The organism is Natronorubrum halobium (genome assembly GCF_051351675.1).
In the GTDB taxonomy this organism is placed as follows: Archaea; Halobacteriota; Halobacteria; order Halobacteriales; family Natrialbaceae; genus Natronorubrum.
The window spans coordinates 1,069,457-1,184,068 of the sequence record NZ_CP195595.1; the positions used below are offsets into that span (position 1 = coordinate 1,069,457).

Below are 114,612 nucleotides of genomic sequence, written 5' to 3' on the forward strand. Positions count from 1 at the left end.
CGACGAACTCGTCGCCGGCGACGGCGACTTCCTCGACGTCGGCGAACCGATGTCGGGCGGCGAGAGCGTCCCCGTCGTGGTGAAGACGCTGGCGTTCGGGGAGTAGCGACGTTCGGTCATAACGGCGTTCTCCGTCGCCCCTCAGTGAGCGTGAATTGTGAACGGTTTCTACCGGCTCTCGCGCTCTTCGTCGCCGCCGTCTCGGTTCCCCCAGCGCTCTCCGGTATCGCCCCACTCCTCCTCGTCCGTCTCGTCCCAGTCGCCGGTGCCGTCCCAGTCGGCATCGTCGGGATTGGGCCGGTCGTCACCGCGAGACCGCAGCGGCGCGTCGTCGGCCCTCGAGGGATGGATGTTGAAGTTGTGTCCCCGATAGGGGTCCTCCTCCGGTTTGTAATCGAGTTCGCTGCGCTCGAAGAGGTAGATGAAGAAGCCGAAGAGGGGGATGCAGAACGTGATCGCCGCCCACTTCTTCGGGGGCTCGAGGCCCACTTTGCCCGCGTCGTAGTAGGCGAAGGCGGTGAGCGCGAGGTGCCAGGCGAGCGGGATGCCCACGATCGCCGCCAGCAGGAGGCTGCTCATGCGTGTACTGTCGGGGCGGAGCTATCTAAATTCCCGGCCATACTGTGGATTCGATCTTCGCTTACGCTCGTGCTCGAGTCTCCGTTGTACTCGATTGAGGAGGGTTCGAACGGGTTGGTAGTACTGGAGGGGTCTTGAGGGTTCGTGAGATAGTTGGAACGAGACGACTGCTCCGATCGCGCTGGCGGTTATGATTTCCACGTCCTCCCCAACCGATTCGCTCGTTCACGCGTTCACTCGCTCATCCCTCGCGCAATTTTGGGCTCCGGCTCGCTGTTCGCTCGCCGAAGCCCAGCGCGCGCCACCGCACGTGGATTGCCCTCGCTACTCGCCGTTCGGTACCTTCAGAAAGAATACGGAATTCGTGCGGGCTAGCTCAGTTGACGTCGAACTCGATCGCCGCCCCTTGGCGCGACCACCTTTTGTCTCGGTCGACTCGCTCGCTTCGCTCGCGGTCTCCCTCGCAAAATCTGGACCAAAAAGCCTAGTGACCGCTGCTCAGTTGACGTCGAACTCGATCGCCGCACCCTGGCCGAAGCCGACACAGAGCGTCGCCAGTCCGAGGCCGCCGCCGCGCTTCTGGAGTTCGTGGATCAGCGTAACGGGGAGGCGCGCACCGGAGGCACCCAGCGGGTGCCCGATAGCGATGGCGCCGCCGTTGACGTTGAAGATCTCGGGGTCGATACCGAGTTCGTCGCGCGAGTAGACCGACTGGCTCGCGAACGCCTCGTTGAGTTCGACCAGATCGTACTCGTCGATGTCGCGGCCGTTGCGCTCGAGCAGTCCCTCAGTAGCCGGCACCGGGCCGATCCCCATGACGGTCGGGTCGACGCCGGCGACGTTGTTCATGCCGACTTCGGCGAGGATCTCGAGGTCGTGCTCCTCGGCGAAGGCCTCGCTCGTGACGAGCAGCGCGGAGGCGCCGTCGGAGATCTGGGAGGCGTTACCGGGCGTGACGGTGCCGTCGGATTTGAAGACGGTCGGCAGTTCGGCGAGCTTTTCGGCGGTCGTGCCGGGACGGATGCCCTCGTCTTCCTCGACGGTGCCGTCCTCGGTCTCGATCGGGACGATCTCGTCGTCGAAGCGACCTTCCTCGGTCGCCTCTTCGGCGTTTTGCTGGCTGCGGGCGGCGTACTCGTCCTGCTCCTCGCGGCTGACGCCGTACTCCTCGGCGACCTTCTCGGCGGTCATTCCCATCTGGAGCTCGCCGATGTTGTACATCTCGGCGAGTCGCGGGTGGACTTCCATCGAGTTCTCGCCCATCGGGACGCGGGACATGCTCTCGACACCGCCGGCGATGATGGCGTCGCGGTTACCCGCGGCGATGGCGTCGGAGGCGGAGATGACCGCCTGCATGGAGGAGGCACACCAGCGGTTGATCGTCGTCGCCGGGGTGTTCTCGCCGAGTTCCGAGAGGAGGGCGATGACCCGGGCGACGTTATTGTCCTGTTCGCCGCGCTGCTGGGCACAGCCCCACATCAGGTCGTCGATCTCGTCGCCCGACAGACTGGTTTCGGCGAGGATTTCGTCGATCAGCGGCACCGAGAGGTCCTCGCTGCGGACGTCGGCGTACACGCCGTCTTCTTTCCCCTGTGGAGTCCGTACGGCCTCGACTACGACTGGCGTCTGTGACATGCACTAGCGAATAACCCTCACGGACTTAAATCCGGTAGAACTCCTGTACACACATCAACTGTTTACGATGGGGACGAGGCTCCTCGACGCGGATTACGAACGGGGGTCGGCTCCGCCGACGAGGCACACTCGAGAACAATGCTTATCCCGAGTTGCTGGCAATACGCGGCTATGGACGACGACGGACTGAACGCCGCTCGAGCCGACGCCGAAAGCGAACCGGCGTCCGACGCCGATCACGACGCCGAATCTCCCCCCGAATCGGAGTCACGCTCCGAGACGCGCGAAACGGATCCCGACGCTGCGGGTGACGGCCCCGACACCGACGACGATGCTGCGGGTGACGACACCGACGACGCTGCGAGTCCCGACAATGGTGACGATGAGGCGAGTAGCAACGAGACGATGCCGGGGGTTCCGGACCCCGAACCGGAGGCGTCCGACGTCCCGGAAGACGTCCAGAAGTACGCTCGGTTCACGAAGATGGACGGCGCGCAGTACGACCGAGTCAACGAGTTCCTGCGCGACAGAACCTACATCACGGCCCGCGAGTGGGCCATCGCCCGACTCTGTTCCGACTTCCGGACCGAGACCGGCGTCGAGATGACCAAGATCGGCGAGAACCTGCCCGAACTCGTCCCCTTCATGACCGACACCTACACCCCGCAGGCGGTCAACCAGGCTCGTTCCTCCTTCGAGGACAAGGTCCGGACGGCCGGCGCGACCTTCCTCTACGGCGCGATGTGTGACTTCTTCACCGCCGAGGAACTCGACGACGTCATGTACGAGTCGACCGAGGTCGCCAAGTTCTTACTCGAGGTCGAAGGCGTCGACCTCTCCGTCGAGGAGGAACTCGAGGCCGAAGAACGGATCTCGAGCGTGATGCGCGAGGTGCGTGCGGCCAGCGAGGAGTTACGGGAGCGAGACGAGGAGTGAACCGGCCGCTGTTCGGGTAGCTCGGGTGGGGTAACGGTCTGCCTGTGTACTGTTGTTTGCAAGCAAACCGTTTATGTGTGTCAGTAGGCCGCCCGTTCTCGCGGCGCGTATCGATGGCCTCGATCCCGGTATTAGACCCTGTCTTCCGGATCGATCGCTGGATAGATTCCGACTATCTTCACCCCGCAGCGGTCCGGTTACGGTCGCCGTGCGAGAGATCGGGAGTAGTCACGCCACTACGTCCGTCCTACAGACGTCAACTGTTACTGTGGGTGCCTGATTGCGACCGTCATATCCGTAGTTAATTCAATACAATTAGAACTTGAGCCCCATCACCAAACTGGATGCCTACGAATACCACAGACGCCGAGAATCGCGCGACCGACGGAACTAACGGCGACGAATCACCCGCGACATCGAACGCTGGAATGACCCGTCGCCGCACGCTGCAGATGGGCGGACTCTTGGGTGCCGGCAGTCTGGTCGGTGTGACCGGACTCGGAACTGAGACGGCAGCGGCTTGCGACCGACCGGACAGCATCGTTCACCTGGACTACGATGAGTACGACAGCTGGGACGATGTCTACCGGATGTCGAACGGCGACCGCGACAATCTCACTCTCGTGTCCAGTCCGACGCAGTCCGGAGAGACCGCCCTACAGCTCCGCGTTCGTGAAAACGACCACTGGGGTCTGAGTACGCATTACGATTTCGAGGACGGACTGTTCGAACTCAACGGGCGTGTCAATTTCGCGCTCAACACCGACTGGTCGATGGGCGAGCGCAACGCACCGTCGAACTGTCGTCTCTGGAACGTTGCGATCGGGAGAGGCGAAGGCAGTGCTGGCGGCGGTAGTCCCGACGGGACTAACGGCTGGAGTAATCGGATGTACGTGACCGATAGAGACGCCGATCCGGACGGGCCGTTCCACCTCCTTTCGAACACGTATCACATGGGTAACGGTCATCACGGCGTCGGAGATCACGATTACCTCGTCGACGGCGAGGAGTACGCAGTCGGGTCGCCCGAGATCGAACCCGGCGTGTGGTACGAGTTCGAATACTACGTGTGCGTGAACACGGTCACCGACGGCGAGGCGAACCACGACGGCATCGTGCGCTACTGGCTCGACGACGAACTCGTGTTCGAGCGCGAGAACCTGCAGTTCACGGAAGACCACGCCGACAATATTATCGACACGACCGGCCCCGTCGGACACTACGGTGGACGGTACACCGCGCCACAGAACCTCTACGCCTACTACGACGGGCACTCGATGGCACTCAACGGGACGTTCGAGTTCGATTCGTGCTGAACGGTTCCGGCTCGCCGGGCTAGTCGCCGGCCGAGCGGGATCCGTTCCTCACTGACTCCACTCCCGGACGTCGGATTCCTCGAGGAACAGCGACGGATCGTCGTGCGAGAAGCTGACCCAGCCGTCGTCCGCCGGAGCGGCGGTCGTCACGTGGAGGAGGAGTTCTTCCGCCCGCAACGCCGTCTCGAAGACGGAGCGCGATTCGTCCAGGTCGTACGAAAGCGGGACGAACACGGCGGTCTCCGTCTCGTCGTCGCGCTCGACCGCGAGCGCGATCCGCTCCGGGGTGTCTCCCTCGGGCGGCCGGTAGTAGACGTCGGCAGTCGTGACGGTGACCTCGCTGCTCTCGATGAGCCGCTCGAGGAACTCGTACTCGTCGGTCGAGACCTGCACGTCGAGTCCGGTCCGTTCCTCGCGGTCGACCGGCGAGACCGCGTCGGGTTCGAGCACGATCGCGTCCCAGCCGGTCTCCTGATACTCCTCGGCGATAGCCGTCGCGTCCTCGATGAGGGCCGCCCACTGCGAGTCGGCTTCGTCCGTGGTCATCGGCCTCCCTCCGCGGTCGGTCGGACTCGAATCATACTCGACCCCGACGGCACCGAGAAGAAAAACCTTGTCTCATCACCGCGTGCCGCCTCAGCGGCATCCGGTGTTCGTCTCGATACCGCCGACAGCGCCCGTTGTCCGTTCACGACCGGTTCGAGTCAGTCGCCGCCGAGTTCGTCGACCGAGTCGACCGTCACGTTCGATCGGTCGTCGCCGACGAGGGCGTCCTCGAGCGCCGACCGAACGACCGCCGGGTCCGACGGCCCACCCGCGTCCGCGACGGTGCCGACCGTTTCGGGGTCGAACGGCACCCCGAGTGCGCCGTAGACGCCTTCGAGGACGGTCTCGAGTGCGTCGCGGTTCGAGACGAGGACGATTCCGGCAACGACCGCGGCGTTCTGACGGACGCGCTGGGCGATGCCGACGACCTTGCGCCGACCGCCGGTCGCGCTCTCGAGCGAGATCGAGTGCGTCCCGGGGCAGAACGAGTCGGCCGGTTCGCCGCGGTCTGGTTCGAGGTCGCCGTCGGACTCGAGTCCCCGAAGCGCCTCCTCGACCGCAGTCGTAGCGCGCTCGTATCGGTCGTCGGTGCCTCGACGAAAGTCCGCGACCGGTTCCGCGCGGGCGAACGCGAGCGCCGTCTCGCCGTCGTACGCCACTGCCCGCCCGCCGACGTCGCGATCGACGGGCGGGAAGCCGCGCTCTCGAGCGCGCTCGCGGGCGCGGTCGTATCCCTCGAGACGCCGGTCCCGTCTGCCGAACGCGACCTGTCGGTGCGGTGTCCAGACTCGAACGGCGGGGTCGCCGTCGGCGGCCGTCGAGAGCAGCCGTCGGCTGACGTCGCGATCGGCCTCGATCGTCGCCGCGCGGCCGCGAATGACTCGCATCAACTGGAGCGTGGTCCCGACGGACCTAAACGCTCCCGCTGCGCAGACGATACTGACAACCGATGGCCGTGACGCTCCCCGAGACGGTGTTGGCGCAGTACCAGCGTTTTTCGCTGTACAACTCGCCGTATCCCGCCCACGACGAGGGCTGTGCGATCGATCTGTATCCCGGCACGCTCCGGGACGGCCGCACGACGTCGGCTCCGAGTCCGGTCTCGGGGACCGTTCTCGAGACCAGAGCCGTCCGCGCGCCGCCGAAACCCTACGCGCCCGAGCACGACTATCTGATTCTGGTCGAGTGTGACGGTCCCGGCAATCTCGAGGGGCTGACGGCTCGAACCCTTCACGTCGAGCCGTCGGTCGAGGCGGGAGAGCGCGTCGAACGCGGTGACTCGCTGGGAACGCTCGTCCGGGCGGGCTTTTTCGCCCCCTGGGTCGACAACCACCTCCACGTCGGCTTTCGGGGTCCCGATCAGAACCCGCACCGTGCGTCGGGGTCGCTCCCGCTCTCGTTGGGGATCGGGATTCGACCGCTCGAGTGGGACGGCACCGGGGCGGTGGTTTCGACTGGAGACACCTACGCCGTGCTCGGTGCTCCGACACATCCCGACCCGGGCGAGGCGTTCGTGGGGGTTCGGGCCGACGGTGGTGGGGTGCTCGACGGCGGGCTGCCGCACTACGACGGCGGTGGGATTCACGGCCGAGACGAGGCGCTCGAGCGCGAGCCGACGCCCGTCTCGCTGAACGGCGACCGACTCGGCGTCGCCAGGGGTCGGACGATCGCCTGGGACGACGTCGTCGTCACGGCCAACGACGAGCCGATCACCGGACTCTCGCTGTTCTGCGCTCGAGACCGCGACTTCGGGGCGAAACTCATCTGTCCGGATCGGGCGTTCGAGGTCGGCGAGGACGTTCGGGTACGGGTTCGCTCGAGCGGTGACGACTGATTCGATAGTACCCCGTCAGTCGTCCTGCAGCGTTTCGCCGTTGACGACGCGACCGACGAACAGCGGCGTCTCGGTCGGCCGATCGCGGATGTAGAACAGGAACGGCCGGTCGACGGTCATCTCGACTCGTTCGGACGGTTCCGGTGCTGCGGTTTCGTTGATTACGACTGCCGTCGCAGCCGCCGCTTCGGTCCCCTCCTCGTCGACCTCGAGGAAGCTCTGGTGGATGATCTCGGCGATGTACAGATCGTTGGTATCACCATCCGTCATCCCGCCGAAATCCGCGTCGCCGGTGAATGATCGCTCCATCCCCAGATCCTGCATCACCTCGACGAGGCTGAACGTCGATTCGATGCCGAACTTCGGAAGCGCGAGGTCGACCTCCGGACTGGACGTCTCCTCGAGCATCGTCGCGAGCCGGTCGACGTCGAACGACTCCTCGAACGTCTCGAATTCTCCGTCGGCCGGGAGGACGACGACCATGCTCGTATCGCCGTTAGCGTAGGGCAACTCGACGAGTTGGTGGCCGTCAATTTCGGCGTACGGGAGTTCCTCGCGCTGGTGCATCAGTTCGACGTCGGTCTCGCTGCCGTCGAGGCTCGTGAACGGCTCAGGTTCGGTGTCCGCGGGATCAAAGTCGTACTCCCAGGCCGCGAGGAAGTACACCGCGTTGGTGAGTACGAGTCGGGTCAGACTGTCGATCGACCCCTCCGGTAGCAGGTCCTCGATCCGGTCGTTCGTCCGCTCTTCGACCCACTCGTTGATCTCCTGGCGGGCTTCCTCGGGACTGCCCGAGAAGTCGACGAGGTGGTCGCCGGCCTCGTAGTAGACTTCGAGCAGGTCGAGGAACTCGTCGTCGAACGGATACCCCTCGTCGGCCCAGGTGGCGTTGGCGCTCGAGAGCTGAAAGCCGAGGGCGTCTTCGTCCGCGTCGCCGTCTTCCTCGTCCCCCGGGTAACCGCTGTCGACCTCCTCACCGTCCACGTTTCGCCGTTCGAACTCGCCCTCGAGCGCGCCGAACGCGACGTGGAGGTCCTCGCCCGCAAGTTCGTATCGAAGCGCGTCGGCCATCTCGGTGGCCGTCTCGCCGCGCGCGCCGGCGTACGTCATCGCCAGCGCGACCGAGACGCTGTACGGCGAGAAAAACAGGTTCGCCTCGGGGTCGCCGTCGCGAAGTTGGGCGAGCAACTCGAGCGCGAAGTCGACGTTGCCGCGCACCTGCTCGGCCAGCAGGCCGGTCTCGAGGTCGATGTCGGTGGTGGGCTCGATTTGTGGGAAGTCGGGCGTCTCGTAGCCGTCGAACGGGTCGTCGTCGCTCGGTTCGTCGTTCGTGCCGTTCGTATCGTCCGGATCGGTGGTGCTCGCACAGCCCGCAGCCCCGGCGAGGAGGGCGCCGGCGAGCGCGAGCACGGTTCGCCTGTCGGCGCTCATACTCGAGTAGCCACCGACTGTTGATAAACGCTTTCCGTAGGCTGAAAACTCCGTTTGAGCTTGGTCGTTCGAATCCGCTCTTTCAGTCCGTCTCAGAAGTGAAACAGCCTTCAGTTGCTCGGCGAAACGAACGTCGAAATTTCTATCAGAGACGGCTGCTATTCGGCGAGCTATGCTGCATGCATCGCGCGAATGCAACACTCTCCGAAAGGCACCGACGAGGGATACTAATTGGTCAGTACGGGGCACACAGGGAACTCGATCCACTACTACGAGGCGAAGCGTGCGCGGAACGCGGCTGAATTTCGCTCACCGTGTCGGTTTGAGGACGCGCCACAGGATGCGAGGGGAGAACAGTGTCGTCGGGGGCTGTTCCATCATGAGCACCTCGACGAACGCCTCCCGGAGCACCCGGTCGTCGTGGGACCCGCGCAACAGGCGGGAGATGTACATGTTGGTCAGATCGGTACCGCGAGGCTTCGTCCCCTCGGTTAGCGGGAATGCGAAGTCCCCGCCGACGGACAACGTCCAGGCGACGTCGATGATGTCTTCGGCCCGATCGAAAAAGCGTACGGCGAGATCCTCGCGGCTCCCGTCCGCGAGCGCGTGGTGCAGCACCAACGCCTCCAAGGCCGCCACCGACATCCCCTGTCCGTAGATCGGATTGAAACTGGCGAGTGCATCACCGACGACGAGCAGCCCCTCCGGAAACCGATCTAGGGTATCGTAGCGCCGCCGGATACTGGTCGGGAACGGGTAGTGTACGATATCCTCGGAGAGCCACGTCCGCGTGTCGAGAAGCCGTTCGAAATGCGGGACGGGGAGGTCCGCTGCGAACTCGATCAGTCCTTCCTCGTCCGTCGGCGGATGATCGCCGTGCAGGCCGAACAAGGTCACGAGCCGTCCACCGTTTTCGACCGGAAACGTCGAACCGCCACGGCCGAGTTCGGGCGATGGGGCCGCCAGGACCATCTGCCGGTCGTTGACGGGCCGTTCGATGTGCGCCGTACTGTAGGCCATATCGACGCGGACTTCGTCGGTTTCCGGCGGGTCGTAGTCGTGCGCCCGTAGCCACGTCGGCGTCCTGGACGTCCGACCGGTCGCATCGACGACCAGATCGGCACCCAGTTCCTCCGAGTGGCCCTCCGCTGCATTGACAGCGACTCCCGTCACGGTCGTCGCGGATTCATCGACGAGATAATCGGTCCACTGACACCGCGATCGGAACGTGACGGCGTCGAGGTCGGCAACGCGTCGTCGAACTACGTGTTCGAAGAGCGGTCGAGTGGCGAAGTACAACGGGAACTGTCGAGATCCGTCGGCGAGGAAATCGCCCTCCTGGTGGTGTCTCACGTCGCGCGAGCCGTCGAGTATCACCCCGCCGCTCCTGGCAAGCTCCTCGCCGAATCCGGGAAAGAGATCTTCGATGGTCGCACGCCCCGCCTCGAGTAGCAGATGAACGTGTCGGCCCTGAGGAACGCCCCGGCGAGCGACCGGTTCGGTCGGGGTTGGATCCCGCTCTATCACGGTTACCTCCCGATAACTGTCCGCGAGGACCCGGGCTGTGAGGAGACCAGCCATACTTCCCCCTACCACGACCGCCTCCCCCTCCGTGGTGGGATTCCGAGTGGGGTGATATCTCCGAACCGTCGCCAACGTCATGTTAGCTCCCCTAGTAGCGGCGCACTGTGTTAAGTATTACCACACTTTCAGCACGGCGACGCTGCTTGCGACCGACAGTGATACTGTCGGACGGACGGCAGTGAGAGGTCGGTCGCGCGTCCGCGACCAACCAATTCGAACAGCTTTGCTCGGCAGTATGCAATTCGGACAGCTTTGCTCGGCAGTATGAACAGTTATCAACGGGTAAACCCTGAAGCGGTGCCGTAAAGAACGTCGGTCTGGGAGCAACGAACATGACCGAGGACATGCGGACGATGGTGGACGAGTTCGACGACCTCGAGAGTCTGCTCCAGTACTTCATCGACGAGAATCAGGAGTTCCTCTCGTGGATCGGGACGCGCGTGGACGACGTCGGCGACGGAAGGATGACGCTCGCGATCCCCTACGACGAGAAACTGAGCAACACGCGCCCGAACGCGCCGGCGGACGAACGCGCGGACCTCCACGGCGGCGTCGCCGCGACGCTGATCGACACGGTCGGCGGTTTCGCGCTTCAGACGGCGATGGACGAACCGTTCGGAGTCCGGATCGCGACGATCAATCTGAACGTCAACTACCTCCTCCCCGCGACGGGTGATCTGGTGGCGACGGCGAACGTCGTCCGCGTCGGCGGTAGCGTCGGCGTCAGCGAGATCACCGTCGAGAGCACGACCCCGGACGGAGAGACCGAAGCGGTCGCGACCGGACAGGGTGCGTACCGGATTTTCCGGCCGGAACGGGAGTAAATGGGCCGATCACACGAGCAGCCTCGTTCGGTCGGTCGGACCGAACTCGAGCTTCGGACCGGAGACGGAGACGCCGGCCTTCTGGAACTCGTCGGTTAGGATCGGAACCGGTTCGTACTCCGCGTCAGCGAGCGCGCGTTCCGTTTCGAGTCACCGGACGGGACTGCGTTCGATCTGCGGAGACGGGAACTCGAGAATCATAGCCGATACCGACGGCAACAGCGACATCCGGTGGGAGGAGAGCTTAGCTTTCGATTACGGGCGTCTCGTCGGATAACTCATCTCGATTCCGGTTCCGAGAGCCGATCCAGAACCGGCCGTGGAGGTAACAGCCGATCGTCGCGACGAGGACGAAGTAGCCGTAGATAGCCGTTTCGACGAGTGGAGGGACCGACTCGAGCATCGACTTTCTGTACAGTCTCGGCGAGGATACGGTTGCACCTGAACTGCGACGCGCTTCTTAGGCGTTCGAGACCATCCAGTAGCGCACGCCGAGGTAGCACATGACGATGCCGAACGTGGCCGCGAACAGCGGCGAACCGTCCATCGCCGCGTAGACCAGCGCGACCGCGTTCAGCGCGATGCCGGCGACGTACATCGTTCGCATTCGCCGCTCGTTCATACGGCCTCACCCGTGTGGTCCGCGCGGCGCTCGAGTCGTTCGCCTCGAGTCCGTCGAGAGCGTCTCATACCACGCCCTTGGGACGGGGGGTAGAAAACGCTCTCACTTCGAGTCGATCGTCGGCCCGTGGCTGCATCGGCCGCGTCGCGTTTGGCGTCATAGGGTCGGTTGGAAGTCATTTCCGTCGCAACCGCAAGACGGTTCGCGGTTGCGCTGGTAAACGGTTACAACCGACTCTATCAGTCGTCGCCGAACGCGAGGTCGTCGCTGTCGACGATCTCGCCGAACAGCCAGCCGGCGTGGTCGATGGCGTACTCCTTGTGTTCGTCCTCGATGGCTCCGATGCAGTCTTCGACCATGAGCGGCCGGAAGTCCCGCAGACCGGCGCTGCCGCCGGTGTGGAGCACGCAGACGTTCGCGAGGGTACCACAGAGCACGAGGTCCTCGATCCCGCGAGCGTTCAACCAGCCCTCGAGTTCGGTGTTGTAGAAGGCGTCGTAGGTGTGTTTCTCGACGACGTGATCCCCGTCCTCGACGGTGAGTTCGTCGACAATTTCGGCCTCCCAGGATCCCTCGAGGACGTGTTCGCCCCACCGGTCGAACTCGTCGTAGTAGTGGGCGTCGTCGAACTGTTCGGGCGGGTGGACGTCTCGCGTGTAGAGCACCTGCACGTCGGCCTCGCGGGCCCGCTCGACGAGGTCGGCGATGGGCTCGATGACCGTCTCGCTGCCCGGCGCGTACAGCGAACCGTCGGGATGACAGAAGCCGTTTTGCATGTCGACGACGACGACCGCCGTCCGTGCTGGGTCGAGGTGCATAGCTACGTAGTCGTACGAACTCCCCGCTAAAAACGTTCGTGACGGATCGGTCGCTGCCGTCGGCGAAGAGTCGACGGCCGTGTGCCACCGGGCGATGGTCGACGGCCCCTGTGGCAACCAGCGGTCTTTTTACACTCCCCTCCCTACTGCCTGTCAACTCTTCCAAATGACGGCCACACTGACGCGAACACGGGTCCTCGCCGCGCTGGTCGCGGTGTCGATGCTCGCACTGCTGTTCGTCGCGGCCAGCGGTGCGGTCCCGCTACTGCCCCCCGGCGATTCCGCCGACCGGCCCGACGATCCGTCCACCGAAGACACCGTCGGCTACGTCGAAGGCTACTGGTACGACGACGAACTCGCCGTCGACGACCGCGACGACGCCACCATCGAGGACGAGGACGAACTCGAGGCGGTGGTTTACCGGTCGATGGCGCGCGTCGAGCAGATTCGCGGCCTGACCTTCGAAGACGACGTTCCGGTCGACGTCGTCTCTCGCGGGGAGTTCCAGGAAGACGACGACGAACTGTTCGTCGAACTGTCCGAGGACGACCAGCTCAAACAGAACGTCACCTACGAGGCGCTGTTCATGGTCGACAGCGAGACCGACGCGGAGGCGGAACTCGAGGTCATGTACGGCGATAGCGTCGGCGGCTACTACGATCCGGCGACGAACGAGATCGTGCTCGTCTCGGACAGTCCGGAGTCGCCCGAGGTGGACGAAGTGATCCTCGGTCACGAACTGGTCCACGCGCTGCAGGATCAGCACTTCGACCTGACGAGTTACGACCGCGAGACCATCGATCAGGACAACGCCAAGAACGGACTGGTCGAGGGCGACGCCGTGACGGTGGAGACCGAGTACGACCGGAACTGCGGGACCGAGTGGGACTGTCTCCCCGATACCGACGCGCAGCCGACCACGCCGGACGACATGAACTGGGGTATCTACACGATGCTCATCCACCCCTACGACGAGGGGCCGGAGTACGTCGACTTCCTGCTCGAGGCCGACGAGGGCTGGTCGGCAGTCAACGCGGCCTACGACGACCCGCCACAGCATTCCGCGGCGGTAATCCACCCCGACGAGGGCCGCGAATCGGCCGACGTCAGCGTCGAAGACGAGTCCGACGACTCCTGGGAGCCGTTCGAGGTCGAGGGCGAGGTCGCGACCGAGACGGTGGGCGAAGCGGGAATGGTCGCGATGTTCGGCGGGGACCCGCTCGATCCCTCCCAGCCGTCGGTGATCGAAAACGACGAGTTCCTCACCCCCGATTTCCGGATCGATTACGACCAGCCGTATACGGACGGCTGGGCCGGCGACGAACTCGTCACCTACGTCGATTCGGACGCGGCGGCGAACGGAACGCCCGGGGCCGAGGAAACCGGCTTCGTCTGGCGGACCGAGTGGACCTCGAGCGAGGACGCCGAGCAGTTCGCCGACGGCTACCGCGAACTCCTCGAGATCAACGACGCCGAGGCCGTCGACGACCGCGACGGGCTCTACGAGATCGACGACGCGTACCCCGGCGCGTACGCCGTCCGAACGGAGGGCGAGACGGTGACGATCGTTCGCGCACCGTCGGTCGACGAGTTGGATGGTATCGCGGCGGGCGTCACCGCCGACAGCGAGGCGAGTACCGAGACGAACGAAACGGACGGGACCGAGGAGACCGATGCGACGGAGAGCGAGGGGAGTGACGGTGCGGCCGACGACGATTCCATCCCCGGATTCGCCGCTCCCGGTGCGGCGATCGCCATCGCGGTCGCCCTGCTCGCAGCGCGCCGCCGGAACTGAGCGGTTCCGACTGCGGGAGCCGCGTTCGACGGCGCGAGACGCCCCGAGTAGCGGCGAGCGGTGAACCTATGACCCCACCGTCGAAAGAGGTGCCAGATGCAACGCGGCCATCTCGCACGCTTTGCGGTCGTCTCGCTGCTCGTCCTCTCCGGTTGTACGCTTCCCGGCTCTCCGGACGGGTTCGACACCGACCGCGAGTTCGGATACGTCGACGGCTACGCTCACGACGACGCCTTCGAGTTCGACGACGACGACGCGCTCACCGAGCGCCAACTCGAGGCCGTCAAGTACCGCTCGATGGCCCGGATCGAAGTCATCCGCGAGCTGAAGTTCGAACACGACGTCACACTCGAGGTGATCACCAGAGCGGAGTATCGCAGCCAGCGCGGCGAGCCCAGGTCGGCGTCGCCGTTCGTGAACGAGGTCTGGCGCGGCGCGTTCATCGTCGACGGCGAGACGGACGTCAATCAGGCGATGAACACCCTCTACGGCAGTTCCGTCCAGGGCTACTACACGAACGACCGGATCGTCATCATCACGGAGAACCCCGACGAGATCCGGATCGATCGCAACACGGTCGTCCACGAACTGGTCCACGCGCTGCAGGACCAGCACTTCGGCCTCGAGCGACGCGGGCAGTCGATCGACGGACAGCGAGCCGAGATCGGTCTCACCGAGGGCGAGGCGAACTACGTGCCCCGCCTGTACGAGCAGCGCTGTGGCGAGTCGTGGCAGTGTCTGGCCGAACACGAGCGGCCGCCGGCTACCAACCTCGGCGGGACTCCGTTCAACGCCGGGCTCTTTCTCTCGATCTACACGCCGTACTCGGAGGGGACGCCGTTCGTCGACCACCTCCGCGACCGCGGCGGCTGGGCGGCCGTCGACGGCGCCTACGGCGACCGACCGGCGAGTACGAGCCAGTTGATCCACCCCGAGCGTTACCCGGACGATCGGCCGGTCGACGTCGCGGTGGCGGACCGCTCGAACGACGACTGGGAACCGTTCACTCGCGGCGGCGACCCCCGCACTGAGACGGTCGGTGAGGCGACGCTGTTCGCCTCCCTCTGGACCAACAACGTCGTCGATCGGTGGCTCACCGAGGGTGCGACCGAGCTCTCGCCGTACAACTACTCCCATCCGGCGACCGACGGCTGGGCCGGCGATACCATTCAGGTCTACCACGACGCGGACGACGAGAACCGGACCGGCCACGTCTGGAAACTCGCCTGGGAGAGCGACGACGACGCCGAGGAGTTCGCCGACGCCTACCGAACGCTCCTCGAGAACCGCGGTGCGACGCCGGTCGAGAGCCAGGACGACGTCTATCGGATCGGGAGCGGCGAGGAGTTCACCGGGACCTACCGCGTGACCGTCGACGGGAATCTCGTCGAAATCGTCGGTGCGCCGACGGTCGCCGATCTCGAGGCGATCCACGGCTCGGAGACGGCGTCGACGACGCTCGAGCGGCCGATCACGGCGCCGACGCCGGCGACGACTGTGTCAGGGTCGGTTGTGGCTGCGCGGCCGTAGATCACTGCCGTCTCCGTTCCACGACGTGTGGGTACGAGAGGGGCGCTCTGTTGACGTCCTCTCTTTACCATCCGTTCTCGTGGACGTGCCGCTCGCGTCACGTGTGTACTGACTGGCGAACCCTCTACGGGCTCGAGCGAACTTCGTCGCGCAGTACTGAATACGAGGCGCGAACGCGGCGCAAACCGGAGATCGGTCGACGCGGAGCGGTGGTCTCTCGAGGAACGTGTAGTCCGGTACGTTCAAGCAGGGATGCGGACAACACCTGGTTCGTGAACCGATATCGGAACGGAGGCTTGTTTCTCACTCTCTGTCTCATCTGGGGAACGACGTTCGTCGCGATTAGCGCTGGCCTGTTGCACTTTCCCCCGGTGCTTTTCGCCGCGTTTCGATACGATCTCGCCGCGATACTGCTCATCGCATACGTCTCTTACACGGAGGACGTATGGCGTCCACGAGGACGAAACGAGTGGACTGAGGTCGCCGTCGGTGCGGTGTTTCTCATCGCTGCGTATCACGCGTTCCTCTTCGCCGGCCAACAGCACACGACGGCCGCGACGGCCGCGATCATCGTGAGCCTCACTCCGATTCTCTCGGCCGGCTTCTCGCGGGTGTTCGTCCCGGAGTATTCGCTGACCCCGATCGGCGTCGGTGGCCTCCTGTGCGGTGTGGCCGGCGTGGTCGTCATCGCACGTCCCGATCCGGCGAATTTACTGTCGTCGGACGTGATCGCTACGGGTCTCATCTTCTGTGCCGCTTCAGCGATGGCGCTCGGAAGCGTCCTCTCGCGCCGAATCGAGTCGTCGCTTCCTACGCTCACGATGCAGGCGTGGGCGATGCTCGGCGGAGCGATTCTCATGCACGCGGTGAGCGCTTCGATGGGCGAGCCGATCGACGTCGGTGCGTGGACGCACCCGCAAGCGATCGGCTCGCTGGCGTTTCTCGTGATCGTCTCGAGCGTACTCGGCTTCTTCCTGTATTTCACCCTGCTCGAAACGCTCGGTCCGGTCGAACTCAACATGGTTTCGTACGTCGCACCCGCTATCGCTGCAGTCGTCGGATGGCTCTACCTCGGCGAAGAGATCTCCCTCTTGACCGTTTTCGGGTTTCTACTCATCGCCGTCGGATTCGTCCTCACGAAGCGGCGGTTTATCGCACGGGAACTTTCGGCGCTGAAAGCTGAATCGACGGCCGAGTAACGTCCGTCGGAACCCAGAACCGCACTTTCGACAGAGCCGAAACGGACGTGCTCGCGGCTCCGACTGCAGACGAGTAGCTTTTTTGTCCGCCCCGGAAAACCGTCGGTATGTCAAACCCGTTCGGAACCGTCCCAGCGGAGGCGATTCTCGAGGGGCGCGCCACCGACGCCTACTTCGAGCGCACCCGGGACACCCTCGAGCACGCCGGGAAGAATCCTCACGTCGTCGCCGAGGTGACGGCCGACCAGTTCCCGACCGGCTCCTTCGAGGTGTTCACCGGCGTCGCAGATGTCGCGACGCTCTTCGAGGGCCGCGACGTGGATATCGACGCGCTGCCCGACGGCCAACTGTTCGACGGCGGTCCCGTATTGCGAATCGAAGGGCCGTACCTCGAGTTCGCCGAACTCGAGACGTCACTGCTCGGATTCCTCTCTCAGCCCAGCGGGTTCGCGACGGCCGCACTCGAGGCGCGGCTCGCGGCCCCGGAGTCGATCGTCCTCTCCTTCGGCGCGCGCCACGTTCATCCTTCGATCGCGGCGACGGTCGAACGCGCCGCGTTGCTCGCCGGCCTCGACGGCTTCTCCCACGTCGCGGCGGGCGAGATCCTCGACCGCGAGGCGGGCGGAACGATGCCCCACGCGCTCATGTTCTGTTTCGGCGAGGGCAATCAGGCCGACGCCTGGACGGCGTTCGACGAGGCCGTCCCGGAGGAGACTCCCCGAATCGCACTGACCGACACCTTCTGGGACGAGAAGAGCGAGAGCCTGCTGGCCGCCGAGACGCTGGGCGAGGATCTGGACGGCGTTCGCATCGACACCACGAGTTCTCGGCGCGGGGACTTCCGTCACATCATCCGGGAAGTCCGCTGGGAACTCGACGCGCGCGGCCACGAGGACGTCGACATTTTCTGTAGCGGCGGGCTCGTCCCCGAGAGTATCCGAAACCTGCACGACGTCGCGGACGGCTTCGGCGTCGGGAGCCACATTACCGGTGCCGACTCGGTCGACTTCAGCCTCGACATCGTCGAAATCAGCGAGGGATCGGACGATCCCTCGAGCAGCCGGACGCAGTCCGGCGACGAGGGCGAACCGGTCTCCAAGCGGGGCAAGCTCTCGGGCGTGAAGGAGGCGTACCGAACGTCAGACGGGGGTCACCACGTCGCGCTCGCCGACCGCGAGGGGCCGGACGAGGGCGAGGCGTTACTCGAGCCGCTGGTTCGCGACGGCGAGATCGTCCGGGAGTTCGACCTCGAGGCGGCGACCGAGCGGTGTCTGGCCGACGCGGAGGCGGTCGAGTTCGGCTCGAAGGCGGACGCGGAGTAGTTCGTTTCCGATCCCATCAGTTCAGATCCGCCCGTTCGAACCGCCAGTAGCCGATCGCAAGCGGGATCACGATCCAACACAGCAGGATGACGGCGGCGAACCAGTCGCTGAGGTAGAACGGGAGATCGCCGCTCACGCGGTTCGAGAGCAGGAGTGCGTTCGGTTCCTCCATCGTTTCTTCGGGAATGTCTTCGACCATGGTCTGCCAGCCGACCATCGGCCAGATGAACTGGTTCGCGAGTTCGCTCGAGACCGAGCGATACGCCTCGAGCGGGTTCAAACTCAGGAGGAAGAAGTACCACTCGGGCGCCTCGAGTCCCGGCAGTTCGCCCTCGACGAGGTAGTGGATCCCCGTGGCGGCCGGATGCCAGACGAGCGTGAACACGACGTAGCTCCCGATCGCGCCGGCCATCGCCTGCATTCTCGAGGACGAAATCGCCGAGACGGCGACGGCGATGGCGGTAAACGCCATGCCGAGGAGGATCGTCAGCACCGAGAATCCGAGGAAGGTTCGGATCGGGACATCGTTGAACAGCGCGAGTGCGATCCCGATCGCGACGAGACACGCCACGATCGACGCGACGAAGATGACGCCGAGTCTGCTCAGCAGCTTGCCGGCGAAGACGTCCCAGCGGCTGTGCGAGAGACCGAACAGCACCCGCAGGCTGCCCGACTGCCGCTCGCCGACGATGGCCATGTAGCCGACGAGCAGGGCCATGATCGGGATAAGCAACAGCCCGCCGATGTTGGCGACGACGCCGACGACCGCCGTCGGCTCGGTCTCCGAGAGGTTGTCGGTCGCGGCACCGGCGGCGATGATTCCCATCAGGAAGACGAAGACGCCCATCACCGCCCAGATCATCCGCGAACGGATCGCGTCCTCGAAGTCCTTGCGGGCCAGCAACGTCGTACTCATCGAACCACCTCCTCGTTGCCGCTACCGGCCTCTGGACCGCCGGCCGCGTCAGCCACGCCGCCGTCGGCCGCCGTTCGCCGGGCCGCTCGAGACTCGTCGGCTGCCGGTGACCGGCCTCGGACCGACTCCGCGTCGGCGCCGGTAAACGCCGAGAAGAGATCCTCGAGCGTCGCCTCCGCTACCTCGAAGTCGACGATCGGCGTTCCGGACTCGACGAGGCGGTGGATCGCGTGTGCCTTCGCGGCCGGATCGGCGTAGGTCACTCGGAGCCGGCCGTCGTCGGCCGTTACCTCGGTGACGCCGTCGATGTCAGTGAGCGGTACCTGCTCAGGTGTGGGCTCTCCCGCCACATCGACGACGAGACTCGAGCCCACGCCGGAGCGCTCGCGCAGTCCGGCGATGGTGTCGACGGTGACCAGTTCGCCGTCGTCTAAGATGCCGACGCGATCACAGACCGCGGACACCTGTCCGAGGATGTGACTCGAGAAGAAGACGGTCGTCCCGTCGGCGGCCTCCTCGCGGATGATCTCCTGAAACGTTCGGATGCCGTGCGGGTCGAGGCCGCTCGAGGGCTCGTCCAGGATCAGCAGGTCCGGATCGCCGACGAGGGCCATCGCCATCGCCAGCCGCTGGGCCATCCCCTTCGAGTAGTCGCCGACCGGACGTTCCGCGTCGGCCAGGTCCAGTCCGACGCGCTCGAGCAGGGCTTCCGGCGACTCGCTCCCGCCCTTGGAGTCGAGGGCGAACTCGAGGTGTCTGTAGCCGGAGGAGCGCTCCCAGAGGTCGAACCCGTCCGGGAGGATGCCGACGCGATCGCGAACGGCGTCGGTCTCCTCGTGGGTGTCGTAGCCCAGCACGGTCGCCGACCCCTCGGTCGGCCGGATGAAGTCGAGCAGGAGGTCGATCGTCGTCGTCTTGCCCGCGCCGTTCGGTCCGAGGAAGCCGAACACCTCTCCCTCCTCGATAGTCAACTCGAGGGCCTCGAGGGCCGTCTCCTCGCCGTAGCGTTTCGTCAACCGGGTCGTTTCGATCGCCGTCATCGTCACACCCTCACTGATCGACGGCGATGATTTCGACCGTCGACGCGCTCGGTTCGACGGCGCTGGGCTGCTCGCTGCGGGTCTGCTGCGTCGATCGGTCCGGCTCCGGAGCCGGTATCGGTCTGCGTGTCTCCCATTGCGTGCTGACCGTCGACCGGCAGCATCCTATAAGCGGATTCACAGTTGTCCGGTCGACAGTCGTGGCAAACAGTTATATACTGGTTCTGCTGTCAGTCGGGTCAGTCGGCAGTCCGTTGGCGCACGTACTCGAGCGCGTCCCGGCTGGCCGTTCCCAGGAACACCCGGCTGAACTGGCCGTTGAGCCATGCGAACGCGTTCAACAGCGCGAGCGAGGCGATCAGCACGACGACCCCGACGGCGGAGACCGCGAGCGCTCCGGGGAGCGTCGTCGCCTCCCACTCCGCGATCGTGACGGCGAACTCGATCCCGACGAGCAACTCGTTCCACGGGAGTTGCAGCGACGGGGTGAGGTGGATCGGCTCTCCCCGGTTGACGAGGCCGACCTGCACGTTCGGCTGGTCGTAGTACAGCGGCGTCAGGAGCAGGACGACCGACGTGGTGAGCATCGTCGTCACCAGCACGAACGAGACGATGCCGATGACGAACTTGAGAAACAGGTAACAGACCGCCGCGTACGTCTCGAGGCCGAAGACGAGTACTCGAACGCCGTCGAGTTCGTCCTCACCCTCGAGAAACGGGTAGCCGGGCGAGTCGATCTCGACCGACAGCAGGTGCCTGGTCGTCGCGCGTTCGAACGCCGCGAAGACGTGGCTGATAGCGAGGACGAGAAGCAAGATCGGCGCCCCGATAAGCAGAATCAACAGCGAGAACCCGAGCGAGAATCCCGTGACCAGAAAGACGAAGTAGATCACGCCGAGCGGGAACGCGAGCAGCAGGTACAGCAGATTCAGATAGGTCTGCGGACGGAACGGACTGAGCGCTGCGGCCCGCATCGTCCGGCCAACGTCGTCGATACGGACGGTTCCCGCTCGAAGACTCACGTTCGAACTCTCGTCGACCAGTTAACATAAATCTTGGTGGGTCGCCCTGAATCCGGGCGTACCGCGCTGTGCACACCGCCCATCGTAGCCCGTCACTGGAGCATCGACCATCACGCCTCGTCGTGGACCCCTCGCGGATCCGAACGGTTATTGTCTTTCGAACGGGAGTCCAGAGGGACGTGTCGGCCCGACAACCGGAGTCCGGCGACGACCCGCAGACCGCTACCTGCAGGACTCTCGGTTCGGTCGCGACGGCTGTGAGGTATCGCTCGTACTCGCGCAGCGCCATCGCCACTCGAGGGAGGAACCAGCGATGACGGCCGCCGTAGACGCCGACACGGCGGAGCTACTCGCCCTGCTCGAGGACGAGTACGCGCGGACGATCATCCTCGAGACGTACCGAGACGCCCAGTCAGTCGAGTCGCTGAGCGACGCCTGCGACGCCGATCCGTCGACCGTCTACCGTCGTATCGACCGCCTTCAGGAACGCGGGCTCTTGCAGGATCAGCAACGCCTCGACCCGAACGGCCACCACTACAAGGTCTACGTCGCCCGCCTCGAGCACGTCGCGATCGACGTCACCGAGGACGGGTTCGACGTCACGGTCGACTATCGCGAGGAAGACGCCGCGGACACCTTCACGCGACTCTACGAGGAGTTCTCCGGATGACAGCACCGAGCAGCGCGCCGACGAGCGGGCTCGCAGGGATTCCGGGAGCGGACGCGCTCGCACGGACCCCGGGGGCGGGTGCATTCGCATCGGGGACCGCGTCTTCGGAGCTGACAAGCGCGCTCGAGCCGACTCGGATTCCGCTAGCGGTGACCGTCGAGGGCGGCTCGACGCCCGTCGTGCTCGCCGCCATCGTGACGTTCTTCGCGGCGACCGTCCTCGCCGTCCTCGTCACCTACCGGTTCGTCGAGGGCTATCGGCGGACGCGAGCGCGCCCGATCCTGTTGCTCGCCGTCGGGATGTTCCTGCTCGCGCCGGCGCCGATGTTCGTTCGGCTGCTCGCGGGGAACCTCGAGGCCGTGCCGCTCGCGGCCCAGTTGCTGCTCACGACGCTGTCCGAACTGTGTGGCCTGCTGGTCATCCTCTACGTCGTCTACACGACCTGATCATGCTCGAAACCATCACCGCGTTCGCGTCCGCCCTCACCGCAGTCGTGGGACTGTTCGTCGCCTACCTCGCCTACCGCGGCTACCGGCGAAACGACAGCGCGACGATGCGCGCGCTCGCGATCGGGATCTGCTGTATCGCCGTGATTCCGTACCTGATCCTCTACCTCTTCGATCCCGTCCTCGGACTCACCGACGCCCAGAGCCTCCTCGCGATCACGCTCTTTCACACCGCCGGACTGCTCGCCGTCTACCTGACGTTCGATCGGTGAGCGTTCGTTATCGGTCGCGGGACTCGCCGATTCGCGCCGGTATATAATCGTTGTGCAGGGTTGGCGGGTCGCCAACTCGCTTGTCCGTTATAGGATCCGTCGGCGCGTCGTCCCGAGTGAGGCCAATGACACACGCTACGACAGCCGCTCGAGACGGCACTGACGGACCGGACGACCGACCGCTGCGCTGGTTCTTCGGGGTCCCGTTTCGCGCGCGGACCTACCTGAACCTCTGTTATCTGCTGCTCGCGTTCCCGCTCGGCATCGTCTACTTCACCGCCGTCACGGTCGGGTTCTCGCTCGGGCTCGGACTGCTCGTGACCCTGCTGGGGCTTCCGCTGCTCGTCCTGACGCTGCTCGGAACGACGGTGCTCGCCGCGTTCGACGCGCGACTGACCAGCCACCTCGTCGGTGTCGACGCGCCGCTGCCCGAATCGCTCCGCGCCGAGAATCCCCGCAGCCTCTCGCGGGCCGAGGACGGCGTCCTCGACGCCCTCGCTGCGCTGGTAACCGCGCCGACGACCTGGACCAGTCTGGTGTTAGTCGTCGGCAAATTCGTCTACGGTATCCTCGCGTTCACCGTGGTCGTCACCGCGGCATCCGTCGTCCTGGCCGCGCTCGCTGCACCGCTGGTGTACGCGGATCCGGCGATCACGTACACTGTCGGCTCTTACGATATCGAGACGCTCCCGGCGGCGCTCGTCGTCTCCGCTACGGGCGTTCTCGGCGGCTTCCTCTCCATGCATCTCTGTAACGGCTTGGCGATCGCCGGCGGTCGGCTGTCGGCCGCGCTGCTCGAGGTCGATCCGTCGAACCCGACTCGGTATCATGAGTAGGACGCAGAACGGTACGGCATGCTGCGGCGATCCCCGCCAACGTCGGCGAGTCGACCAGTACGCCTCGTCGCGTCGTCGGTTAGAGCTAGAGCTCTTCGATGCTGCCGTCGGCGTCGCGCTCGCGGAAGACCTGTCCTTCGAACAGCGTGACGACGACGTCGTCGTCCTGCCAGGCCTTCGGCGGGAGCCCCGCCTTTCGGCAGGTGCGGTCGAGGTACTCTTCGGCGCTCCACCGGTTCTCGACCGGGACCGTCGGATAGAGCCAGCCGCTCTTGCCGCCGCCGTCGACGGCGACGCCGTGGGTCCCCAACTCGAGGTCGGCCAGCGGATCGTCGGTCAGGACGACGTTTCGGACGGCGCAGACCGAGACGGTGAGATTCGGGAGCTCTGAGGGGGTCACTTCGGAGCCACAGGAATCTTCGCTCGCGGCTTCGATCGCCGCGTCGACGATGACGTGTCCGAGTTGCTCGCCCGACCGGTAGCCACCGGCACAGCCGCGCAGGCTGCCCCGGCCGCGGGTGGACTCGAGACGAACGAACGCGCCGGTTCGCTCGTAGAAGGCCTCGCGCATGCTGCCCGGTTGTTCTCGTTGCCCGTGTTGTACGAAAGATTCGACGGATTCACGCGCGAGTTCGACCGCGCGTGCACCGTCTTCGTAGGAGAGGTTGACGCCCTGTCGCTGGGACATACAGATATACATAGGAATTGTTCTCCTAAAACGCTTCCATTCGAATCGACCGGTGAGCCGTCGCATCGACCGGGGGACTTATTCGGCCGCCGTCCCTACGAGAACTGGGAGAGAGAGCCTGGCTGCCGCGGTAGCTGTTCCGGAGACGGGGCAGCTATCCGTCGTTGGCCAACCCTCCGGGTTGCCCAACGCTCTAACGTGGACCGACTCTCCGAGTCGCTCCGCGCTCGCGAGGAAAGTCCCCCCACCTGTTCGGGCAGGTGACCGGACGCAAGTCCGGAGCGGGAGACCGCTGGCTCTGGAACAGAAACGACACGTCTCGGCCCGACCAATGATGCGTGCGAACCCGACCGAGAGGAAGGGGAGCTAACCTGCAGAGGATTGCGGTTGATCAACTGTGGTTCGAATCCACAGGTTGTGTGCGCGGTTCTGAGCGCCTCAAGCGCGAGAACCGCGACTGTGAGACGGTGTGAACCGTCGAACGCGACGTCACGACCGACCGCATGCAGACGGCCGAGGATCGATGGAACGGCGAACCCTCACCGGTGCAAGTCCGTGCCGTGGTAGCCCGAACGCCCCGCGGCCTCGCCGCGGACGGCGCGGACGCTCAGCCGAATGCCGGGACGAACAGAAGGGGGCTTACTCCTCTCACCCGACTTTGCTACCTCGAGTGACGACGCTATCCGACGCCGGAATCTCGTGACGCTATTCGGCGGAATCTCTAGCGATCGTCGGTCTTCTGTCGCTCTGTACAGCCAGAGACGAACGATCAGGCGTTCCGGATTCGTTCGAGGGGAATAGTCCACCGTTCTACTCCCGGAGATGTTCCACCTCGCAGTTCGAAAACGAAAACGAGAGGTGCTGGGCGGCGCGTTCGCTGAACCAGAAACGAACGTCGATCGAACGACGCGGCGGACGAGCCACGTGACGGAGGCCAGGATGGAGAAGCACGTGTCGACTCCTGTCAACAGTTGTCGACGGGTAATCATCGAACAGCGTACGATCCTAGCGTATGAGTTCGTGCAGTGGTACGATTAACGTTCGGCGATCGACAATTCGCACCGCCCTCTATGAATGTCCGTTTGCTAGTCCGATAACCCGTATAATTCCAAAAGCAGAAACCGGTTAGATATATTTACGGTAGAACCGAGATGCAGGAATATGGTGGGCGTCAGTTTATACACATTGGTGACGAATGATTTTTGTCATGGAACGAGATGATTTACTGACGCGGCGACGAGCGCTCCAGATAGCGGGTGTCGGGGCTTCAACAACACTGATCGCTGGTTGTACTGGTCCCGGTGACGGCGGCGACGACGAGACGGAAGAGGATCCCGCAGAAGAGGATCCCGCAGAAGAGGAGAACGAGACCGAGGATAACGAAACTGAGGAGAACGAGACCGAAGACGGGATGAACGAAACCGAGGAGAACGAGACCGAAGACGGGATGAACGAAACCGAGGAGAACGAGACCGAAGACGGGATGAACGAAACCGAGGAGAACGAGACCGAAGAAGAAAACGAGAGTGGATAACACAGAGTATCGACGAGGAACAGCGATTCACGTCCACGTCGGCTGTACCAGCGGTAAGACGACCGTAGGAATCGTTCCGCGTAGCAACTAGTTGCATAGCGGTATCGAGGCGTAACTGTCCAGTATACCACCGCTACTGGGCAGAAATAGAGACCATGGGTTCGCCTCTCACGAGTCGGCTCGTCACTCGAGTCTCACTCGAAGCCGGCCACGATCTGCGGCACACACCCCACCTCGGGTTTCGTGTAGTCGCAGTGGTCGTCGACCGCGTCGGTGACGTCCACGTCGGTGTAGTTGTCGGGTACCGAGCCGCTGTCGTCGGTGACCCAGCCGCCGTCGCAGTCGGATCCGGCACAGCCGAGGCCGCTCGCGAGCGACTGCAAGTCGTAGCCGTAACAGACGCTGTCGTCGTTCTCGGAGTGGTAGTTGGAGACCGTCCCGCCGCTGGCGTCGATACCGTAGGCGTACTCCCCGTCCGTACAGACCGAATCGTCGTCCGCGGCGGTGCCGACCAGCGCGACCGTGTCGACGGCCGCCTCACCGTCGAGCGCCGTGAGCGTCTCGAGACAGAGCCGACCGCCGAGCGAGTGGCCGACCAGTCGGACCGTCCGCTCCTCGAGAGCCGCTCGGTCGGACGCGAGCCACGACGCGAGCCGCCGTCCGGCCGTCTCGGTGGTGCTCTCTGCGCGCCAGTAGTTACGCGTGTCCGCCTCCCACGAGGCCGCGACAACCGGTGCGTCGTACTCGGCCTCCTCGAGCGCCTGCTCGAGGGTGTAGGCCTGGTCGGTGCTGGTCTCGAGGCCGAGCCAGCCGTGGACGAAGACGACGAGTTCGGACTCGTCCTCGAGGGCCTCGAAGTTCGACGCCGACGGATTGCCGCCGGTGAGATCGATCTCCGGATATTCCGCGGGTGCGTTCAGCCACTCGTCACAGCCCGTAAAACCGGTCGCGGCGGTCGACCCGGAGGCGCCGGCGAGACCAGCGCCACCGACGGCCGCTACGGCCGTCGTCCGGAGGACTTGCCGTCGGCTGACGGTCGTCGATTCACCTTCCGTTCCGTGCGGTTCGCCTGCCGTGTCCGCGTGATCATCACTCATGTGTCCCACCGATTGTACTGCTGGTTGACTGCGTCTCGGGAGTGGAGACGGGTACCGTCCCGGCCGGCACGTTCCAGCCGGGTTCGGTGGGCGTGCTCGAGCGCCGAAGAGACGAATACGGAACGCGCTGTGTCCTGTGCTTTGATTTCGGCATTCAGTATCGTTTCAGATAGACTATAGGGACCGAAATTCGACGTGGCTATCATGAGTACTGCTGGACTCGGGGAGCAACTGGTCGGGGCCTACCACAAGCTGATCAACGAGTGCGAGGTCGTCAGTTACAACGAATTTTCCGAGAAAGAGGGCGATCAGATGGAGGTCGATGTCTTAGCACTCGGGACGGATAACGGACGCCAGTGTGTCTATATCTGTGAAGTTGTGACCCACCTCGACGGGCTAAACTACGGGGGCACCCCTTCGGATAACTCTTGGAGCGACTTTGGCAACACATCGTATCAGGGGACCCTGGATACGATCTACCAGAAATTCGAGGCTGACTACGAGTACGCCACTCGAGTCTTCGATGATGCTGACGCGTACACCCTTCAGCTCTGGTCGCCGTACGTTCCGAAGGGAAAATTGACTGACGGGCTGGACGAAGTGTCCGCTCGATTCGACCGGGAGTACGACGAACAGGTGGCACTCAACGTCAACGAAGAGTACACAGCAGAGATCGATAAGTTACGGACGAAGGCCGGAACGGAGACGAAACGCTACGGAGAGCCAGCCTATCGGTTTTTGCAGATACTGGAACATATGCGACGGTAAACCAGTTTGAAGCTGCCTTTCCTCGACGGATACTCGGATTTCTGCAACAAAAAGCGTCCTGACGGAGTCTTACGCGAACGTAGTGAGCGTAAGGCACGTCAGGACCGAACGACGAAGCGAGTGCTGAACAACGTGAAGCACTCGCAAGGAGTGAGCGTCCTGACGGAGATTTGAACACGGGAAGACGGTCGCTCCCTTCGGTCGCGCTGCGACTTCCCTGCTCAAATCTCCGTATACGAGTTTCGCCGACACCAGCCGCTCGCTTCGCTCGCGGTTTGGTGTCGGCAGAAACGTCCTGACGGAGATTTGAACTCCGGTCCCTGGCTCCGCAAGCCAAGAGGATAGTCCACTACCCTACCAGGACTCATCTCTTCGTTACCCGGTGCACACTAAAGCCCTTTCGAAAGAGACCGGCAGACGGCCGGCGAATCGCCGATTCGTGCGTGGCTGCGTCTGCCACGATCGTCCCTCGAGACGCACCCGACGAGCCGCGAGTTTATATACCGAGACGGGACCAGCAGGCGTATGCTCTCGAAGGCGATAGCTGGCAGGTTCGAACGGTGGGGTCGAGACGGCCCCGGTCGACGACGCCGAATGAACAACGCTTATGCGCGACCTACGCATGCACGAACCTAGAATGAGCGACATCGAGGGCGTGTACGAAGACCTCGAGGCCGACGTTTCTCTCGAGAAGTTTCGCGAGGCCGTCGAGGCGAAAGTCGAGCAGATGGGTGGACTCGCGGACGAGGAGACGGCGGCGATGCTCGTCGCTCACGAGATCGGCGAGAGCGAGGTCGGCGGTATCGCCGACATCGAACCCGGTATGGAGGACGTGAAGTTCGTCGCCAAAGTTACCAGTATCGGCGAGGTTCGCACCTTCGAGCGCGACGGCGAGGACGAGGATGGCCGCGTCGTCAACGTGGAGGTCGCGGACGAAACCGGCTCCGTACGGGCCGCCTTCTGGGACGAGCACGCCGAAGCCGCCATCGAGGAACTCGAGGAGGGACAGGTGCTGCGAGTCAAGGGCCGACCCAAGGAGGGCTTCTCGGGCGTCGAGGTCAGCGTCGACGACGTCCAGCCCGATCCGGACACGGAGGTCGACGTGCAGGTCGCCGACACGCACACCGTCGAGGCGCTCTCGCTCGGCCTCTCGAACGTCAACCTCGTCGGCCTCGTGCTGGACACCGACAGCGTCCGCACGTTCGACCGGGACGACGGCTCCGAAGGCAAGGTATCGAACCTCGTCCTCGGCGACTCGACCGGCCGCATCCGCGTGACGCTGTGGGACGAGCAGGCCGATCTCGCGACGGAGATCGATCCGGGTACGACCGTCGAAGTGATCGACGGGTACGTCAAGGACCGCGACGGAACCCTCGAGCTCCACGTCGGCAACCGCGGTGCCGTCGAGGAGGTCGACGAGGAGGTGGAGTACGTCCCCGAGAGCACGCCGATCGAGGACCTCGAGATCGACCAGATGGTCGACATCGCGGGGGTCGTCCGTTCGGCGGATCCGAAGCGCACCTTCGACCGCGACGACGGCTCCGAGGGACAGGTTCGGAATATCCGCGTTCAGGACGCGACCGGCGACATTCGCGTGGCGATGTGGGGCGAGAAGGCCGATATCGATATCGGCCCGGGCGACGAGGTCGCCCTCGGCGACGTGGAGATTCAGGACGGCTGGCAGGACGACCTCGAGGCCTCCGCGGGCTGGCAGTCGACGATCACGGTCCTCGAGTCCGACTCGGCCGGTGCCGGCGATGACGGGGCCGACGAGTCAAGCGGTTCGAGCGAGGAGAACGCCGGGCTGTCGGCGTTTGCCGGCGGTACCGACGGAGATGGTGACGATGCGGCCAATGGCGACGAGACGGCCGACGCCGGTGCCGACGAGTCGAGCGACACCGCCGCCGATTCGGACGATCCGACGGACGGCGAGGAACTCGAGTTCACCGGGGTCGTCGTCCAGGCCGGTGACCCGGTCGTGCTGGACGACGGCGAGACGACGATGAGCGTCTCGACCGACGTCGACGTCGGTCTCGGCGAGGAGGTAACCGCCCGAGGGGTCGTCCGCGACGGGCGTCTCGAGGCAAACGACGTGTTCTGACGCCGCGAGCAACCTCATCGAGCGGCTAGGAAAAGCGTTAAGGGAGTTAGCTCCGCCTATCATGGTATGAACGTCGAACTCCCGTTCGCCCCGGTGGACACGATTATCCGGCGGAACGCGGGCGAACTTCGGGTGAGTGCCGACGCGTCGAAGGAACTCGCAACGCGGATCCAAGAACACGGCAGCGAGCTCGCGATCGGCGCCGCCGAGCACGCGACCGAAGACGGGCGCAAGACACTGATGGCCGAGGATTTCGGCGTCGAGCGGGTCGTCGACAAGGACGATCTCGAACTCCCCGTCGCCCCCGTCGACCGTATCGCCAGGCTGGAAATCGACGACCGCTATCGCGTCTCGATGGACGCCCGCGTCGCCCTCGCAGACATTCTCGAGGACTACGCGGACAACGTCGCGCGGGCGGCCGCGGTGCTCGCCCACCACGCCGACCGTCGGACGATCACCGAAGACGACATCGAGACGTACTTCTCGCTGTTCGAGTGAGATGCAATTCGGCTACAGCGAGATCTGTCTCGCACACGACCCCGGTTCGCGCCACCCTGAGTCGCCGGACCGGCTACGAGCGATTCGGGAGCGACTGAAGAAAAAACACGGCGTCGAGTACGTCGAGGCCGAGCCCTGCGATATCGATCGGATGGCGGCCGTCCACGAGCGGGAGTACATCGAGTCCGTCGAGGAGTTCTGTGCCGACGGCGGCGGCAGCTGGGACCCCGACACGACCGCCGTCGAGGAGACCTGGGACGCGGTCTGTCACAGCTCTGGACTCGCCTGCTGGGCCGCCGAGGCCGCACTCGAGGGAGCGACCGGCCGGAAGACGCCGTTTTCGATCGGCCGACCGCCGGGCCATCACGCCGTCTACGACGACGCGATGGGTTTTTGCTTCGTCAACAACGCCGCGGTCGCCGCCCAGCACGCGCTGAATTCGGACGAACACGACGTCGATCGGGTCGCGATCGTCGACTGGGACGTCCACCACGGCAACGGCACGCAGGACATCTTCTACGACCGTGACGACGTCTTCTTCGTCTCGATTCACGAACAGGGACTCTATCCGGGCACCGGAGCCATCGACGAAACCGGCGAGGGCGACGGCGCCGGGCGGACGATGAACGTCCCGATGCCCGCCGGGACGGACGACCGCGAGTACCTCGCCGCGGTCGAGGGGCCGATCACGGCGGCGTTGACGGAGTACGATCCCGATCTCCTGTTGATCAGTGCGGGGTTCGACGCCCACCGCCACGATCCGATCTCTCGGATTCGGCTGTCGACGGAGGCCTACGCCCTGATGACCGATCGGTTCCGAACGCTCGCCGACGAGACCGACGCCGCGCTCGCCTTCATCCTCGAGGGTGGCTACGGGCTCGACGTGCTTGCCGACAGCGTCGCCATCGTCCACGAGACGTTCGACGGCCGCGAGCCGATCGAACCCGACTCCGAGTGCGGTGAGAAGGCCGAGTCGGCGCTCGAGGACGTGGCCGACGCGCACGGACTGGATCTGGATTTCGACGGCTGATGACGTTTCCGTTCCTCACGCCCGTATTCGACTCCGAATCACTCGTCGGCTTCGTCGTTCGGGTTCTCGACGTGCGGTGAAGCTGTCGCGTGCCGACCGTCGTGGCTACGCATACGATCCAGAACCGGTATGGCGATAGTGGCGACGCTACGTGGCCGTGAGCACTTTTCGAACGAAGTACGCGGGGAGTACGTACATCCCAGCAAACGCGAGAACGCCGCTGGCCGCGAAAATCCATACTGACACGACGGTATCGACCCCTACCTCGGACGCGGTACCGTCAGTCAGCACGATCGCGAGCGGCGTTATCAGGAAGACAGCCGGTCCCGCGATTGCGAGAAGTCGTCGGCGGCGGGTCAAGGTGCCTCGAACGGGAGCGATACTCGGGAGCAACCAGGCGACGCAGCAACTGATAACCAGCGGGACTGATAACGTCGCATCCTCTATTGTCGCCCGAACTCCCTCGCTCATGCCCGTCGAGCCGGCTATCTCGACGCCGGTAACGGCTGCGATGGCAACGACCGCCGTGAGGACGGCGATACCGTACGGTAGTCGCGTTGATCGAAATAGTCGCTCCCAGCCCGTGAGGACGACGCCAAAGATGGAATAGACGATTCCGACGTTAGCTAGCGTCAGTACGAACACTCTTCCGAGCATCCCGGGATGGACAGTCCTGCTATACGCTTCAGCAATCGGCGACAGGGCGACGAATCCCAGCCCGATCCCCAGCAACCCAATTCCTACTCGAGTACCATCCTTCATTTATATTTCATACACCTCGAGAACAGGCCGTGATAAGCTTTGGGTGGCCGGTCCGATTCACGGACGCGGCTCGAAGTACCGCCGCAGTTCCGAACCGAACGCCTCGCACAGCGCCGCGATCTCGTCGCCGACCAGCACCTCGTACTCGTCCGCGAGCGCCGTCTCGACGTGAGCGCCGAGTCCGACGTCAAACAGGCGGTCGCTCTCGAGGAACGCGCGCGCGGTGGTGAACTCGCGGGGCCGCTCGGTGACGTACCGGTCGCCGCCGATGAAGGGACCGTAGGCGTCGGGGTCGTCGGCGTATGCTCCGTAGAAGTCCTCGGCGTGACCCTGCACGTGAACTGGCGGCCCCTCGTGGCGCTCGACGGCGGGGCGCTCGGCGATGGCCAGTTCCGCGAGCACGACCGCCGTTTCGTCGGCGAACGCCGTCGCACGGAAGACGTCGAAGCCGCGGTCGTCGAGACCGGTCGTGATGCCCTCGAGCGATTTCCGGAGCTGGGGATACAGCTGATCCTCGACGAGGTCGGGGGCGTCGAACCGGATTACGACGGGGATCGTTCCGCGGCGCTCGAGGTGCTCGCGGAGCTCGTTCTTCGTGAGCGGGTCGGGGTCGTTGGGTTCGAACACCTCGGTGTCGCGCTCCTCGAGGAACTCCCGGGCGTAGTGCTGGAGGCGGGCGACGTTGTCGGCCGAGCAGACGGCGGCGACGTTGCGCTCGGGATCGGTGGGGTCGATGACCACGAGGGGATCGTCGAACGTCTCTTGACCGTGGCTCTCGGGATCGAGTTCGACCGGGGGGTGCCAGTTCGACGCGGCCTCGAGCAGTTCGCGGAAGCCGCCGTACTCGCAGACGAGGAGTTCCGTCAGATAGCCGCTGAAGCCACGGGTTCGGAGGTCGCTGCCGTAGGCGCCGATCCCTTTCAGGAACTGTTTGGTAAGGCGGACGTCGGCGGCGAGGTCGTCGTCGAGGCGGGCCTCGAGGTACTGCGTGTGAAACGGCGTGCGATCGACGGCCGAGCGGATCTCCGTGGCCGACTCGAGGCGAAAGCAGGGGACGACGTCGATGTCGAACCCCTCTACGCACCCCTTGACGTAGGGGTGTTCGGCGTACTCCTCGTGGCCCTCGGGGAGGGTCGCGTGGCCGACCTCGAGACCGTATCGTTCGAGCCGTTCGCGCTCGAGATCCGGCGGGAAGCGGACGAAGATGTCGATGTCGCGGTCGCCGCTGATCCAGGTGTCTCTGGCCGTCGAGCCGACCTGCAGGACGTCGGCGTCCTCACAGCGCTCGGTCGCGGCGTCTTCGGCTCGGTCGACCAGCCGGTCGGCGACCGCGCGGAGGTGCTCGCGCTCGTCCGCGTCGGGTTCGATGCGCTCGTGGATCGTGGCGACGACCGACTCGAGGTCGTCGTTCCTGGGTGTCGGGTCGTCGCTCGCAGCGTCCTCCTCGCTCATTGGCAGGTGGTACTCGAGCGGTGCGTGAAAGGGTGTCGAACACGGAGCAAGCAAAACGAAAGCCCTATCAAAGACACCCCACTATCTGAATATGAGCCGAAGTAGCTCAGTTGGTAGAGCACCTCGCTGTTACGGTGACACAGCGTTTCGCTGGTCGCCGCAGATACGAGGTTGTCCCAGGTTCGAGTCCTGGCTTTGGCGTCCGACAAATTTCGGAGAAATTGTTGGGCTAACTGGAACGCTTCGCGTTTCAGTCGTGCTTTTACGAAACTAACTACTCGCGAGAAGCGATAGCTCCGAGCGAATTCAGGTTTCGTAAACGCGAGACAAGTCGGACTCGAGCACGCGAGTCGCAGCCCGGTCGCGAACGGAGTGAGCGACCCGGACCGTCTCGCAACTGTTCGAGTCCTGGCTTTGGCGCTTCCTCGTACAGTCTTTTCGCCGATAGAGCGGGCCCTAGTCCATTCGAATAGTGTTCTGCTGATGGTTTCGCCTCCGTGACGATCGAATGTAGCCGTGAACGCTCTACTGCCGGTGACCGGCAGTCCGGTAGTTTATATCGAATCGCGCGGCGAAACCGTGCATGCTCGATCGCACCACGCGTTACGAGAGCCTCGAGGAACCACAGAAGCGCGGTCAGGCGACGGAAGCGATCATTCAGGCGGCGTTCGTCGTTCGCGACGTTCCCGTCCTCGTCCCGACCTACGACAACGAGCCGTACGATCTGGTCGTCGAGGTCGGTGGACGATTTCATCGAATCCAGTGCAAGACGGCGTATCGAAAGAGCGAGGGGACGGTCGCGTTCGAAACGATCAGTACTCGGAGTCGGCGTGACGGCTACGATCGAAAGGGGTACGACGACCGCGCGGAGTACTTCGCGGTCTACGATTCGATCAACGACAACCGCTATCTGATCTCCGTCTCGGACGCTGCGAGTGACAAGATGGAGATCCGATTCCGGAAGCCGAAAGACGGTCAGCGCGCCGGGATCAACTGGGCCGAGGAGTACCTACTCGACGAGCGACTCGAGGATCTGCGCCGCCCCTCGTAGGCGGTCACTGGCTCAGGTGTCCTGTAACTGGCCTATGGACTCCAGGGGCACCAGCGAGTAGTCGACGGTCTCGACGTCCTCGATCGCGCGAGTACGCCGATCCGTTCGAACCGGAAGAGCAACGTGAACTCGCGCTCGCGAACGACTAGATGAGCGTTCCCGTCACCATCCTCTGTGGCGAACTCGGCGCGGGCAAGACGACGCTGCTGTCCGGCCTGCTCGAGTCGACAGACCGAGAGATAGCCGTCCTGGTCAACGACGTCGGCGCGGTCAACGTCGACGCCGACCTCGTGGAGGCTCGAACCGACCTGACGACCGGCGAGGAGGTGCTCGCCCTCGAGAACGGCTGCATCTGCTGTAGCCTCGGCGGCGAACTCTCCCGGTCGGTCATCCAACTCTGGAAGGAACACGACTTCGACTATCTCGTCGTCGAGGCCTCGGGCGTCGGCGAACCCGAACCGATCGCGCGCCAGTTCGTCCGCGGGCCCGCGGGCGGCCCGTACGACCTCGACGCGGTCGTCACCGTCGTCGACGCGCGGCGATTCCACGATCGGTTCGCGGCGGGCAGTTCTGACGAGCGAGACGGCCCGCCGATCCCGGAGCCCCAGGGTCCGGACGAGACCGGGAGCCGACCGCTCGGAGACCTGCTGCTCGAGCAGGTCGAGTTCTGCGATCTGCTCGTCGTGAACAAGTGCGATCTCGTGGACGAGGCCGAGCGCGAGCGGGTCGTCGCCCTGCTCGAGACGCTCCAGCCCCGCGCCGAAATTGTCACGACCGAGTACAGCGCGCTCGGTCCCGAGTCAGTGCTCGACAGCGAGCGATTCGATCTCGAGGCCGCGGCCCAGTCGGCGGGCTGGAAGCAGGCGATCGAAACTGACGCCGGCGACCACGAGGAGGCCGGCCCAGACAAGCTCGATCCCGATGCGGGCGGCTCGGATCACGAGCACGATCACAGTCACGGCGGCGACGACCACGATCAGAGCCACGACGAGCACGAGCGTGCCGAGTCACACGACCATAGCCACGCGGACCACGACCACGCTCACCCGCCCGAGCAGTACGGCATCGAGGTCGATACCTACCACCGCCGGCGGCCGTTCCACCCCCAGCGCCTCGCGGCCTTCCTCGCTGACCTTCCGGACGGCCTCGTGCGCGCCAAGGGGCTGTGCTGGATCGCCGGCCGTGAGAAGCAGGCGATCACGGCGAGTTACGCCGGGTCGGAGACCAGTCTCGAGGTCACCGGCCGCTGGATCGCCAGCTTCTCCGAAGCGCGACAGGAGCAGTACCGACGCGGCCAGCCCGACCTCTCGTGGGACGAGGAGTGGGGCGACCGCGAGACGCGGCTCGCAGTTATCGGCCGGAACATCGAGATGGACGCCCTGCAGGCGCGACTCGACGACTGTCTGTTGACCGACGAAGAGATGGACGCTGATTGGTCGACGTTCGAGAACCCCGCACCGACGGGGATAGGCGAGACGGTGACGATCTCACACGGGGGAACGGAATCGTGAGCCGAGTGTCTGGAACTCGTTGTTCGAGTCGGCTGCCTTCGAGAGGGGAGATATTATCGGCCTTCGGCGAGGATATCGTCCTATGACGACCGACAACGACGACCGCCGGAGCACCGACGATCACGGCCACGACGTCATCGATCCGCTGTACGTCGGCATCGTCACGGTCTCGAGTTCGCGCGCGCAAGCCGACGAGGTGGATCCTGACGATCCGGGTGGGGACACCATCCAGGAGTGTTTCGAGGCTGACGACCACGAGGTGCGCGAACGGCTGCTGGTCCGAGACGACTACTCGTCGATTCGGACGGCGGTTCGCGGACTGGTCGCGCGTCGCGATATCGATATCGTGCTCACCACCGGCGGCACGGGCGTCACCGCAGACGACGTGTCACCGGAAGCAACGTCCTCGCTGTTCGAGCGCGACCTCCCCGGCTTCGGTGAACTGTTCCGGTCGCTTTCGTGGGACGAAGTCGGAACTCGAGCGATGTCTTCGCGCGCGACGGCCGGAATCGCGGTCGATACGCCGGTGTTCTGTCTGCCCGGGAGCACGAGCGCCTGCGAAACGGCCTGCGAGGAACTCATCGTCCCCGAAGCGCCCCACCTTGCGGGACTGGCGACCCGCCACCGCGCCGGGACGAACGACCAGACGCTCGCGGATTACGGCGAAGAGTAGCGCACCCGGCCGACTGCGTACCGGTCGGATCGCTTGAACCAGCCTTTATTGACGTCAACGGCGTACCGTCGAGCGCTATGTGTCACCACTTCGAATCCGTCACCGATCTCGAGGCCGAAGAGCGCGAGGACGTGCTCGAGTCCCACGAACGAGCGGAGTTGGAGGCAAAGTTGAGCGACGAGGAACTCGAGGCTCTGACCGCATAACGCTGCCATTTTTCTCCCAATCGAACCGGACAGCAAGCGTTAATTAGAACGCGCGATTTCTTCCGGTGGAGGGCCCTTAGCTCAGTCTGGTTAGAGCGCTCGGCTCATAACCGAGTGGTCGATGGTTCGAATCCGTCAGGGCCCATCCGCAAAAAACCCGAAGTGTGGCCGAAACCGATTCGGCCGATAGTACGGTACTGAACCATCCGAAACGCTCGTTCTCTGTTTCGGAAACAGGGTGTCTCAAACCTGAACCGAACCAGCCACTGGTTCCGGGTCGCCGCCTGCTTGCGAAATTAGTAGCCGAAACGGGGTGGTCGGCGTGACGGTCGCTCCGTGGTCGTCGACCGATACCTCGACGGCGTGTGAACACTGCGGAGTCCACGTTTCGGACCGCTTCTGCCGCGTCTACGGCGACAACAGTGACCGCGCCCATCGCTGCGGCGAGTGTGACTCGTACCGGCGACTGACCCGCGGGTCCGCCGCTGGTGTCGACGTCGGCATTCCCGATCCGGAGACGGCCGCCGGTCACCACGGAGGTGAGGCTGATGTCTGAGTTCGTTCCGGCGAGCAGGCTGTACGATGTCGAAAGTCGGACGCCCATAGCCCATCCGGCCCATCAAGCGACCGATGCTGACGTTCGGAACGCGCTTGAGCAGCGAGAGATTCGGGCCGATGGTGGTTCTCGATGAGTTCGCGGACGTCCGAACTCGAAAGCCCGAAGGCCAGCGGTGATGCCCTCGAGGCGGAGATCGTGCAGGTGATCGACGCCCTGGAGTACGTTGGCGATCGCACGGCCACCTGGCACGACGCACGAACGACGGCCGTCCTCGAGGCGAGCCGGTCGCTTCCGTTCTACGGTATCGTTCTCGTCGAGCCGGAGACGCCAGTCGAGATCAAAGGCTGTCAACTCGAGACGAGCAACGGTAGCCGATCGACTCGAGGCCGGTTCTACGTCAAACGCAGCGCTCACGACCAGTTGCTCGAGGCGGGTGGGATGTACCTGCTCGTGGTCTATCTGCCGCGACCGGGGCTGCCCCAGGTCGCGCGAGCGATCGTCCCGGCGACGATCGTCGACGAGTTGCTGTCCGGTCGGTGGTACGATGTCGCCGGGTCGCGCTCTGAACAGGAGGTCGCAAAACTCGCGTGGTCGCACGTGATGAACCCGGCGGGTGTCGATCCGTCGGTGACTGTGGGGTGCCCTCGATGAGCGTCGATACTGGTCGCGACGGTCGCGACCTCGAGGCGGAATTAGCGAGCGCGGATGCAGGACGGGTCGGTATTCCTGTCGACGCTGTCTGCGTGGGCTGTGGGCGGACGCACGTCAAACGCGCGCGTCCCGAGGAGATGGACCAGCACCCGCAGGTTGATCCAACCTCGCTCGAGTCGACGGACTGCACATCGTTCAAGCACGTCTGTTACCGCTGTGGGAGCGCGACGTGGTGGAACCCAGTCGCGGTGCTGACCGGTCTGCTCGAGTCAGAGCGAGGTGAGTAGGTGTGTCTCAAGTCGAGACGACGCCGCACGAGATTGAAGGCCGCTGGAAGTGGCCCGACTGGGGACGCGGTCCGTACGATGCGCTGTCGTCGGTGATGCTCGGGCCACCGTTTGAGGGATACCTGGAACTAGATATCGAGATCAACGGCGAGCCCTGGCACCTCGAGGTACGGTACAGCAAGTCCGGATTCGCACCGAGACTGTCGGACGGGATCAACGCCGAACGGCTGTACGAATGGGATATCGTAGGCCGTGGGCGTGGTGAACGGAAGGCGTCGTACAACATTTCGCCGCGGTTTCCGGACATGCGACATTGGGAGACCGGCGACCGGATTCAGCTCCCCTGGGAGAATCAAGTCGGCGAGGTCGACGGCGTCGACGTCGAGTTCCACACCAGTAACATCGAAGCCGAACGCGGCCTCGAGTTGCTGCCGGAGTTCTACGCGGCGGTGTTCGAACACGCGAATGAGCGAATGCATCCCGAGTATTTCCGTACCGAACCGCACTCGGCGAGCCGAATGTGGGCGTACGAGCGGTACGTCAGGATTCGACGCGAGTGGGCGGAAAAGCTCTCGTCAGCCGGTGTGCTCCAGAAGGTCGCACTCTATCTGTCCGACCTCAAGGGCGTGAAAGCGGAGCTCCACATCGACAACGAGGAGACGATCAATCACCAGAACCGGCTGTTTTTGAACCCTGCGTCAGCCAGCAAGCTGCTGCCGGGCCACACCTACGGACGGAAGTTCGAGATCTACCAGCTGAAGGACCCAGACGCGGTCTCGAAAGATCACCCGTCCTACCATCCGAAGGTAGAGGTGTTGGTGAACAAGTCGATGAACGACAACGAGGCATGGGCATGGGCCGATCGCCACGCGGTGACCGAGCAGATTGAGGAGACGCTGTTGAACGCGCTCCACTGGGAAGACATCCCGCTCGGTCCTGATGGAAACGGCGTCTACATCGCTGACGACCACTTCGACGCGGTGGCTCGTGATCAGCCCGTGGAACTCTACGAAGATCCCACGCCGCGCCTCGAGGCGAAGACGGACCACCTATTGATGACGACGCTGCGAGACATGGGCGAGACTGCTCGCAACGTGACTGAGCGGGTTGCAACCGATGGCGGAGTGACGGTCGACGATCTTGCCGACGAGTTGGGGAAACACCCCGCGACGATCTACCGAGCGATCCAAGACCTCGGCGACGTCCTCGAGCTCGACCAGGGCGACGTGTCGTTCCGCGCCCGGAAGTATCGCGAGGAGCTGCGTGCGCTCGTCGAGTCCGCCGAGTACGCGATCGAGAGTTACGCCGATCGGATGCAGCACCTGATGGGCTTAGCAGACCACGTTGCGGAGTCGTCGCCGTTCCAGAAGTGGCTTGCAGAGAACGGCGCCGACCTCGAGTTCGACGAGAACGGCGACCCCCAACGGATGCGGGTCGATACGATTCTCTCGCGGCTGAAGTTCGATAGCTTCGAGACCGTCGAGGCGATCGCCGCCGAAGCCCTCGAGAAGTGGTCGAAGTCGGGGAACGATCCGACGGTTCTCCGCGGCGCCGAGCTGACCTGGAAGACTCCCGGTGGCGGGAGCGAAACCGGATTTGTCGGCGCTGTCGCCGATCGGTGAACCGGCCCGCGTAGTGGCAACGCTACCCCATTGTTTCATTTAGACAACCAGAACTTCATTAGCGGCTGATTTTCGCAACTTCAGTTGGATTCGGACCCTTGAGGGCGGGGTCGGCACCGCGATCGCACCGCAGGGCCTGCGGGGTCGTTTCGCGCTTCGCGCGAAAGCCCCCTTGGCGGGTGTCCCCAAGGGGACTGAACCAAAAAATTACAGCGCCCTGCCCCCGCTTCCGCACAGCATGACTCCAGTTGAAGCACATGAAACAACGGTTTCTCTTTTACTCGTAGGTATCTAGTCTGCAGAGTTCGTTCGCTATTAGTTAGATAGACTTTTGATGGTCTGATGATCACCCTGACTTAATGAACACTGAATTGATAGCTGCACTACTGCAAGCCTCGGCACCGTTCTTAGTTCTTTTCTACGGAATTACTGCGTATTTTTCGCTCTTTAATTCAGATAAAGCCGAGAAAATTGATCAAGCTTGGGAACATGCAGTGCAAGAGCGTAAGATTCCATCTACTAGTGACGATTTCGATATACTCTACAATATTTTGAGTAGACGACGGGGAAAGGCCCCTAAGGACAAACCAGACTATCTCTTTTTTGCAAGTGGTGGGTTAGGTGTTGCTGCTGATGTGTACTGTGAATACGAAACTGAAAACGAGGAAGGACATAATGATTTGAAGAAATTTGTTCCTCTTGTTTTAGCTGATAAATGGGTGAGTGAAGAGAAAAATGCTGCTCAGGAGCGTATTCGAACTTCGGTTTTGGTAATTGCTATACTTGTTTTATTTATTGGTTTGGCAATTGACGTTTCGCTAATTACTTCGTGATTTCGCATTCGATTCAGTCCAGATTCGAACTGACGGGGACAGTGAATCTCAGAGAATTTTTAATTTTGTACATATTTATGTATCTTATCGGATTTGCGGCACGACATACACCCTAGTGGAAGTTAAAAACACTATAACAGATCTGATTGAAGAGATAGTATATTCAATAGAAACATATGGGTATGATATCAAATATGGTCGAAAATGGACCAAGAGGTAGAGGTTGCACTGATTGTATTACAAGTCGTAGTTATTGTTCTTCCACTTTGGTTAGGTGGTGTTAGGTACTATATTTCGAATGTGAGTGATGAAGCAGACCACTCAATACCTCTTTCTACGCACTATTTTATCTTCCTCACGTATATTTCCCTCTTCGCTGTTCTATTTGTGGCTGTAAATATAATATCATCTGGAATAAATAGTGATTTGTCCGCCGGGATCTGGGGGATTATGATGTTTGTCTCAGGAATGGGAATTCCTATATTTGAACTACTACGTGAGGGTGCAGACTCAGATTATGTCAGTACCGGCTATAAAATCCTGTCCAGCGCCCTTTTCTGTCTAACAATATTTTTCTCGATGGTTATGACGTTTATCTATCTGTTCTTATGAACTAATGGGAGATCATCAACAGCATCTATTCGTACTCTCCCCCCCTGGGATTGGATATCGGCAAATCCGGTTCCTCGAATATGCACACGAGATACGAATATCCGTGTGTACAACGACGGAACTCCAGACGGGGTATTTTCCCACTCAGAATACGGTAGTACTGCTTTATGCTCTATCTCGAGAATACTGGTTGTACAGGGGATGGGAATGGACGAGGCGACTCAGGAGGAAGTCAGTGAAGCAATTCAACAGTGCGAGCAGGAGGAAGAGGATGAAGACACCGACGAGATTCTTATTGCTGACGAGTAGCGATCTCGACCACTGAGTGAGAGCGTATCGGAATTCCGGAAACCGCTCTCCGCTGCTTATCTGATTACTGCTCGCCCTATATCATATGGGCAAGACAAACCCCACCTACCGCGACACACTCCGTGAATTCGAAAACGAGTGGTCACCCTACCACAGAGCACTCCGTCTTGAATATCAAGATCACTTCGAACGACTGTTCGACCAAGCGCGGAACTTCGCTGACGCTGGGGGGATCCAAAACCACCCCGATCCGGTGACCACACATCTCATCTCGATTCTACTTGCTCAGGAGTGCCGGATTGCCAACCTCGAGGAGCAACTCGAGGCGGAGAATGTATAACACCGCCAAAAGACCCCCTGACGGCCAATAGGCTTAATCACCCGTGCTCGAATAATCCATCTGACGGGGGTGAGGAGTACTGTCGTTGCCGACAGGTTCCGTCCGACATGAGACATTCGTAACCCACCGTCACCGGTCGAGATCGTTCCAACGTAATAGCCACCGACGCCCGATCTCTGATCGGCCCGTCCGGTTGACCCACCACCAGCGGATGGGGAGCTCCGATGTCGGCCCACCACCGACGTCTTCTGAAGCAGTAGATCCGATCAGCTCTGTCGAAACTCTCCGTGGGTGAGGGTCGAAACTCACAACGATAAGTACAGGCCAAGCACACATCGCTCAGTACAGGGGGAGTTACTCATCGCCCCTACGAAACGTTTTCTGTGACAAATCCCTTAGCACAGGTATGTCTACGGCCGTTACAACACCTGACGCAGGGGAAACGTGTACGTACTGTGAGTCGCGTATCTTCGACCACGATCCCATCTGTGTCCGCGATTGTAATGACGACTGTGGGTCACCCCTGTACTTCTGTAACTATGCCTGTCTCTCAGTGTATATCGACGAGAACGAACTTACCACAGGCGATGCGTGCGAGTGGAATCCCGACGAAAGCGGCTGAAATAAGCGGCAGTGATCAGTACAGACGAAGTTGTTCTTTTTAGTTATCTTGCCCCCCCTAAACTGAAGTTCACTACTAGGGTAGGATCGCCAATGAATCAGGACCAACTATCGCTACAGTGCGATTGTACGCCGGTAGGAGTTCACCACTATGATAGCGATAGCGACACGTCCCCTGCTGTCGCTGTCATTAGAGCAATTGCAGTGGTGACAGATACTAAGCCAGGAGATCTTGCGCCATTGTACGAGACGATCGATACGGAGGCGCTCAACGAGTTGTTTGAGCACCACTCGAATGCTCCCCACTCAGGAGAACAAGTCCTTGCTTTCACCGCTGACGGATGGAATGTTTTTGTTCGAGACGATGGTCAAATACGTGTTTGTGATCCAACTGGGCCAGACACTCCATCGCCAATTTTCGAGTAAATTGATGTCGCTGTATCACTGGCCCTATCCGTAGCTGATAGAATAACCGGTGATCAATAAGCATGTGGACTTACCGTGGTGTTCAATTGATTTTCATCTGAATAGAACATCGTAAAAGACAGGATTAATGCAACTCCTGGGGATCACACGTGGAATCGTTTGATCAACTGTATATGAACACGAACGCGGATTTTCTGTGTTCATATCCCTCGATTTTCGTTATCATTCTCATCAGAATTTCTCCAGCCATTTTCCCGCCAGAGTCGCTCTAACACCAGACGAACCGGCATTGGAAAATTGAATTAGTGTTCACAGGTCCGCTTTCGAGTCGTAGATTGGTTACGTAATTCTCACTCCAGTTACGAATCGCTACCCGTCGCCTCGAGTTCGCTGGCGTCGAACTCTTCGTCGAGATACGCTTCGCCCTCGGCGGTGATCGTATAGAGACCGGTGACGATCTGCTCGAGCAATCCGTATCGAGCCAGTTGCTTACACCTGCGGCTGGCGTGGCTACTGGAGGGACCACCGAACTCCTCGACCGCTGCTGGGGTAAGATTCCCGTGTTCGCGGAGGATTTCGAGGATCCGGTCGTCGACGGGCTGCATCCACTCCGCAGGTTGTCGAACCACGTTCTCGGTATCTCTGACTGTGCTCATATGCCCTCCGATGTGTGAGAAACACTCAGTATTTTCTATCTTCGAATCATAAATATATCTCCACAACTCAGAGATAGTGAGTAAATTATTTAACACCAACCTGTGATGAGCTGTATGGAAGCCAGTCCACCGGGGACTCATCGAGAAGTGCCCAACGTGTTGGAGCACGTCGGACGCGGCTTCCGATCCCCTCTAGGGATTCTAGAAGCCATGCGACAAGATAGCCTCCGAACCCATAACTGTAGGGTTCACGAGCCAGATGCATCGGATGACAACCACGTAGGTAGTGACCACGACGAACACAACCACCCTGCGATCAACCCGGACGACGAAGCCATCGCACTCGCATTTCTCAACCGCGACGCGCGCTTCGTCGCCGGCGAGGACGCCATCCTCGAGTCCCGCGGAGGAACCCACCGATGACCGACTCGAAGTACGTCGTCCCCACGGGCCGGGGCTACCTCGGCACGCACGCCGTCAGCACCGGCCGGACGGTCGCGCTCTCGACCGCCGTCCTCGGCGACCGGGACTGGAACGACCGGTCTCGAGTCCACGCCCTCGAACACGAGGACGGCGTCGCACTCGTCCCCGCGGCCGAGTCGACGACCCCGTTCGCCGAGTACGCGCTGTGCGATCGTCACGACGCCGCTCGAGTCGCCGTCGGCCAGGTCGCCGTGGACGAACTCGGGCTCGAGCCTGGCGATTCGGTCCGCGTCTACGATCTCGCGGTGATCGACGACCGACCCGGCCTGTTGCTCGTCGACGCGGCGGACGATCCGCGCCTCGAGGCCGACCGCGAACGTGACGCGGGGGCCGAGCCGTGACCGACGATTCTGGTGGGTCCGAGCCGTCCCGTCGCGCCGATCCGTCCCGTCGCGCTGACTCCCCTCCCGTCCCCGAGGTGATGACCGCGGCGCGGTTCATCGACCACCTCGAGGAACTCGACGCGCACGTCGCGCGGCTTCTCGAGTCGATTCCCGATACGGAGGCGTTCGACGACGAGACGCGAGCCCGGACCAGACGTCGCCTGCGGGAGATCCGCGCCCAGCTCAACCCGCTGCTGATCGCGCTCCGAGATCGCGCGGACGAGCCGCCGACCGACGGTGACGATCGCTGACCCGTCCCCGTCCACACCGATGGGACAGCGCGGACGCCGCCTGGGGCGCGGCTCGCCACCGCCGTGGCACCCCCTCTAGCCCCTCGACGGACCATCCCAACGCCGTCTTACCGGCGGGTCCGCCGCTCGTCCCCCGTATCGTTATCCGACCATCCTTCCGCACCCGATACCCCAATGTCATCATCCACAGCAGCCGAGACGGACGAATCGACGCGCAACCAGCCATCGCGGACCGACCGACGCGGCGAGTTCGAACGACTGCGCGAGCGTCTCGAGACCCTCGAGGACCGCCTCGAGCGCAAGGACGACCGGATCGAGGAACTCGAGCGGGACCGCGACCGACTTGCGGAGACCGTCGACCGGCTGGAACACCGCACTACGGATCTCGAGACCGACACCGAGCGACTTGCGACCGAAACCGAACGGCTCGAAACCGAAACCGATCATCTCGAGACCGAAATCGCACGCCTCGACGGCGCCACCGACGCGGCGCTGAACAAAGCCGGCGCGAACAAGGAGCGGATCGCGGCGCTCCAGTCACGCGAACTCGAGAAGGGCGCTCACCTCCGGACGGAACACGTCGACGAGCACGCGGTCACCGTTCCGGACGGCCGACTCGAGCGGATCGAGAAGGACGACGGCGCGGCCTACTACCGGCTACCGGAGCACGCCGACCCGTTGGACCGCGGCGGCGACGTCTCGCTCGCGTACGGCGACCTACTTCCGGTCCAGCAACTCGCGCGGATGGACGACCAGCGGCGCCGCTCGGCGGCGAACGCGCTCCCAACCAGACTGGCCGCGAAACTCTGGCGGGCCCGCAGCGATCCGAGCGTCGGCGACGACCCGTGGGAACGCGGCTGCAAGGGCGTCGACGAGTACGTCACCGCGAGCGACCTCAGACACTGGATTCGCCGGCAGGAGCCGGGAATCAGCGAGAGCTACGCGAAGAAGCTGGTCTCGCGAACGATCGACGCCCTCCTGGACCTCTCGAAGAACCGGCTCGCGGTGCGCCGGAAGACCGAACGCAAGAACGGGCTCGAGTACACCGAACGGCGGGTGATCCTCCCGACGGACGCCTCGATCCCCGGCGAGACGAGACGGGACGAGACGAGTGAGCCGACGAGCGGGGACGACGTGACCGACTCGGCGGAGCCGGCGAGGGACCCGGAGACAACTGGCGTCCACGGATAGCACCGTCCGCGCGGTCCGAACCGCCCTCGAGACTCTCCCACCGAATCACGACGCGGCCACGCGCGGGTGTTCGCATAGGTGCGGTAGCCGCGGGTCCGTCTCTCGAGCGGTTCTCGGCGGTTGCAGTGGAGACGTCGAGACGGGGTCGTCCGGAGACGACGGCTGTCCACGGGCGGACCCCGAAGGCAGCGGCCACCGGTCTCGAGGCGGCGACCGCTTCCGTTCACTTCTTCCTTCCGCTCGCTCGCCGTGCCAGGCCGTCCCCTACCGCAGCTATTTCTGCCTGGCGAGCGTCCCCTCCGGTATGTATCGTGCAATCCTCCCCGAGGGGCAGATCGACTGCGATCGATACGAGCAGATCGAGAACGGCATCGAACTCTACGACGAGGACGACGAGTTCATCGCGTTCGTTCCGTACGCGAACCTGCACGCGGTGGCGGATCAGGACCTCTATACGAGCGGGCGGGGAGACGAAGAGCGGTCGATCATGTAATCAGGCCGGCTGCTGATCGATCGCTTCGAGCTGTTCTCGGTACCGGTTCCGAACGGTGACGACGGTCGTCTGTGCGGTGTCGGCGACGGCTCGCTGCGGAATCGTCTCGTCGCAGAGCAGGCCGGCCGCGTAGATCGCCGCCGCGGCGAACCCGGTCGGGGACTTCCCGGAGTGCAGTCCCTGCTCGGTCGTCGTGTCGATGATCTCGACGGCCTTCGTCTCGACGTCCTTGTCGACGTCGAGTTCGGAGCAGAAGCGGGGCACGAACTGACGCGGGTTCGTGGGCTCGAGGTTAATGTCGAGTTCGTCCGCGATGTATCGGTAGGTCCGACCAATCTCTCGTTGGTCGACGCGTGAAACGGAGGTTACTTCCTCGAGGCTGCGCGGAATATCCTCCTTACGACACGCCGTGTAGAGGGCGCTGGTCGCGACGCCTTCGATCGAGCGGCCGCGGATGAGATCCTGATCGAGCGCCTGTCGGTAGATGACGCTCGCGGTCTCCTTGACGGGTCTCGGGACCCCCAGCGCGCTGACCATGCGGTCGATCTCCGAGAGGGCGTACTTGAGGTTGCGTTCGCCGGCGTTTTTCGTCCTGATTCGCTCCTGCCAGACGCGGAGTCGATGGAGCTGGCCGTGTTTGTCGGCCGACATCGAGTGGCCGTTGGCGTCCTTGTTGCGCCAGTCGATCGTCGTCGTCAGCCCGCGGTCGTGCATCGACTGGGTAAGCGGGGCCCCGACTCGAGAGAGTTCGTCGTGTTCCTGTGCGTTGAACGCTCGCCACTCCGGCCCGTAATCGATGGGATCTTCGGTCAAGACGAGTCCACACTCCTCGCAGACGCGCTCGCCGCGGTCCGGGTCGTGGACGATCGTATCGGTTTCGCAGTCAGGACACAGCCCGGGCTCCGTTTTCGCTGATTCTGTCTCCGTGTGATCGATAATGGACCGCGTCATCAGTAGTGGAGAAAGCCGTGCCGGCACTGTAAGGGGTTCACATGGTTTCGCGAGAAACGCCGACTTACTGTCTCGAGCGCCGAATGACGTCGAATGGACTGTCCGTGTGGGTTTCGCCGTACCACCGGCGAATACCGCGCTGCGGAGACGGGTGAGAGAAGAGAAGAAAGAACGTCGACGCGGCGTCCCGTTCCCGAGCGAAATGGTCGGCGAATCGTATCGAGACGGTGTCCCATCGGTTAGCTGTGGGCGAAGCACGGTCCGAATCGAGCTCGCCCTACTATGTTAACTGTGAACGTGGAACATGAATCCTGGCTATTGTTCCGACGAGGCGCCGTCGTAAATCGCGCGTTCATTACGTAAATTCGGGTTTCTATTGCGAACTGTCGCTCGACTTTATGTCGGTACGAACAAACGTTCCGTACCAGTGTCGTGTCGCAACTTTACCCCTCGACTCCGATTCACGTTTCGTCGCCTCTTCCGTACGTACGCGAAAAATACTCCGAGACAATCGATCGATACCGTTTGCGTCCATCGCCTACCCGGGTTGATCGCCGCGGTATCGCATCAGCGTGGTATCAGAGGCCCGAAGAAGTCGATCCGTACCCGCTTTGCAGCCGGTGCGAAACGTGGCCGTCCTTAAGAGTGTCAGTATTGGTGTACAACTTGGTGTGTCAATCGTGATTGCGATTTGCCGATCAAACAGACAGCGGTTCCCGTCGACCCGACAGTATGGAAGACGTATCTCATCCACCGGATTGGGCTGGACCGGTCGTTCAGCGCCTGGAGGTCGTGACTAATGTCGTCGATCGATACCTCACTTCCGGACGAGATCGCGTCGGTCGCCGATTCAGACGAGGAGCAACGGCTCTCGAAAGACGTCATTTTCGAGCTCCTGAAAAACCGCCGACGGCGAGAAGTACTCGCGTACTTGCTCGAATCCGACGAAACGGTCACCCTCGGTGAACTCGCCGAGCAGATCGCCGCCTGGGAGAACGATACCGAGGTCAGCGCGCTCAGTTCGGATCAGCGTAAGCGAGTATACGTTGCCCTTTACCAGACGCATCTCCCGAAGATGGACGATGCCGGGATCGTCGAGTACGATCAGGACCGGGGGCTGATCTCGCTCGCGGACAACGCCGATCTGTTGATGATGTATCTCGATACGGATACGCATCGGCAGGATCGATGGGATCGATGGTACGCGACGCTCAGCGTCGTCGGCGCGGCACTCGTGACCGGTGCGTTCCTCGGTCTCCCGCCGTTGTCGTCGATTCCGACGCTCGGACTCGCCGGCGTCGTCGTCGTCGCGTTCTTCCTCCTCTCCCTCGCACACGTCGTGACGAACCGACAACTGGAGCGGAACGTCGACGGTAAGCTCTCTCGGATCGAGTAACCGTTCTGTCGGACCGGTGTCGACGTTTTCGGCGGCAACGAACGCGTCTGCAGCGACACGCTTCGACCGGACTGTGCACTCGAAACGGACCCTGCTATCCTCTCGTCGCTCGTCTCGAATCGGCGCTGGGTGGCTCGAGCGGTCGTCTCCTTCCCAAAAATAACCAATTCGACAGTAATGCTCGTCATACTGTCACTATCGCTGCATCTCTCGTTCCACCGTCTACAACTGACCCGGAACGAGTGAGACGGGCTTTAGCCGTCGAACGCATTGGTGAGTGAACTTCTCGTTTGAACTGCCCTGTCGAACGAAAACGCGACTTCCGTCCGAACGATCTCCCCGTCGTGATGACCGGATATCCGAGCGTCCGTCGCTGCGTTCGAACGCTACTGATCATAAACTACAACATTACAATACAGTTGTATTTCTTCGGTGCTTCTATGGTCGGCATCTCCGGTCGGACAACACATTCGATGGCTGCTGAATCGTTCTCCGAGTCGCTCGAACCCTTGCTTCACGACGACCGGTACCAGGCGGACACGGTTCTCGAGACGGATACGTATGCCGCCGGGACGACGACGTACTCCGAGTACCCGACGCGAGTCGTCGAGAACGAGGATCTGTGGGTCTATCTAGAGGGACACATCTACGATATCGAGGAGCAGTCGCTGGAGTCGGAACTCCTGACGGCGGGTGAACACGTGCTCACGGCCGACGGGACGAGCCAGTATCTCACCGACTGGTTGCTCGAGACGGACGGGGAGTTCCTGCTCGTCGCGTACGACAAAACGAGCGGCCGAATCGGCTTGCTCAACGATCTGCTCGGACGGCTTCCGATGTACTACTATCACGACGACGAAACGTTCCTCTTTTCGCGGGAACTCCGATACATCATCGACGCCCTCGAGACCCAGGAGTTCGATCCCGTCGGCGTTGCGCAGTGTCTGCTGTTCGGCTATTCGCTCGGGAAGCGAACGCTCATGCGGCGCGTCACTCGATTACGACCGGGGACGCGTCTCACGTTCGATCCGGACGATGGCGTCATCACGCGAACCACGCTACACCGGTTCGACTTCGACCAGAAGACGGCTGCGGACCGGAGTCGAACCCAAAACGCCGCCGAACTCGCGGACCGGTTCGAAACGGCGTGTGAGAACAGAGCGGGATACGGAAGCCGCGACGTCATCTCTTTGAGCGGCGGACTCGATTCGCGGTCGGTCCTGGCGGGCTATCACGTCACGGATACGCCGGCGATAGCGGCGACGATGGACTCGGATAACTACGTTCCCCCATCGGACGTGGATATCGCCGAGAAACTCTCCCGGACGTTCGATATCGACTGGGAGCTCTACCAGATCGGGCCGCCGAAAGGCGAGGATCTGGATATGCTCGTGAAGACGAAAAACGGACAAATAGGGCTTCTAACGTCGTTTATCCTCGAGTTCTTCCGAAAGCTACGGGCGGATCACGGCTCGGGAATAACGTACGTGACCGGCGACGGCGGGGACAAAGCGCTTCCCGATCTGACACCCACGCGGTCGATCGCGTCCGAACGCCAGCTCGTGGACTACGTTATCGAAGAGAACTCCATCCTCGACCTCGAGGACGTCGCGCAACTGACGGGGCTCTCGGAGACGGAGATCCGACGGAGCGTTCGCGATCGAATTCGCGCGTACCCCGAACGCGATCACGAATCGAAGTACGTCCACTTCCTCCTCTACGAACGCGGCGTCAACTTCCTCTTCGAGGGCGAGGACCGCAACCGGCTCTTTTTCTGGAGCACGACCCCGTTCTACTCGATCGATTTCTTCCGCTACGCGATGAACTGCCCGGCCGATCAGAAGGCTCGGTACGGCCTCTATCGCGAGTTCCTCGAGGAACTCGCGCCGGCGGCGGCGGAGCACGTCCACCCCGACTACCGGGCGCCCGTCGCGTCGACTCGTCACGCGCTCGCCGCGCACGTCGACGACCTGCTGTCCCGGCATCCGCGGCTGTTCGAGACCGTGTTGCCGATTATCCGGTCGGTTAACGGTCTCGAGACGGGGTCGACGGTCGACTCCGATACGATCGGTTGTATCCGAAACCAGATCGATCAGTGTAACGCGGTCGACGACGTCCTCTCGATCGAAGACGTGGAGACGTTCCTCGATTCCTACTCCGAGCGCGAACGAGCGTCGATCTACCGGGTCTTCGCGATCACGTCCGTCGTCGACGACATTCACTCCTCGCAGAGCGTTCTCGAGTCGCGACAGAATACGATATTCGGCTGACGGTCGTCGGTTCCGCGTGAGTCCCCGTTCGCCCGGACCGATTCCCTTTTCGACGCGATACCGTCGACCGGCGTCCTCGAAGACCTCCCTCGTTCGAGGCGCCCGTTTGCCGATACACCTCCCCTAAAGACAGCAGAAAAGATACGAGACTTATCCTGACATTCAATAAAACGATAATAATCGATCTAAGTAGAACACGGATATATTCAGACTACTATTAATTTCTGTGTATATTCCATATAACTGAGCGAGAAAGTTTATGGTACAATAGTATCGTTCTCCGATCGCATGGCACGCGATCATCCGGTACGGGATCCTGGCGATCCCGAGACGAGCGATAGTATCAACGATCAGAACACGTCCAATCGGCTCGAGCGCGGCACGATCGATCGACGATCGTACCTCAAACTGGCCAGTGCGACGGCGGTCGCTGCGGGCGCCAGTACTGGCCTCGTCAGCGCAGCGGGCAGCGATTACGAAACCATCAGCGCGCGTGGACAGACGATTCGCATCGGGTCCGGCGAGACGTGGGAAAACAAACTCATCGACCTCGGGAACGGAAACAGAATCAACATCGTCGCCACGGGAACGAACTGGACGATCCGTAACATCGGCATTACGGGAACGTGGCACCACTCCACTCACGACTACATCTTCTCGCTGGCCGACACCGGCGGGAACACGTCGACCCTCGAAAACGTCTACGCCGGCGAAGGCGACCCGCGCGCCTCCTCCAACGAACGTGGCGGTGTCGTCTGGGTTTCCCCGGATCACAGCGGCCGACTCGAGGTAACCGACGTCAACTTCTCGATCGCCGGGGCACTCGGGATCTACGGCAGCGCGCCCGGGTCCAACTCCAACGGGAGCGGCGGAGAGATTCACCTCCGGAACTGCTACGGCAACGACTGCCACCACACCGCGTTCCGGATCCCGGACAACGGCTCGAGCGTGCGAAACTGCGTCAGCTACAAGAGCGGGAGTCGAACGGCCGCTCGAAGCGCGTGGGTGTGGGAGGGCAACTTCGGCGGGAGCGCTACTTTCGAAGACTGTCATTTCATTACCAACGGAGCGGGAGCGGGTCTCGTTACGAACGGGAACCCGAACCTCTCGCTTTCGAACCTCCGAACCGATGACGGCACCGGCGACGCGAGGAATCCGGAACACTTTATCCCCGAGAGCTGTCCCGAGAGCGCCGAGGAGGCGGCCGCGGGGGGAAACTCGAACGAGGGGACTGACGGCGACTCGAGTCCCCCCGCCGAGGAGCTGCCGGAGAACACGATCACCGTTACCGGGGAGGGCGAACCGGCGAGGTACTACTTCGAGACGAGCGGCGAGATCGCTGCAAACCCCGAGCGCGGCGACCTCCAGGACCACGACGAGATCGACGGCACCAGCGCCGTCGGCTGGGTGACGACACCCGAGCAAGTCGACGGCTTCCGCTTCGACGGCGACCTCGTCGACGTCGGTTTCCAGCAGGGCGTCGCGAGAGTCGAAGTCAACGGCGAGGAGATCGATCCCGCCGACTACGGTGACGACACGGATGACGAGGACGAATCCGGTGTCGACCACACGCTCACCGTGATCGGAGAGGGCGAACCGACGAGGTACTACTTCGAGACGAGCGGCGAGATCGAAGGGAATCCGGAGCGCGGCGACCTCCAGGACCACGACGAGATCGACGGCACCAGCGCCGTCGGCTGGGTGACGACACCCGAGCACGTCGACGGCTTCCAGTTCACGGGCGAACTGCTCGAAGTCGGGTTCCACGAGGGTAGCGCGAGGGTCGAACTCGACGGCGAGGAGATCGATCCCGACGACTACACCGGTGAACCGGACCTCGAGAATCTGCTTCTCGTCGACGGTGTCGGCACGTCCGGCGGCACTCGCTACGAGTTTAGCGTCTCGGGCGAGGTCGAGAAATCCAACGAACAGGGCGCGACCGTCGACGCCGGAGACAGTATCGATACGGGAACCGTTACGGGATCCGTCGCCGGCTGGCGCGACGCCTTCCGATTCGGCGGCGAACTCGAGGAACTCACCGTCGACGGTCCGGCGCGGGTGTCCGTCAACGACGAGCGAGTCGACCCGGCCGACTACGGCGCGGAGAAGCCACACGTACTGACGATCGTCGGTAACGGATCGCCCGCGAGCTACGAGGTCAGCGTCGACGGCGAAATCGACCGGATACCGGGCGACGACGCCACGGAATCGGTGACGATCTCCGAGAGCACGCTCGAGGGATCGATCGAGAGCGAAGTCCAGCGCTTCCGGTTCTCCGGGGCGATCAGCGACATCACCTTCATCGACGGCTCGGCCCACGTCTACATCGACGAGGAACGCGTCGATCCCGACGAGATCGGTGAGAGCGAACTGCTGCCCCACGCGATCGTAATCGACGGCACGGACGCGGACGGCGAGACGACCTACTACTTCGAGATCGACGGTGACGTGATCGCGTCCAACTACCGTGACGCCTCCGTCGACGAGAGTGACGTTATCGAAGGGACGTCCGTCAACGGCAGCGTCGAGGACTCGCTCGACGCGTACTGGTTCGACGGCGACATCGTCGACTTCCGACTGACCGGTGACGCCAGCGTCGACGTCGAGTACGACGTCCGAAGCCAGTAATCTCGCCGCCGGTTCAGTTCGGTGATCGGCAGCGAGCCGAGTTGCTTGCGTCTTTTACTAATTCTCACGGCGGGTGCGGGTAGGAAGGACTTTTATTCACGGCTCTCGAAGTACCTATTGGCTCCCGGCGACCGTCATCCAGTACCGGAGCAGTTCGCGTGCCAGCATCTGTTTCCGATTCAGGCGCGGGAGCCATTTCCTTTCGAACCTGTTAGGACAGCGACTGCTCCGGAGTGGCTCTCCCGGCTATCTCGCATCGGTCGGAACCGACTTCGGCTCCGGTTGCGCTGTCGGGGGGTCGATATCGAACGTTTCGTAACAGCAGTGCTCGAGTCGCCGTGCCTGCTCGTCCCAGGTGAACCGCTGTACGTCCTCGCGGGCGCGCTCGCCGAGCCGCGTTCGAAGGTGGGGCGAGTCGAGAACCATCGTGAGCTTGTCCGCGAGGTCCTGGGGGTCACCGACCCGCGCGAGGAGCCCGTTTTCGCCGTTGGCGAGGTAGGTCTCGATCCCCTCGAGGTCGGTCGTTACGACCGGGAGTTCACACGCCATCGCCTCGACGTTCGCCATGCAGAAACTCTCGTCGTGACTCGGCAGGCAGAAGACGTCCGCACCGGCGTGATAGGCCGGCAGTTCGGAGTGGGGGACTTCGCCGTGAACGACGACCGAATCCCCGATTCCGAGGTCGCTGGCTCGTCGCCGCACCCGCTGTTCGTCGCCACGACCGACGACGTGGAGTTCGTGGCGGCCGTCGAGGCGCGATACCGCCTCGAGCAGATCGTCGATCCCCTTCGCTTCGATGAGTCGGCCGACGAAGAGGATGATCGGGTCGTCGCTCGAGAGAGCTGGATCGACGTCCGGTCGGAAGTGATCCGGATCGATGCCCGGGTAGACGACTTCCCCGATATCGTAGCCGAACGTCTCCGACACCTGCCGGGCGGTATCGTCGGAGTTCGCCAGGATCAGCTCCGTCTGGGAGAACGTATCGCGTAGTTTGATCCCGAGACCGACGCTCGCAAACTGGTGGAAGGTGTAGACGGTCGGTACGTCGGCCAGGTTCGAGAGGAGGAGATCGTCGAGGAACTGAGCGGTAACGAGAACATCGAGATTGTCGTCGATGTGGTCGATAACGTCGTTCCGAACGGCCCACTGCGTCATGAGGAGTTTCGTACGATCCTGCCGAGTGAACGGGGTCAGCGAACCGATCGAGTGTAACCAGTGGTCGTCGAACGAGGGTGTTTCTACGACGGTGACGTCCGATTCGGTTAGTACGGACGATAGCTCTCCCCGCTGCGTGTAGAGGTAGACGTCGTTCGATCGACTGAGTGCTGCGGCTAGTTGCTGCGTGTAGACGGCGATTCCACCGGCGTGGCGGGTCCCAGCAGCGTTGTGGTAAAACCCGATTTTCATACCGCCGGAGAGGTTACTTTGCTGTTTTGTTATTCTCGACGTACTATCTCCACGACTCATACATCGACCAAAACCGCTCGAAAACGGCGCTGTTATCGACTGAGAACGATGAGTAGCGCTCGCTCGGAGACGATCGTGCGTTTGTCGCCGACTGGCTGGCGGTATGACCCGTAAAACGGCGGGTATGTGGGGGATTACAATGGCTTCGTTCGGGGAGCCATAGTTCAGTGACAGCGAAACCGTCTCTATCTGCTCGATGGTCGAATCGTCCGTCGGATTGCGCTGGTGGTGCGCTTCGTCTCCTGTGGCTCCGGCGTGCGGTTGGTGGAGACGTCGAGAACTGTGCCGATGAACTGCCCCGAAACCACTCTGCGGACCGACGAGTAACCGAGAATGGCACTCACTGACCGTATCGTCGACGGCTTCAAGGCGACGTTCGGCGCCCGACTCGTGAACAACCTCGCGAACGGGCTGTTGATGCTGGTGCTCGCGCGGTTCCTGTTGACGAACGACGAGTACGGGCTGTTGTTCACGATCGTTTCCGTCATCGCCATCGCCCAGCTCGGGGCGGACCTCGGTATCGGCCGCTCCGCCGCGCGCTACGTGTCGGACAAGAAGGAAACCCAACCCTCGGTCATCCCCTATCTCCTCCGATCCTCGCTCAGCTACCGTCTGGTGTTGCTCGCGGTCGTTTCCGGAGCCCTCGTTATCGGCCGCGACCCGCTCGCTGCCGTCCTCGATATCCCGGAACTCTCGACGCTGATGGTGGTCGCCGTGGGGTATCTGATCTTCCAGTCGCTGTTCTCCTACCACATGACGCTGTTTCAGGGATTCAATCGCGTCGATCTGAGCGCCATCATCGAAGTCATCAACAACGTCTCGCGCCTGGTGTTCGTCGTCATCCTGACGGCACTCGGTCTGGGCGTCGCCGGAGCGCTCTTCGGCTACATCGTCGGCGTTTTCCTCGGAACGGTCGTCGGTCTGGTCTTCCTCTACCGTCGATTCTACACGCAGTACGCCGACGGCGGCGGGAGCAAGTCGCTTCGAAACCGGATGCTGAAGTACAGCGTGCCGTTGACGGCGACCCACGGTGCCGGCGTCCTCGACAGGCAGATCGATACGGTTCTGGTCGCGTTCTTCATCAACCCCGTCGCGGTCAGTTACTACGTGCTGAGCAAGCAGATAACCGAATTCGTTCTCGTTCCGGCCGGTTCGCTCGGGTTCTCGGTCTCACCGACGTACGGCGAGGAGAAGGCGAACGATTCGCTCGAGCAGGCGGCTGATATCTACGAGACTACGCTCGAGTACATGTTCCTGCTCTACGTGCCGGCCGCAGTGGGGATGATTCTCGTGGCCGAACCCGCCGTAACGCTCGTCTTCGGTACCGAGTACGCCGGGGCAGCACCGGTGTTGCAGGTGCTCGGGGTGTACGTCGTCTTCCAGGCGATTACCAGCGTGACGACGCAAGGGCTCGACTTCCTGGGGCGGGCGAAAACGCGGGCGTACGCGAAGGGAACGACGGCGGTCGCGAACGTCGGTCTTAACGTCGTCATGATTCCGATCTACGGGGTCACCGGCGCTGCCGTCGCGACGGTGATCACGTACGGGACCTACACGCTGGTGAACGTCTACGTCATGCACCGCGAACTCTCGCTCGACTTCGTCCGGATCGCCCGATCGCTCGTCTTGACGACGGCTATCGCTGGCGGGATGGGACTCGCGGTGATGATGTTAATTCCGTACGCGTCGAATCTGCCGGCACTGTTCGGCGTGATCGGTGCCGGGATTGCTATCTGGGGCGTCCTGATCACGGTCAGCGGCGTGATCGATCCGCGAGAAACGGTCGCACAGCTGACCTGACGATCCGACGATCGTCGTGACTACTGACCGCGAGCGTTGTACTGTACGTCGGCGGCGGCGTCGCCGCGGAGGGTGAACGCTTCGATGTCGCCGTCGAACCAGTAGGCATCGAGCCGATTGTCGACGATACCGCGGACGGTTCGGTTCTCGATCACGTCGTCCGCGTCGATCGTCGCGTCCTGATAGGTCGACTTGAAGACCGCACCGCTCGCCTCGAAGGAGTACGCGCTCGGCTCTTCGTCTTCGGTCCCGTCGATGACCAGCGCGTGGGGAAGCAGTTCGTGGTCGCCGAAGTCGTCCGGATCGATCGTCTCGTCGTCGAGGCTGATCTCGGCGTCACCGTCGATGACGGTAACGTCCGTCAGCGCACCCGAGAACTCGAACGTCAGGCTCCCGTCGGTAACCGAACTCTGGACCGTCGATCCCGAAATCGTCGTCGCCTCGTCTTCGGGCTCGTCGTCCGAGTCGAGTTCGATCGTTCCGTCGACCGTGATCTCGAAACTCGTGGGTTCGCCCGCTCCGTCGACCTCGAGGACGTGCGGGAGATCCGCGCCGTACTCGGCGGGGTCGATCTCTTCGCCGTCGAGCAACACCGTCGCCGGGCCGTCGACGGTGAGTTGCTCGAGGTCGCCGGCAAAGCGGAAGGCGTCCTTCCAGTCGGCGACGACGCCGTGGCCTTCGGCGTCCTCGATCTCGGTCGCGTCGTCGATCGTCGCACCTTCGTAGTTCGACGGCTCGACGTCGCCGTCGATTCCGAACTCGTATCGGGTGACGTCCGATGCGTCGCCGTCGAAGAGGAGCGTGTGCTCGAGGATGTCGTCGAAGTCGTCGGGGTCGACTTCGGTGCCGTTGACGCGGATCGTCGCGTCGCCATCGAGGCTGAGGCGTTCGATTTCGCCCTCGAAGCGCCACGCGTCGAGGTGGTCGGTGACGGAGCTCCGTGCGTGAGTCCCGTCGACGGTGGCCGCGCTGTCGACCGTCGCGCCGTCGTCGGCGCTCGGTTCGACCTCGTCGCTGACGACGAACTCGTAGCTCGTCGAGTCGTCGGTGCCGTCGCCGTCGAAAACGATCACGTTGGGGAGCTGGTCGTCGGCTGCCGTCTCGTCACTGCTCCCGCTGTTCGAGTTTCCCGACGCGGCCTGCTCCGCAGCGGTCGGAACGCCGTCGGGGATGGTGAGGTTCGGATTGCTCCCGGCGTTCGAGGTGTTGACGCTGCCTTGCGTGCCGCCGGCGATGGCGCCACCGTCGAGGGCGACCGAGGCTCCCTGGTGGGTGATCACGGCTGCGTTGTAGCCGCCGGCGTCGAACTGGCAGTCTTCGACGGTACAGCCACCGGGTTGCCAGACCCACAGCGGACGGCCGGAGCTCTCGCCGTAGTTCCCCCAGTTGGCGTAGTCGGTGGAGTAGTCCGTGTTGTCGTTGTACGCGACGCACTCCCGGAGCGTGTCGTTGCGATTGGCGGCACGGAACGTCGTGACGCCGTTGTTCTTCCCGAAACAGCGTTCCCACGTGATCGAACCGCTGCCGGCGCTGTTTGAACAGTACCAGCCGTTGTTGGGGTAGCCCTGCACGTTACACTCGCGGAAAACGACGTCGGCGCCGGCGCTGGCGTGGTAAAAGATCCCGCCGGGGCCGTGAACGAAGCTCGAACCCGACTTGTTCGCGCCGTCGCCGATGTAGATGTTCTCGAACTCGACGGTCCCTCGGGGGGCGGTGATCGAGAAGATGAAGCCGTCTCCCTGGTAGAGGCCCTTGATCCCGATGTTACGAACGGTCGCCGCCCCGCTGACGATGAACGTAATACCGTTTCCGTTCGAAACGTCGACGAGTTTGTTCTCGAACGTTTCGTTCCCGATGGTGATCGTCTGGCCGCGCGCCTCGATGACGTCGTAGTCGTCCTCGGCGGCGCTCGCGCCCGTACTAAATACCGCTGCGGCTGCAGTCGTCGCTCCGGCCAATTTCATGTAGGATCGTCGGCCAAGTAATTCACTGGTCTCGCTTCCACCCGTCGGCTGCGCTTCGCTGCCGACGTATCGATCGTCCTCCGGTACCGAAGGTTCGCGTGCCATGCAATCGGGTAATCCGATACTACCACCATAAACTTTCTCCCTTACTTTAGTTAAAATTTACAGACTATAGCTACTATCTGAATATTTATTCACGAAATCATGTTATTTCACACACGAAATTTTATATACCGATAGTTTCGACGACCGTCTCGAATAATAGCAAATTACCAGCTATTCGGCCTCGAGAGCCGCTCTACACGCGTAGTAATACTCAATTACCAGCTCTCTCGAACCGCTCAAGCGACCGGAGATCGCCTGACGTATCGACGCGACGATATCCTGGGCTGGCGGTGACCGAAGACTTCCCCGCTCGGGAGACGGTTACGGTGAACGCGAAACTAGCGGTGTAGTGATTGACCGCGGCTGTCACTACCGGTCGCGATCGCAGCGGAGATGCACGGAGGAAGTAACAGCGAGGAATAGTGAGGAGTCGTCAGCGGCGAGTGGAGGGGAAGTCGTCAGCGGGGAATGGGGGAGGGCCGTCAGCGGGGGGTGGAGGGGAAATCGTCAGCGGGGGACGGAGGACGTTTTCGTCACTTGAGTCAGCGAGCCTCGTCGGCTCGCGTCAGTCAGTCGTCGCCGGCGGCGGCTTCTTCGGCGCTGGTCGGCGTCCCGCTCGGGATGAGGGCTTCGGGATCGGTTCCCGAGTCGCCCTCGAGCTGGACCGACGAACCGGCGTGTTCGGCGATGCCGGCCTGCTCGTCGTAGTCGGTGTTGCGGACGAGAACCTCGGTTCCCTGTCCGTTGGCACCGGCGTCGATCGCGGTGTGGTTGCCGTTCATCTCGATCTGGCAGTCCTCGATTTCGATCGTGCCGGGGGCCCAGGCCCAGATACCGCGGCCTGCGTAGCCTTCTTCGTCGACGAGGACGCCCGAGTTCGTCACCTTGCTCCCCTCGGTCGCGAGACGGAAGTGGGAGACGCGACAGTTGGCAGCGAAACAGCTGTCGATGTGGATCGTTCCGCCGCCGCCGCTTCCGGGCGAGGAACCGTAGACCGCGTTGTCCGCGAAGCCCTGGATGTTGACGTTCTGCATGTCGATGTGACCCGAGTGATCGGGGTCGACCCAGAAGGCGGTCTGTCCGTGGCCGGTCGAACTCCCGTTACGGCCGTCGGAGCCGTCACCGAGGTAGACGTTCTCGATCGTACTCGAACCGCCGGCGTCGGAGATGCCGAACGTCGCGGAGCCGGTTCCGGAGTTGTTCTTCCCTTTGAATCCGACGTTGCGAATCGTCCAGTCGCTTCCGACGGTGGTGATCGTGATGTCCTGACCGTTGGTCATATCGATCAGTTTGTTCTCCCAGGTCTCACCGTCCTCGATGGTGATGTTCTGGTTTGCGGCTTCGATGACCTCGTAGTCGTCCTGGGCGGCGGCCGTGCCGGCCGCACCAAGGGTGGTTGCCGCAGTTACGACCGCTGCGAGCGATCGCACGTAGGTGCGGCGGTGTAAGCCATTGTTACGGTCTGCATTCGGCGTAGTGTCCGTCTCGGACGTACGGGGGTTCTGCGCCATACACTTTCGTAACCTGGGCTTACACTCATAAACTTTTCCTTGGGAGTATAGCTTAAATTTACGGAATGTGTTTCTAACACTGTAGAACGTGACATAATGTGTGTAAATTTGTTTAAGAAATTGTGAATAACGGTCCGAGAAATACGGCCGCGAATGCCCGCTGTTTTTCCGCGTAAATTGGCCATTACTACGGTAGAGAGGCCGTATACGGCCTATTTTTCGAATTGCCACTGGTCATCCGCCGATCGTTCTGACCGTTCGGGGTCGGCTCGAAACGTCGTGAACAATCGGCGATTTCCGACCGGTCACAAGTAGCCGTCCGTCTCTGTGCCGGGCAGGTGCACCGTCTCCGCATCGGACCGGTGTCCCGTATCAGCGCGGATTCGATAGCGGCGATCGGCTCGTCCGGCGGATCGGTTGGTCCGTGCTCCACCGGTCAGTTGGCCACCCGCGATTTCGTCACCGTTCCGCCCGTCGTCGGCGCCGTCGTCTGTGAGCGGATCACAACTCGCGACGTGGGTGGATGCACGCGGCTGGCCGTCGCCACTGAGACGAGTGAGACTCGAACTCGAGGAGCAACCGACTCCGTCACGCCGGTTGGTCGGACGAATTCGTTCGCTCGTCTGAGCAGAACTGTACCGCGCCGCGTTTCAGGTGGCTCGACGAGTGTGGTGGTCTAGCTCGAGGATGCTCCGGACTTCTATCCCCGGTGATCGACGACGGTCCGCTGCTCGAGCGGGGCGAAGACGCGTCTGTCGGTGTGAATCGGGTTTCGCGGCGGGTGGATTCGTCGCGTTCGACGAACTCGACGCCGTCGTCCCTGTCAGTCTGTGACCGGTACGGTGTGACACTCGTCGGTGCCGTTCTGGAACGTTCCCGTGTCGCGTATCGGCTGATGGGCGGACGTATCTGCGCTCACACGCGTACGAAGTACAATAAGTAAAACCGAGCGGCGTCAGTCGTCGCCTTCGACGTTGTACATCTCGAACTCGTCGTTCGAGATCACTTTGTTCGCGTCCGGGTCCGTCTCGAGGGCCTCGAGTGCGGCTTCGCTGTGGTGGAGTTCCTGATAGACCTCGATCTCGCGGGTGGTGTCGAACTCGGTGACGATGAAGTTGTAGTCCACCCCGCCGTACGCGCCGCTGAAGTTGCCCGATTCGAACTCGTCGGTCTCGACGGTGCCGCTGGCGGTCGTCGCTGCGCTGAGACTCTCTTGTCCTTCGACGCCGTTGATACCGTGATCGTATCGGTAGGGATCGTATCCCATGCCGACGAGGGGCGTGTCCTCGTCCCCGTACTCCATGGTGGTTTCGTAGCCGCTGAACTTCTGGTCGGTGACGTGCTGGCCGGGGTTGTAGATGATCGGCGAGGCGAACACCGTCATCAGCCCGAGGACGAGACAGGCCCCGAGCAAGAGAGCTGCGACGGCGGTTCCGCCGGGTTTCGTAATCACGCCCGAGAGCGCACCGATGCCGCGTGCGATCGCGACTCCCGACAGAATCGTCAGGATGACGGCGATGAACCCGATCTGCCGGAACGCCATCGTCGGCGTTCCGACGAAGTAGAGGAGGAACATGCCTGACAGCGGAATCAGCGCGATCGCGAAGTAGTTGACGAACGCCCTCGTCTCCGGATCGAGTCTGGTCCGGCCGAGCCACACCAAGAGGATGAAGACGCTCACGACGAGCGAGATCAGCGCGAGTTCCAGGAACATCGTCACGAACAGTTCGCCGAGGCTCGCACCGACTTCGCCGAGGGAGGTTTCGGCCTGGTCGACTTCGGCGGAGCCGCCGATGTCTTCCTCGAAGACGCCGCTGACGAGCCCTTCGACTGCACCTCTGAACCGCGCATTACTCACCGCCCAGACGGTAAAGATAACGCCGAGAACGGCCGTGTGCGCGTACGTCGTCGGATGATCGAGCATTGGGTGGTCGTCGTACCGCCGCCGGACGAGGTACTGGGCGCCGGTGACCGCGGCGATGAGGACGACGACGTTGATCATCTGTTGGGGGTGCATCAACAGCAGTCCGATACCGGTGACGTAGATGAGGAGACTGAACGGCGAGAGCCCCATGGGGAGCCGCTCGATCGTCGCGCGACGGCGGAGGTACGCGAGGAACGCGAAGATGACGACGGGAACCAGAAAGAGGGCGTTCGAGTTCGTGTGGATACCCATGTGCGTCGCGATGTTGTTGATCGGTAGCACCATCCAGGAGACGATTGCGGCGACCCCGATCGCCATTCCGCTCCCGCTCATCTCCCGAACGACCAGCGGGATGAATATCAGAAACGGGAGGAAACTGATCGCGATGACGAACAGGAGCGCGCGCTCGAGCGGAATGCCACCGACGTAGTGGAAGACGGATGCGATCGAGTGGAACGCCGGATAGAACAGTTCGTGCGGGGCCAGATCGCCGTTGATGATGTCCCGGGTCCAGCCGAGGTGGGTCAGCGCGTCACCCATCCCGGAGAACCGGTAGTTTCTGACAATCGGGAGGCTCACGATCGCCGTCACCGCGGTCCCGCCGAGTGTGATTCCGTAGGCCTGTTCGCGGCCGCGGCACGTGAGCGCCGTGCTGGCGCCGATAGCCAGCGCGAGTGCGAACCCGATCCACGTAATAATCGGCGTTCCGGTATAGATCGACGCTTCGTAGCTGGTCGCGGGATTGGCTCTCGCGACGAGGATCGCGATCGCAATCGCGAGGAAGCCGACGGCGAACGTGACGTTGAGTGTCGACCGTTTCATGTTCTTTCAGAAGGGGTGTCGTCCGGTCCAGTGGCGATACGCATGTGTTGGACGGAGGGTCATCGATAGCGACGTTTGTTATACGGCTCCTATCCGTTCTGCGTGCGGGGAAGGTACGGGTTGCTCGAGCGGTGTACTGCCGTCGGTACCGGCCGACAGGCGCCGATCGCTGATCTGACGCGGTTCGTTCGAGCCGTTCCTCGACCCGGCTGACCGCCCGCTCTCCGGACACTGCTCGTCTCGAAAGCGGTTCTCGACGCGCCAATTGGCCGTGTATCGGGGCCGACGACTCGAAACGGGATCGACGGGCCGCTCGGAAGTATGCCCTCCTTACCGGGCCCAACACGTTACTATGGATTGCATTCTCGAATTCAGAACGATCAACGGTTCTGATGGTTTTTGTACCCGTTCGTACTCGGTCGAGTCGACAGCGGACAGTGCGCGACCGACACTGTGACGCGATCTCGATCCAACTATGCCATCCATCGTTATCGACCACGTCGACGCCGACGGTACGACCCTCGAGTGTGACGTTCGCACGTCTCCGGAGCTCGAGCGGTTCTTTTCGAACGAATCGTTTCGAACTGAGTACGACGTCTCGATCGAGGAGGTTCCCGACGCAATCCTCGTGATCCCCGTCCTCGCACAGGTCTGTCCCGTCGCGTGGGCGAACGGCGCCGACGTCTACGTCGACGAGGTCGACGCCACGTTCGCCGCGGCCGTGGCGGACGTTCAGGCGTCGCTGTGTTCGATGCACGACTTCCTCGAGGGCGGAACGCTCTACGCGAAAGAGACCGTCGACGTCGAACGGGAGGCGGGCGGCGAGAGCGGCCTGCTGTTCACCGGCGGCGTCGACTCGACCTGTTCGTACGTTCGCCACCGCGAGGAGGAGCCGACGCTGATCAGTATCCGGGGCTGGACGATCACGCCGGATTCCGCCGACGACGACAAGTGGGACCACCTCCGCTCGCGCGTCTCGTCGTTCGCCGACGACCACGACCTCGAGACGGCGTTCGTCGAGTCGAACATGCTCTCGTTCCTCGCCCATCCGATGTTGCTGGCCCACTACAAGCGCCACGTCGACGGCGCCTGGTACAGCTCCGTCGGTCACGGTCTCGGGCTGCTCGGCCTCTGTGCGCCGATGGCCTACGCGCGCGGAATGGACGACCTCTACGTCGCCGCGACCCACTGGGAGGGGATCGACCTCGAGTGGGGCTCGCGCCCCGATATCGACGATCACGTCCGCTGGGCCAGCACCCAGTGTCACCACGACTCCTACGACCTCACCCGACAGGAGCGACTCGACGCCATCGCCGACTACGTCGAAGCGGAAGAGCCGGACCTCCAGTTGCAGACCTGCAACGACCGAATGGACGGCAACTGCGGCGAGTGCGAGAAGTGTTACCGGACCGCCGTCGGCCTGCGCCTGTCCGGCCTCGAGCCGACGAATCACGGCTATCAGTTCGAACACGAGGACTACCGTGAGATTCGGACTGCACTCGAGGAGGGCCGGTGGGTCCTCGGACAGGACGAACGATACATGTGGGAAGACATCCGCGACCGTGCGCGTGAGACAGAGCCGTCCTCACCTGAGGAGGCGGCCTTCTTCGAGTGGCTCGACGAGGCCGACCTCGACGAACTCGTCTCCGAATCCGGCTCGCCGCTGTCGCATCGGCTTCTCCGCGCGGGTGCACGAAACACGCCGGCCCGCGTCTACAACACCGTCTATCCGGCCTGGCGGAGCGCGAAGTCCGGACTGCAACGCGTGCGGAGTCGGTGACGACGTCGCGACGGTCGTAGCCCGGTGACGCAGCCGCGTCGCTCGCGAGACGTTCTGCGATCGTCGTAATCGAACCGTTCTCGCCGCGCTCGATGCGTCGCTCCGTCCCGACTGTCACCCGCAAAAATCGGACCCCTACCTGGACGCGGTGCGTCTACCGCTCGGGAACGCCGTAGTCGACGTGAACGTTCGGAACGCTCGCCGATTCCGGCGCCGGGACACCGTTCCAGTCGACCACGCGGATGTTCGTCACCTGTCCGTCGAATCGGAACCGCTGGACGCCGACGTCGATCGATCCCTCGGCGACGCCGCCCGAGACGATGGTCGCTTCCTCGACGGGGTCGTCCGTATCCATCTCGATCTCGCCGTCGACGGTGATCTCGAAACTCGAAGGAACACCGCGTCCAACGATCGTTACGAGATTCGGGAGTGGTTCGGCGTCGGTCCTGGCAGCTTTGTTCTGTACCGGAGTGTCACGTGCCATACTTTGGTAACCCGAGTATCTCGGTATAAGCTTTCTTGTCGAATTAATGGTAGCTATTCCGGAAATACAGTCAGCTGGAAACTGACGGGTCAGTGAATCGTCGTCCCGGTGCTGACGAGAAACGGACAGCCCCGATCGTTGATGGATCGCCGAGAGCGGTCACTGGCACTGTTGGATTCGGTCTGACCGAACACCGTACACTGTTACCGCCGGATCGCCGCGGTCGATCGCCGTCACTGCCTGATCGCGGAGAGCGTGTTTACGAAATCGCGAACGAACGGGTGCGGGTCGTCACGCGAGAGGTAGTCGAACCGCGGCTGATCGACGAGCGAGCGTCCGATATCGAGGAGGGCCTCCGACATCGTCGGTTTCTCGACTAGATCGATATCGTCGGTGAGGACGGAGTGGAGATACAGCAGTTCGCCGCGGAGGAGGTGCCCGCCGATCCCCGGCTGATAGCTGTGATCGATCCGGTCTCGCATCCCGTTCGCCAGCAGCCAGTAGTAGTACGGAAAGTCCGCGCCGGCCTGTACCGAAAAGGGCAGCGACGACCAGAACCGCGGGTTCACCTCCATGAGTTTGAACTCGCCGGTCTCGTCGTCGCGCAGGAACTCGACCATCGCGAGCCCGTGCCACTCGAGTTCGTCGAGCAGCGCCAGCCCGGCTTCCTCCAGCGCCGGAATGTCGACCGATTCCCGAAACGCGCTGGGACCGCCGGCGTAGCTGTAGCCGCGTCGCTGTCGGTGCTGAAACGTCGCTACCGGCTCGCCCTCGTCGTACAGTGCGAAGAAGCCGTACTCCTCGGTCGTCGAGACGTACTCCTGGACCAGCGGGACGTGTTCCATCTCGCTCCGGACGTCCTCGGTACTTCTGGCGGGATTCGACTCGAGATACTGCGTCGACGGCGGTGCGACGCACCGTTCGGGCGCGTACTCCTCGAGGTACTCGTCGCCCAGGATCGTATACCGCGGTTTGACGATCCACTCGCGTTCCGTGTCGGGGGTCGTCGTGAAGAGGGTCGTCTCCGGTGCGGCGACCCCCGCCATCTCAGCCGCGTCGAAGAGTCGCACCCGGTCCTGCGTGCGCGACAGCGTCTCGAACGTCGGCCAGGGGGTGCGCACGTACTCCGCGAACTCGTCTCTGTACTTCGACAGCACGTAGATGTCCGGCTCTCGGACGGGAACGATCGCCTCGACGTCGGGACGCCTCGCGAGCGAGCACAGCACGTCCTTGTACGCCACGAGGTCCTCGTGCGGCGACGGGGCGCGGACCGTCTCGTCACAGTACTTCGACACGAACGCCGGCGTCGTTTCGTCGCTCGAGACGACGATCGTTCGGATGCCGCGGCGACCGAGGGATCTGACACAGGCGACGGTGCTCGGTGCAGCGACTCCCGGAACGACGACTGATTTCGTCCCGCCCCGACCAGCAGTGTCCATACGTTCGGTTCCCGTCCGGAATAGAAATGTTATGACGTGTCTACATCGAGGCCCGACAGCGTCCAATCGTCCTGTATCGTCTCCCCGAAACCGGTTTCCCTCCCGAGATCGCGAGCGAGTAGCGTCCGCGCAGTCGGCCGTGCCATCGTCGAGAGCGGAAACCGCGTATCGGGATAGAACCGGTACCGAATCGGTGTCGGCAGCGTCTCTCCGAACGCGGTGACGTAGTTTTGATTCGGGCAATCGGTCAGTGCTGCCGCTAGTAACTGATTGATCGTCTCCTGTGCTGACGCAATCGCTCGTGGAAGGGTCTCGACGATCCGAAGGTGGTCGTCGACGCGCGAACAGATCAGCGCCGCGATCGGCGTTTCGCCGTCTCGCGTCGCGACGTACGTCGTGTAGCTCCGGGCGGGGTTCTCGAGACGCCACCGGTAAAACTCGGCGGTACGATTCGTGTGGATCCCGTCGGGAAGCGACCGCCGATAGACTGTCTCGAGGACGTCCGCGGGTGGCGTCTCGAATCGGATCACGGCGATCTCCGACGAGGCCTGGGTAACCAACTGATCGCCCGCGAGCTGTGAGCCCGTGACGACGTCGGAGAGGACTGCTGCCACGCCGTCTTCGCCGGCCGAATCGTCGTCATCGCGGGGGAGATCGGACCCGTCGTCCTCGTACGGAAGATCGCGGTACACCCGCCCGCTCGGTCCGTCGTCGCTCGCCACCGTGTCGTCCTCGCCGTCGTCTGTTACCTTCCTCACGCTCTCGACCGGATCCTGTGGCCGGTAGTACGTCGGAACCGTTCCGATCTCCTTCCAGCCGTGGTTGAGGTTTCCCGGCTTGGCCTCCTCGTTCGGGAAGTTGAAACAGAACAACGGCGGGCCGTCGGCGTATCGCTCGAGGGCGTACTCGTTCATACGGCTGAACAGGCCCTGGCCCTGATGTGCGGGGTGGACCATCGTATCACAGGGCTGGAACGCGATCGGCTCGTCGTCGCCGATGCGCATCTCGAGGGCGAAGAACGCTCGGCAGCCGACGAGTTCCCCGTCGGTTTCGGCGACGACGATCGGCACGTGATCGACGTACGGGTTCGCCGTGTACTTCCAGCGGAACCAGTCCGCGCTGCGGTCCTTGTCGAAGACGGTCTCGTACAGCGACAACAGCGCGTCGCGGTCGCTGGATTCGAACGATCGGATCGTATACGACGAGCGCGTAGACGGCGATGTGGATTCTTCCATAGCGGAATATCGTGCTGACAGCGCGAGGGTGGTCGGTCGTTCGATCCGCGTCGGACGTGCTTCTTTCACTCCGGGAACCAAAAGAGCCTGAGCCTGAACACGCAGGATCGGCCGACAGATGGTCCAGTGCAGTATCGACTACGGAAGAGTATCAGCTCTTCTAGCACTCGATTATCGAGGTAGCCGAAGACGCAATCCGAGCGACTTCTCGATGCCGGTCCCCGTCGCCCGCTTACTCCATGTAGCCGAGCCCCTTCAGGCGGTCCTCGACGTCGGTGAAGTCGTCGTCGACCTCCTCGTCGGTACCGCCCTGTGAGACGCCCGTTCGCTCGACCTTCGTCGATGCGGGCGTCGTCTCCTCGTCGAACGCGTCGAAGAGGACGCGACCGTCGGCGTTCTTCGGAACGGGTTTACCGATGCCGTGGAGCAGGGTCGGCGCGATGTCGACGACGCGTGCACCGCGCAGCGTCGCCCCGGAGTCGATCGAGGGGCCGCGACAGAGGACGATGCCCTCCTTGCGGTGACTCGCGTCGTAGTTTCCGGTGTCGCCGGTCGGCTCGTCGGTGAGCGCGTTTCGCGCCTCGTAGACGCCCCGTCCGTTGACGATCAGGTCCGGGGACTCGTCGTCGGTCGGGAACAGCTCGTCGCCGTCGAGCACCTCGAGCATCGGTTCGCCGCCGTCGTCGGTCACCGACTCGAACAGGTCGGTGAGTTCGTCTTTCACCGCCGGGATCTGACTCGGGTCGACGACGCCGCTGTCGAAGCGTTCGGTGTCGTTGACGTACAGGCAGCCGGCGCCGTGGACGAACGCGACGGTCTTCTCGTAGTCGACGTCGTAGAGGGCGTGATCGCCCGGGATCTGTTCGGCCACCGTATCGACGACCGACCGCGGCAGCGTCGAGACGATCTTCTCCTCGGAGATCCCGACCCGCTCGAGCGCGTCCGTGATGCGGTCCCGGGAGATGCCGAGACTCGAGAGCGCACCGCGGGTCCCCTCGTCTTCCTGTCTGAAGAGGTAGCCGTCCTGTTCCAAGATGTGGTTGACGTAGACCAGTTCCTCGATCGGGCCGAAGCCGTGGTCGGAGACGGTGTAGAGGTCGGCGTCGTGCTCGTCCGTGTAGTCCATGACCTCGCCGAGGATCTCGTCGAGTTTCTTGTAGTGTTCCAGCAGCCGATCCATATCCCAGATGAGGTGCTGGAACCGGTCGGGAGCGGTGAAGACGAAGAAGAACAGCCCCCAGTCGTCGCCGGCTTTGTCCATCTGGAGCCGCATCAGCTCGCGCCGGCTCTCGAGCATGTCGTCGACTGCGATCTCGAACTCGTCGAGTCGGTCCGCGTAGTCGGGGTAGTCGAGGCTGATATCGTAGTCGGGAATGCGCGAGTCGATCTCGTCTTTGAGTTCCGGCGGATGCGTGTACTCCTTGTCGGTCGACGGCGTCATCATCCCGGTGACCATCGTGCCGTCGATATCCTGGGCCGGATACGTCATCGGGACGTTGCCGACGTGGGCCGGCGAGAGCTGCTCCCAGAGCGTCGGTTGTTTCATATCGTAACTGGTGTACATCTCGTGCGTGTAGTTCGACGAGAGGTTCTGGAAGCCGTAGAGGCCGTGTTTGTCGGGCCAGACGCCCGTCGCGATCGTCGGCCACGCGAGCGGCGTCGTCGCCGGCTGGGTGCTCTCGAGGGTTCCGGACGCCCCTTCTTCGCGCATCCGGGCGAAATTGGGGAGTTCGCCCTCGTCGCTCCATTGTTCGATGAGTCTCCACGGTACGCCGTCGAACCCGAGCACGAATGCGCGCTCGGCTGTCGGGGAAGACCTGCTCATGATTGATTATCTGAGACGTCAGGGACGCCTGCTGTCCGTGAGGTTACCGGTTGTCGGCTTTGTTATGGGGAGATTTCACCCGGAGTCGGGACGATGGCCGGTGAATTCAATCGATTTGTTGTCGAATGTGGGTTCCCGTCGCGTGCCCGTTCACCGCGCCTATACTCGGTCACTACGCGCCGGCAGGCATCGCGTCAGCACGCACAGGGGATCCATAACAAAACTATCCGATGGGTAGCAATGACGTATGAGACGGATCCAATGGGCGTCCCCCGGTGGTGGGTATCGTGGGTAGCGTCGTGCTCTCCCTCGACGCCGAACTCGGCTGGGGCTTTCACGATCTCGAGGACCCGCCGGACGAACGGGTCGAATCGGGCCGCCGCGGCTGGAACGTCATGCTCGAACTCCTCGACGAGTTCGACGTCCCCGCGACGTGGGCCGTCGTCGGCCACCTCATGCTCGAGGACTGCGACGGAACGCACGCCGACCACCCGGCCCCGCCGGGCTGGTTCGAACGCGAACGCGGCTCGTGGCGCGACCGCGAGGACCTGCGGTTCGGCCCCGACCTCGTCACCGATCTCCTCGAGGCCGACGCCGACCACGAGTTCGCCAGTCACACCTTCTCCCACGTTCTCTTCGGCGGGGCGGAGACGGATCGCGAACTGGCCGACGCCGAACTCGCGCGCGCGACCGAGATCGCCGCCGAGTGGGACCAGTCGATCGACTCGTTCGTCTATCCGCGCAACGACGTGGACCACCGAGACGTTCTCGCAGACTACGGGATCTCCGCCTATCGCGGCAAGTCCCCCACCAGAGACGGGGTTCGCGGGGTCTTCGATTCGACGCTCCGAGATCACTCGATGCTCGTCGAGCCCGAAATCGACGAGTACGGGCTGGTCAACGTTCCGGCCTCGATGTTCCTCTTCGGATTCGAGGGGCCGGCGCGGACCGTCGCCGAGTCGGTCTGGACCGACCCCATGCTCGAACTGGCTCGCCGCGGCATCGACGACGCGGTCGACTCCGACGGCGTCTTTCACATGTGGCTCCACCCGAACAACCTGACGAGCGAACGGGACGACCGTCGGATGCGCTCGATCCTCTCGTACCTCGAGCGGAAACGCTCGTCGACGGATCTCGCGGTCGAAACGATGTCCGACGTCGCTCGACGGCTCCAGGGATCTCGGGGAGCCGGCGTTACGAATCAGGTCGATGGTCAGATACCGGCGAGCAGTAACTGACCGCTAACTCGCCCCCGGCGACCGTTGTTCTTGCCCGAACTAACCGCTACCGCTGCAAATCGAGCGCCTACCGGCGGATCGAATGCACGTGCTACCGTTCGCTTCTCGTGGGTATGGCGACGATAACAAAGCCCGCTGCTGGTCCGTTTTCGACCGAATGGCTCCACCCTTTCTCGACCGGTGGTCCGACTCGAGCGCGCTGGAACTCGGCGTGCTCGGCGTCGGAAACATCGGCATGGTACACCTGAAATCGGCGCTCGCGATGCCCGACGTCGACGTCGTCGCGGCCGCCGACGCAGTGCCGGCGAACCGCGATCGGGCCGAGAGCGCCGGCGTAGCCCGAACGTACGACGACTACACGACGTTGCTCGAACACGAGGACCTCGACGCGGCGGTGGTCGCGTTACCGCCGTTCCTCCACGCCGACGCGGTCGAGTGCGCCGCCGAGGCCGGCGTCGACGTCTTCGTCGAGAAACCCCTCGCCCGAACGGCCGAGGAGGCCGAGGCGATGCTCGAGACCGCTCGCGAGGCGAACATCGCGCTCGGCGTCGACCACACGCTTCGATACCAGCCGGATATGGCGGGCGTCAAGGAGGCGTACGACGAGGGCAGCGTCGGGCACGTTCCCTACGCCTCGATCACGCGGCTCAACGATCACCCGCTCGGAAAGCCGCCCGCAGACGAGGCCCCGCCGGCCTGGCCGATGGATCCCGACGCCGCCGGCGGCGGCTCGCTCATCGAACTCGGCGTCCACTGTTTCGACCTCCTCGAGTGGCTGTTCGGCGACCTCGAGGTACAGGACGCGACGATGGGCAAAACGCTCAACATTCCGGCCGAGGACGCGGCAACGGTGTTACTTCGCGCGCCGGAGACGGAAACGACGATCAACCTCCACTGCGGGACCTACCAGTGGGAACAGCTGCCGGAAGTCAACACCCGACTGCGACTCGAGGGCGTCACGGGAACGATCAGTAACGAGGATCACATGCCCGGGAACTTCTACGCGGGCGCGGCCAAATCCGCGCTGTCGAACGTCGCGAGCCGATTCACCGGCGGCGAACCGGACGTCTTCGGCCCGACGTTCTACCTGCAGGCCCACTACGACGCGCTGGAAGACTTCTGTGACGCGATCCGCGAGGACGAAGCGCCGCCGGTCGGCGGCGAACTCGGCCTGCGAACGCTCGAGTTGGCCGAAACCGCGTACGAACTCGCGGCCGAGAGCGACGGTGCCGAGCTCGAGCCGCCGGAGGTGATGACGTGAGCGTTCACGTCACCGGCGTCGACGCCACCGACCGACGCGGCGGCTGGAGAACCGACGCCGACGCGCGACTCGCGACGCTCGAGTCGCCGGTTCGGTCCGTCCTCGAGCCCTACGTCAGTTCGCTCACCGCGACGGATCGGATCACGGTCGTTCCCGACGCGCACTACCCGTTCCACCCGTCGACGGGGATGGTCACCGACCCCGCCGTCGTCGGCTCGATCGCCGACCACCTCGAGGGCTGGACCGAGGCCGACGTCGCCGTCGCCGGGGCGAGCGACGACCGCATCGCGTTCGACCGGACCGCCGAGTATCTGAGCTACCCCGACATCGCCGAGCGCTTCGGCGCCGAGATCGTCGATCTGGCGGACGAATCGCGGCGCAACACCGTCGTCACCGTCGACGACGATCGGCTGTCGGTATCGGTTCCGGAACGGCTCCTCGAGAGCACCGTCGTGGTCGTGCCGACGCTGCGCCCGACCGAATCGGGGCCGGTCGCCGGCGGGATGCGAACGCTCGGCCGACTCGCGTCGAGCGCGGCCGATGCGGCCTCGACCGCCGTCGCAGCGGCGCGGGCCGTCGAGCCCGCCCTCTCGGTGCTGGACGCGACGACCGCTTTCGGCGGCGACCCGGTCGCGGCGGACGCCCTGTTCGCCGGCCCGACGCCTCAGATCGACGCGATCGGCTCGTCGCTGCTCGAGCGATCGATCGAGGAGGACCCCGTGCTCAGGTCGGTCTTCGGGGCGGAGGATCCGTCGATCACCGCCGAAAACGTCGGCGGATCCGGTCCCGACGTCGATCTCACGTCGCTCAGACGTAGGCTCTCCGGCGGCGAGTTGCCGCCGCGGGACGACACCCATCCCGCCGTGACGACGGCCTACCGACTCTACGCGGCGGTCGCCGGTGACGCCGTGCCGCCGCAACTCGAGAGTGGACGATGACCGGAGCGAAGACCGCAGCCGTCACCGGTGCGACGGGCTTTCTCGGCTCGTTCCTCTGTGAGCGACTGCTCGAGGAAGGCTGGGAGGTTCGCGGGCTTAGCCGCCCCACGTCGGATCGGCCGGATCTCGAGGGGATCGACTGGTACGTCGGTGATCTCTTCGACGACGAGACGCTGGGCGAACTGGTCGACGGCGCGGACACCGTCTTCCATCTCGCCGGAATCGGGCTCTGGAGCGCCGGCCCCGAGACCGTCCACCGGGTCAACGCCGACGGGACCGAGCGCGTCCTCGAGGCCTGCCGCGACGGCGACGTGGGCCGACTCGTCTTCACCAGCACGTCCGGGACGCGCCGGCCGTCGGGTGACGAGGAGTTCGCCGACGAGACGGACGTGGCCGAGCCGATCGGCGCGTACCAGGCCTCGAAGGCGGAGGCCGAGCGGCTGGTCGACGAGTACGCGCGCGCCGGCGGCGACGCCGTCACCGTCCACCCGACCTCGATCTTCGGCCCCGGCGACGAGGAGTTCACCGCGCAGTTGCTGGCGATGGGACTCGAGCCGACGATGCCGGCCTACCTGCCGGGCGGACTGAGCATCGTCGGCGTCTCCGACGTCGTCGACGGCCTGCTCCTGGCCGACGAACGGGGTACCAACGGCGAACACTACATCCTCGGCGGCGAGAACCTCACCTACAATCAGGCGGTCTCCCGGATCGCCCACGCCGTCGACGGCTCGCCCGCCCGAATTCAGGTCCCGGCGATGGCGATCCACGCCGCCGGCCCGGTCGCCGAAGCCGCCAGCGCCGTCGCCGACGTCCGCGTGTTCCCCTTCGACCGACAGATGGCCAAACTCGCCACCCAGCGGATGTTCTATACCTCGAGAAAGGCGGAGCGCGAACTCGGCTACGAGTACCAGCCGATCGAGGCCCATCTGCCGGAGACGATGGCGTGGTATCGGGAGACCGTGCAGTAGCGTCGAACGTCGTTCTGAACCGCTTTCTCACGGCGGATTCTCGGTCGCGTTCAGGATCGACGGATCGTCGGCCTCGAGGGCGTTCCACCAGCACGTGAGTACTGCGAGTGTGACCAGTTCGGGCTCCTCGTGCGTGATGCAGGACTCGCGATGGACGGACGGGTCCTCGGGCGGGTGGAAGTGTTTCTCCGGATATCGCGACTTCGGACGGATCTCCCAGCCGAATCGGAACTCGAGGTCGCGCTCGCTGTAGTGGTACTTGTAGCCGTGGTTGGTCCACCACTGGACGTCGAACCGACTGCTGCCCGCTTCAAATCCGGTGCCGATCGAGAGGCGCAACTCGACGGGGTCGATAGCGTTCGGCACGTACTCCGTGGTCGTCACCAGCCCGTCCAGCCGATCGCGGAAGACGCGTTCGACGGTTTGCAACGCACCCCAGTCGATCGGACCACGCTCCTCAGGCATTCTTTTCGACGGTGCGGTCTTCACCAGTACTCATCGCGTCGACGAGTCGCGTCTCCTTGAACGAAAGCGCCGTCTTCGCGAACGCGAGGTTTCGGCGCGTCGTCTTCCACCGCGAGCGGTCGTCCCATCCCGCCTCGTCGTCCGGCTCCAGACCGTTGACGAGCTCTTCTGGACTCGTCGCTCCGTACTCGTCTTCGAACTCCCGAACCCGCGTTTTCATCTCCCGGATCGCCTGTTCCAGTTCCGCGCGCGAGTGCTCGTCGGCGAGTTGCTGGACGCGCTCGATCCGTCGCCGATCGGGATTGCGTCGGAACTGCGTGGCGTTCCCGGTCTCGTTCGTCGACGCGTGTCCGGACTCGGCTAGGGCGACGAGGTGTTTCCGAGCGGTCGGCTCCGAGACGCGGGCTCGGTCCGCAATCTCGCTCGCACTCTGCCACTCGGTCGTCCGCCCGAGCACCGCGTCGACGCGTTCGAACGCCGTCGTCGCGGCTTTCCACTCCCGTTCGGCGGCGTCGTTTACGTCACCCTGGGCGTCCGTCCCCGGAAACGGGTCGATATCGGACTCCTGCGGGTCGCTCCGGTCCATACGAACCCCCTACACGCTGTGGAAAAATAGCTTTTGGGACGGAAACTATACTTTGCTATACGCGCGGTGTCCGTCACTCTCGAGCGATCACTCGATCTGTGGCGCATCCCGTACCCGTTGCGCCGGTTTGCCGGCGACTCGTTCGTAAACCTCGAGTATCTGCTCCGTCGTTCGCTTGATGCTCACCTCTTTTGCGGCTTCGCGGCCGTTCGAGCGCTCGCCGCGCTCGAGGACGTCCATCAGCCCCGTGATCAGCTCCTCGTCGTTGTTCGCGACCCAGGAGGGTTCGACGCTGGCCAGTCGCTCACGGACGTCGCCGACGTCGACGGCGACGACGGGCAGGTTGCAGGCCATCGCCTCCTTGACCGAGTTGGGCGACCCCTCGCTGTGGGAGGTCAACAGGAGGGCGTCCGCGGCGTTCATGTAGTCCGGGACGGTGTCGTGATCGACGCCGTAGACGCTCCGGAGTTCGACCGGCCGGTCGAGCAAGTTGTCGGCCGCATTGACGATCCGACGCGCTCGCGGGTAGTTCTTGACCTCCCGTTCGGGCGGGTACGGGAACAGCACCTGGTAGGCGTCGCCGGCGTCGTCCCACCCGATGCGCTCGCGCGCACGTTCCTGTGGTTCCGGCTGGAACTGCTCGAGGTCGACCCCGTCGGGGATCACTCGAGCGTCCCGGCCGAGTTCGTCGCGCATCTCCTCGGACATGACGACGACTTCCTCGCACAGCGGCGCACAGAGGCTGCTGATTGGTTTGACGGGTCCGTGCACGTCCGACCCCCACAGCGACAGCACGACCGGCGTTCCGAACTGGGCGAGCGCCATCGGCCCCATCAGCCCGTAGTGGGCGTGGATCAGGTCGTAGCCGTTGCTCGACTCGCTGATGACCTTCGGGAGGGTCCGGAGGTAGTCTCCCGGTCCGCGTGCGGTCGTCGCGTCCACGTCACCCGACACCGACAGCGTTGTAAAGGAGACGCCGCGGCGCTCGAGTTCGGCCATCTGCTTGTTCATGAACGGTGCGTCGGCGCTGTTCGTGAGGGTGAGGACGTGCATTGCCGACTGACTGTGGGCTACCAGCGGCCGGTGTTTTGTTATAGAGCGAACAGCGAGCGTACGGCGAGACGCAATCACCGACTATCTCCGTTTCAGTTCCTGAGAACGGCGTTGCCGGACGCCCAACTCCGAGTTTTCTTCACGTACTCTTATACGTTCGATCGATCCGCCATCGACCGGTAGTTCCGACGAGAGCGAATGCTGTGTCCGCTGCACATCCGTTCTGTGGCCGCTGTGGAGCCGTCGTGGCTTCGTCGACTAATCCCGGAGATACTCGTACTCGTCCGCTCCGGAATCGGTATTCGGTGACTGACTCGAGCTGCGTCGTCAGATATCGGTCGTAGACGGTCGCTGGTGGACGGTTCACGGCCGTTTCTCTGTCGGTGCGATCGCACTCGACGGACGCGACCGCTCCGCTCGATCGATCGTATCGGGTAGCTGTACGATTACAATGGGTCAGAGTCGAATACAGTCTCCCGATGCGGATCCTCGTCTTTGCCAATACGCCTGCACACGTCCACCTGTATCGACACACCGTCGACCGTCTCGAGGACGCAGGACACGACGTGCGCGTCCTGACCAGGGAGTACGCCTGTACCACGGACCTACTCGAGTTCTTCGATATGCCGTATCGGGTCTACGGCGGGCACGGGACCGATCGCTACTCGAAGCTCCGGTTCGCCCGCGAACTCGGGGGCCAGATGGTGATGATCGGTCGCGAGGCCCGTCGGTTCGATCCGGACGTGGTTTTCGGCCGCGGGCCGTACGCGGCCTACGCAGGGACGCTCACGCGCACGCCGGTCGTCCTCGTCCTCGACGACGAGCCGGGTGATTTCAACTACGCCGTCTCGCGACCCTTTGCCGACTGTATCCTCTCGCCGGCGGTCACCCGCCGCGACCTCGGCGACGCCCACTACACCTTCGAGGGATTCAAAGAGTGTGCGTACCTCCATCCCGACGTCTTCGAGCGGGACGCGGGCGTCCGGGAGTATCTCTGCGTCGACCCGGACGAACCGTACGTGCTCGTCCGGTTCAACGCGCTCGACGCGCTCCACGACGCCGACCTCGAGGGGTTCAGACCGGAGCAGCGCCGCGACCTGATCGAACGACTGAGCGAGCACGCGACCGTCTTCGTCTCCGACGAGGGCGACGACACGGACGTCCACGACCTCCCCGCCCGATCGTACGACCTCCACCCCGCACTGATCCACGACGCGATGGCCGAGGCGTCGCTGCTGGTGGCGGATACGGGAACGATGGCCACCGAGGCGGCGCTGCTGGGGACGCCCGCTTTCCGGTACCGCGGGACCGACGACCACGAGTACGGCGAGTTCCAGGAACTCGAGCGCGCCGGCCTCGCCGAACAGTTCGACGAGTACGACACGGTTCGCGCCCGCTCGCTCGAGGTCGTCGCGGACGACGGCGCCGCGGAACGTTGGCAACGGCGACGCGAGGAGTACGTCGCGGACCTGGTGAACCTGTCCGATCTCCTGGTCGAGGTCGCCGAATCTCGCGGCGCCGTCGACGGACTCAGTTCGTCGATGCGGGGGTCGTTACAGGCGAAGGGGCGCGAACAGCCGCAGTTCTAACACTGGCTTCACACCCCGCGCGGAAACGAGCGAGCGTCGTTCGGGACGACAGAACTGTCTCGTGATCGAGCGGTCCCATTGGTTTCGCCGACTTCGTGGAACGCCTCTTCGCAGTCACGAAAGACGCATCGCGTCTTTCGAAATCGTTCGACGACAGGACAGGGGAGACTAACGAGTCCTGTGGGAATCTTTTTGATTGTTCCCGCAATAATAGTGACTACAATGAGCAAAACAGCGGAGGCCGACGATAGAGGGCGAATCGTCATTCCCCGCGAGATCCGAGAGAAACACGGTGATCGATACCGTGTCGTCGAACTCGAAGACCGGGTCGAGCTGATCCCGCTCAAAGATGACCCTATCGAGGGGCTCCGTGATGCCGTCGGTGACGCGTTCGACGACAAACCAATCGAGGAAATCAAGCGAGAGTCGCGCGAGGCCGCTCGAGAAGACGCTATAGACGACGTAACTGAGTAAGATAGTGATGATCTATGCCGATACGGACTTCTTTATCGCACTGGTCAAAGACGACGATTGGCTCCAGCGTAGCGCAGCCGAGATCGCTCTCGAGAACGAGGGGCAAATCTATACCTCGCGGGCGACGCTGCTCGAACTTCTCGTGATTTCGAATCGGTTCGAGTTCGATCGGATGGAGGCGATCACCTACGCACTCGAGCTCGCAGCGGCCCCCGAAGACGAAGACGTTCTGTTCCAGGCAGCGGACTACATGGAACAGGATGGACTCACCGCGTTCGATGCGTATCACGCCGCCTACGCGGACGAAGACCCGATCATTTCGTCGGATAAATCGTTCGACGATATTACGGACGATCGTATTGCGATCGAAGAGAACGGGACCGAGTGACCGATTCCAACGCATCTACAGCGTGACGGGGACGTGTACGAGGTTGTATTTCCAGGCGAATGGACGGACTCGACCGTTCAGTACGTCCCTGTAGCCTCCGGTCCGTTCGTTGGAACCGTCTACATACGAATCTCAACGGAATCACCGCTCTCTAGGCGCGACTGTCTCGACGATCCCCGCTACAACGTATTCGTTCAGATCGCGTCTCGTCCGCCTCGAGCGACCATCCACCGAGACACCGTCTACATCGATCCACCCGGGCCGCTCGAGTGACCGATTCGGACGCTGGATAGGCTCCCGGCAACGGCAAGTGCGGTATGTATCCGCCCGTCCGTTGAACGTTCAGGTCATGTATCAGGATCTGTTGCTCGCGACGGACGGCACCGACGGTGCTCGGCAGGCGACGGAGCACGCGATCGAACTCGCCGACCGGCTCGGAGCCACGCTTCACATCGTTTCGGTGTCCGAGGACGGTCCGCACAGTACGGAGAAAAAGGACGAGATGCGCTCGGATCCGGAAGGAGAAGCCGTAGAGGCCCTCGAGGAGGCCGAACGGTCCGCGGTCCAGCGCGACCTCGAGGTGACGACGACCGTCCGCCACGGCGTTCCCCAGGAGGAGATCGTCGACGTCGCCGAGGTGAACGCGATCGATATGATCGTCATCGGAACCGAGGGCCGGACCGGGCTCGATCACCTGGTCGTCGGCAGCGTCGCCGAGGAGGTCGTCCGAAACGCGCCGGTTCCGGTCGTTACCGTCCGAGATCGGACGGAGTGACCTGCGCTCGTCTCGACGGTGTCGTCCGGACCGCAGGGCCGTCCTAATCGGCTACTACTCGCGGATACGCGATCGATAATTAACCGTTGAGGAAGTGTGTCACGTTCTATCGTGTTCCGTCGGTTCGCGACGTTCCGCGGTCGATCCTCGACGGATCGACTGCACTGTCGTTCGCCGCCCGTCTCCCGCTACGGCCGCCTGACTCGGACCCGAACGGAGGTGGTCTGCCGGTGAGCGACGGCACCGCAACCGTCGTCGGCGACGTCCTCCGGGTGCTCGTGGTCGGCGACTCGCGGCCGATCGACGCCGCGATGGATGCACTCTCCTCGCAGTTCGATTCGATCTCGCTCGTCAGGGAGCGTTCGGTCTCGAGCGGGCTCGACCGACTCGCGCACCTCGACATTCACTGCGTCGTCTGCCCGCTCGAGAGCGGTTCGACCGACTCGTCGATCGAGCGAATCCGTGACAGGAACGACGAGTTACCGGTCGTCGCCGTGATCGAGGAGCCGTCGGCCGACGACGGCACCGTCGAGACGGCACTCGAGGCGGGTGCGACCGACGTCGTCGACGCCGGGGATCCCGGGTCGCTCGTCGCCGCTCGAGTCAGGAACGCGGCCGAGCGCTACCGGCTCGAGACCGCGTCCGCCCGCCGCGACCGATCCATCCTCGAGCGTTCGGACGCGCTCGTCTGGGTGATCGACGAGTCGGCGACGATCGAGTACGCCAGTGCGGCCGTCGAGCCGCGTCTGGGCTACACGCCGGACGAACTCGAGCGGACGCCGCTCACTCAGCTCGTCCATCCGGACGACCGCGAGACGCTCACCGAGGTGTTCGACGGCGTGTCGGCGGCCCCGTTCGGAACGACCGACCGCGTCGCCGTTCGGCTCGGCCACGCCGACGGCACCTGGCGCGCCTACGAGCTGACGTGCAGCAACCGCCTCGCGGATCCGCTGGTCGGCGGCGTCGTGCTCACGCTCTCGGAGACGGCGCCTAATGGAGTTGAGGCCGGCGTTCGGCCGGCGCTCGAGCGCCTCGAGGAGCCGCTGTTCGCGCTCGGGCCGCAGTGGGAGCTTCGGTACGCGAATGCGGCCGCCGAACGGCTGTTCGACGCGGACCGCTCCGCATCGCCCGGCACCGTCGTCTGGGATCTCCTCGACGACGCCGTTCGTAGCGTGTTCTACGAGCGCTTCCTCGAAGCCGCTGCGTCGGACGCGGTCGTCGAGTTCGAGGCCGCGTACCCGTCGCTCGAGACGCGGCTCGCGGTCTCCGTCTACCCCGGTGAGGACGGTGTCACGGTGCACGCACGCGAGGCACCCGACTCCGAAGCCGTCGCCATCGATCGGGATCGATTCGACCTGCTCGAGTCCGTCGTCGACGCGCTCGACGACGGGATCGCCGTTCTCGAGGGTTCGGCGATTCGGTTCGCCAACGCGGCCCTGCTCGAGTCCACCGACGCGGCGACGCTCGTCGGCCGGGAACTGGACGACGTCTTCGACGACGACCTCGCGAGGGCGATTGCGGACCGCGCGCGCTCGTCGGTCGTCCGCTGGATGGAGCCCGCGACCGGGAGGCTCGTGTCGGGTGACGATGCGCTCGCCGTCGACGTGTTCGTCACGCCGCTGCCAGGTGACGATCGAACGCTCTGTGTCGTCCGTGACAGAGAGCGATCCGCCGCCGGTGCGCTGTCGACCATCGACCGGTCGATCGAGACGATGCGCGACGCCGAGAGCCGCCCCGCCGTTCGTCAGGCGGCCGTCGACGCGGTCCTCGAGTGTACCGACGCCGACCTCGCGGGCTGGTATCTCGTCGAGGACGATCTCCTCAGACCGGCGGCGGTCGCCACGGCGGCCGCGAGTTCGCCGGTCGAACTCCTGTCGATCGATCGCGATCAGGCCGACCTGCGCGATCTGCTGGACGGTCTCGAGGCCGATACGGTCGCGAGCGGTGGAGACGTGACGACCGTCTTCGACCGATCGGAACTCGAACCGCTCTTCGCGCAGACGGGGATCCGCGCCGAGCGAATTCTCGCGGTTCCGATCGCCGATCACGGCGTCGTGCTCGCGACCAGCACCGATCCGATGGCGTTCGAGGGCGGCAGTCGGACGCCGCTCGCGGTCGTCGCGCGGGCGGCTGCGACCACGCTCGAGTCGCTCGATCACGGTTCGACGATCCGGTCGTCGCTGGCCGAACTCGACCGGCTCGAGGCCGTGGTGAATCGGTGTCGCTGCCTGCGCGAGATCGAACGCACGGTACTCGCCGGCGACACCCGCGATGAGATCGAGCAATCACTCTGTGACGCCCTCGTTTCGCTTCCGTTCGCGGAGACGCCGGGAACGATCGAACTGGCCTGGATCGGCCACGTCGATACCGGTTCCGAGCGGATCACGCCGGATTCGTGGGCCGGCCGAAACGGCGCGTACCTCGAGTCGGTTTCGGTGCCGATGACGAGCGAGGACCCCGACCATCCGACGGCGATAGCTGCGACGACGCTCGAATCGGCGGCCGTCGCCGACATCGGTACCGGTACCATCACGCAGCAGGATCGAGAGTGGCGAGAACGGGCGACGGAACGCGGTTTCCGGTCCGTTCTGGCCATCCCGCTCGTGACCGAGGAGTTCTGTTACGGAACGCTCACGGTGTTCGCCGATCAGCCGTCCGCGTTCGACGACGTCACCCGGGAGATCTGTACCCACCTCGCGGCCGTCGCCAGTTACGCGATCGCCGCCGTCGAACGGAAACGCGCGCTGCTGGCCGAGCGGCTAACCGAACTCGAGTTGGTCCTCCGGGGCGACGGCGAGCCGCTGTCGGCGCTCGCGCGTCGGCTGGATCGGCGTCTCGACGTGCAGGCGGTAATCCCCCGTTCATCCGGTGGATCGACCGTGTACTGTACCGCGTCGGCGGTCGACGACGCGTCGATTCGGGCCGCCGTCGACGCCGTCTCCGGGGTCGAATCGGGACGGCTCGTCGGCGATCGGGCCGACGACTCGCTGCTCGAGTTCGTCCTCGCGGCGTCGTCCGTCGCGGAACCGTTCGCGAACCACGGCGGGACGCTGCGCTCGGTCACGCCGGCCGACGATCGGACGCGGTTCGTCGTCGAACTCCCCAGCACCGTCGACGTCCGCTCGTTCGTCGGGATGGTCGAGCGGAGGTACGCCGGGGCGGAACTGGTCGCCCGACGCGAGCGGGACCGCTCCGCCAGATCCGCCCGTCCGTTCGACGCCGAACTGCGCAGTCGGCTCTCGGAGCGCCAGCTTCGGACCCTCGAGACGGCGTACTACAGCGGCTTCTTCGAGTGGCCGCGCGAGAGCACCGGCGAGGCGGTGGCCGACTCGCTGGGCGTCTCGCAGCCGACGTTCAGCCGCCACCTGCGGCTCGCCCAAGACAAACTGTTCGCGTTGCTGTTCGACGAGCGCGGCGACGACGGCGATCAGTGACCTCGTCTGGTCGTGTCGTCGGTTCGACTCCCGAGTTCGACGGTGTGACTCCCGAATTCGACTGTTCGAGCCGACGCCGCGGCCCGTACACTCGGCCGATCGAACCGAGTAGTGTCTCCTTACCGCGCTGAACCGCCGATGCAATGCGCTGTAAGACGGTATTTCTTTTCCGGAAAAATAGGCTGGACGAACGACGGGTGAATACATATAGCGGGTTCGAGGCGGTTCGATTTCCTGTATAGCGTCTACCACCATGTACTCGCGGTCGAATTTGACTGACAATGAGTGAGTTCGTGGTAACGAGGAATTACAGCCGCCATCTGCCCGGATGGGGGATCCACCTGTGAGCATCGAGAGTACGGAGTTCGAACACGAGGGAGCCGGCGTCCGATCGCAGGCCGACGGCGGAATCGTCACCCAGCTCCGCCTCGATCACTCGTCGCTGTTCCTGCGGCCGACGCTGCGTCGCGCGCCCGACGTCACCGTCGAACCGGAGTACTGGACGACCGTCGGGACGGGCCGAACGCTCGTCTTCTGCAGCGTGTTCGGCGACTCCTTCGACAGCTTCGAGACCGCCCTCGAGATGGACCCGACGATCAGCGAGCCGATTCTCGCCGACCGCTACCCCGACCGGCGCGTCTATCGGGTCGAACTCACCGACCGAGCGATTCCCTTCATCGCCCAGACGGCGGAATCCGACGGTCGACTGCTGGAACTCTCGAGTTCGCGCGACGGCTGGCTCGTCCAGCTCCAGTTCCCCGGTCGGGACAACCTCGTCGCGTTCAACGACTACTGCCGCGAGCGCGACATCTCGGTGACGGTCGATCACCTGCGCGTGTCGGACGACGAGGACGACGGCGTGGTCGCCCTCACGGAGAAACAGCAGGAACTGCTCGCGGTCGCCTACGACGAGGGCTACTTCGACGTCCCCCGCGGCATCTCCCAGGACGAACTGGCCGACCGACTGGGCGTCTCGAAGTCGGCGGTCTCCCAGCGGCTCCGCCGAGCGATCGGCGAACTCTGTGCGTCGAAGCTGTGCTGACTGTCCTGCTATCGATTCGAATATTCTGCAGTCGGTTCGTCGGCACCACGTTGCCGTCAGTCGCGATTCGATGTGTCGTACGAGGTTGGAGTCCAGACGAAGCGTCTCCCAGTACTGTTCTGACATTCGGTTCGTCCCTGATTTTCCTCGCGGACATCACTCGAGTCACCACCGGTGATCTGATCGACGTTCGGATCGAACTCGCCGACGAGACGTTCGAGGAACCCTCCGAAATCACCTGTACTCCGGAAGACAACGCCGACAACGACCTGTCCGTTCGAATCTAGCAAGCGGACCGTCGCCACTACGACATGCGGTTCGAGGGGAGTGAGTGCGAACTATCCCGCTTCACTGTGGGTCTCTCGTCGGGATCTCTCGATGTCGACTGGTCGGTACGGTATGCTCTACGGGGCCGTGATCCTCACGAAGTAAAAGAACGAAATACGGCGTCACGAGCCGCTCCAGCCGGGTAGCGAGCGTCGTCACCCTCGGTCACGGACGGCTACGTCCGGTGCCGGTCGGTTACTCGTCTTCCTCGTCCGGATCGTCTTTCATCGCGTCGAGCTGGGAGACGAGTTCGTCGGTCGAGGCGTCGGACTCGAATGACATTTTCCCGTCGTGATCGTTCTCGTGAACGTTGACGGCCTCTACGTCGTCCTCGTCGTCGGCCGTCTGCTGCTGTTGTTCGGATTCGTCGTAGCTACCAAAACCCATACCCTAGCTTTTGCAGTGACCGCCAAAGGTGTGCCGGTTCGCCGGGCACTCATCTGCGCGCATTCTTCGATGCTGATATATTCGACTCGGCTCGAGGGAACGTCGTTTCCGGACGGCCCCCGAGGCCGTCCCCGCATGCGGTCTGGACCGGAACCGTGGTGTGCTCGAGTCCGGATCGGGCCCGAGTATCGATGGAAACCGGTCAGATTCGAAGATGATCCGATCGATTCGCCGCTCGAGTCGGTTCCGTCACTTCAGCCGCAGGTACTGTCGATCGTACTCGGGTTCGCCCTGGCGCGGATGGATCGTGATGAACGACGCCGGCGGCATCTCGATCAGTCGGGACGGCAGGTCGTCGAGTTCGTTGTGCCAGCCGACGTCGCCGCGGCGCGGCGAGATGGTGATGATGAGGTCGTCGTCATCGGATTCGGCCTCGAGCGTCGGGAGGAGCCGTCCCCAGTCGTCGAGTTCGGTGAACTCGGCCGAGACGTCCTCTTCGACGAGTTCGAACAGCTGTTCGAACTGGTGGGCCGAACCCTCTACCACGACGACGTTCAGCTCCGCCCCCAGACTCGCGGCGATCCGTTTGACGATGTGGACGGCCTCGTAGAACCCCTCGTGGTGGTCGGCGCCGATCGGCACGACGACGAAGATCCGTTTGGTCGTGTTGATCGGGTGACCCAGTCGGGAGATCAAGACGGGAAGGGTGGTCCGCTTGAGTACCTGATCGATGATGCTCCCGAAGATCCGGTGGCGGAACGTCGAGGCGGCGTCCCAGCCCATGATGATCTGGTTCGCCTCGACCTCGACCGACCCCTGGACGATTCCGGACGCGACGTTGTGGTTGACGCGGGTCTCGGTTTCGATGGGGATCTCCGCGGCGCTCCCCGCCGCCGCGAGTTCCTCGAGTTCGTCGTTGACTTCCGCGACCTGGTCTTCCGTCGATCGGCCGCCGTTCGGCTGGACGACCGTCATCACGTGGACCGGTTCGGAGCCGCGTTCGCCCTTGATCACGAACGCGAGTTCGAGCAACCGTTGCTGGAGTTCGGCGTTGCGAGACAGCGGGAGCAGGATGTTGGGATCCTTCGCGCTGTCGCCGGCCTCGCCGGCCTCGCGCTCGAGGGCGAGGCTCGTCGCGGCCCGTTCGGTCAGCCACGGACTGATCAGGGCGGTAATGAGCAACATTAGGACGACGGCGTTGAGGACCTCGGAGCCGAACAGGCCGGCGTCGAACCCGATGAGCGTGATCGCCAACGCGGCGGCGGCCTGTCCCACCGAGAGGCCGAAGATGACGTCTCGTTCGTTGGCCGTATATCCTTGGACCTGGGCGACGAGCCAGGCTGCGCCGCCTTTCGTGACCACCATCACGACGACGATGAGTGCGGTGATCTGCAGCGTTTCCGGCCCGTCGAGAATGACGCTCGGGTCGACGAGCATGCCGACGTGCAACAGGAAGAAGGGGATGAAGAAGGCGTTCCCGACGAACTCGACGCGGTTCATCAGCGTTCCACCCTCCGGGATCTGCTGATTGAGCGCGATTCCGGCGATGAACGCGCCGAGGATGGGGGCCAGTTCGAGGATCTCGGCGAGACTGGCGGCGGCGAAGATGGCGACCATCACGAAGAGGAACTCGAAGTAGCTCTCCTCGCTGAAACTCTGGAAGAACCAGCGAGAGATCGGCGGGACGACGAACCAGCCCGCGCCGAAGAGCACGACGAGCGCGCCGAAGACCCGGACGAACAGCCAGACGGTGAGTTCGCCCTCGACGGCGCCCGTGACGACCGCGAGCACGATCAACGCGATCGTGTCGGTAAAGAGAATGCCGCCGAAGACGGCGGTGACGGCTCGGTTTTTCGTCACGCCGAGGCGGTTGACGACCGGATACGCGAGCAGGGTATGCGACGCGAACACCGACGAGAGCAACAGGGCGGCCCAGAGATCGAGTCCGAGAATCGTATACGTTGCGACGGTGCCGACGATAAACGGCAGGAAAAAGCTCGTCAGTCCGAACAGGGCCGCGTTCTCCGGCGCTTCTCTGAAGCCCTGGATGTCGAGTTCGAGTCCGACCGTAAACAGCAGGTAGATCAGCCCGACTTCGCCGAGCAGTTCGATCGCGTCAGAGTGCTCGACGAGTTCGAGCGCCCCCGGACCGACGATCGCACCGAAGATGACGATGCCGACGATCCCCGGTTGGCCGAGTCGTTTGACCAGCAGCGGGCCGACGAGAAAGATCGCCATCGCGATCGCAAAGACCAGCACCGGCTGGTCGAGCGGGAGACCGAGACCGCTTACGAGGTGTGGCGTGATCATCGATAGACCGAAGCCTGATACTCGCGCGTATCGATCCGTCTGCGCCGAGGTGACGCTGACGGCGGGTCAGTCGACAGTTGCGGCAAACGATGCGGATTTCGTGTGGTTCCGACTCGGAACAGCGTAATCGTCACGAGAAAATGGCCGGATAGGTAATAAAATGTCCTATTTGGAACGACGGATACGAATAAGTGTTCAATTTGTTTCCGTATCGAGGACGCAGAACCGTCTCAGTGAACGGTTTCCACAGTATCTTCGGCTATCGATTCACGTTTGTTCGTCTCATCGGCGTTTCTCGGCTCCCCGCGTGACAGTCGCCCGCTGTCGAGACCGGACCGCTCGCGGTTTCCTGATCCGTACTGTTTGTTTGGCTCTCGATACTATTTTGACGAACTCTCATACGCTATTACTGTGGGCTGTTTGGTTGACATACTAGTTCTCAGGAGGCCCATTGAACGAACTATCTTCCTACCGATACCGTGAATTGGACGAATATTTCAAAAATTACTCGGAACCGGTTATTGTAACGGAAACTGATATTTGAGGGGGGCTATCCGGGACCGGCTGTTACCCCCTCGCTACCGGGGGCAGTAGCCCGTCTATAGTAATGGGTGCTGGTGGGCAGGTCTGTATCATGTCCGTGTACCGTTCCCTGTTTCGAACAGTCCCCACGGACGAACGACTACTGATGACACGATCACGACTGTCACGGGCGAGCGCTCGACATCTCGCCCACGTTCGTTCGGGGCCAAGTGTGCAAACTGCAACGTCGTCTGAGGGACCGTCTCTCCCTGGACAGCCTTTCGGATGGTGAGTTACTAATGTGTGGAATAATCGGGCGAGTCGGTGATGGAAACGCTCTCGAGCCGCTGTTGACCGGTCTCGAGAATCTCGAATACCGCGGCTACGATTCGGCCGGTATCGCCGTCCAGAACGGCACCGGAATCGACGTCCAGAAACGGTCGGGGAAGGTCGACGAACTGCGAGATTCGATCGGTGACACGGTGCTCGAAGGTGAGGTCGGTATCGGCCACACGCGCTGGAGTACGCACGGTCCGCCGACCGACGAGAACGCGCACCCGCATACGGACGAAACGAAAGACGTCGCGGTCGTCCACAACGGGATCATCGAGAACTACGCCGAACTCAAATCGGAGCTGGCCGACTACGGCCACACGTTCACCAGCGACACCGACACCGAGGTCATCCCGCATCTCATTCAGTTCTATCTCGACGAGGGGATGGACAACGAGTCGGCGTTCCGCCGAGCGATCGAGAAACTCGAGGGGAGCTACGCCGTCACGGCCATGCTCTCGGGCGAGCACGTCCTCTACGCCGCCCGACAGGGGTCCCCGCTGGTCGTCGGCATCGAAGACGGCGAGTACTTCCTCGCCAGCGACGTCCCCGCGTTCCTGGAGTACACCGACAGCGTGGTCTACCTCGAGGACGGCGACGTCGTCATCGTCGACGACGACGGCGTCGAGTACACCGATCTCGATGGGAACCCCGTCACGCGGGAGCCCGAAACGGTCGAGTGGGACCCCGAACAGGCGGGGAAAGGCGAGTACGACCACTTCATGCTCAAGGAGATCTACGAGCAACCGACGGCGCTGGCCCAGGCGCTCGAGGGTCGGATCGACCCCGAAAACGAACGGATCGCGCTCGAGAACTTCGAACCGGGGACGTTCGCGGATATCGACAGCGTCCAGTTCGTCGCCTGCGGGACGTCCTACCACGCAGCCCTGTACGGCTCGCTGGCGTTGAAACAGGCCGGCGTGCAGTCGACGGCGCTGCTCGCCAACGAGTACAGCGTCTCCGCGCCGCCGATCGACGACGACACGCTGGTCGTCGCGGTCACCCAGAGCGGCGAGACGGCGGACACGCTGAACGCCCTCCGACACGCCAAGGCCAGGGGCGCGTCGACGGTGACGGTCACGAATGTCGTCGGCTCGACGGCGTCCCGCGAGGCCGACGAGGCGCTGTTCATCCGGGCCGGACCGGAGATCGGCGTCGCCGCCACGAAGACGTTCTCCTCGCAGGCCGTCATGCTCACGCTGCTCGGCCAGCGCATCGCCGCGGACCTGCACGGCGAGATGCCCGCGAACCTCGAGTCACTCCTGCCGGAGCTCGAAGCGATGCCCGACTCGCTCGAGGCGTTACTCGAGCAGTCCGACGCCGAGGCCGTCGCCGAACGGTACGAGAACAGCCAGTCGTACTTCTTCATCGGTCGCGGACTCGGCTTCCCGGTCGCACTCGAGGGCGCCCTGAAGTTCAAGGAGATCACCTACGAGCACGCCGAAGGGTTCGCCTCCGGAGAGCTCAAACACGGCCCGTTGGCGCTGGTGACGCCCGACACACCGGTCTTCGCCGTCTTCAACGGGGTCGAAGACGAGAAGACGCTGAAGAACGCCGAAGAGGCACAGACTCGCGGCGCACCCGTCGTCGCGGTCTGTCCGGCGGGTCACCGAGCCGTCGACGTCGCCGACGCTCACCTCGAGATTCCCGATACCGAATCCGATCTCGCGGGGCTACTCGCGAACGTCCAACTCCAACTCGTCTCCTACTACGCGGCCGATCTCCTGGAGCGGCCGATCGACAAGCCGCGTAACCTTGCGAAGAGCGTGACCGTCGAGTAAGCGCTCGAGAACCGGTCTTTGTCTGTCAGTGGTGTACGGTCGCTACGGTTTACGTGTCGCGTGTGGTCCCGGAGAACCGGTCCTGTTGTGACTCTTCGTACTCTCTTTCGTTACCCAACCGCTCTCTTCAGTTCCGCAACCGTTCTCGATTTCCGCATTGAGCGGGGCGACCGAGCCGCCTCGACCGCCCCGAACGCGTCGCTCGACACGCGGCACGCAGTGACGTCGGCGGAGACGAGTACGAGTCGTCGATGCCGCCGGAGCCGAAACCACCCCCATAGTCTCGGATCCACACGGCGTCGCCGGGTACCGACCCGTGACCCGCACTCGATCGAGTCGGAACCGTCCTGGAGGGTGTCTCGATCGTGTCGCCGTCTACTCGACTCCCTCCACATGTGGTAGCAATTCGCAATCTGATAAAGCTCACACTTGCGATGGACGGTTCGATCGCCGGTCACTGCCCCGTCTAAAACGGCGAAAACAGTCCGTCTCGTGTTGTCGATACCAGCTACCGATCTCGATCGACGGTTTCACCGAATCGTGTCGTCGCCCCGGTTGTAAGCTTCAGTCCCGGTGTTAGACTGGTATTAATTCCCGTTTTAACGCCGTCGCCGGCGACGACACCGAACGTCTGTCGGCCCGTCGAGACGCGGTCGCCTTTCACCGTGAACTCGATGGTCTCGTCGTCGTGACGGCGGTTCGCGACGTTCGTCCCCGCACCGACGTTGACGTTGCGGCCGAGCACGCTGTCGCCGACGGAGGAGAGGTGACTGACCGACGTCCCGCGCGAGAGCACGCTGTTTTTCACCTCGACGGCGTTGCCGATCTCTACGTCCTCCCCGATCAGGGTGGCACCGCGGACGTGCGCGTTCGGACCGACGGTCGCACCCGAGCGGATCAGTACCGGTCCTTCGATCACGGCACCCGACTTCACCGTCGCGCCCGACTCGACGACCACGTCACCGGAGAGCGTCGCACCGTCGCTCACGTCGCCGTCGATCCGCCGGTTCAGTTCCGAGCATTTCCACTCGTTGGCCTCGAGCAACTCCCAGGGTCGGCCGACGTCCAGCCAGCGCTCGAGCGTGACCGGCGTCACCGCGAACTGGTCGACGACCGAGGCGAGTACGTCGGTGATCTCGTGTTCCCCGCGGTCGCTTTCGGGGACCTCGAGCCACTCCTGTGCCGCTTCGGGGAAGGCGTAGGCACCGGCGTTGGCGAGGTTCGTCGGCGGGTCGGCCGGCTTCTCGATGATATCGACGACAGTATCGTCGTCGGTGCTGAGAACGCCGTAGTTGCGGGGATCGTCGACTTCGATCGCACAGACGGCCGGACCGTTCTCGAAGAGTCGGCCGATCGCGTCGGGATCGTAGAGATTGTCGCCGTTCAAGACGGCGAACGGGCCGTCGAGATGCTCCCGGGCGGTGTCGACGGCGTGGGCCGTGCCGGCCTGTTCGGTCTGGACGGCGTAGCTGACGGGGACGCCACGGTATTCCGCACCAAAATAGTCGCGGACGGTGTCCGCCTCGTAGCCGACGACGAGGATAATTTCGTCCGCTCCGGCGTCGACCGCGGCGTCGACGGTGTGGGCGGCGAGCGGTCTGTCGGCGACGGGGAGCATGGGTTTCGGTAGTGCCGCGGAGAGTGGCCTGATCCGCGTCCCTTGGCCCGCCGTGAGAACAACGGCTTGCATGTCCCCTTCCTACCTCGATTTCGTGGATAATTATACGGCTGCTACCGCCGTCGCCCGATTTTTCTGGGCGACACGGCCGAATTCCGACCGGTAACCCACCTCGTACTGCCGGATCGAGCGATCACCGTCTCGAACGGTCCCGTTCGACTGGGTGTGTCGTCGACGGCGCTGGCTCGGAGCGTCGATTACCCCCGACCAACTCCCGCTAACACCCGGTAAAACGGTCCATTACTGTACAGAAATATTGAATTTCTGCCGAACGAGGGTGTGACACTGCTGTTCTCTGGACTGTCTTCGCTCGTTACCAAATTCGGCCAGATCCAGTGTGACCGTCCTCCACACGGAATTATGCTGTCTATAGTAAATACCGTTCTATGGTTACGAGTTGTTGATGTCGACGGAACCAACCGACACGAAGTGGACGCCGATGACGTCTGGCCAGCAAACGACTGCCCCCCGCTGTGTCAACTGTGGAAACCAGGTCACTCGGCAGTTCGCTCGCGTCTTCGGGGACAACCGTGACGTCGTCCACGCCTGTCCCGACTGTGCGACGTACCGAGAGATGAAAACCTCCGATTTCATCCCCGAGGAACAACGATAACGGTATCTTGTAGTTCGTCTCGTCGCTCGCGCCTCGGCCCCGATCAGCACACGCGTAGTCTGCTCCTGTCGTCACCGTCAACAGTCCCCTCCTGTCGTCACCGTCAACAGTCCCCGTCCACCCGATCACACGCCAACTGTGTGATCGGCGTCTCACTCGGTTCGGTCGTCCCCTTCGCGTCCACTACGGGACGTCCAGTCGCGGTTTCGCCACCGCCTCCATCGGCCACGGTCGCTCGCTTCGGTCGCGACCTGTCGCGCTATGCAGCCCCTATCCGCCCAGACCGCAGCCGAGTCGGAGTCGACTTCCGTTCGACGGCCGGTTTCGACGGGTGTACTGACTCGGGCAACTCGTAGAGCCGCGTATTTCGTCCCTGACCGCGCTCGCTCGTCGTGTGGTTGGGGACATCCGACCGAGACGGCGCTCGAGCACCGGTTACAACGGTGTTAGCCGCTCCCTATATTTCTGAACTGTCGTCATCGTATATACGAGCCACTCGCGTTGGAGCCATACGAGAATGCATTCAGCGTCATCGTTTCACAGCCGACGGCCCGTCTCGGCCAGTACAGGGGGCGCCGGAGGATCACGGACCCAGTCGACTACCGGTGTGAAGGGTTTCGGGACGGTACGAACCGAACGCGCCGATACGCGGGGGCAGCTATGAGCGCGACCGAACCCGACTCCGAGGTCGACGCGGATGCGGACGACGTCGACGCGACCGATGCGGACGCGAGCGGTTCGCTGACCGAACTCCCGCCGAGTTCGAAACTCGTCTACAAGGTACTCGAGTACGAGGGGTCGATGACCCAGGAGGAGATCGCCGGCGAGTCCCGGCTCTGTTCGCGCACCGTCCGGTACGCGCTCGGGAAACTCGAGAACGAACAGCTGGTCACCAGTCGCGTCTACCTCGAGGACGCTCGGCAGTCCAAGTATCGAATCACCGAATAATTCGGTCGGGCTCGACCCCGCGGCCGGTCACCGGTGTTTTTGATACCGCTCGACCAGCAGGTCGAGTCCGAAGGCGCCGGACGTGATCTCGTAGTGCGTCTCGAGTCGCGGATTGAACTTCGCCTTGTAGCGGTTGATGCTCGGCACGCCCGCGCCGACGAGGTCGTACGTGTCGACGCTGTCTCGAAGCCCGTCGCGCATGACGGCCCAGTCGAGGAGGTCGTTGATCGGGAGATCGACCTCGGTGTCGGGTTTGACACCGCCTTGCCACCGGTAGCGGGTCCGCTCGGAATCGACGACGAGGATCCCCCCGAGGAACTCGCCGTCGACGCGGAAGACGTAAGGTCGGATCGAGTCCTCCGGAAGCCGTTCGTATACCGCTCGTGCGAACTCGGGGCTCAATCGGAACGTCCGTCCCTGACTCTCGTAGCGGTTCGCGACCTGCTCGACGATGCGCTCGACGTCGTCGCCGGTCCCTTCCTCGATCACGTACGCGTCACCGTCGGCGTTTCGAATGTTGCTCCGCGCGTCGCTGCTGAACCGTTTCAACAGGTCGTCCTCGGAGCCCTCGAGGTCGACGACGTAGGTATACCCCGGCTCGACGTTGTACCCGTTCCAGATGAACGGGCGCACGTCGTCGAACTCGGCGACGACGAACTTGGTGTAATGCGGCGAAATTTCCCGATCGATCCACTCGATACAGCCCTCGAGGAACCGTTTCGTCCGCCGATCGGCCTTTCGCTGTTTGAGCTTGTCGACGTTCAACAGCGCCGGTCCGAGGTAACACGACCACGAGTGCGGAGCCGGAGAGAACGCGCCGGTGATCGGCCCCTTCTTGTACTCGAAGATCGGGAAGAGTCCGATGGTCTCCTGTCCCTTGAATCCGGCGAGCAGGTGTGCCGTCGAATCGGTGTCTTCCGCCTGTAACTGCACTGCCTCGGCCCGAAAGAACGGATTCGTCCCGTTCGATTGCTCGACGTAGCGATTCCACTCCTCGGCGTCCGTCTCGGGATCGAGTGTAGTGACCTCGACGGTCATCGTCAGAGGTACCCCAGATCGGAGAGCCGATCTTCGACGGCCGCGTCGTCGGTCGCAGTGATCGGGTTGGCCTCGTAGGCGGGGTACTCCGCCTCCGTGCTGCCGTCGACGATCGGAAGCGTCGTGCCGTCCATCTCGGCGTCGACCGGGACGTCGAACAGCGCACAGATCGTCGGTGCGACGTCGAAGATCGTCGCCCCCTCGAGTGTGGCTCCCTCGTCGAACGTCACTCCCGTGGCTGCCACGATGCCGGTCTGCTTGTGATTCCACGACTCCATCGGTTCCCCGAACTGTTCGGTGCCGACCTCGGCGACGATCGCGTTGTCGAACGCGGCGGGGATGGTCAGGATGTCCGGTGCCTGCTCGAGGTGTGGCCCGTCGAAGTACGCTTCGCGCGGCGCGACGACGTCGAACATCGGGTCGCCGTCGGGCGTGTCGACGGACGATAGCCGTTCGATCAGGTCCTCCCGAACGGCCTCGTACTCGGACTCGGGAACCTGCCCGTTCGGTTCGCGTCCCTCGAGGTTGATCCTGACGCCGAGTTCGCTCTTCGACCGGACGTAGGCCTTCGATTCGGGAAAGTCGACCTGCTCGCTCGCCGCCCGAATCACGTCGTTGGGGATCCGGCTCCCGATCGGTTCCTTCAGCCCGACCCTATCGAGCGCGTTCGCGACCCGCTGGGTCGTAATCCCGACCCTCGCGGCGACGCTCATGGCTCGCTCGATGACGCTTTCGTCGTGCTCGCTGGCGTTTTCGCCCTCGAGAAGGTCGTTCTCCCACGCTGTCGACCAGTTCGGCATCCCCTCGCCACCGCTCTGCACCTCGAGGTACCCCCGTTCTCGCAGGAACTCGTTGACCCGGAACTCGTGGCCCGTTACTTTCCCCATGCCGTGATCGCTGACGAGCAGGACGTTGTCCGGATCGGTTGCCTCGAGCGTCTCGGCGAGTTGACGATCGACAGCGCGGTAGACGGCTTCGATCGCTTCCTTGTCGCCCGGTCGCTCGTGGAAGACGGTGTCCGTCTGCTGGAACTGCAGGAAGCCGAGTTCGGGTGCGATCCGCCGACAGAGATAGCGAAACGCCTCTCCTCGGCGCTCGATCGTTCGTTCGTACCCCGCTATCGACTGATCGGGCGCGTCGGTACTCTGGGGGTAGACGTGATAGTCGCCACAGGCCAGTTTCACGTCGTCCAGGATTCCCTCGGGGTAGCAGGGCGGGTCCTCCGGTGCCGTCATCCCCGGGATCAGAGCTCCGTCGAACGCTCGTGGCGGGTGCGTGACGGGGACGTTGACGACGACGCTCGACACGCCGTGCTCGCTCAGTAACTCCCACACCGGCCGTTCCCGAACGTACGTCGAGTTTACTACGTCCCAGTCGTAACCGTCGAAGGACAGAAAGTCGTAGACGCCGTGTTTCCCCGGATTCTTTCCCGTGTACATCGACGGCCAGGCGCTCGCCGTCCACGGCGGAATCTGCGACTCGAGTGGCCCGCTGGTCCCGCTCTCGATCAGCCGTTCGAGCGTGGGAACGTCCCCCGCCTCGAACAGCGGTTCGAGAACCGAACGACAGCCGGCATCGAGACCAATCACCAGCAGCCGGACGTCGGTTTCGCCGGTCGAACCTTCCATGCGCAACTATGACACCCACCCCGTTTTTGTTATTTGACTGTTGGTCCCGTATAAGCCCGGACTGCGTTTCGGGCAATGGGGCATAGTCCGTACCGGCGTCTCTCTGTAAGCGGTGCTTGCGGACTCTCATTCGGCAGTACCATCCCAATCACTAAACCGACGTTCGACTAGCTTCTATGCGACTTTCCGCGTCGGTCGTACACACGCATCGAACTCCACAAACGTATGATCAGTAAGAGTCCGTCGCTGTTCGCCTGGTCGCTGTCCGAGCCGCGACCGGCCGGCATCGAATCGTTCCTCGAGCGCTACACCGCGTCCGTCACCTTCTACGGCTCCAGCAAGACGGCACTGCGTGACGGACTCGCGGGACTCGTCGATCCCGGCGAAAACGTTCTCCTCCCCGCCTACCTTCCGGACGCGGTCGTCGAACCGTTCCACGACCTCGGACTCGAGGCCCGGTACTACCGGCTCGAGGAGACGCTCGCGCCGGATCTGGTCGACGTCGAACGGCGACTCGACGACGAGACGGCGGCGGTCATGTCCGTCAACTACTTCGGATTTCCACAGCCCAGCCTCCGAGAGTTCTCGGCGCTCGCCGACGAGTTCGACTGCTATCACATCGACGACAACGCCCACGCGCCACTCAGCGTCGACAACGGGACGTTACTCGGCACCCGCGGCGATATCGGCGTCACGAGCCTCTGGAAACTGCTGCCGATTCCGAACGGGGCGATCCTCTACTGCAACGACGACGCCGTGGCCGAGTCGTTCGAACCGTCGTCACTGGCCGGCATCCACGATCAGTTTCGGCTCGACGATTATCGATTCATCTGCAAATCTCTCGTCGCCGACCTGCTCGACAGAAACGCCACGATCCGCCGGTCGGTCGACGACTTCGTCGCCGGTCAGTCGGCCGGGGGTTCGGACCCCCGCGCACGGTACGAGAGCGGGAAGAGGCCGATGTCGAAACTGTCCGCGTACGTCGTCGACGATGCAGATCCGAGATCGATTCGAGTCGCTCGCCGGACCAACTACCGCGCGTGGCAACGGATCTTCGAGACCCGATCGGGCGTCGACGTTCTCTACGAGTCGCTTCCCGAGGGGATCTGCCCGCAGGTGTTCCCGGTCCGAACGCCGACACCACAGCCGTTACTCGCGGCCCTCGAGGACTGCGGCGTCGGCGGCGCCCACACCTGGCCTCGACTTCCCAGTACCGTCCGCGAGAACTCGACCTACGACGTTACGACGCGGTTGGCTCGAGAGATCGTCGTCCTCCCCGTCCACCAGCACATCGAGCCGTCGTCGATCGACGCCGTCGGGGAGCGACTGGAGTGGTGACGCTCGACGCTCCGCTCCCGTCCCACGCTACTCCGCGCTCGCCATCGCGTTCAGCTTCGTTCGCACGTCGTCGCTCAGCGTGTACGTTCGTTCTGCGGGTCGAGCGAGTACGCCTTCGGTCAGAAGCTCCGAGCACAGTCCCTGTACCGCGACGGTCGACCGGCCGACCGCGTCGGCGATGGCGGCCGACTCGAGGGGACCGTCCTGAGTCAATACGACGAGCGCCCGCCGCGCCGTCGGCACCGTACACTGTGACTGCTCGGCCGCGCGCTCGAGGCGGTCGTCGATCCACTCGCCTTCGAAGACCGCTTCCGGGGGTTTCGGCTCCGGCGCGGTGGTGATTTCCTCGCTCTCGTCGGAGTCGGACTCGGTTTCGTTCGGCCACTCGACCGACGTGAACCCGAACTCGACGTCGTCGCCGCCGGCCTGGAGGATCTCCGTCTCCCCCGTCGACTCAGCGTTCGGCTTCTCCGCCATCTCCGCCTCCACTGTCTGCGCCTCCGCCGTCTCTTCTTCTGCCGTCGCCTCGAGAACCTGCACGCGACCGCGCAACCGCTCGTTTTCCTCGCGCAGTCGTTCTACCGTCTCCGTTCGCGACGCGAGTTTCCCCTCGAGCGTTTCGATCTGCTCGTCCCGCTTGTCGAGTTCCGCCTCGAGGGCGCCGAGTTCGTCCTCGAGTTCGTCCCGCTCGGTCTCGAGGTCGACGATCTCGTCGTGGAGTCGGCGCAGTTCCTCGTCGTCACTCCCGCCCAGTTGCGTCTGAAGGGTCTCCTTTCGGGTCAGCGCGTCGGCCATCTGCTTGGCCGCGTTCGAGACGTCCCGCGCCGACTCGAGTTCGTCCTCCAGGGTCTCGATGCGTTTCTCTTTCTTCTCGAGTTCGTTCTCGAGTTCGAGGATGCGGCTCTCCTCGCGATCCTTTCGTTCCGAGATGTCCTGGAGGTCGCCGACGAGGGCGTCGGAGACGGACTTGAGTTCGGGCCGTTCGAAGTCGTCGAGACCGGGCGTCGCGCCCGCGTCGAAGGTTCGTTTTCGACGGAACTGCACCTTGCGAACGTCGACGTCCATCCAGTCGGTCTGGACGAACCCCTGCCCGTCGTCGAGCTCCGAGACGAGTTCCGAGTACTCGGTGTCGATGATCCGACCGACGACGTTCGTGTCGTTGTCCCAGGTCAGCCGGTGCCAGACCAGCCAGTTCGCCTGCGTGATGAAGTCCTTCTTGACGTCGGCCGGTCGCTGGCTGATGCCCAGAATGCCCAGCCCGTGTTTGCGGCCGCGCTTGCTGATCTTGATCAGAAGTCGTCCCGTCTCGCCCATCCCGCCGCCCTCCGGAATGTACTCGTGGACCTCCTCGACGACCAGCAGGAACGGCTTCTTCAGCTTCTTCTCCTTGACGAACAACTGCCGGGCGATCTTTCGCAGGAGTTCGTCGGCCACGTCCTCGTCGAGATAGCCCGAGACGTCGAGGATGACGGGGACGTTCTCCTCGAGTGCGAGCGAGGCCATCTGTTCGGCGTGCTCCGGTCCGATCTGGATGTCACACTCCTCGTCGGCCCCGGCGTGGAGCATCTCGTACTCCTCTTTGAGCCCGTAGTACTCGCCGTCCGTGTCGACGATCAGGAGCGGAAAGCCGGACTCGAGTAGCTCCTCGGCGATCACCGACGCCGTGTTCGACTTCCCGGATCCCGATTTCCCGGTCACGAACCCGCGGCCGGTCAGCAACTCGACGACGGGGAGGTACAGATCGGTTCCGTCGTCCCGTTTCCCGACGAGGATTTCACGCTGGTCGCTCACCGAGACACCACCTCGTTCGCGCGCGACGTATTCGTATTCATATATCAGTACACTTCGAACACGACACCTTGAATATTGGCCTCTATTGGAGCGTCGTTGCTCGCTGCAATTGTCACCGACGACTCTCGTTCGCATCCCCTCCCGGCCGACCGACAGTGCACACGGTATAGGCCGTTTACAATGTGTGCAACGTTCCGACCGTGCTCACGTTCGAGACGGTGTCAGGCGTACTGTCCAATCGGGCCGACGATCTGCCGTCGATCTAGTACTCCGCGATCGAGAATTCTCGAACAGTCTCTACAGTGTGAATGGTGTAGACCGTGCAAACGGTGTAGACAGTGTGAATGGTGCCAACAGTGTGAACGGTGCCGACGCTTTGGGATGTGTGGCGTACGGCTGCGATCGATCACCTTTCGCCGAGATCGCTTCTCTCTCGTTGACTGTCTCCGAATTCCGTACCGTCGAAACCGTTCGAGAGGTGAGAACGGTTTACACTGTCCACACTGTGTAGACATTTTTCATAGGGTATGATGTCGGTGTTTTCTCTGTACGGGTTGTATCTGGCTTCTACCCGCGATTATGGCGTCACAGTTTAAACTGTGTAGACAGTCTCGCACCTGAATCGATGACACGCGGTTCAAACCGTGTAGACTGTGTGGACGGTTTCCGCTACTGTTAAGTCATTCTACTCGGATTATCGACGTGACACTCGTCGCGTCTGATCGAGTCGATCACGACTGAATATCGCACAATGTCCACACCGTGTACACGCTGTAGACTGTCCGCACCTCGAGAACCGTTCGAACGGCGGACCGAACGTGCTACGGTTCGGCTCGGTGGACAGTCAACACAGTGTCAGCGGTGTGTGGTTCTCACACTGTTTACACGGTGTGGAACGTTCGAACCTCGAGTACGGTTTCCGAAGTCCACACGGCTTCGACCCACTCGACGGTGGACGCGACGACGGAGGTGTACCCAGAATGACGAAAACCCCACGCGCCGTCAGCGTCGCCCTCCAGAAAGGCGGCGTCGGCAAGACGACCCTCGCGATCAACCTCGCCGAACGACTCGCCAACCGCTCGAACGACGTCCTGCTCGTCGACCTGGACCAACAGGGTAACGCCACCGAAGGCGTCGGCCTGCACGACGCCTACTCGAGCGACGTGCACATCGGTGACGTCCTCGAGGACGGGACCGACACGGCGCTCGAAGACGTGATCCACTCGACTACTTCGTTCGACGTGCTCCCCGCACACGAGGATCTCGACAGTGTCGAGAACAGCATCCGAAGCGCGACCTTCGGCGAACTCTGGATCAGAAACGAGATCGTCGACCCCGTGCTCGGCGACGAGTACGATTACGTCGTCGTGGACTCGCCGCCGAACCTCGGCCCGCTCGCCGACGCGTCGCTCATCTCGACCCAGAACGTCATCGTCCCGCTGCGGATGAGCGAACCCAGCGTCAGCGGCTTCGAACGAATGTACACCCAACAGATCGGCCCGATCCGCAAGGAGATCGACCTCGATATCCTCGCGATCGTCCCCAACTCGCTGGCCGGCGACAACGAGGAAAAACGGATCATCGGCGACTTAGAGGAGTCCCAGTTCGGCGAGTACCTCCCGCAGTTCGCCCGCTCGACCCACTTCGACGATCCGGACTCGCCCGGACCGGGAATCCGAGAACGGATCGCCTTCAAGCGAGCGTGGCGCGAGGGCGTTTCGCTCGCGGAGTACGACCCCGAAAGCGATATGCTCGACCGACTGGACGAACTGGCCGCGGTCGTCGAACGCGGAGGTGTCGCCGATGCCTGAGGACAACCGGTTCGCCGGGCTGAGCGACGCCGTCGAGGACGAGGAACCGACCGACGGACCGGACGACGAGTCGGATGAGGGGGCGGCTCCCGATACCGAATCGACGACAGCCGACGACTCGAGTGGGGACGGCGAACCGACCACGGAAGTGGAGTACGAGTCCGTCGAGGCGGACGCCGAATCCGACGAGGAGACCGAGCAGAGCGAGACGGGGTCCGGGGCCGAGAACTCGTCCGACGGTGACGCCGACGTCGACGACCCGACTGCATTCCCGTTCGACGCGACCGAGAAGAAGACGGTGTACGTTCGGTCCGGAACGCTCGACGACCTCGAGGACGCACGCGCGTTGGTGGATGCACAGTTGCGTACCGAACACGACGTCCGCGACCTGACCGGTCGGGAGTTCTACGACGCCGCCTTTCGGCTCGCGGCCGCCGATACCGACGGGTTGATCGACGAGATTCTCGAGGCCCGCGACGCGTAGTCGACCGCCCCTCTCGGTCTCTTATTCGTCGTCGGTCTCGGTTTCTTCACTCGTTTCGACCGTCTGCTCGCGAATCGTCATCCCCTTGCGGCCGAGATGCTGGAGTTGTTTGCGGGCGAAGTCCTCCTCCCGCGTCCCGCGAGTCGCGAGCATGTAGACGAGCGCCCCGCCGGCGGGCCGCATCGTTCGACCGGCGCGCTGGGTCCCCTGCCGACGAGAGCCGCCGAGGCCCGAGGCGACGATCGCGAGATCCGCCGTCGGCAGGTCGATTCCTTCGTCGCCGACGCGCGAGATGACCAGCAGATCGCGTTCGTTTCGGCGGAACTCCTCGAGCAGGCGTCGTCGCTCGTGATGTGGGGTCTCGCCGCTGAGGAAGGGGACGTCCAGCGCGGCGGCGAGATCGCGTCCCTGCTCCAGATAGTCGACGAAAACGAGCGCCTTCGCGTCGGGGTGGGCCGAGAGCAGATAGCGGACGTCGTCGACCTTGCCCCGGTTTTTCGCGGCAACCCGGTAGCGTTCCTGGCCGTCGGCGGAGGCGTAGGCGTTTCGCTGTTCCTCGTCACCCCAGGGCACGTACCGGATCTCGAGTTCGGGTTCGGCGACGAAGCCGGCCTCGAACAGCGCCTCCCAGTCGGTGCCGATCGGCGGCCCGACGAGCGTGAAGATCTCGGTCTGACGGTCGTCCTCTCGGATGGGGCTGGCCGAGAGTCCCAGCCGATGCCGCGACTGCAGGTGCGTACTCCGGCGGTAGACGTCCGAGGGGACGTGCTGGCACTCGTCGAAGATCACGAGCCCCCACTCGCGGTCGTCGAACAACGACCGGTGACGGTCCATTCCCGCGATCTGGTAGGTGGCGATCGTCACCGGCCGGACCTCCTTTCGACCGCCGTGATACTGGCCGATCTGGTCGGGATCGAGCGACGTGTACTCCGCGATCGCGTCGGCCCACTGTCGAGCCAGGTCGCGACTCGGCACGAGCACGAGCGTCTCGCCACCCACGTGGGCCATCGCGCCCATCGCGGCGACGGTCTTCCCGCTCCCCGGCGGACCGACGAAGACGCCTTCACCTCCTTCCGCGAATCGATCCACCCACGTCCGCTGGTAGTCGCGCAGCCGAACCCCGAGCTCGATCGACAGCTCCTCTCCGGATTCGAGGTCGCGGTGGTCCTGGACCGGATAGCCGGCCTCGTAGAGGAGTCGCTTGATGGCGGCTTCCGATCCCTCGCGAACCCAGTCCTCGGTGTCCGAGATGGGTGCGTGGACGTGTTCCTCGTCGAGTTTCTGGCGGGCGACGTTGCCCATGATCTCCGGGCTCTTCGCCTCGAGCACGGTGTACCCCTCGTCGTGAGTCGTCAGTCGGAACTGGTGGGCGCGATCCCACTGGCTGTGAACCCAGTCCTCGAGCGCCTCGGAGCGTTGGCCGAGCGCCTGACGAATCGTTCTGACGAGTCCTTCGAACGAGTCGTGGGGGGCCTGCCAGATGTCCTCCGCTCTGACGACGTATCGGTACCCCTGCTCGCCGTTGCCGTCCGCGAGGTGGGCGAACTGGGAGAGCTGTGCGCGGGTGAACTGGTCCGGTCGGTCGACGATAATTTCGCGACGCTTCGGGAAAACGACGACCCGTTCGCGGTCGGTGAGGTCCTCGAGTTCGCTGGGATACCAGACGACGGGATCCGTCTCGACGGAGAGTCGTTCGACATCGCCGCGGTCTGCGAGGGATTCGAGTTCGTCTCGGGCCCGTTCGTGGGGGAGATCGAGGGCTCGAGCGACGGCTGCGGCGGTGAGCACGGGTCGCCCCGCCTCCTGAGAGGCGTCGTGGAACTCCGCGAGCGTGAACCGGTCGTCCTCCCGATCGTCGTCGGTCGGTTCGCCGTCCGCTTCGGCCGCTGGGTCGTCGGGATGCTGGGTCTCGTCACCAGTCGCTTCCGAAGCACGTTCGTCGGTCACTGGCGGGTCGTAGCGGCGGTGCGGGTAAACCGATTTCGCTCGGGAGGCGCGTTCGAGTCCGTTTGCGCCTCGTTGCACTCCATGGCCCCGATCGTCCTCAACCGTCTCATCCGCCAACCGGTAGCTCGAGATCGATTTCGTCGGAGATGCACTCGTCCTGCTCGTCCGGCTCGAAGCTCGCACCGACGTCGTTCCACGCCGTCGAACACTGCTCGCGAGGAACGTCGAGATTCGCGGACTGCCACATATCGCCGACGCCGGGTGTCCCTCTCGGGAGTAGTTGTGGGCTCGGGACGACGACCGGAACGACGAGACTGTTCTCGAAGCTGATCGACTCGACGGAGCCGACCCCGAGTTCGTCTTCGTCCGCCCACGGGGGCGTCTCGAGGACGACCTGTGTGTCCTGCCGAACGTACGCCGTCTCGTCGCTGGCCCTGGGATCGCCGCTGTTCGCTCGAGCCTCGAACCGAGCGTACTCGCCTTCGACCTCGAGATAGTAGACGTCGAGTTGGAGGAACGACAGCGACGGAACGGGGAGGAGCGGCATCCCCGGGAAGCCGACGGCGTCGAAGTATCCCGCCCCATCGAAGCGTGGTCGCTATCTGCATCGGTCTCGAGAACTGTCCCACCCTCCGGTCGGACCGCAGGGACGTCGGTTCGATTGACGGTCTCGAGCGACAGGTACGTCGGCGAGGCTTCGACCTGATAACTGGTCTCTTCTAGCAGGTCCGAGCCCGGACCTGGTGCCCGTGCGTCTTCGGGCCGGCTCTCGGGATCGAGCATCGACTCCACGAACTCCAGCGGCGCGCCGAGCAGGTCGTTGCCGGCGTCGAGCAGCCCGCCGAGTAGATCGTCGATCATCTCGGCGCCGCCGTCGATCGTCTCCTCGTGATAGCCATCGATCGTCTCGATGTGCTCGTAGATCGCCTCGAAGTACTGCTTCCGGACTTCGGCCCGAAGCAAGTCGGCGGTGTTCTCGTAGCTTCCCGTCGTGTTCTCGTAGACGAGTTCGTCCTCGACGCTCCGGACGTTGTCTTCGACCTCGCTGAGCGGACTCGGCTGCTCCAGCATACTCCAGAGGTCGGTCTCGTGGGGCGCAACCGACGTTACGACCGCTTCGTGAGTTCGGTTGAGTTCGCCGATCACCCAGTCGTAGAGCATGGTTCTGCCCCGCGGTTCGACGTCGACATCCGGATCGCTCGAGTACGGAATCGCGCGCTCGAAGTCGCTTTCCGTGACAATCGACCGGCTCGCGCCTTCGATCTCGTCCTCGAGTTCGCGTTCCTGTCCCCCCACCGACGTCGCATCGAGATCGAACGTTTTGCCGACGGCATCCGTTTCGATACCATCGAAGTTGTCGACGAAACCGTACGACTCGTTCCACGAATCGGTACCGAACGGAGACTCGAGTCCTCGAGATTCGCGTTCGACCTCGACGCCTTCCGCGAGACCGGCGTCGATTTCGTAGCTCGCGCTGTACGTTACTGGCCGTTTCCAGTTCGTTCGCACCTGTTCGAGGGGAATCGTCACGTTCGTTATCGGATCGAGGAGCGTCTCGTTGTCGTGTCGCCACGTCTCTCGCACTCTGACGTCGGTCTCGTACTCGAGGTCGATTTCGGCGAGCTGCCGATCGTCGAACCCGGTTCCATCGTCGGAGACGACGGCGATCGAGACGTCCGCGTCTCCGCCGCTGGTCGTATAGCTGGTGTCGACTCGGGTCCAGTTCTCGCCCGGTCGCTCCGTATCCGGCAGCCGATCGTGTCTCGTCGGCCCCGTTTCGCTCGTGTCGATATCGACGTCGTAAACGTTCCCCATGCTGTCGTCCGTCAGGTCGTTCTCGGGTGCGGACTCCTCGATCAGCTCCTCGAGATCGGCCAGCTGATCGCCGAGTCCGTCCACGGCGTCCGCTGCGTTCTGATTCGCCGGCTCGTCGGCGAAGTAGTCCTCGAGGTAGACGTCGTTGAACCGCTCGTGCTCCTCGAGCGAGTCGTTGAATTCGGATTCGACGTCGTCCATCGCGAGCCCTGCAACCATCTCCATGTACGCGATGTCGGCGAACGGATGAGCCTGGATTTCGACGTCGGTGTCGACGTTGTCCTCGAGTAATGTGAGGACGATCTCCTGAATCGTCGGTGGCTCCGGATAGTCGATCTCCCCTTCGGTGTCGACGAGATCGCTGTCACAGAGTCCGTCCGACTCGTTGACCTCGTCGCCGAGTTGCTCGCCCAGGAGTTCGTCGAGGTCGATATCGCCCGCCTCCGAGGCGAGGTCGTTCGCCATACAGACCGTCGGCAGAAACGTTGCATGGTCTTCGTACGGATCTGTCGTGCCGAACGAGGCCTCTTGCAGCCCGAAGATGGCGTCGTTCGCCATGACTTCGGTGTGCTCGTTCGGCGTGAGGTTGTGGAACGTCCGATCGCTGCTCACGAGACGATCGTAGTACGCCTTCCCCCACACGTAGGGGTACATTCGTGCCGCGAAGTAGCGGCCGAACCCGTCGTAGAACTCGTCGGCCTCGAAGAAGCCGGTCTCGAGTTGCTCCTCGAACTCGGTCGTCCGCTCGTGTAGCTCGAAGACGTTCGTTCCCACCGACACCGTAATATCGCGCTGCTCGCTGACGGTTTCCTCGCCGTCGTGCTCGACGGTGAGTTCGACGCCTTCGACCGTCGCGGTGAGCACGTCGTCGCTCGTCCGCTCGAGGTCGATCCGGTCGATCGCAGTCGCCAGGTCGTCGCTGTCGTCCCAGTCGATCCGTTCGACCGACGCGATTGCGGTTCGATCGTGGCCGATTTCTTGTTCCGCACTGGCGAGTGACACCGCGACGTCGCGGTAGATGCGGAGTTTGAGATACTGCTCGAAGACGTCCTCGTCGGAATCGACGGCGTCGGCGAACGCCGTATCGGCACCGTCCGTCGAGTCGACCGGCGCGCTGGCGGCGTCGTCCGTCGCACGGACGACCGCGTGGCGAATCTCGCCGGCCGCGACCGACTCGGCTCTGTCGACCGCGAGCCCCTGATCGACGTCGACTTCCGGACTGTCTCTGGACTCGAGGACGGCGACGATTGCGATGCTACTGACGAGCAGGAGGACTGCGAGAAGTGCGAACGGGATCCGCGCTCGGTCGTCAGCCGCGAGTGAGACGGTTCGTGGTCGGGACCTCATGGATACCACGTCTGAACAGTGATCGTCACGTCATCGGTCGATACTGCGTTGGCGAGCAGGGCCGCGACTTCCTCGTCTCGCTCGCTGCCGTCGTAGCGCTCGTCGATCGTCTCGAGTTCGTCCTCGTAGACGGTCGCAAGATCGCTGGCGATCCAGTCTGCGAGCCCGCGCGTTCCGGAGTCGCGTTCACCGTCGGTGCCGTAAAGAACGCGCTCGTTCGCCGCGAGCGCGTCCGCTTCGTTCCGGTGGAGCGGTCCGGCGTCGTCGGGATCCGTTTCCTCGTCGAACTCGTACGGCAGCGGTGCGACCAGCCGTTCGTAGTGGTGGACCGTGAGGTCCCGCGAGAGCCCCTGACTTTCGAGTGTTCGCTGGCTCGACTCGGGTGGAAGGTAGGCCTCGATAATCGCTGCTCCGATGGCTTCCCCGGCCGCCTCGAGTGGGTCCCCATCGGACCCAGCGTACAGCGCGTCCTCGTCGACGGCTGGAACGTCGCTCGAGGCGGTGATCGTCCGACTCGAGACGTCTTCGTCCGGTGGCGGTCGTTCACCGGCCGTCGCCGTTCCGTTGATCGCCGCGCCCTCGTAGGGTTCCCACTCGGCGACGACGTAGAAGTCTTGGTTCGCCCCGACGAGAGCACTCGAGGTGGAGGCGTCGACGGTGTCCTCGAAATCGTCCGCGTACGGCAGTATCTTGACGCCGTCGATGTGAACGTTCGCGACGGCCGCGTCGGCTAACAGCCCGGTCGCCGAGCCGTAGTCGGTTCGGGTATAGTTGCCGTCGCGGTCGTCGACCGGATCGGCACCCTCGAGGCTGTACTCGACGCTGAGCGTTATTCCGGCGAGCGTTTCGACCGTGTGGTCGGCACGCGTTTCGTCGCGGTCGTCGTCCGCCGCGTGAAGATAGACCCCGATCAGGAGCACGCTCGCGCTGACGAGCAGTAACGCCATCGCGACGTCCAGGACCGTGCTGACACCGCGTTCGGTGCTCCGGACGTTCCGTGCGCGCTGGTCGTTATGCAGTGACGAGCGTGACACGATACTCACCCGATTCGGCGTCCTGCGCTATCGCTTCGGCGTCGCTGGCGACGTCGTTCGTGATCGATCCGCCGTCGCAGATGTGTTCGAATCCGTCGTTGCTCTCCAGCAGACCCTCGCACTCGAGCGAACCGTCGGTGGTAATCCCGACAGCGATGGGGTAGACGAACGCGTTGTGGTGCCCTCCATCGGCGAGAATGAAGCTCAACTCGAGATCCGTCTGGGAGCCGTCTGCGAACTGTGTCGCCGTGACGTTCCGCAGACCCGGATCGTCACCGCCGTGTTCTACGGCATCGAGATCCTCGGTCCCGTAACCGGCGTACTCGAATCCAGTGAGCTCGAACTCCATCTCGGTTCCCGACGCGGCCGTATAGCGGACCGTCGTTTCGGTGGCAGCCGTGTCCTCGAAATCGCTGCTGACGTTTTCTGCCTGCTCGATGGAGCCGGCGGCCGCGACGGTCGGTCCAGTCTCCGCCTCGACACTGAGCGTTCGAACGGCCAGTTCACCGTCCGCGATTTGCCACTCGCCGTCTGTCTCGTCGTATGCATCGACGAGATCGGTGAGAAACTCGCCCTCGACGTCCTGTCGATCGGTCTCGACGGCGTCGCCGTAGACGGACTCGAGCGATGCTCCTCGAGCGACCTTTTCGAGGCGCTCGTTCCCCATGACGGGGATTACGGTTCCGTAGGCGATACTCGAGTGAGCGGTCCCGTGCTCGTTTCGCAGCGAGACGGTAGGGCCTTCGATCTTGACTTCGTCGGCGTCGTGTTCGTACGTCGCGCTGGCGTCGTACGTATTGCCGGTTACTCGGTCGATCGTGTTCGCGGCCTGATTCGCGTCCGGCGGTGGGCCCGTCGGGAGCCCGAGTACGATACCGGCGACTGCGACGCTGACGATGCTGACGGCCAGCCAGACGTACCACGCGTCGGCCGGAGCCTCCCAATCCATGCGGCCACTGGTCGACTATTCGTATTTAAACCTCAGTAGCGAGGCAGATACTGATTCGAAGGGACGTTGCTCGAGACGATCCCTCTGAACGCACACCACCGCTTCCGGAGCTTCCGTTGAAACGTTGCTCCAGCGCCCCTCCCACCCCACCAGTTCCGCTGTTAGTTGCTAGACGGGTGGGCCGCCTCGAGACCAGGACTACTCGCGGTGATCGTCTTGGACCACACCACTGTTTCCGAAGCTACTACCACTGGCAACGACTCTATCGTTGGATAATTACAAATTAGCTATCGACGGAACCGTGGTTCACCGTGTTGACTACACACCACCGTTTCCGGAGCTATCTGTTTGCTCCTGTTCCGCTAAGTCAAGGATGTTCTACGAACGTCCTCGAGTGGATGTACAGAGTCTATAACCACAGATTTGTCGGGTATCTCGGACTACTATTTCTGGGGCTTTACTGGCAGTGTTTTTTGACACACCCACACCACCGTTTCCGAAGCTTTCTCCAAGAGGTTGGGTGGGGCCAACGAAGTGGCCTTTGCTACCGGTACTGGTTCCACACTGTGCCAGTTTCACGATTTTTCAGAGACCTCGATTGATGTCTCTGATCGTCGAGTTTACCCCAGTACGGATATCGTTTCCACCCTATATATTTAATATTTTTCCTATTAAGTATTGGTATTAGAGATACTGGGCGTACTGTTACGATAGCTTCGGAAACGGTGGTGTGGGTGTAATTTATAAAGATTAGAGCTCCGGAACCGCCGGTGTAATTACTCTTTATAAGTCACCCATCTCCGGAAGCTAAGGAAACGGTGGTTTTAACTCATGATAATTAGTCGAATGATACAATAATGTTTCAACGGGATAACCGGGTGTTTACAGATGCTGATCCACTCGACGACTCCTACGAACCCGACGATATCCGCAAGCGGGACGAGGAAATCGAGAAGTATCAACGAGCACTCCAGCCGATCATCGATAACCGACCAACCTCGAACATCTTCCTGTACGGGAAAACGGGAACGGGAAAGACCGTCGCAACGAAGTACATGCTGTCGCATCTGAAGACTGACGCTGTCGAATACGACGATATCGATCTCTCGACGGTGTGGGTCAGCTGCGAAAATCTCTCGTCATCCTATCAAGTTGCCGTCGCGCTCGTTAACGAACTTCGCGAGGATCTGCCCGAATCCCGGCTCAGCGCGACTGGCTATTCGCAACAACAGATCTTCGATCTGCTCTACGAGGAACTCGACGCACTCGGTGGCACAGTCGTGATCGTGCTCGACGAGATCGATAACATCGGCGACTCCGATGATATTCTCTACGGGCTTCCTCGAGCGCGTTCGAACGGCTACGTCGACGACATCCGGCCGATGATCATCGGTATCAGTAACGACTTCCAGTTTCGGGACAATCTCTCACCGAAAGTCAAAGACACGCTGGCCGAAAAGGAGATTCTCTTCCCACCCTACGACGCGAATCAGCTTCGCTCGATTTTGGACCCGCGCGCCGAGAAAGCGTTCCACGACGGCGTTCTCGACGACGATGTCGTCCCACTGTGTGCTGCGTTCGCCGCGCAGGACACGGGCTCGGCCCGACAGGCGATTCGGCTCCTCCGTGAGGCCGGCGAACTCGCTCAGGCTGAGAATTCAGACACCGTCGTCGAGAAACACGTCCGAAACGCACAGAACGAACTCGAAAGAATCAACTCTACGAGGGAATGCAGGAACTCACGACGCAAGGCCACGCCGTCCTCTGTGCACTCGCTTCCCACCAGGCACTCGACGAGGGTCCCGTTCGATCCCGTGACCTCTACGAACGCTACCTGCAGATCTGCGATCGGCTCGATGCCGATAGTGTGAGCGAACGTCGCGTTCGTGATCACCTCTCCGATATGAATATGCTCGGACTCATCACCATCTACGAACGGAACGAGGGGATAACCGCTGGCCGATACCACGAGTACGAACTCGACGTGCCGCTCCCGGCAGTCATCGAGGTCCTTCTCGGAACGACCCGGTTCAAAGATGTCGCAAACAGTATCCAGTCGATGGTGGACGGCACCAATCCACAATTCTAATCGCTCGACTCAACAACATACCCGAATTCACATCTCTCGCTCGAGTTCGATGAGCGTTGACACTTCGACTGCGCCTCACCGCGTCGGCTTCCCGTTCTCCCGCGCCGCCTCGAGATGCCGTCGCTCAATCACAACCTCGTCCGCCTTCTCGTTCGCCTCCTTGGGATCGTACTTCCCGGCCACCTCCCGAATCGCCTTCATCGAGGCCGTCCGAACGAGGGCCTCGAGATCGGCCCCGGTATACCCCTCGAGGTCGGCAGCCAGCGCCGAAATATCGATATCGTCGTCCAGCGGCTTCCCGCGGGTGTGGACCTCGAGGATCTTCTCGCGCGCCGCCTGGTCTGGTTCGCCGACGAGCACGTGGGTATCGAGTCGTCCCGGGCGGAGCAGGGCGGGGTCGATCTGATCCTTCCGATTCGTCGCCGCGAGCACCACCAGGTTCGGGTTCTCGCGCATGCCGTCGAGTTCGGTCAACAACTGCGAGACGACGCGTTCGGTCACCTCGTGGCCCTCGCCGCGGGCGGCCGTGATCGCGTCGATCTCGTCGAAGAAGACGATCGAGGGCGCGGACTGTCGGGCGCGTTCGAACACCTCGCGGATCGCCTTCTCGCTCTCGCCGACGTAGCGGTCGATGATCTCCGGGCCGTCTACGCGGACGAAGTTGACGTCGGTCTCGCCCGCGAGCGCACGAGCGAGCAGCGTCTTCCCGGTACCGGGTGGCCCGTAGAGCAAGACCCCGGAAGGCGGATCGGTGTTCGTCTCCTCGAACAGCCGATCGTACGTCAGCGGCCACTCGACGGACTCTCGGAGGATCTGTTTGGCGTCCTCGAGGCCCCCGACGTCCGAAAAGTCCGTGTTCGGCGATTCCGCCACGTACTCGCGCATCGCCGACGGCTCGACGGCGGCGAGCGCGCTGTCGAAGTGGGCTTTCGTCACCGTCGGGCTCTCGTTCCACTCGTCGCGCTCGTCGGCGTCAGTCGGCCGACCTCGAATCGCGGCCATCGCGGCCTCGCTCGCGACGGCGTCGAGATCCGCCCCGACGAACCCGTGCGTGCGCCGGGCGATAGCGTCGACGCTCACGTCGTCGTCGAGCGGCATTCCGCGGGTGTGGACCTCGAGAATCTCCCTGCGCCCCTCCACGTCCGGAACGCCGACCTGAATCTCGCGGTCGAAGCGTCCGCCGCGTCGCAGCGCGGGGTCGATCGCGTCGACCCGGTTGGTCGCGCCGATGACGATCACCTCGCCGCGAGCGTCGAGGCCGTCCATCAGCGTCAGGAGTTGGCCGACGATCCGGTTTTCGGCGTCGCCGTCGTCGTCTCGGGTGCCGGCGATGGAGTCGATCTCGTCGAAGAAGATGATCGTCGGCGCGTTCGCCTCGGCGTCGTCGAACACCTCGCGGAGTCGCTCCTCGGACTCACCCTTGTACTTCGACATGATCTCCGGCCCGGAGATCGTCTCGAAGTTCGCGTCGACCTCGTTCGCGACTGCACGCGCGATCAGCGTCTTCCCGGTCCCCGGTGGCCCGTACAGCAGGACGCCGGAGGGCGGTTCGACGCCGAGCCGTCGGAACAGCTCCGGCTCCGAGAGGGGGAGTTCGATCATCTCGCGGACGAGTTCGAGCTCCTCGTCCAACCCGCCGATATCCTCGTAGGTGACGCCGGAGGTGGGTTCCGAGTCGACCGTCCCGGACGGATGGCCGTCTGCCGTTCCGTCCGTCCCACCGTCACCGCTGGAACTTCCCCCCGTCTCTTGCCCCGTGCTCGAGGACCCCGTTCGCCCCGTCTTCGCGTCGGCGCCGGCGATCCGGATCGTGGTCGTACTCGTAATTCGAACGTCGCCGCCGGGATCGGTATCGGTGACTCTGAACGGTTCCTGTCCGAGGCCCTCGATTCTGATCTGCTCTCCCGCCCGCACGGGCCGATTTCGGAGCGTCTTGGCCGCTTCCCGTTTCGCGGTTCCCCGCTGGCTGTCGGTGAACGACGACGGGGCGGCGAGCGTGACTCGGTCCGCCTCGGCGATCGTCGACGTGTCTTTCGTCCGAACGGCCACCGTATCGCCGACGTGTGCGCCGGCGTTCGCGCGGGTGTCGCCGTCGATCTGGATGACGTTCTCCGGGACCGACGAGTCCGCCGGCCACATCTTCGCGACGGTCGTCTTTGCGCCCTCGATGACGACGGTGTCGCCGCTCAACACGCCGAGTTGCCGGCGTGCGATCTCCGGGATTCGTGCGACCCCTCGCCCTGCGTCTCGCTTCTCGGCGGCCCGAACCGTCAGCGAAACGCCGTCCGGATCCGACTGGCTCATAGCTGTTCCTTTCGTGCGGGTCGTCTTGAGAATTGTCCTGTCAGTCGATTTCGAAATCCGACTGCCTACAGCGCGTTCTCGAGCACCCGATCGATCCCCCGTCGTATTCGTTCGGAGGCCGACGGCCCCGAAATCCCCAATTGGTTCCCGACCTCCTCGGTGGACGCTTCCCGCGGAACCGCGAAGTAGCCCGCGTCGCGGGCGGCGACCAGCGCCTCGTACTGCTCGTCCGTGAGTCCGAGCGGCGGATCGTCGGCCGCCGACTCTCGAGTCAGGCGCTCGAGTTGGAACGTCGCGCCGCGGTCAATACAGAACTCACGGTACTCCGCGAGCGATTCCCGGTCCGGAAACCGGGAGCGACCCCACCAGCCGTCGACGGTGACGATTCCGCCCAGCGGTGTCGTCCCCAGTTCGATGTACTTTCGATAGATCGGAACCGGAGGATCGCGGAGTTTGATGCGATACAGCGTGCCCGCGTCCGACTCGTCGAGCGTGACGGCACTGTCGACGGTCGGATCGTCCGTCATCGCGTCGCGAAATTCGTTCTCGGGATCGTCGACTACTCGACAGAGCATGACGGGGCTATCCGGATCGACGACGAGGATCCGTTCGATGTAGACCGTCACCGACGGAACGGCAGCGACGGCGCCCGTCAGCGGTAGATCGATCGACGTCAATCGAATCTCGGCGATGAGTCCCATGCGGTGACGTTCGACCGACCTTACTTAAATACCCTACTGTATGAGATACAAATTCATCGGAATTCCGCCGGTACCTCCGAGTCACGATGGCAACTGACAGCACGCCCGATCTACAGCTCGATCACTCGGTTCGTCCGCACCGGTACTACCGGAACGCGGTCGAGAAACACTGGGATCCCCACGATATCGACCTCGAGCGAGACCGCGAGGAGATCACCGAACTGCCCGACGTGGCGTTCGAGGCCCTCAAGGAGTCGCTCGCGCTGTTCGGTGCCGGCGAGGAGTCGGTGACGGAGGATCTCGCGCCGCTCGCGGTCGTCCTGGACGACATCGGCGACCAGATGTTCATCACGACCCAGCTCTACGAGGAGTCGAAGCACACGGACTTCTTCGATCGCTACTGGCGCGAGGTCGTTCGTCCCGAGGAGGAACGACGCGGACAGGAACTGTCCTCCCCGACCGACGAGAAGTGGTTCAACGAGCCCTACAACGAACTCTTCGAGCGTAACGAGGAGGCGATGGCCAGGCTGCTCGAGGACGACTCGCCCGAGAACCGCGCGAAGGCCCACTGCCACTACCACCTGACGATCGAGGGTATTTTGGCCCAGACGGGCTACTACGGCCTCACCCTCGCGTACGGCGAGAACGAGCCCGATCTCCCGAACCTACTGGGACTGGTCGAGGGTCTCAAACTGGTCCGCAGCGACGAGGGCCGCCACGTCGGCTTCGGGATGGCGCAGCTCAAGTCGCTCGTGATCGACGGCGACGTCGACCCTGACGTCCTCCGGGAGACGGTCGGCGAACTGGTCCCGCTCGTCCAGCGGAGTCTCGTCACTGACGACGGTGCCAGTTCCGAAGGTGGACCCGGTCCGAGTCCGTCCGACCTGTCGGAGTACGCCTACAACAAGCACGAACAGCGGATGAAACAGATCACCACCGCGAGCGAGCAGATTCCGGACGTCGAGGAACTCACGGAACTCGAGGCCTGAGACCGGTCGTTCCTGGGACGCGGCTCCCCGCTCCCATACGTCCGCCGTCTGTAGACGATATCCGGCTACTGGGGATGCGATTCCGACCGGAGCAGTACCGATCGAACCCACTACGCAGGCGAGCCCCGGAGAAACGCATTTTGTCGTTCGCGACGAACGAATCGGTATGGTAGTCCAGACCGAGCGCGACGACGCCACGTGGTGGGAGTGTGAGACCTGCGGGCTACTGTTCGACGAGAAGTCGGACGCATCGGAGCACGAGCGGCGGTGTGACGACACCGAGCCGTCGTACATCCAGTAGCTCAGTTGGTCAGCGGGTCGACCGGCGGTCACTCGAGCCGTTCGCGGTGGTCGGTAGCGATTTCTCGGGCCTGA

102 protein-coding genes, 3 tRNA genes, 1 other RNA gene and 2 pseudogenes (2 of these 108 only partly in view) are annotated in these 114,612 nt (G+C 63.2%); 64 read left to right on the top strand and 44 right to left on the bottom strand.

Annotated elements, in window-relative coordinates:
- Positions 1-106: the 3' end of an ethanolamine ammonia-lyase reactivating factor EutA gene (locus ACSFC7_RS05205; RefSeq protein WP_436346691.1), read on the top strand. Its footprint begins 1,343 nt before the window's first position; only the last 106 of its 1,449 coding nucleotides appear in the window; its start codon lies beyond the left edge, outside the window; it ends in the stop codon at positions 104-106.
- A gap of 62 nt (positions 107-168) precedes the next feature.
- Here the strand turns inward: ACSFC7_RS05205 and ACSFC7_RS05210 are convergent, their stop codons facing one another.
- Together ACSFC7_RS05210 and ACSFC7_RS05215 are read right to left on the bottom strand one after the other, a co-directional pair.
- On the bottom strand, positions 169-579 hold the full coding sequence (locus ACSFC7_RS05210) for a PLD nuclease N-terminal domain-containing protein (protein ID WP_436346692.1): 411 nt from the start codon (positions 577-579) through the stop codon (positions 169-171).
- Between the two features lie 498 nt (positions 580-1,077).
- On the bottom strand, positions 1,078-2,214 hold the full coding sequence (locus ACSFC7_RS05215; RefSeq protein WP_436346693.1) for a thiolase family protein: 1,137 nt from the start codon (positions 2,212-2,214) through the stop codon (positions 1,078-1,080).
- Positions 2,215-2,385: 171 nt separating this feature from the next.
- On the opposite strand from ACSFC7_RS05215, the gene ACSFC7_RS05220 reads away from it, so the two are divergent.
- Together ACSFC7_RS05220 and ACSFC7_RS05225 are read left to right on the top strand one after the other, a co-directional pair.
- Positions 2,386-3,150, top strand: coding sequence for a DUF5806 family protein (locus tag ACSFC7_RS05220; RefSeq protein ID WP_436346694.1), 765 nt, complete (start codon positions 2,386-2,388; stop codon positions 3,148-3,150).
- Positions 3,151-3,494: 344 nt separating this feature from the next.
- On the top strand, positions 3,495-4,466 hold the full coding sequence (locus ACSFC7_RS05225; RefSeq protein ID WP_436346695.1) for a hypothetical protein: 972 nt from the start codon (positions 3,495-3,497) through the stop codon (positions 4,464-4,466).
- A 48-nt stretch (positions 4,467-4,514) separates the two neighbouring features.
- Here the strand turns inward: ACSFC7_RS05225 and ACSFC7_RS05230 are convergent, their stop codons facing one another.
- Together ACSFC7_RS05230 and ACSFC7_RS05235 are read right to left on the bottom strand one after the other, a co-directional pair.
- Positions 4,515-5,012, bottom strand: coding sequence for a DUF7529 family protein (locus ACSFC7_RS05230; protein WP_436346696.1), 498 nt, complete (start codon positions 5,010-5,012; stop codon positions 4,515-4,517).
- A 158-nt stretch (positions 5,013-5,170) separates the two neighbouring features.
- Positions 5,171-5,899 carry a lipoyl protein ligase domain-containing protein gene (locus ACSFC7_RS05235; protein WP_436346697.1) on the bottom strand — a complete coding sequence of 243 codons (729 nt, stop codon included), beginning with the start codon at positions 5,897-5,899 and terminating at the stop codon, positions 5,171-5,173.
- Between the two features lie 62 nt (positions 5,900-5,961).
- Here ACSFC7_RS05235 and ACSFC7_RS05240 point away from each other — a divergent pair, with 62 nt between their 5' ends.
- The gene (locus ACSFC7_RS05240; protein ID WP_436346698.1) at positions 5,962-6,846 is read left to right on the top strand and encodes a hypothetical protein; all 885 of its coding nucleotides are present in this window, start codon (positions 5,962-5,964) and stop codon (positions 6,844-6,846) included.
- A 15-nt stretch (positions 6,847-6,861) separates the two neighbouring features.
- Here the strand turns inward: ACSFC7_RS05240 and ACSFC7_RS05245 are convergent, their stop codons facing one another.
- Positions 6,862-8,277: a serpin family protein gene (locus ACSFC7_RS05245; RefSeq protein WP_436346699.1), complete on the bottom strand. Its 1,416-nt coding sequence runs from the start codon at positions 8,275-8,277 to the stop codon at positions 6,862-6,864.
- A gap of 309 nt (positions 8,278-8,586) precedes the next feature.
- On the bottom strand, positions 8,587-9,939 hold the full coding sequence (locus ACSFC7_RS05250; RefSeq protein ID WP_436346700.1) for an FAD-dependent oxidoreductase: 1,353 nt from the start codon (positions 9,937-9,939) through the stop codon (positions 8,587-8,589).
- A 254-nt stretch (positions 9,940-10,193) separates the two neighbouring features.
- Here ACSFC7_RS05250 and ACSFC7_RS05255 point away from each other — a divergent pair, with 254 nt between their 5' ends.
- Positions 10,194-10,685 (top strand): PaaI family thioesterase, encoded by a 492-nt coding sequence (locus ACSFC7_RS05255; protein ID WP_436346701.1) that lies wholly within the window; start codon positions 10,194-10,196, stop codon positions 10,683-10,685.
- A 244-nt stretch (positions 10,686-10,929) separates the two neighbouring features.
- Here ACSFC7_RS05255 and ACSFC7_RS05260 read toward each other — a convergent pair whose 3' ends face one another.
- From ACSFC7_RS05260 to ACSFC7_RS05270, 3 genes are all read right to left on the bottom strand, one after another.
- Positions 10,930-11,088: a hypothetical protein gene (locus ACSFC7_RS05260; protein WP_436346702.1), complete on the bottom strand. Its 159-nt coding sequence runs from the start codon at positions 11,086-11,088 to the stop codon at positions 10,930-10,932.
- 57 nt (positions 11,089-11,145) lie between these two features.
- Entirely contained in the window at positions 11,146-11,307 is a 162-nt protein-coding gene (locus ACSFC7_RS05265; protein WP_436346703.1) for a hypothetical protein, read from the bottom strand.
- A gap of 239 nt (positions 11,308-11,546) precedes the next feature.
- Positions 11,547-12,125 (bottom strand): cysteine hydrolase family protein, encoded by a 579-nt coding sequence (locus tag ACSFC7_RS05270; RefSeq protein WP_436346704.1) that lies wholly within the window; start codon positions 12,123-12,125, stop codon positions 11,547-11,549.
- Between the two features lie 166 nt (positions 12,126-12,291).
- Between ACSFC7_RS05270 and ACSFC7_RS05275 the strand changes: the two genes are divergently transcribed.
- The 4 genes from ACSFC7_RS05275 (at position 12,292) to ACSFC7_RS05290 (ending at position 17,971) form a co-directional block, all read left to right on the top strand.
- Positions 12,292-13,920, top strand: coding sequence for an Hvo_1808 family surface protein (locus ACSFC7_RS05275; RefSeq protein WP_436346705.1), 1,629 nt, complete (start codon positions 12,292-12,294; stop codon positions 13,918-13,920).
- A gap of 96 nt (positions 13,921-14,016) precedes the next feature.
- On the top strand, positions 14,017-15,450 hold the full coding sequence (locus ACSFC7_RS05280; protein WP_436346706.1) for an Hvo_1808 family surface protein: 1,434 nt from the start codon (positions 14,017-14,019) through the stop codon (positions 15,448-15,450).
- 272 nt (positions 15,451-15,722) lie between these two features.
- Complete coding sequence (locus ACSFC7_RS05285; RefSeq protein ID WP_436346707.1) at positions 15,723-16,649, top strand: DMT family transporter; 927 nt, start codon at positions 15,723-15,725, stop codon at positions 16,647-16,649.
- A gap of 107 nt (positions 16,650-16,756) precedes the next feature.
- A complete protein-coding gene (locus ACSFC7_RS05290) occupies positions 16,757-17,971 on the top strand; it encodes a nicotinate phosphoribosyltransferase (RefSeq protein ID WP_436346708.1) in 1,215 nt (404 codons plus the stop codon).
- A 16-nt stretch (positions 17,972-17,987) separates the two neighbouring features.
- Here the strand turns inward: ACSFC7_RS05290 and ACSFC7_RS05295 are convergent, their stop codons facing one another.
- From ACSFC7_RS05295 to ACSFC7_RS05305, 3 genes are all read right to left on the bottom strand, one after another.
- A complete protein-coding gene (locus ACSFC7_RS05295) occupies positions 17,988-18,887 on the bottom strand; it encodes an ABC transporter permease (protein WP_436346709.1) in 900 nt (299 codons plus the stop codon).
- Positions 18,884-19,927: an ATP-binding cassette domain-containing protein gene (locus ACSFC7_RS05300; protein ID WP_436346710.1), complete on the bottom strand. Its 1,044-nt coding sequence runs from the start codon at positions 19,925-19,927 to the stop codon at positions 18,884-18,886. Before ACSFC7_RS05300 ends, ACSFC7_RS05295 begins: the two co-directional genes overlap by 4 nt.
- Before the next feature lie 239 nt (positions 19,928-20,166).
- Positions 20,167-20,949, bottom strand: a complete 783-nt coding sequence (locus tag ACSFC7_RS05305) for a sensor domain-containing protein (RefSeq protein WP_436346711.1) — start codon at positions 20,947-20,949, stop codon at positions 20,167-20,169.
- Positions 20,950-21,262: 313 nt separating this feature from the next.
- Here ACSFC7_RS05305 and ACSFC7_RS05310 point away from each other — a divergent pair, with 313 nt between their 5' ends.
- The 4 genes from ACSFC7_RS05310 (at position 21,263) to ACSFC7_RS05325 (ending at position 23,173) form a co-directional block, all read left to right on the top strand.
- On the top strand, positions 21,263-21,619 hold the full coding sequence (locus tag ACSFC7_RS05310; RefSeq protein WP_436346712.1) for an ArsR family transcriptional regulator: 357 nt from the start codon (positions 21,263-21,265) through the stop codon (positions 21,617-21,619).
- On the top strand, positions 21,616-22,065 hold the full coding sequence (locus ACSFC7_RS05315; protein WP_436346713.1) for a DUF7521 family protein: 450 nt from the start codon (positions 21,616-21,618) through the stop codon (positions 22,063-22,065). Before ACSFC7_RS05310 ends, ACSFC7_RS05315 begins: the two co-directional genes overlap by 4 nt.
- A 2-nt stretch (positions 22,066-22,067) precedes the next feature.
- Positions 22,068-22,337: a DUF7521 family protein gene (locus ACSFC7_RS05320; protein WP_436346714.1), complete on the top strand. Its 270-nt coding sequence runs from the start codon at positions 22,068-22,070 to the stop codon at positions 22,335-22,337.
- 125 nt (positions 22,338-22,462) lie between these two features.
- Positions 22,463-23,173 (top strand): sensor domain-containing protein, encoded by a 711-nt coding sequence (locus tag ACSFC7_RS05325; protein ID WP_436346715.1) that lies wholly within the window; start codon positions 22,463-22,465, stop codon positions 23,171-23,173.
- Positions 23,174-23,258: 85 nt separating this feature from the next.
- On the opposite strand, the gene ACSFC7_RS05330 is transcribed toward ACSFC7_RS05325, so the two are convergent.
- Complete coding sequence (locus ACSFC7_RS05330; RefSeq protein WP_006087752.1) at positions 23,259-23,861, bottom strand: TIGR00296 family protein; 603 nt, start codon at positions 23,859-23,861, stop codon at positions 23,259-23,261.
- Positions 23,862-24,074: 213 nt separating this feature from the next.
- Here ACSFC7_RS05330 and rnpB point away from each other — a divergent pair.
- Both rnpB and ACSFC7_RS05340 read left to right on the top strand, forming a co-directional pair.
- Positions 24,075-24,509, top strand: an RNA gene (rnpB, locus tag ACSFC7_RS05335) — RNase P RNA component.
- 559 nt (positions 24,510-25,068) lie between these two features.
- Complete coding sequence (locus ACSFC7_RS05340; RefSeq protein WP_436346716.1) at positions 25,069-25,395, top strand: hypothetical protein; 327 nt, start codon at positions 25,069-25,071, stop codon at positions 25,393-25,395.
- A gap of 194 nt (positions 25,396-25,589) precedes the next feature.
- Here ACSFC7_RS05340 and ACSFC7_RS05345 read toward each other — a convergent pair whose 3' ends face one another.
- Positions 25,590-26,492 carry an esterase/lipase family protein gene (locus ACSFC7_RS05345; protein WP_436346717.1) on the bottom strand — a complete coding sequence of 301 codons (903 nt, stop codon included), beginning with the start codon at positions 26,490-26,492 and terminating at the stop codon, positions 25,590-25,592.
- Positions 26,493-26,696: 204 nt separating this feature from the next.
- On the opposite strand from ACSFC7_RS05345, the gene ACSFC7_RS05350 reads away from it, so the two are divergent.
- Entirely contained in the window at positions 26,697-27,260 is a 564-nt protein-coding gene (locus ACSFC7_RS05350) for a hypothetical protein (protein ID WP_436346718.1), read from the top strand.
- A 291-nt stretch (positions 27,261-27,551) separates the two neighbouring features.
- Here the strand turns inward: ACSFC7_RS05350 and ACSFC7_RS05355 are convergent.
- Positions 27,552-27,624 (bottom strand) — tRNA-Arg (locus ACSFC7_RS05355).
- Positions 27,625-27,897: 273 nt separating this feature from the next.
- Here ACSFC7_RS05355 and ACSFC7_RS05360 point away from each other — a divergent pair.
- The 3 genes from ACSFC7_RS05360 to ACSFC7_RS05370 all read left to right on the top strand — a co-directional run bounded on the left by ACSFC7_RS05360 (position 27,898) and on the right by ACSFC7_RS05370 (position 30,889).
- Positions 27,898-29,361 (top strand): single-stranded DNA binding protein, encoded by a 1,464-nt coding sequence (locus ACSFC7_RS05360; RefSeq protein WP_436346719.1) that lies wholly within the window; start codon positions 27,898-27,900, stop codon positions 29,359-29,361.
- A gap of 66 nt (positions 29,362-29,427) precedes the next feature.
- The gene (locus tag ACSFC7_RS05365) at positions 29,428-29,859 is read left to right on the top strand and encodes a histone (RefSeq protein WP_436346720.1); all 432 of its coding nucleotides are present in this window, start codon (positions 29,428-29,430) and stop codon (positions 29,857-29,859) included.
- Position 29,860: 1 nt separating this feature from the next.
- The gene (locus ACSFC7_RS05370) at positions 29,861-30,889 is read left to right on the top strand and encodes a histone deacetylase family protein (RefSeq protein WP_436346721.1); all 1,029 of its coding nucleotides are present in this window, start codon (positions 29,861-29,863) and stop codon (positions 30,887-30,889) included.
- 147 nt (positions 30,890-31,036) lie between these two features.
- Here ACSFC7_RS05370 and ACSFC7_RS05375 read toward each other — a convergent pair whose 3' ends face one another.
- On the bottom strand, positions 31,037-31,651 hold the full coding sequence (locus ACSFC7_RS05375) for a hypothetical protein (RefSeq protein WP_436346722.1): 615 nt from the start codon (positions 31,649-31,651) through the stop codon (positions 31,037-31,039).
- Positions 31,652-31,708: 57 nt separating this feature from the next.
- Positions 31,709-33,103, bottom strand: coding sequence for a CCA tRNA nucleotidyltransferase (gene cca, locus ACSFC7_RS05380; RefSeq protein ID WP_436346723.1), 1,395 nt, complete (start codon positions 33,101-33,103; stop codon positions 31,709-31,711).
- Between the two features lie 95 nt (positions 33,104-33,198).
- Between cca and ACSFC7_RS05385 the strand changes: the two genes are divergently transcribed.
- The 16 genes from ACSFC7_RS05385 to ACSFC7_RS05460 all read left to right on the top strand — a co-directional run bounded on the left by ACSFC7_RS05385 (position 33,199) and on the right by ACSFC7_RS05460 (position 42,804).
- Positions 33,199-33,304: transfer RNA gene (locus tag ACSFC7_RS05385), tRNA-Asn, on the top strand.
- A 382-nt stretch (positions 33,305-33,686) separates the two neighbouring features.
- Positions 33,687-34,154, top strand: a complete 468-nt coding sequence (locus tag ACSFC7_RS05390) for a group I intron-associated PD-(D/E)XK endonuclease (protein WP_436346724.1) — start codon at positions 33,687-33,689, stop codon at positions 34,152-34,154.
- 149 nt (positions 34,155-34,303) lie between these two features.
- The gene (locus ACSFC7_RS05395; protein ID WP_436346725.1) at positions 34,304-35,665 is read left to right on the top strand and encodes a GTP-binding protein; all 1,362 of its coding nucleotides are present in this window, start codon (positions 34,304-34,306) and stop codon (positions 35,663-35,665) included.
- A gap of 82 nt (positions 35,666-35,747) precedes the next feature.
- Entirely contained in the window at positions 35,748-36,338 is a 591-nt protein-coding gene (locus tag ACSFC7_RS05400) for a MogA/MoaB family molybdenum cofactor biosynthesis protein (RefSeq protein ID WP_436346726.1), read from the top strand.
- A gap of 77 nt (positions 36,339-36,415) precedes the next feature.
- Positions 36,416-36,544: a hypothetical protein gene (locus ACSFC7_RS05405; protein WP_436346727.1), complete on the top strand. Its 129-nt coding sequence runs from the start codon at positions 36,416-36,418 to the stop codon at positions 36,542-36,544.
- A 70-nt stretch (positions 36,545-36,614) separates the two neighbouring features.
- Positions 36,615-36,689 (top strand) — tRNA-Ile (locus ACSFC7_RS05410).
- Positions 36,690-36,857: 168 nt separating this feature from the next.
- Positions 36,858-37,100 carry a DUF7563 family protein gene (locus ACSFC7_RS05415; RefSeq protein ID WP_436346728.1) on the top strand — a complete coding sequence of 81 codons (243 nt, stop codon included), beginning with the start codon at positions 36,858-36,860 and terminating at the stop codon, positions 37,098-37,100.
- Between the two features lie 132 nt (positions 37,101-37,232).
- A complete protein-coding gene (locus tag ACSFC7_RS05420) occupies positions 37,233-37,754 on the top strand; it encodes a hypothetical protein (RefSeq protein WP_436346729.1) in 522 nt (173 codons plus the stop codon).
- Positions 37,751-38,041: a hypothetical protein gene (locus tag ACSFC7_RS05425; protein WP_436346730.1), complete on the top strand. Its 291-nt coding sequence runs from the start codon at positions 37,751-37,753 to the stop codon at positions 38,039-38,041. The genes ACSFC7_RS05420 and ACSFC7_RS05425 overlap by 4 nt, the downstream gene beginning before the upstream one ends.
- 2 nt (positions 38,042-38,043) lie before the next feature.
- Positions 38,044-39,663 carry a DUF7845 domain-containing protein gene (locus tag ACSFC7_RS05430; protein ID WP_436346731.1) on the top strand — a complete coding sequence of 540 codons (1,620 nt, stop codon included), beginning with the start codon at positions 38,044-38,046 and terminating at the stop codon, positions 39,661-39,663.
- A 359-nt stretch (positions 39,664-40,022) separates the two neighbouring features.
- Positions 40,023-40,496 (top strand): hypothetical protein, encoded by a 474-nt coding sequence (locus ACSFC7_RS05435; RefSeq protein ID WP_436346732.1) that lies wholly within the window; start codon positions 40,023-40,025, stop codon positions 40,494-40,496.
- A 204-nt stretch (positions 40,497-40,700) separates the two neighbouring features.
- The gene (locus ACSFC7_RS05440; protein ID WP_436346733.1) at positions 40,701-41,108 is read left to right on the top strand and encodes a hypothetical protein; all 408 of its coding nucleotides are present in this window, start codon (positions 40,701-40,703) and stop codon (positions 41,106-41,108) included.
- 105 nt (positions 41,109-41,213) lie between these two features.
- Positions 41,214-41,417: a hypothetical protein gene (locus ACSFC7_RS05445; RefSeq protein ID WP_436343762.1), complete on the top strand. Its 204-nt coding sequence runs from the start codon at positions 41,214-41,216 to the stop codon at positions 41,415-41,417.
- A gap of 85 nt (positions 41,418-41,502) precedes the next feature.
- Entirely contained in the window at positions 41,503-41,757 is a 255-nt protein-coding gene (locus ACSFC7_RS05450; protein ID WP_436346734.1) for a hypothetical protein, read from the top strand.
- A 406-nt stretch (positions 41,758-42,163) separates the two neighbouring features.
- Positions 42,164-42,379, top strand: a complete 216-nt coding sequence (locus ACSFC7_RS05455; RefSeq protein WP_436346735.1) for a hypothetical protein — start codon at positions 42,164-42,166, stop codon at positions 42,377-42,379.
- A 92-nt stretch (positions 42,380-42,471) separates the two neighbouring features.
- Positions 42,472-42,804: a HalOD1 output domain-containing protein gene (locus ACSFC7_RS05460; RefSeq protein ID WP_436346736.1), complete on the top strand. Its 333-nt coding sequence runs from the start codon at positions 42,472-42,474 to the stop codon at positions 42,802-42,804.
- A 359-nt stretch (positions 42,805-43,163) separates the two neighbouring features.
- Here the strand turns inward: ACSFC7_RS05460 and ACSFC7_RS05465 are convergent, their stop codons facing one another.
- A complete protein-coding gene (locus ACSFC7_RS05465) occupies positions 43,164-43,460 on the bottom strand; it encodes an ArsR family transcriptional regulator (RefSeq protein ID WP_436346737.1) in 297 nt (98 codons plus the stop codon).
- 210 nt (positions 43,461-43,670) lie between these two features.
- Here ACSFC7_RS05465 and ACSFC7_RS05470 point away from each other — a divergent pair, with 210 nt between their 5' ends.
- From ACSFC7_RS05470 to ACSFC7_RS05490, 5 genes are all read left to right on the top strand, one after another.
- Positions 43,671-43,883 (top strand): hypothetical protein, encoded by a 213-nt coding sequence (locus ACSFC7_RS05470; RefSeq protein ID WP_436346738.1) that lies wholly within the window; start codon positions 43,671-43,673, stop codon positions 43,881-43,883.
- Positions 43,880-44,284, top strand: a complete 405-nt coding sequence (locus ACSFC7_RS05475; protein ID WP_436346739.1) for a hypothetical protein — start codon at positions 43,880-43,882, stop codon at positions 44,282-44,284. The genes ACSFC7_RS05470 and ACSFC7_RS05475 overlap by 4 nt, the downstream gene beginning before the upstream one ends.
- Positions 44,281-44,577: a hypothetical protein gene (locus tag ACSFC7_RS05480; RefSeq protein ID WP_436346740.1), complete on the top strand. Its 297-nt coding sequence runs from the start codon at positions 44,281-44,283 to the stop codon at positions 44,575-44,577. The genes ACSFC7_RS05475 and ACSFC7_RS05480 overlap by 4 nt, the downstream gene beginning before the upstream one ends.
- Positions 44,578-44,751: 174 nt before the next feature.
- A complete protein-coding gene (locus tag ACSFC7_RS05485) occupies positions 44,752-45,768 on the top strand; it encodes a hypothetical protein (protein WP_436346741.1) in 1,017 nt (338 codons plus the stop codon).
- Positions 45,769-46,072: 304 nt separating this feature from the next.
- Positions 46,073-46,261 (top strand): hypothetical protein, encoded by a 189-nt coding sequence (locus ACSFC7_RS05490; protein WP_436346742.1) that lies wholly within the window; start codon positions 46,073-46,075, stop codon positions 46,259-46,261.
- Here the strand turns inward: ACSFC7_RS05490 and ACSFC7_RS05495 are convergent, their stop codons facing one another.
- The gene (locus ACSFC7_RS05495; RefSeq protein WP_436346743.1) at positions 46,262-47,212 is read right to left on the bottom strand and encodes a transcription initiation factor IIB; all 951 of its coding nucleotides are present in this window, start codon (positions 47,210-47,212) and stop codon (positions 46,262-46,264) included.
- Between the two features lie 799 nt (positions 47,213-48,011).
- On the opposite strand from ACSFC7_RS05495, the gene ACSFC7_RS05500 reads away from it, so the two are divergent.
- The 3 genes from ACSFC7_RS05500 to ACSFC7_RS05510 all read left to right on the top strand — a co-directional run bounded on the left by ACSFC7_RS05500 (position 48,012) and on the right by ACSFC7_RS05510 (position 53,506).
- The gene (locus tag ACSFC7_RS05500; protein ID WP_436346744.1) at positions 48,012-48,608 is read left to right on the top strand and encodes a DUF7344 domain-containing protein; all 597 of its coding nucleotides are present in this window, start codon (positions 48,012-48,014) and stop codon (positions 48,606-48,608) included.
- A 473-nt stretch (positions 48,609-49,081) separates the two neighbouring features.
- Positions 49,082-50,878, top strand: a complete 1,797-nt coding sequence (locus tag ACSFC7_RS05505; RefSeq protein ID WP_436346745.1) for a hypothetical protein — start codon at positions 49,082-49,084, stop codon at positions 50,876-50,878.
- A 288-nt stretch (positions 50,879-51,166) separates the two neighbouring features.
- Positions 51,167-53,506 (top strand): hypothetical protein, encoded by a 2,340-nt coding sequence (locus ACSFC7_RS05510; RefSeq protein WP_436346746.1) that lies wholly within the window; start codon positions 51,167-51,169, stop codon positions 53,504-53,506.
- 246 nt (positions 53,507-53,752) lie between these two features.
- Here the strand turns inward: ACSFC7_RS05510 and ACSFC7_RS05515 are convergent, their stop codons facing one another.
- Positions 53,753-54,913, bottom strand: a complete 1,161-nt coding sequence (locus tag ACSFC7_RS05515) for a glycosyltransferase family 4 protein (protein ID WP_436346747.1) — start codon at positions 54,911-54,913, stop codon at positions 53,753-53,755.
- Positions 54,914-55,306: 393 nt separating this feature from the next.
- Here ACSFC7_RS05515 and ACSFC7_RS05520 point away from each other — a divergent pair, with 393 nt between their 5' ends.
- Positions 55,307-56,773, top strand: coding sequence for a flippase (locus ACSFC7_RS05520; protein WP_436346748.1), 1,467 nt, complete (start codon positions 55,307-55,309; stop codon positions 56,771-56,773).
- 20 nt (positions 56,774-56,793) lie between these two features.
- On the opposite strand, the gene ACSFC7_RS05525 is transcribed toward ACSFC7_RS05520, so the two are convergent.
- The 3 genes from ACSFC7_RS05525 to ACSFC7_RS05535 form a co-directional block, all read right to left on the bottom strand.
- Entirely contained in the window at positions 56,794-58,842 is a 2,049-nt protein-coding gene (locus ACSFC7_RS05525; RefSeq protein WP_436346749.1) for a hypothetical protein, read from the bottom strand.
- Positions 58,843-59,411: 569 nt separating this feature from the next.
- On the bottom strand, positions 59,412-60,353 hold the full coding sequence (locus tag ACSFC7_RS05530; protein ID WP_436346750.1) for a hypothetical protein: 942 nt from the start codon (positions 60,351-60,353) through the stop codon (positions 59,412-59,414).
- A 955-nt stretch (positions 60,354-61,308) separates the two neighbouring features.
- Complete coding sequence (locus tag ACSFC7_RS05535; RefSeq protein ID WP_436346751.1) at positions 61,309-63,099, bottom strand: hypothetical protein; 1,791 nt, start codon at positions 63,097-63,099, stop codon at positions 61,309-61,311.
- A gap of 475 nt (positions 63,100-63,574) precedes the next feature.
- On the opposite strand from ACSFC7_RS05535, the gene ACSFC7_RS05540 reads away from it, so the two are divergent.
- Positions 63,575-64,879: a hypothetical protein gene (locus ACSFC7_RS05540; protein WP_436346752.1), complete on the top strand. Its 1,305-nt coding sequence runs from the start codon at positions 63,575-63,577 to the stop codon at positions 64,877-64,879.
- 154 nt (positions 64,880-65,033) lie between these two features.
- Here ACSFC7_RS05540 and ACSFC7_RS05545 read toward each other — a convergent pair whose 3' ends face one another.
- The 4 genes from ACSFC7_RS05545 to ACSFC7_RS05560 form a co-directional block, all read right to left on the bottom strand.
- Positions 65,034-65,363, bottom strand: a complete 330-nt coding sequence (locus ACSFC7_RS05545; RefSeq protein WP_436346753.1) for a hypothetical protein — start codon at positions 65,361-65,363, stop codon at positions 65,034-65,036.
- A gap of 233 nt (positions 65,364-65,596) precedes the next feature.
- Entirely contained in the window at positions 65,597-66,802 is a 1,206-nt protein-coding gene (locus ACSFC7_RS05550; RefSeq protein WP_436346754.1) for a carboxylate--amine ligase, read from the bottom strand.
- Between the two features lie 29 nt (positions 66,803-66,831).
- Entirely contained in the window at positions 66,832-68,037 is a 1,206-nt protein-coding gene (locus ACSFC7_RS05555) for a GNAT family N-acetyltransferase (protein ID WP_436346755.1), read from the bottom strand.
- A gap of 232 nt (positions 68,038-68,269) precedes the next feature.
- Positions 68,270-69,862, bottom strand: coding sequence for an alkaline phosphatase family protein (locus ACSFC7_RS05560; RefSeq protein WP_436346756.1), 1,593 nt, complete (start codon positions 69,860-69,862; stop codon positions 68,270-68,272).
- Between the two features lie 287 nt (positions 69,863-70,149).
- Between ACSFC7_RS05560 and ACSFC7_RS05565 the strand changes: the two genes are divergently transcribed.
- The 4 genes from ACSFC7_RS05565 (at position 70,150) to ACSFC7_RS05580 (ending at position 74,267) form a co-directional block, all read left to right on the top strand.
- The gene (locus ACSFC7_RS05565) at positions 70,150-71,100 is read left to right on the top strand and encodes a polysaccharide deacetylase family protein (RefSeq protein ID WP_436346757.1); all 951 of its coding nucleotides are present in this window, start codon (positions 70,150-70,152) and stop codon (positions 71,098-71,100) included.
- Positions 71,101-71,257: 157 nt separating this feature from the next.
- Positions 71,258-72,361 (top strand): Gfo/Idh/MocA family protein, encoded by a 1,104-nt coding sequence (locus ACSFC7_RS05570; protein ID WP_436346758.1) that lies wholly within the window; start codon positions 71,258-71,260, stop codon positions 72,359-72,361.
- Positions 72,358-73,299: a DUF362 domain-containing protein gene (locus ACSFC7_RS05575; RefSeq protein WP_436346759.1), complete on the top strand. Its 942-nt coding sequence runs from the start codon at positions 72,358-72,360 to the stop codon at positions 73,297-73,299. The genes ACSFC7_RS05570 and ACSFC7_RS05575 overlap by 4 nt, the downstream gene beginning before the upstream one ends.
- Positions 73,296-74,267 carry an NAD-dependent epimerase/dehydratase family protein gene (locus ACSFC7_RS05580; protein WP_436346760.1) on the top strand — a complete coding sequence of 324 codons (972 nt, stop codon included), beginning with the start codon at positions 73,296-73,298 and terminating at the stop codon, positions 74,265-74,267. Before ACSFC7_RS05575 ends, ACSFC7_RS05580 begins: the two co-directional genes overlap by 4 nt.
- 27 nt (positions 74,268-74,294) lie before the next feature.
- On the opposite strand, the gene ACSFC7_RS05585 is transcribed toward ACSFC7_RS05580, so the two are convergent.
- The 3 genes from ACSFC7_RS05585 to ACSFC7_RS05595 all read right to left on the bottom strand — a co-directional run bounded on the left by ACSFC7_RS05585 (position 74,295) and on the right by ACSFC7_RS05595 (position 76,371).
- Entirely contained in the window at positions 74,295-74,732 is a 438-nt protein-coding gene (locus ACSFC7_RS05585; protein ID WP_436346761.1) for a hypothetical protein, read from the bottom strand.
- Positions 74,725-75,318: a winged helix-turn-helix domain-containing protein gene (locus tag ACSFC7_RS05590; RefSeq protein WP_436346762.1), complete on the bottom strand. Its 594-nt coding sequence runs from the start codon at positions 75,316-75,318 to the stop codon at positions 74,725-74,727. Before ACSFC7_RS05590 ends, ACSFC7_RS05585 begins: the two co-directional genes overlap by 8 nt.
- 87 nt (positions 75,319-75,405) lie before the next feature.
- A complete protein-coding gene (locus ACSFC7_RS05595) occupies positions 75,406-76,371 on the bottom strand; it encodes a glycosyltransferase (protein WP_436346763.1) in 966 nt (321 codons plus the stop codon).
- A 479-nt stretch (positions 76,372-76,850) separates the two neighbouring features.
- Between ACSFC7_RS05595 and ACSFC7_RS05600 the strand changes: the two genes are divergently transcribed.
- The 6 genes from ACSFC7_RS05600 to ACSFC7_RS05625 all read left to right on the top strand — a co-directional run bounded on the left by ACSFC7_RS05600 (position 76,851) and on the right by ACSFC7_RS05625 (position 84,073).
- Positions 76,851-77,960, top strand: a complete 1,110-nt coding sequence (locus tag ACSFC7_RS05600; protein WP_436346764.1) for a DUF354 domain-containing protein — start codon at positions 76,851-76,853, stop codon at positions 77,958-77,960.
- A gap of 222 nt (positions 77,961-78,182) precedes the next feature.
- A complete protein-coding gene (locus ACSFC7_RS05605; protein ID WP_436346765.1) occupies positions 78,183-78,434 on the top strand; it encodes an AbrB/MazE/SpoVT family DNA-binding domain-containing protein in 252 nt (83 codons plus the stop codon).
- 7 nt (positions 78,435-78,441) lie between these two features.
- Positions 78,442-78,822, top strand: coding sequence for a type II toxin-antitoxin system VapC family toxin (locus ACSFC7_RS05610; RefSeq protein WP_436346766.1), 381 nt, complete (start codon positions 78,442-78,444; stop codon positions 78,820-78,822).
- A 349-nt stretch (positions 78,823-79,171) separates the two neighbouring features.
- Positions 79,172-79,597, top strand: coding sequence for a universal stress protein (locus ACSFC7_RS05615; RefSeq protein WP_436346767.1), 426 nt, complete (start codon positions 79,172-79,174; stop codon positions 79,595-79,597).
- A 230-nt stretch (positions 79,598-79,827) separates the two neighbouring features.
- A complete protein-coding gene (locus tag ACSFC7_RS05620) occupies positions 79,828-83,031 on the top strand; it encodes a bacterio-opsin activator domain-containing protein (protein WP_436346768.1) in 3,204 nt (1,067 codons plus the stop codon).
- A gap of 328 nt (positions 83,032-83,359) precedes the next feature.
- A complete protein-coding gene (locus tag ACSFC7_RS05625; RefSeq protein ID WP_436346769.1) occupies positions 83,360-84,073 on the top strand; it encodes a helix-turn-helix domain-containing protein in 714 nt (237 codons plus the stop codon).
- A gap of 522 nt (positions 84,074-84,595) precedes the next feature.
- Here the strand turns inward: ACSFC7_RS05625 and ACSFC7_RS05630 are convergent.
- Both ACSFC7_RS05630 and ACSFC7_RS05635 read right to left on the bottom strand, forming a co-directional pair.
- Entirely contained in the window at positions 84,596-84,787 is a 192-nt protein-coding gene (locus tag ACSFC7_RS05630) for a DUF5786 family protein (RefSeq protein WP_090311430.1), read from the bottom strand.
- A 249-nt stretch (positions 84,788-85,036) separates the two neighbouring features.
- A complete protein-coding gene (locus ACSFC7_RS05635) occupies positions 85,037-87,097 on the bottom strand; it encodes a cation:proton antiporter domain-containing protein (RefSeq protein WP_436346770.1) in 2,061 nt (686 codons plus the stop codon).
- 821 nt (positions 87,098-87,918) lie between these two features.
- Between ACSFC7_RS05635 and glmS the strand changes: the two genes are divergently transcribed.
- Complete coding sequence (gene glmS / locus ACSFC7_RS05640) at positions 87,919-89,733, top strand: glutamine--fructose-6-phosphate transaminase (isomerizing) (RefSeq protein ID WP_436346771.1); 1,815 nt, start codon at positions 87,919-87,921, stop codon at positions 89,731-89,733.
- A 508-nt stretch (positions 89,734-90,241) separates the two neighbouring features.
- On the opposite strand, the gene glmU is transcribed toward glmS, so the two are convergent.
- Positions 90,242-91,423: a bifunctional sugar-1-phosphate nucleotidylyltransferase/acetyltransferase gene (gene glmU, locus ACSFC7_RS05645; RefSeq protein ID WP_436346772.1), complete on the bottom strand. Its 1,182-nt coding sequence runs from the start codon at positions 91,421-91,423 to the stop codon at positions 90,242-90,244.
- Between the two features lie 391 nt (positions 91,424-91,814).
- Between glmU and ACSFC7_RS05650 the strand changes: the two genes are divergently transcribed.
- Both ACSFC7_RS05650 and ACSFC7_RS05655 read left to right on the top strand, forming a co-directional pair.
- Positions 91,815-92,024, top strand: a complete 210-nt coding sequence (locus tag ACSFC7_RS05650; protein WP_436346773.1) for a DUF7563 family protein — start codon at positions 91,815-91,817, stop codon at positions 92,022-92,024.
- Positions 92,025-92,684: 660 nt separating this feature from the next.
- A complete protein-coding gene (locus ACSFC7_RS05655; RefSeq protein ID WP_436346774.1) occupies positions 92,685-92,972 on the top strand; it encodes a MarR family transcriptional regulator in 288 nt (95 codons plus the stop codon).
- A gap of 27 nt (positions 92,973-92,999) precedes the next feature.
- On the opposite strand, the gene ACSFC7_RS05660 is transcribed toward ACSFC7_RS05655, so the two are convergent.
- Together ACSFC7_RS05660 and ACSFC7_RS05665 are read right to left on the bottom strand one after the other, a co-directional pair.
- Positions 93,000-94,010, bottom strand: coding sequence for a lipid II:glycine glycyltransferase FemX (locus ACSFC7_RS05660; RefSeq protein ID WP_436346775.1), 1,011 nt, complete (start codon positions 94,008-94,010; stop codon positions 93,000-93,002).
- Positions 94,011-94,012: 2 nt separating this feature from the next.
- The gene (locus tag ACSFC7_RS05665; protein ID WP_436346776.1) at positions 94,013-95,638 is read right to left on the bottom strand and encodes an alkaline phosphatase family protein; all 1,626 of its coding nucleotides are present in this window, start codon (positions 95,636-95,638) and stop codon (positions 94,013-94,015) included.
- Positions 95,639-95,863: 225 nt separating this feature from the next.
- Between ACSFC7_RS05665 and ACSFC7_RS05670 the strand changes: the two genes are divergently transcribed.
- Entirely contained in the window at positions 95,864-96,976 is a 1,113-nt protein-coding gene (locus tag ACSFC7_RS05670) for a DegT/DnrJ/EryC1/StrS family aminotransferase (protein ID WP_436346777.1), read from the top strand.
- Positions 96,977-97,003: 27 nt separating this feature from the next.
- On the opposite strand, the gene ACSFC7_RS05675 is transcribed toward ACSFC7_RS05670, so the two are convergent.
- Positions 97,004-98,767 (bottom strand): helicase HerA domain-containing protein, encoded by a 1,764-nt coding sequence (locus tag ACSFC7_RS05675; RefSeq protein WP_436346778.1) that lies wholly within the window; start codon positions 98,765-98,767, stop codon positions 97,004-97,006.
- A gap of 980 nt (positions 98,768-99,747) precedes the next feature.
- Here ACSFC7_RS05675 and ACSFC7_RS05680 point away from each other — a divergent pair.
- Complete coding sequence (locus tag ACSFC7_RS05680; protein WP_436346779.1) at positions 99,748-100,578, top strand: ParA family protein; 831 nt, start codon at positions 99,748-99,750, stop codon at positions 100,576-100,578.
- The gene (locus tag ACSFC7_RS05685; protein WP_436346780.1) at positions 100,571-101,062 is read left to right on the top strand and encodes a hypothetical protein; all 492 of its coding nucleotides are present in this window, start codon (positions 100,571-100,573) and stop codon (positions 101,060-101,062) included. The genes ACSFC7_RS05680 and ACSFC7_RS05685 overlap by 8 nt, the downstream gene beginning before the upstream one ends.
- A gap of 21 nt (positions 101,063-101,083) precedes the next feature.
- Here ACSFC7_RS05685 and ACSFC7_RS05690 read toward each other — a convergent pair whose 3' ends face one another.
- The 5 genes and pseudogenes from ACSFC7_RS05690 to ACSFC7_RS05710 form a co-directional block, all read right to left on the bottom strand.
- The gene (locus ACSFC7_RS05690) at positions 101,084-103,009 is read right to left on the bottom strand and encodes a DEAD/DEAH box helicase family protein (protein WP_436347908.1); all 1,926 of its coding nucleotides are present in this window, start codon (positions 103,007-103,009) and stop codon (positions 101,084-101,086) included.
- A 106-nt stretch (positions 103,010-103,115) separates the two neighbouring features.
- The gene (locus tag ACSFC7_RS05695; RefSeq protein ID WP_436347909.1) at positions 103,116-103,556 is read right to left on the bottom strand and encodes a DUF7286 family protein; all 441 of its coding nucleotides are present in this window, start codon (positions 103,554-103,556) and stop codon (positions 103,116-103,118) included.
- Positions 103,557-103,699: 143 nt separating this feature from the next.
- Positions 103,700-106,171 (bottom strand): annotated as a pseudogene (locus tag ACSFC7_RS05700) (DUF7286 family protein); the annotation flags it as partial.
- Positions 106,168-107,205, bottom strand: coding sequence for a DUF7284 family protein (locus ACSFC7_RS05705; protein WP_436346781.1), 1,038 nt, complete (start codon positions 107,203-107,205; stop codon positions 106,168-106,170). The gene ACSFC7_RS05705 and the pseudogene ACSFC7_RS05700, both read right to left, overlap by 4 nt.
- On the bottom strand, positions 107,183-108,154 hold the full coding sequence (locus ACSFC7_RS05710; protein ID WP_436346782.1) for a DUF7283 family protein: 972 nt from the start codon (positions 108,152-108,154) through the stop codon (positions 107,183-107,185). Before ACSFC7_RS05710 ends, ACSFC7_RS05705 begins: the two co-directional genes overlap by 23 nt.
- Positions 108,155-109,011: 857 nt before the next feature.
- Between ACSFC7_RS05710 and ACSFC7_RS05715 the strand changes: the two are divergent.
- A pseudogene (locus tag ACSFC7_RS05715) lies at positions 109,012-110,243 on the top strand (orc1/cdc6 family replication initiation protein).
- Positions 110,244-110,318: 75 nt separating this feature from the next.
- On the opposite strand, the gene ACSFC7_RS05720 reads toward ACSFC7_RS05715, so the two are convergent.
- Together ACSFC7_RS05720 and ACSFC7_RS05725 are read right to left on the bottom strand one after the other, a co-directional pair.
- Complete coding sequence (locus tag ACSFC7_RS05720; protein ID WP_436346783.1) at positions 110,319-112,547, bottom strand: AAA family ATPase; 2,229 nt, start codon at positions 112,545-112,547, stop codon at positions 110,319-110,321.
- Between the two features lie 65 nt (positions 112,548-112,612).
- Positions 112,613-113,248, bottom strand: coding sequence for a helix-turn-helix domain-containing protein (locus tag ACSFC7_RS05725; RefSeq protein WP_436346784.1), 636 nt, complete (start codon positions 113,246-113,248; stop codon positions 112,613-112,615).
- An 86-nt stretch (positions 113,249-113,334) separates the two neighbouring features.
- On the opposite strand from ACSFC7_RS05725, the gene ACSFC7_RS05730 reads away from it, so the two are divergent.
- Entirely contained in the window at positions 113,335-114,237 is a 903-nt protein-coding gene (locus ACSFC7_RS05730) for a ribonucleotide-diphosphate reductase subunit beta (protein ID WP_436346785.1), read from the top strand.
- Positions 114,238-114,403: 166 nt separating this feature from the next.
- On the top strand, positions 114,404-114,538 hold the full coding sequence (locus ACSFC7_RS05735) for a DUF7128 family protein (protein WP_436346786.1): 135 nt from the start codon (positions 114,404-114,406) through the stop codon (positions 114,536-114,538).
- A gap of 28 nt (positions 114,539-114,566) precedes the next feature.
- Here the strand turns inward: ACSFC7_RS05735 and ACSFC7_RS05740 are convergent, their stop codons facing one another.
- On the bottom strand, positions 114,567-114,612 hold the 3' end of the coding sequence (locus tag ACSFC7_RS05740; protein WP_436346787.1) for a DUF7508 domain-containing protein. It continues 200 nt past the right edge of the window; 46 of the gene's 246 nt are visible here — the last part of the coding sequence; its start codon lies off the right edge, out of view; its stop codon occupies positions 114,567-114,569.

Coding starts and splice junctions, on each gene's coding strand:
- ACSFC7_RS05210 (WP_436346692.1), bottom strand. CDS start 579: ATGAGCAGCCTCCTGCTGGCGGCGATCGTGGGCATCCCGCTCGCCTGG.
- ACSFC7_RS05215 (WP_436346693.1), bottom strand. CDS start 2,214: ATGTCACAGACGCCAGTCGTAGTCGAGGCCGTACGGACTCCACAGGGG.
- ACSFC7_RS05220 (WP_436346694.1), top strand. CDS start 2,386: ATGGACGACGACGGACTGAACGCCGCTCGAGCCGACGCCGAAAGCGAA.
- ACSFC7_RS05225 (WP_436346695.1), top strand. CDS start 3,495: ATGCCTACGAATACCACAGACGCCGAGAATCGCGCGACCGACGGAACT.
- ACSFC7_RS05230 (WP_436346696.1), bottom strand. CDS start 5,012: ATGACCACGGACGAAGCCGACTCGCAGTGGGCGGCCCTCATCGAGGAC.
- ACSFC7_RS05235 (WP_436346697.1), bottom strand. CDS start 5,899: ATGCGAGTCATTCGCGGCCGCGCGGCGACGATCGAGGCCGATCGCGAC.
- ACSFC7_RS05240 (WP_436346698.1), top strand. CDS start 5,962: ATGGCCGTGACGCTCCCCGAGACGGTGTTGGCGCAGTACCAGCGTTTT.
- ACSFC7_RS05245 (WP_436346699.1), bottom strand. CDS start 8,277: ATGAGCGCCGACAGGCGAACCGTGCTCGCGCTCGCCGGCGCCCTCCTC.
- ACSFC7_RS05250 (WP_436346700.1), bottom strand. CDS start 9,939: ATGACGTTGGCGACGGTTCGGAGATATCACCCCACTCGGAATCCCACC.
- ACSFC7_RS05255 (WP_436346701.1), top strand. CDS start 10,194: ATGACCGAGGACATGCGGACGATGGTGGACGAGTTCGACGACCTCGAG.
- ACSFC7_RS05260 (WP_436346702.1), bottom strand. CDS start 11,088: ATGCTCGAGTCGGTCCCTCCACTCGTCGAAACGGCTATCTACGGCTAC.
- ACSFC7_RS05265 (WP_436346703.1), bottom strand. CDS start 11,307: ATGAACGAGCGGCGAATGCGAACGATGTACGTCGCCGGCATCGCGCTG.
- ACSFC7_RS05270 (WP_436346704.1), bottom strand. CDS start 12,125: ATGCACCTCGACCCAGCACGGACGGCGGTCGTCGTCGTCGACATGCAA.
- ACSFC7_RS05275 (WP_436346705.1), top strand. CDS start 12,292: ATGACGGCCACACTGACGCGAACACGGGTCCTCGCCGCGCTGGTCGCG.
- ACSFC7_RS05280 (WP_436346706.1), top strand. CDS start 14,017: ATGCAACGCGGCCATCTCGCACGCTTTGCGGTCGTCTCGCTGCTCGTC.
- ACSFC7_RS05290 (WP_436346708.1), top strand. CDS start 16,757: ATGTCAAACCCGTTCGGAACCGTCCCAGCGGAGGCGATTCTCGAGGGG.
- ACSFC7_RS05295 (WP_436346709.1), bottom strand. CDS start 18,887: ATGAGTACGACGTTGCTGGCCCGCAAGGACTTCGAGGACGCGATCCGT.
- ACSFC7_RS05300 (WP_436346710.1), bottom strand. CDS start 19,927: ATGACGGCGATCGAAACGACCCGGTTGACGAAACGCTACGGCGAGGAG.
- ACSFC7_RS05310 (WP_436346712.1), top strand. CDS start 21,263: ATGACGGCCGCCGTAGACGCCGACACGGCGGAGCTACTCGCCCTGCTC.
- ACSFC7_RS05315 (WP_436346713.1), top strand. CDS start 21,616: ATGACAGCACCGAGCAGCGCGCCGACGAGCGGGCTCGCAGGGATTCCG.
- ACSFC7_RS05320 (WP_436346714.1), top strand. CDS start 22,068: ATGCTCGAAACCATCACCGCGTTCGCGTCCGCCCTCACCGCAGTCGTG.
- ACSFC7_RS05325 (WP_436346715.1), top strand. CDS start 22,463: ATGACACACGCTACGACAGCCGCTCGAGACGGCACTGACGGACCGGAC.
- ACSFC7_RS05330 (WP_006087752.1), bottom strand. CDS start 23,861: ATGTCCCAGCGACAGGGCGTCAACCTCTCCTACGAAGACGGTGCACGC.
- ACSFC7_RS05340 (WP_436346716.1), top strand. CDS start 25,069: ATGGAACGAGATGATTTACTGACGCGGCGACGAGCGCTCCAGATAGCG.
- ACSFC7_RS05345 (WP_436346717.1), bottom strand. CDS start 26,492: ATGAGTGATGATCACGCGGACACGGCAGGCGAACCGCACGGAACGGAA.
- ACSFC7_RS05350 (WP_436346718.1), top strand. CDS start 26,697: ATGAGTACTGCTGGACTCGGGGAGCAACTGGTCGGGGCCTACCACAAG.
- ACSFC7_RS05360 (WP_436346719.1), top strand. CDS start 27,898: ATGAGCGACATCGAGGGCGTGTACGAAGACCTCGAGGCCGACGTTTCT.
- ACSFC7_RS05365 (WP_436346720.1), top strand. CDS start 29,428: ATGAACGTCGAACTCCCGTTCGCCCCGGTGGACACGATTATCCGGCGG.
- ACSFC7_RS05370 (WP_436346721.1), top strand. CDS start 29,861: ATGCAATTCGGCTACAGCGAGATCTGTCTCGCACACGACCCCGGTTCG.
- ACSFC7_RS05375 (WP_436346722.1), bottom strand. CDS start 31,651: ATGAAGGATGGTACTCGAGTAGGAATTGGGTTGCTGGGGATCGGGCTG.
- cca (WP_436346723.1), bottom strand. CDS start 33,103: ATGAGCGAGGAGGACGCTGCGAGCGACGACCCGACACCCAGGAACGAC.
- ACSFC7_RS05390 (WP_436346724.1), top strand. CDS start 33,687: ATGCTCGATCGCACCACGCGTTACGAGAGCCTCGAGGAACCACAGAAG.
- ACSFC7_RS05395 (WP_436346725.1), top strand. CDS start 34,304: ATGAGCGTTCCCGTCACCATCCTCTGTGGCGAACTCGGCGCGGGCAAG.
- ACSFC7_RS05400 (WP_436346726.1), top strand. CDS start 35,748: ATGACGACCGACAACGACGACCGCCGGAGCACCGACGATCACGGCCAC.
- ACSFC7_RS05405 (WP_436346727.1), top strand. CDS start 36,416: ATGTGTCACCACTTCGAATCCGTCACCGATCTCGAGGCCGAAGAGCGC.
- ACSFC7_RS05420 (WP_436346729.1), top strand. CDS start 37,233: ATGAGTTCGCGGACGTCCGAACTCGAAAGCCCGAAGGCCAGCGGTGAT.
- ACSFC7_RS05425 (WP_436346730.1), top strand. CDS start 37,751: ATGAGCGTCGATACTGGTCGCGACGGTCGCGACCTCGAGGCGGAATTA.
- ACSFC7_RS05435 (WP_436346732.1), top strand. CDS start 40,023: ATGAACACTGAATTGATAGCTGCACTACTGCAAGCCTCGGCACCGTTC.
- ACSFC7_RS05440 (WP_436346733.1), top strand. CDS start 40,701: ATGGACCAAGAGGTAGAGGTTGCACTGATTGTATTACAAGTCGTAGTT.
- ACSFC7_RS05450 (WP_436346734.1), top strand. CDS start 41,503: ATGGGCAAGACAAACCCCACCTACCGCGACACACTCCGTGAATTCGAA.
- ACSFC7_RS05455 (WP_436346735.1), top strand. CDS start 42,164: ATGTCTACGGCCGTTACAACACCTGACGCAGGGGAAACGTGTACGTAC.
- ACSFC7_RS05460 (WP_436346736.1), top strand. CDS start 42,472: ATGAATCAGGACCAACTATCGCTACAGTGCGATTGTACGCCGGTAGGA.
- ACSFC7_RS05465 (WP_436346737.1), bottom strand. CDS start 43,460: ATGAGCACAGTCAGAGATACCGAGAACGTGGTTCGACAACCTGCGGAG.
- ACSFC7_RS05470 (WP_436346738.1), top strand. CDS start 43,671: ATGCGACAAGATAGCCTCCGAACCCATAACTGTAGGGTTCACGAGCCA.
- ACSFC7_RS05475 (WP_436346739.1), top strand. CDS start 43,880: ATGACCGACTCGAAGTACGTCGTCCCCACGGGCCGGGGCTACCTCGGC.
- ACSFC7_RS05485 (WP_436346741.1), top strand. CDS start 44,752: ATGTCATCATCCACAGCAGCCGAGACGGACGAATCGACGCGCAACCAG.
- ACSFC7_RS05490 (WP_436346742.1), top strand. CDS start 46,073: ATGTATCGTGCAATCCTCCCCGAGGGGCAGATCGACTGCGATCGATAC.
- ACSFC7_RS05495 (WP_436346743.1), bottom strand. CDS start 47,212: ATGACGCGGTCCATTATCGATCACACGGAGACAGAATCAGCGAAAACG.
- ACSFC7_RS05500 (WP_436346744.1), top strand. CDS start 48,012: ATGTCGTCGATCGATACCTCACTTCCGGACGAGATCGCGTCGGTCGCC.
- ACSFC7_RS05505 (WP_436346745.1), top strand. CDS start 49,082: ATGGCTGCTGAATCGTTCTCCGAGTCGCTCGAACCCTTGCTTCACGAC.
- ACSFC7_RS05510 (WP_436346746.1), top strand. CDS start 51,167: ATGGCACGCGATCATCCGGTACGGGATCCTGGCGATCCCGAGACGAGC.
- ACSFC7_RS05515 (WP_436346747.1), bottom strand. CDS start 54,913: ATGAAAATCGGGTTTTACCACAACGCTGCTGGGACCCGCCACGCCGGT.
- ACSFC7_RS05520 (WP_436346748.1), top strand. CDS start 55,307: ATGGCACTCACTGACCGTATCGTCGACGGCTTCAAGGCGACGTTCGGC.
- ACSFC7_RS05525 (WP_436346749.1), bottom strand. CDS start 58,842: ATGGCACGCGAACCTTCGGTACCGGAGGACGATCGATACGTCGGCAGC.
- ACSFC7_RS05530 (WP_436346750.1), bottom strand. CDS start 60,353: ATGGCGCAGAACCCCCGTACGTCCGAGACGGACACTACGCCGAATGCA.
- ACSFC7_RS05535 (WP_436346751.1), bottom strand. CDS start 63,099: ATGAAACGGTCGACACTCAACGTCACGTTCGCCGTCGGCTTCCTCGCG.
- ACSFC7_RS05540 (WP_436346752.1), top strand. CDS start 63,575: ATGCCATCCATCGTTATCGACCACGTCGACGCCGACGGTACGACCCTC.
- ACSFC7_RS05545 (WP_436346753.1), bottom strand. CDS start 65,363: ATGGCACGTGACACTCCGGTACAGAACAAAGCTGCCAGGACCGACGCC.
- ACSFC7_RS05550 (WP_436346754.1), bottom strand. CDS start 66,802: ATGGACACTGCTGGTCGGGGCGGGACGAAATCAGTCGTCGTTCCGGGA.
- ACSFC7_RS05555 (WP_436346755.1), bottom strand. CDS start 68,037: ATGGAAGAATCCACATCGCCGTCTACGCGCTCGTCGTATACGATCCGA.
- ACSFC7_RS05560 (WP_436346756.1), bottom strand. CDS start 69,862: ATGAGCAGGTCTTCCCCGACAGCCGAGCGCGCATTCGTGCTCGGGTTC.
- ACSFC7_RS05570 (WP_436346758.1), top strand. CDS start 71,258: ATGGCTCCACCCTTTCTCGACCGGTGGTCCGACTCGAGCGCGCTGGAA.
- ACSFC7_RS05580 (WP_436346760.1), top strand. CDS start 73,296: ATGACCGGAGCGAAGACCGCAGCCGTCACCGGTGCGACGGGCTTTCTC.
- ACSFC7_RS05585 (WP_436346761.1), bottom strand. CDS start 74,732: ATGCCTGAGGAGCGTGGTCCGATCGACTGGGGTGCGTTGCAAACCGTC.
- ACSFC7_RS05590 (WP_436346762.1), bottom strand. CDS start 75,318: ATGGACCGGAGCGACCCGCAGGAGTCCGATATCGACCCGTTTCCGGGG.
- ACSFC7_RS05595 (WP_436346763.1), bottom strand. CDS start 76,371: ATGCACGTCCTCACCCTCACGAACAGCGCCGACGCACCGTTCATGAAC.
- ACSFC7_RS05600 (WP_436346764.1), top strand. CDS start 76,851: ATGCGGATCCTCGTCTTTGCCAATACGCCTGCACACGTCCACCTGTAT.
- ACSFC7_RS05605 (WP_436346765.1), top strand. CDS start 78,183: ATGAGCAAAACAGCGGAGGCCGACGATAGAGGGCGAATCGTCATTCCC.
- ACSFC7_RS05610 (WP_436346766.1), top strand. CDS start 78,442: ATGATCTATGCCGATACGGACTTCTTTATCGCACTGGTCAAAGACGAC.
- ACSFC7_RS05615 (WP_436346767.1), top strand. CDS start 79,172: ATGTATCAGGATCTGTTGCTCGCGACGGACGGCACCGACGGTGCTCGG.
- ACSFC7_RS05625 (WP_436346769.1), top strand. CDS start 83,360: ATGGGGGATCCACCTGTGAGCATCGAGAGTACGGAGTTCGAACACGAG.
- ACSFC7_RS05630 (WP_090311430.1), bottom strand. CDS start 84,787: ATGGGTTTTGGTAGCTACGACGAATCCGAACAACAGCAGCAGACGGCC.
- ACSFC7_RS05635 (WP_436346770.1), bottom strand. CDS start 87,097: ATGATCACGCCACACCTCGTAAGCGGTCTCGGTCTCCCGCTCGACCAG.
- glmS (WP_436346771.1), top strand. CDS start 87,919: ATGTGTGGAATAATCGGGCGAGTCGGTGATGGAAACGCTCTCGAGCCG.
- glmU (WP_436346772.1), bottom strand. CDS start 91,423: ATGCAAGCCGTTGTTCTCACGGCGGGCCAAGGGACGCGGATCAGGCCA.
- ACSFC7_RS05650 (WP_436346773.1), top strand. CDS start 91,815: ATGTCGACGGAACCAACCGACACGAAGTGGACGCCGATGACGTCTGGC.
- ACSFC7_RS05655 (WP_436346774.1), top strand. CDS start 92,685: ATGAGCGCGACCGAACCCGACTCCGAGGTCGACGCGGATGCGGACGAC.
- ACSFC7_RS05660 (WP_436346775.1), bottom strand. CDS start 94,010: ATGACCGTCGAGGTCACTACACTCGATCCCGAGACGGACGCCGAGGAG.
- ACSFC7_RS05665 (WP_436346776.1), bottom strand. CDS start 95,638: ATGGAAGGTTCGACCGGCGAAACCGACGTCCGGCTGCTGGTGATTGGT.
- ACSFC7_RS05670 (WP_436346777.1), top strand. CDS start 95,864: ATGATCAGTAAGAGTCCGTCGCTGTTCGCCTGGTCGCTGTCCGAGCCG.
- ACSFC7_RS05680 (WP_436346779.1), top strand. CDS start 99,748: ATGACGAAAACCCCACGCGCCGTCAGCGTCGCCCTCCAGAAAGGCGGC.
- ACSFC7_RS05685 (WP_436346780.1), top strand. CDS start 100,571: ATGCCTGAGGACAACCGGTTCGCCGGGCTGAGCGACGCCGTCGAGGAC.
- ACSFC7_RS05695 (WP_436347909.1), bottom strand. CDS start 103,556: ATGCCGCTCCTCCCCGTTCCGTCGCTGTCGTTCCTCCAACTCGACGTC.
- ACSFC7_RS05710 (WP_436346782.1), bottom strand. CDS start 108,154: ATGGATTGGGAGGCTCCGGCCGACGCGTGGTACGTCTGGCTGGCCGTC.
- ACSFC7_RS05720 (WP_436346783.1), bottom strand. CDS start 112,547: ATGAGCCAGTCGGATCCGGACGGCGTTTCGCTGACGGTTCGGGCCGCC.
- ACSFC7_RS05725 (WP_436346784.1), bottom strand. CDS start 113,248: ATGGGACTCATCGCCGAGATTCGATTGACGTCGATCGATCTACCGCTG.
- ACSFC7_RS05730 (WP_436346785.1), top strand. CDS start 113,335: ATGGCAACTGACAGCACGCCCGATCTACAGCTCGATCACTCGGTTCGT.
- ACSFC7_RS05735 (WP_436346786.1), top strand. CDS start 114,404: ATGGTAGTCCAGACCGAGCGCGACGACGCCACGTGGTGGGAGTGTGAG.